Here is a 113,447-nt window from a genome sequence, read left to right as displayed (position 1 = left end):
GCGCCGAGTCTCCTGCCGCGATGGAGGAGCCAAAGGCTGTAGGAGCGCTTCCGACGATGTTGGTTACGAAACCCAAAGTACCGCCAATACCTTCGACGGCGGCGTTTAGTTGCCCAAGATTTACAGCATCATGATCTTCGGTTCACGCAGCGACATTTGTTATCTGCCGATTTCTACCGAAATCATTGTTTCCAACCGACACGCTATTTGGACGTGAGGTCTGCGAACCATTACCTAGAGCGACCGAGTTCTCAAACGACGCGGCCGAATTCGAACCGAGTGCCAGCGAACTTAAACCACTTGCATTGGCATATAATCCGAGCGCAGCGCCGAGTTCGGCAGTCACCCTGCTTCCGTACCCAACCGCCGTAGCGTTCAAGCCGGTTGCCAATGACTCCCCGCCAAGCGCGACCGCAGCGCCGCCGCTTGCTCTGCTAAGAAATCCGATCGCGACATCTGATACTGAACTGGCAGTTGCCTCGCTTCCCAAAGCAATTGACCCTATTGACCCCGCAGTAGCACGATGACCTAGCGCAATTGCATCGGAGTCAGCCGCAACTGGGGAACCGCTTGTTAGAGAGCTCGAATTTACGGCTAAATATGGAGATCCGGCCTCACTCATCGCAGCACGCAGCTGGTCCAAATTGACTGCGTGCGTTCCATTCACTCCGGCAGTTATATTAACCAGCCGTCCCGTATGACTTTCTGAACCGAACGAAACAGTTCTGCTTTCGTTCACCACTGGGGCCCCGCCGATGGCAACGGCGCTCCAAGCGCCATCTACGCTGGCGCCCGGCCCTACGGCGACCGAGAAGCTAGATCCGTTCTGTATGCTTGCCCTATTGCCGATTGCAATGCCTAACGTAGCGTCCGCATCGGTATAACTCGACCCGCCGAATGCTCGCCCTATTGCCGATTGCAATGCCTAACGTAGCGTCCGCATCGGTATAACTCGACCCGCCGATGGCGATCGAGCTATCGCCTAAAGCCTTGGCGGCGGTATCTTCGCTCAAAACGCTACCGCCGATTGCGACAGACCGTGTTTGTGAAGTTATAGCGCCGACACCTATCGCCACAGAACCTTGAGCGTTGAATCCTGCCTGCGGGTCGTTTCCGATTACAATATTATAAAAGCCATCAGCCGAAGTTCCATTGCCAATCGCCAGCGTTCCTACTCCGCTAGCGTGAGAACCTGATCCAACGACCAGCGACTCACTCCCGGTCGCCGAAGCTCCGACACCGCATTCGAGCCCGTCATCCGCCGTACCGATCAGCCCATCAGGCCCAGTGTCAGCGTTGCAATCGGGTGTAGTGTCAGCGAACGCCGGTGTTGCGAAAACTGTTCCTGCCGCCATCGCGACCGCGGCCGCACTAGTCGTTTTAAGCGCTTTACGAGTTTTGAAATGATTCATGTGCACGTCCCTTAAAAAGGGATCGAGCACTATCGCCCCCCAAGAAATGACAAAAATTGCCACCACCATACGACCCCCGTTCGCTGAAATACTCCGAAGGGAATTGGCTGTTTGTTTGAACCTTAGCGACTTACCCGCCCACGCTTCCCGTTTGCTACCCGCATCGATCCGCGCTACACCCTCCCCATCCCCGGGGAGCGCGCTTGCGCTGAGAGGGGCGTCTAGCACCGCCCGACCCGTCGAACCTGAACCGATTAGCATCGGCGGAGGGAGTGGGCGGTCGGTTTCTCAAAAAGAAAACCCGCTCTTCTTCCGCCTTACGGAGAGAGCATCATGGCCGACATCAACTCGAAATTCGACATCGGCGTAACGACCGGTCCCATTCGCGGCAGCCGCAAGATCCACGTCGGAGACCGCCGCGTCGCCATGCGCGAGATCGACCTCGAAGGCGGCGAGCCCAGCGTGCGCGTCTACGACACCTCCGGACCCTATACCGACCCCGACGCGCAGATCGACATCCGTGCCGGCCTGCCTCAGCTGCGCCGCGCGTGGCAACTCGAACGCGGCGACGTCGAGGAATATGCCGCGCGCGAGACCAAGCCGGAAGACAACGGCCAGCTCGGCCCCGACCGCTCGGGCGGCGTCCCCGGCTTCCCCAACGTCGCGGCCCGCGTGCTGCGCGCAAAACCCGGCAAGAACCTCAGCCAGATGCATTACGCCCGGCAAGGCATCATCACGCCGGAAATGGAATACGTCGCCGAGCGCGAGAACCTCGGCCGCGAGAAGCTGCGCGAGGCGCCCGAAGGCAACTCGTGGGGCGCCGAGATACCCGAATACGTCACACCCGAATTCGTGCGCGACGAGGTGGCCCGCGGCCGGGCGATCATCCCCTCCAACGTCAACCATCCCGAAGCCGAGCCGATGGCGATCGGGCGCAACTTCCTCGTCAAGATCAACGCCAATATAGGGAACTCCGCCGTCGCGTCCGACGTGGCGAGCGAAGTCGAGAAGATGGTCTGGTCGATCCGCTGGTGTGCGGACACGGTCATGGACCTCTCCACGGGCCGCAACATCCACGACACGCGCGAATGGATCATCCGCAACAGCCCCGTCCCCATCGGCACCGTGCCGATCTACCAGGCGCTCGAGAAGGTCGGCGGCATCGCCGAGGACCTGACGTGGGAGATCTTCCGCGACACGCTGATCGAGCAGGCCGAGCAGGGCGTCGACTACTTCACCATCCACGCGGGCGTGCGCTTGCCCTATGTCCCGATGACCGCCAAGCGCGTCACCGGCATCGTCAGCCGCGGCGGCAGCATCATGGCGAAATGGTGCCTCGCGCATCACAAGGAGAGCTTCCTCTACGAGCGCTTCGACGAGATCACCGAGATCATGAAGGCCTACGACATCGCCTATTCGCTGGGCGACGGCCTGCGCCCCGGCTCCATCGCCGATGCCAATGACGAGGCGCAGTTCGCCGAGCTCTACACGCTGGGCGAGCTGACCAAGCGCGCCTGGGCCGAGGACGTGCAGGTCATGATCGAAGGCCCTGGCCACGTGCCCATGCACAAGATCAAGGAGAACATGGACAAGCAGCTTGAGGCCTGCGGCGAAGCGCCGTTCTACACCCTCGGGCCGCTCGTCACCGACATCGCGCCGGGCTACGACCACATCACCAGCGGCATCGGCGCGGCGCAGATCGGCTGGTACGGCACCGCCATGCTCTGCTACGTCACGCCGAAGGAGCACCTCGGCCTGCCCGACCGCGACGACGTGAAGGTGGGCGTGGTCACCTACAAGCTCGCCGCTCACGCCGCCGACCTCGCCAAGGGCCATCCGGCCGCCAAGGTCCGCGACGATGCGCTGTCGAAAGCCCGCTTCGAGTTCCGCTGGCGCGACCAGTTCAACCTCAGCCTCGACCCCGACACGGCCGAGCAGTACCACGACCAGACCCTGCCCGCGGAAGGCGCCAAGACCGCGCACTTCTGCTCCATGTGCGGGCCGAAGTTCTGCAGCATGAAGATCACGCAGGAAGTGCGCGACTTCGCAGCCAAGCAGAACTCCGACAGCTATCTCGCGGCGGAAAATATCAAGCGCGAGACGAGCGAGGACGAGCGCGAGGTCGCGGAAGAAGGCATGGAGGAAATGTCCCGCATCTACGAGGAAACCGGCCGCGAGCTCTATATCGGGCAAGGCGACCGCGAGCATGACTGACCTGCTGGCCGGGCGGCGGGAAGGCGCGCGCGGTTGAGCACCGTCCCCGCCTGGCCGCGGTGGCTCGGCCTTGCCGGACTGCTGCCGCAATGGGCGCTGCTCGGCGTGCTGGCGCTGGGCCCGGAAAGCTGGCGCTACGCCGCGCTGGCGCTCGCGTTCGGCTACGGCGCGCTGATCTTCACCTTTCTGGGAGGGATGTGGTGGGGCCTTGCCGCCCGCGGATCAGGCGGCGATGCGCGGCGCGTGCGGCCGTGGATCTGGATCGCGGCAGTCGCGCCCAGCCTGATCGCCTTCGCCGCCTACGCCCCGTGGGTGTTCGGCTACGACTGGCCCGGCCCCTCGCTGGTGCTTTTGGGAGTATGCATCCTCGCAAGCCCGCTGGTGGACCGAAGCCTCAGCCACCTCGCCCCGCCCTGGTGGATGAGCCTGCGTTGGCCGCTGTCGATAGGGCTAGGGTTGGCGACGGTGCTGGCGGGGATGGCTTAATGCAGAAGACGCGTGCCTTCACAGCTACCGAAATTAAGCTTAACGCCTCTGTGATGAAGTGGATGCGCGCATTAGCTTATGGATAAGATGGTCAAGTTTCATTGGGAGAAAATAGCTCTGTGACATCTTTCGCCTGAAGTGCAGTCTATGATCCGAGTTTTCTGGAGTATGTGATTTGGCGTTCCATTCGCAAGTTATCACTATATTCGTTTCGTCGCCTGGCGATGTGTCCGAAGACAGAAGACTCGTATTGGATGAAATCCAGTCGTGGAACCAACGTAACGCCCGGGACCGCGGGTGCTTTCTGACCGCGATGACATGGGAAGATTTAGTAAGTCCCGATATCGCTGAATCATCGCAAAATGTTATCAATGTGGAAGTTGGCGATGATTACGATGTTTTTCTTGGACTAATGTGGGGACGTTTTGGCACACCAACACTGAATGCAAATTCCGGGACCGAAGAAGAATTTGAGCGTGCGCTTGCGCGGAAAATTGCTGGTGATGCGCTTCGAATATCGTTTCTTTTCAGAAAATCAGACTTACCGTTCGATCAGATCGATCCTGAACAAATTGCGAAAGTGAGGGAGTTCCAAAAATCGCTGCGGGAAAATGGAGCTTTTTACCGGCAATATTCAGATGAGCGTGAACTGGTATCGACACTGACTACGCTATTTGACCGCATAGCAACTGAGAAAGAGCGATATGCTACAAAATCTACGCTAGATAATAAGGGTGGTCCAATACAAATTGATCCCGATTTGACGAGTGGAGATGAGGAGCCATCCGCAGACACAGAGCTTGACCCAGACGCCGGCCTTCTCGATCTTGAAGACGAACTTACGGAATATGCTTCGCTTTTTGTTAGCGAACTAAGCCAATGGGGCAACCAATTTTACATTATGAACGAAGTAGTGCAGCAGGCTACTTCGAAGATGAACGGTCTGAGTCAATTTGGTCAGCCGGACCGTGAAGCCTTACGGAACGAAGTGGAATTAGTAACCTCAGCTCTCAGCGACTTTGCCAATTTCGGCAAAAACAAAATCGCACTGATCGAAGATAACCTAGAAGGCATGTACCGTAGCATGAGCGGCATTGCCACAATTTCGCACGGTTTTGACATGAACCGCGACCAAATTGAACATTTGACCGAACAACTCAATGGGTTGCGGGGTAGTGTTGATGAGGCGGATGGGTTGCTTACGCAGTATATTGACGTGATGGAAGGTTTGCCGCGCATCGAGAAAGGCTTTAACCGAGCACGGTCCGGGGTAGTAACCGTACATAAGCAGTTACGTAAGAAGTTAAGGGACTTTCGTGATAGGCTTGTAAAGGTGTGTTCGGAACTTAACTCCCAAAGCTAGCCAAAACCCCAGAAAACACGTTTCTGTGGTGCTGAAACGTTGCCGACAGTGAAGCAAATATTCAGTTAGGGGCCAACACTTAAATGTTCACTAAAATTGAATTAACAGTAAAATCAGTGAGGCGGGCAATTCTGCCAAGATCAGCACAAAGATCTTGTCACTGATTTTGAAATAAATTAATCGATGAGCCGCATTTTGATCCATAAGTTTGATCTAGTCGAGCTTTTTGCATTGGTGAAGTTCGATCGATACATAACCATGACTCAGAATGATTTCGTTGTCTCAGGTTAGCGCTTACCGAAGCCGCCCCACCTAGCCCACCCCCACCAAACGCTCCACCAGCGCCCTGAGTTCGCTTGGCGTGGTTTGGCCTGCGACGATCTCGTGGTAGGCTATTCCCGCTCGGCGTAGTGCTTCCTTCTTCACCGTGTTGCGCGCGGCGGCGCTTCTACTGCCATCCAGCCACGAATTCTTCGCGATAGCTGTCATAGGCAATGATACGCGGAAATTTCGGAAGTACGTCGACCGGTGTTTCGTAGTCATCTTTGCTGAAAAATCGCGAAAATACGACACAGCAATCTTCTAGATCGCGTTTCATCAACTGGTTGTTCAATGGCGGTTGCAAATAGGCGACAAGCGCATGTTCCGCTGCTGCATGGTCAGTGCGGTGCTTCTTCTTCCGCCGGCCGCTCGTCCCGCGCGTTGCAATTTCGCCGATGTAGAATGTTCGGTTGTCGGCGTTGGCGAGCTTCTCATGATTGTCGAAGCGCGTACGCGGACCTTCGGTCATACCGATGTAGCCGACCCGGCCATGCGATTGTACGCCCATGTACAACGTGCAGGTACCGTCCTCCCATTCCTTCGCTTCAAGCTTCAAATCGTCTTTGGACTTGTAAGGCCCGTACCAGTCCACAATGATCGCTTCCGGCATCCAATTCCCCTAAAAAGTCTCGCGCGTATGAATTACTGAAGCCCCCCGGCCAGTTTTCCCGGCGCCGTTTTATCACTATTTCGCTGGCAGGATAGTGGGTTACTGCGGATTGCGGGGCGGCTGCGAACAGCGGTTGCGCTCCGCCCGCCGCCGCGCCACATAGCCGTCATGGCCGCCGACTGCTGCTCCGCCAAGTCCTCGACGCTCGAAACGCTCGCCCGTCAGCGCGACCAGCGCCGCGTGCTCCTCATCGTGCTCGCGATCAACGCGGTCATGTTCGCGCTCGAATTCGGAGCGGGGGTCATCGCCGGGTCCACTGCGCTGATGGCCGATGCGAGCGACATGCTGGGCGACGCGGTGGTCTATGCGGTCAGCCTCTTCGCGCTCGCGCGGTCCGACCGGTGGAAAGCCGGGGCGGCGATGCTGAAGGGCGTGGTGATCCTCGCTCTCGGCGTCGGGATCGCCGTCAATGTCGCTCTCAAGATCGGCAGCGGGGTGCCGCCCTCCTCCACCCTCATGGTCACCTTCGGCGGGCTGGCGCTGGCGGCGAACGCCGTGTGCCTCGTGCTCCTCACCCGCTTCCGCCGCCAGGACGTGAACATGGCGAGCACGTGGGAATGTTCGCGTAACGACGTGATCAACAATTGCGGCGTGCTGCTAGCGGCGGCCCTCGTCTGGTGGCTCGCCTCGCCGTGGCCCGATATCGTGATCGGCGGGTTGATGGCGCTGATATTCCTGCGCAGCGCCGTGCGCGTCATTGCCGAAGCCGCACCGCAGCTCCGCACGGCCTGAGCGGGTTCTTTCCTACACCGCCGATTTCTGCCTTACCTTCGCGGATGGACGATGCTTCCTCCCCGCCTTCCGCTGCCAAGCCGCCCCTGCCCGACAACACCCGCTGGACCGGAGCGAAGGCGGCGGCGTTCCTCAAGCTGTTGGCGCGCAGCGGGAAGGTCGCGGCCTCGGCGCGGGCGGTGGGGATGAGCCGGCAGGCCGCTTATCGACTGCGGGACCGCGCGCCGCAGTTCGCTGCGCTGTGGAAGCGGGCGATGGCCGAAGCTGAGGCGCAGCGGGCCTCGGCGCGGCGGACGAGGAAGGCGGTACACCCGCTGCTCGCCCGGACACCTCAGCCGCCCGAGAGTGACGCTTCGGCGGGGCAAAGGTGACACTTGGCGCGCATGGGGTGACACTTTTGCAGTCACAGTCACGCTTTTGCGCCCCAGAGTTACGCTTCGAGGCGTTTTGCCCCTGGAGGGTGTTCCATGTGTTCCATCCTGTAGGTCATTCGATGTCGAAGTCGGCCTCTTCCTCACCGTCCCAATACGCGGCGCGGGTGGCGTGGACGTGGAGCATGACCATGCCGTCGGTGTCGATGCCGTCCTCGAACCAGCGATCCAGGTCTTCGGTCCAGTGCTCTTCGTACTGCTTCTTGTCGCGCACGATCTCGGCCTTGCCCTCGAGCGAGATGAAGATACCGGGTGCGCCGTCCTTGCCGCCGGCGCCCTGCAGCGAGAGGCCGACCTTGGGGTTGCGCTTGATGTCGTCGACCATCAGGCAGTCTTCCCAGGTGAAGTAATAGCTGTCGCCGTCGTAATCGACCTGGCGGTTGTTGCTCATCGGGCGGGCGCCGATCTGGCCGTCCTTGGTATGGGTGTTGAGCATTACGAAGTCGATGTCCTTCATCGCTTCGGCAATATGGGATAGGTGCTGCTTGGGGGTCTTGTCTGCCACGCTGGGTCTCCTCGGTTGGTTAAGAGGCTTATGCGCGGCGGGCGGGCTTGGTTCCGCTGAAGAGGAAGGGATCGGCAATTGAAGCGTGCTAAGAAGGGAAGCGTATGACCGAGAAAACGACCATCGACATCGCGGAGCGGCGCGAGCGGCGCCGACTGCCCGCGATCGGGCTTGCCCTGAGTGCGCTCTACGTCATCGGGCTCGTCCTTTACCTGGTCCTGCAGGGCCAGAACCCGGCAGACCTGCGCCTCAACGAGCTGGGCGATTTCCTCGGAGGGGTATCGAGCCCGCTCGCGTTCCTCTGGCTCGTTCTCGGCTTCTTCCAGCAAAGCCGGGAGATCCGCCTGAGCGGCAAGGCCCTCTCGCTGCAAGCGCGCGAAATGCGCCGGAGCATGGACGAACAGAAGCGCCTGGCGCTCGGATTGGACGAACGAGAATAGCGAGTGCGATTACGCGGTGTGCTATTCGCTGGTGCGCGCGAACGCGGCGTAGTAGGCCTGCGAAGCGCTAAGCGCCAAAGATAAGGAAAACAGATGGCTCGCACGATCAAACAAACCGGCGGCAGCTACGACTACGCTGAGTGGAACGCGTTTGCTCTGCAAAGCTGGTCGCTATGGGCCGATGCGAGCGCCGTCATGATGCTGCGTACCATGCGCCTGTTGGGCGGGGGGAAGCTCGCCGAACGCGAAGCGCAGACAATGGTGAGCGAAAAGTTCGCAGCATTTAGCGAAGCAGCGATGGGGCTGACCCTTGCCGGTCCGCTGTCGGCCGCGAGCGCTCGGGAAGCGCTCAAACCCTACGAACGGCGGGTCCGGGCGAACCGCCGTCGCCTTGGCCAGCACAAAAAGCCGAGTGCGTGAAACAACTTGCCACATTTTTGCCTTTTTCTCGGAACGACCATCCATCTTCGGCGGTTGTGGGGGTAAGGACGGAGGCAGAATACCAGTTACACTGCCTGTCAATTTCACCGTTAATCACCAAGGAAACTGAAATATGAGAAATTTTGCAATCGCACTTGCCTCAGCCGCTACGCTCGCAATCGCCGCATGCGGCGAACCCGCCGACGATACGGCGACCATGACGACGGACGACACGGCGATGGCCGACCAGATGGCGAACGCAGACGCTGCGACGCCGGGTTCCATCGTCGAAGTGGCACAGGGCAACAACGACTACTCGACGCTCGTATCGGCCGTTCAGTCCGCCAATCTCGGCGATACGCTTTCGGGGCCGGGACCGTACACAGTATTCGCTCCCAGCAACGCCGCTTTCGAGAAAATCCCTCAGGCAACGCGCGATGAACTCATGAGCGCCGCCGGACAGGAACAGCTTGCAAGCATTCTCCAGTACCACGTCGTTGACGGCCGGGTCGATGCGGCAACGCTGACGCAGGCGATCCAGGACGCAGGCGAAGCGGGTTACACGATCAATACGCTCGGCGGCGGTACGCTGACTGCCACGATGGACGGCAGCAACGTAGTTCTGACCGATGCGACCGGCGGAACCTCGACGGTCACCGCGACCGACATCGACGCTTCGAACGGGATCATTCACGGTATCGACACCGTACTGATGCCCTCGTAAAATTCGAGCTACCATACGTAAGAAAAGGCGGGCCGCTTGGTCCGCCTTTTCGTTGTATAAAAGTATTGTTCGGTACGTTATACCAAACTGCTGGCGGCCGGCGCCAAGGCGCTTCTTGATTTGCCGTTAGGTAGATTGGCCATGTTGTGCTAGGCGGCTGCTGCTTACGTCGACTCTTGCGACGGATTTCGGCGTCTCACGATCGCCTTTTCTCCCTTGAGGGGGAGAGATACGCGTTTTTTGCATACGACTTCCTTTCGATTGACGGCCTGACGCACCACCCCCGTGGCGCTGCAATGTCGCAGCAGCGGGGCTAACGTTTCAACGAAAGGAAACGGTTATGCCTACTGGCAAAGTAAAATTCTTCAACGCGGACAAGGGCTACGGTTTCATTCAGCCTGATGATGGCGGCAACGACAGCTTCGTCCACATCACGGCCGTGCAGGCCGCGGGCATGCATACGCTCGATAAGGACCAGCACCTCAACTACGAAGTCGAGACCGGCCGCAACGGCAAGGAATCGGCAGTGAACCTCAGCAACGTCTGAGCTGATGCAGTTGGGCCGGGCGCGATCGTGTCCGGCCCCGACTATCTCCTCCCACTGATCAAGCGAGCGCAGATGAGCCAGACTTTCGAATTCTACGAACAACGCGCGAGCGAAGCTGCAACCGAAGCGAACGAAGCTTCCCTCATTCAGGTGAAGGAGCGGGCCTTGCGCGCCGAAGCCGTCTGGCGAGGTCTGGCAAACCAAGCAAAACGCGTCGCGAAGGACCGTGAGAAGGCGCAGGCCGAGCGGCAGGCGAAACGCGAACTGGACGCAGCCGAAAGCGCCTGACCCGATGACTAACCTCGGCTGACAGCCGAGGAAACCTTGCGGCAATATTAACCAAGTTTTCCAATTATTTGGGAACCATACCTGATGCGCGAGCGTATTGCGAGTTATCCGATCCATGCATCGATGACGAGCAATCAAAATGTACCAGCAAATTCAATCGCAAGCCGCGTATGCGGCATTCGGTCGAGCGTCGTAACTCATGCGCGGCACCGACTTCTTCATCACGACGGCTCTCGCCGGCGTCTTCATCATAACGTCGTGCGAGGATATCGCTGACGCTAGCGGGCAGTCCGCCGAAGAAACGCAGAACGTATTTCTATCCGAACCCATCAGTTTTACGGGCACCGAACCGTTCTGGGCTGGCGAGGTCGCGGACAGCACGCTCGTCTACAAGACCCCGCAAATCCAGGCCGGGCAGGAAATCGAGGTCGAGCGATTTACCGGCAACAACGGTGTTTCTTACAGCGGCACCTACGACGGCGCTTCCTTCGACCTGATGCTTACGCAATCGCCTTGCTCTGACCAGATGTCCGACCGGCAATACCCGTTCGTTGCAACGCTCAAGATCGGTTCGGAAGTCCGGCACGGCTGCGCGTGGAGCGAAGACCGGCCCTTTACCTCGCCAAGGCCCGCCTGATCCGACCGAAGTTCCCGCGGCACCCGGTTGTTTCATTCAGTAACATGAATTAACCGACTGGTCGCTAACGTTGGAACGTAGTACCTCGACTACCGTAATGAGTTTGGGCTGCGAAACGAACCTGGTGGTGCGAGAAGAGCGTGTCTTTTAAGTCGGACGAGGATCACATCGGCAACACCGGCGAAGTCCAGATGGACAAGTCGCAAGCGCGCTCCATGCCGTCGTTCGACGACAGCCCGGACCGTTTTCGCTCGACCCACCCCGATGACCGATTTTCTGGCGCGTCAGGCGTTCTTTTCGAGCAGGCGATGGCACAGACCCGGATGGCGATCTGCCTCAGCGATCCCCATGCGGAAGACTTGCCGATCGTATTTGCCAACCGGGCGTTCCGCCAACTGACCGGTTACAGCGAGGAAGAGATCATCGGCAACAACTGCCGCTTCCTGCAGGGTCCGAGAACGAGCCAGGAACCGCTTGAAAAGATCCGGCGCGCCATCGAGGAAGAGGACGTCGTGGTGGTTGAGGTGCTCAATTACCGCAAGGACGGAACGCCGTTCTGGAATGCCCTGCACCTCGGACCGATATACGACGCCGACGGCAGGCTCGTCTATTTCTTCGGCAGCCAGTGGGACGTGTCCGACGTGCGCGCGGCGCGCGAAGAAGAACGAATCGCCCGCGTCATGGCGCGCGAACTTTCCCATCGGATGAAGAACATGTTCTCGGTCATTTCCGGGATCGTCAACATCACAGGTCGTACGCGCGGTATCCGTAGCGAAGCTGCCGAAATCAATTCGCGTATTCAGGCGCTCGGCCGTGCGTACGAGACTACGCTCGATGATGCTGCCGAGGGCGACATCGACATGGGCGACGCGATCCGCGCGATCCTGAGCCCCTATGATGACGGCGATGGCCGCTTGAACCTTCGCGGTGACGGTACGCGCGCGCCCTTCGCCGGAATAAGTGTCGTCGGTCTCTTGCTTCACGAACTTGCAGCCAACGCGACCAAGCATGGTGCATGGTCGCAGGAAGGCGGAACCGTCAGCGTCGTCTGGGGTTCGAGCGCAGACGGTAACGAATTGCAGATCGACTGGCTCGAACAGGGCGGCCCCCCGTTCGAGGCCGCCAAGATCCAGGACGGAACCGGAACGGCGATAATGGAACGACTAGTTGCCGGAGGTGGCGGTTCGATCGAACGCGAATGGACCGACGGCGGACTTCTGGCAAAACTCAGGATCGGGGTTTAATCTATTGATCTGCGATAAATACGCGATTTTCTTACTCGACGACGAACCGCTAATATTGATGGACCTGGAATTTGCCGCCGAAGACCGCGATTACCAGGTCTTTAGCGCAAGCTGCGTCAAGAAAGCTTTGGACATCTTGGAGAAGCACCGCGACGGGATCGATACCGCGGTCCTCGACGTCACTCTTCAGGACGGCGAGACCTGCTTGCCTGTCGCGCGCTGGCTCGAAAAGAACGGCATTCCCTACGTGCTGCATTCCGGCGATCTGAACCGGCAGAACGAGAAGCTGCGCGAGCTTAGCGCACCGCTGATCGCCAAGCCGGCATCATCGGACGATGTCATCAAGCGCGCGATCGGACAGATCGCCACGTAATCACTCGCTCAGAACAGTCCGGGTATCTGATACTGCGCTGCGTTCGGCGCATCCGGGCGAAGCAGATTGAGCGGCGGGGCCACGCTGCGCGTCGCTTGTTGCCCAGGCGCGGCGGCTACTGACGAGCAGCCCCTGCCCGCCAGAAAATCGAGCGCCGTTGCGACGGAGTCTTCCTCACGCGAGCCGAACGGAGCCGCAAGCTCGTCGGTAGCGCGGCAGAAGTTCGGGACTACGGAAGCGAGCCCGGTATAATATTCGCCGTTCCCGTTGCTGTTCTCGGTCTTCAGCGAAACGACGCGCAGCCGGTCGTCGCAGGCTTCCTGGTCGAAACCTTCCTGCCCGACTGGCTTGCCGTAAGTGTTCGATCCGACCAGCGCGAGATTGTCGCCGAGGTACGGGATGAACGCATTCGTCACCAGCTCGCTTGCCGACGCCGTGGCTTCCGTTCCGATCACCGCGAGTTTCGTGACGCCGATGGCTTCGGGCTGCGCTTCGAAGAACCGCGTTTCGTTCAGACTGGCGCGCGACGGGCGGAAGACGGTGCGGCTGAAAACCTGCCCTTCCTTCCCGCGGCCCATTAAATCGCCGAGCAGGTCGGCGACGTTGATATAGCCGCCGCCGTTGTAACGCAGGTCGAGGATGACTTCGGTGATGCCCTGCGTGCGAAGCTGCGCGAAAACGGCGCGCAGATCATCAGGTGCATCGAGACTGAAGAAGGTTCTGAGATTGACGTAACCGACCTTCTTGCCGCCATCGCCGATTATCTTGAGGCCATAGCGGTTGGAAACCGGATCGAGATAATAGTCGGCCTTCGTGACCGTAACCTGCCGCGAGGTTCCCGCACTGTCGATGATGTCGAGGCGCACGGTTACGCCCGCATCGCTCGCTCCGAGCGCTTCGTAAACGCGTCGCTCCTGAACGAGTGTAGTCACGCTTTCGCCATTGATCGAAGTAATTTCCGTACCCCGGTCTATCCCTGCCTTGAATGCCGGTCCGTCCTCGAACGCCTCGGCAATGAGCAGCCGGTTGTTCTCATCGAAACCGAGACGAATGCCGAGACCGGCGGTCTGGCCTTGCGCCGCGCGTTCCTCTTCCTCAATCGAGGTCAAGTACGTGAAATAACGGTCGCGGTTCTGCGCCCGCGCCGGCGCCACGAGCGCATCGATGTAACCCTGTACGGTGTTGAAGTTGCTCTTGGCGACGTTCTGAGCAACTAGGGTCGGGAACAGATAATACGTGTCGATAACGCTTTTCGCCCAGTCCTGCCGCGCGCTGAGCGTGCACTGCGAGGTCGGCGATGGCGTAGGGGTTACGCCGCCGCCCCCGCCGCCGATCGGGCCTGGCGAGCTCGATCCGGAATCGCCGCCGCCGCACGCGGTAAGCGCAACCGCCAGCGCGGCGCTGATGAAATAACGACCCTTGGACATACCCGATCCCTTGATTTTCGGCGCCACCTCCGCCGCGCAAAGATTTTGCGAGATGCTGCCCTGCGCCTGAACTGGCGGTGAGCAGCGCCCGCAACCACTTCGTTAGCAAAACTTTCCGGTAACGCCCACGCAAAGTGCGTTGAGCCGTAAATGGTGCATATTCGGAGCTTTCCCCTCGTAAAAGCGTAATCGTTGCTGCACAATGCGGGTTTGCTACCGACTTAAGCAGGATACCCTAACCGACCGATGACCAATACCTTACCGACATTTCTGGAACGCGCGCTGGGGAGCCCGCCCAAAGCTTCCCTTTCCATTGCCGAACTCGCGGACGAAAAAACCTTTGGCCGGTCCGGCTTTGCGCTTTCCAGTCCCGCTTTCGAGCAAGGCGAGATGCTCGATCCGTCCTTCACTGCAGGGGAAGAAGACGCCGTGGCGCCGCCAATGGAGTGGAACGCTCCGCCCCCGGGCACGCAGGAACTCGTGCTGATCGTTGAGGATGCCGACGGACCTGCGGACAGCGACGGAAAGGCCCAGTGTCACTGGCTTGTATGGGGATTGCCGGGACAAAAGGGTAAAATTCTCGAAGGAGAAACTCCGCCGCGGACCGGTAAGAACGCCAAAGGGAATTCGGAGTGGCTGCTGCCGGCGCCGTCCGCGGATGACGAACCGCATCGCTACGTCTTCCAGCTTTTCGCGCTGGACCTTCCGATGGTCGAAATGCCCGGCGCGCCGCGTGAGAAAATCGTCAGCGCGATGCGCGGACATGTTACCGCCGCGGCTCTGCTGGTCGGCAAGTTTGCCCCGGTTGAGGAAGACGAGGAACTCGATTGGGATGACGACGATAGCGTCTGAAACCCTGGTCTGACTTCATAGACGACAGAGATAACTTAGAAAGGAAATAGAAAATGGCAGGCAAGAACAACGCATTGCAGAAACCTGTTAACGTATCGCCGGAACTCGAGGAAGTCGTGGGCAAGGGTCCGATGACCCGCGCGCAGGTGACTTCAAAAGTCTGGGAATACATCAAGAAGAACGATCTCCAGGATTCGAACGACAAGCGTCAGATCAATCCCGACGACAAGCTCGGCAAGGTGATCGGCAAGGACCAGATCTCCATGTTCAAGATGACAGCGGCTGTTTCCAAGCACCTGTCCTGAACCGCATCAGCGCCGGCGGAATGGCCAATCGGTCGCTCCGCCGGCCCACAGCGCAAGCCAGATGAGCAGAGGCTGCACAAACATCCGCGGGACGTGGTAGGCGAGGTTCGGCCCGCCGCTCGGCTTCGCCAAGTCGATAAGCAGGTGATTGACGTTGGCCGGCCAGACGCAGAGCGCGTAGACCGCAAGGCCGATACCTGCCGCGGCGCGATAGCGCCTCGACCAAGGCTGCGCTAGCCCCGCCGCGCCAAGTATCTCTGCAATCCCGGTCAGCGCCACGACGATTTCGGGCGCAGGTACGAAAGACGGCATGATCGATAGGAACGGACCCGGCATCGCCAGATGCAGGACGCCCGCTGCGCCGTAAAAGATGACCAGCAGCCAGCGGGAAATTTCGCGCCAGTTCACGGTTGACCTTTACCGAGCAGCGCGATCCGATATGGGCCGGAGCGAGCGGACAGCGGCCTGCCTTTCCAGCTTAGCCTTACCTTGCCGCTGCGAACGAGGCAGTCGACCGCCTCATGAACGCGCTGCATTTCCCCGCGCCATTCTTCGTCACCGGCGAGCGAGCGAGCCGCCTCGCTGGGGCAGATCGTCGCGCCTTCCGAACGTTCGTCGAGGAGAGTCAGGATTGCCTTGTCAGCGCTACTGTCGCTCATGCTTTTCCTTTTCAGAGCCTCGAGGGTGCGTCATAAGCGCTCGGTGAATTACCGCCTGCTGCAGGGAACATCCAGAATGAGGCGCACACTTTGTGCATTGGCTCTGACCGCAACTCTGTCCTTTCCGCTATCGGCGCAAGAGGGTCGGACTTACCCCGTCGACAGGGCCGCAGCTGAACGAACCGCGAAGCGCGCGCTTGAACGCGCGCCCGTCTTCGACGGTCACAACGACGTGCCATGGCAGCTACGTGGCCGCTTCGATAACCAACTTCGGAGCTTCGATTTCGAAGACACGAGCAGCACAGCCGATGCCGAGACCGGCCGCGCCATGATGCACACCGATATCGCGCGCCTGCGCCAGGGAATGGTCGGCGCGCAGTTCTGGTCCGTCTATGTGCCCGCCAGTTTCTCCGAACCAGAAGCGGTACAAGCCACGCTGGAGCAGATGGACGTCGCGAAGCGCCTGATCGACCGCTACCCGGAAGCACTGGCGCTTGCGCGCACGGCGAACGACGTCGAAGCGGCTGTCAGGAAGAAGCGGATCGCCTCGCTGCTTGGTATGGAAGGCGGCCATTCGATCGGCTCCGACCTCGGTGTGTTGCGGCAAATGTACGATCTCGGCGCCCGCTACATGACGCTTACTCACTCGAAGAACACGCCATGGGCCGATGCCTCGACCGACGCTCCAGTGCACGACGGCCTTACCGATTTCGGCCGCGACGTGGTGCGCGAGATGAACCGGATCGGGATGCTCGTCGATCTCAGTCACGTCAGCGAAAAAGACGATGCTGGATGCGCTTGATGTTGCGCGAGCGCCGGTAATCTTCAGCCATTCAGGCGTTCGCTCTATCAACGCCCACCCACGCAACGTCCCCGACAGCGTTCTGTCCCGACTGCCCGCAAACGGCGGCGTGCTGATGGTTGTTGCCCTGCCCGCATTCCTGACCGAAGACGTGCGGCAATGGGGCGCATCGCGTAGCGCAGAGGAAGCGCGCCTCGCTTCGCTTTATTCCGGCGATCCGATGGAAGTCGAGCGTCTGCTCGCGCTTTGGGTCGAAGCGAACCCGGCACCGACCTCGACTATTTCCGACATGGCCGATCATATCGATCATGCTCGCCGCGTTGCCGGTATCGACCATATCGGCATCGGCGGTGACTATGACGGAATGCCGAGCGGTCCGGCGGGAATGGAGGATGTGACCGGCTACCCCGCATTGTTCGTCGAACTCGCCCGCCGAGGTTACTCGCAGGAAGATCTCGAGAAGATCGCGTACCGCAATATCCTCCGGGCGATGCGCGGCGCGGAAGCCTATTCGGAAAGCTTGGCGGGCGCACTGCCGATCGAAACGCAGTGACCCGCCCGCGGCGGCGGTAGCTCAGTCGCTTTTACAGGGATCGTGGCCCCAGTTCATGAGGCTGTAACGCCAGTCGCTGTTCTCGACATCGTCATCCGGCCCCTGCGCCTTGTGCCGGTGAATGTAGCCGACGACTTTCTGCATGTGCTCGTACTGATCGTCGGTCAGATCGGCTTTCTTGGTATTCTTGATTTCGACGATGCGGCGGCCTGATTTATGCCCGGTGCTTTCACCCGAATCGCTGTCGCCGACGGATTTCGATTCCTCGGTCTCCAGCCATTCCTCAAGCTCCTTCGGCTGCATGTTCACGCAGTCGTAGAAATTGTCGTAGACTTCGTCTTTCTTGTCGTCGTCCATCAGTCGTCGTCTTCGACATGGTCGGGCAGGCCATCGAGGTCGGTCGAGGCATAATCCTCGAGCTCGTCCTCGCTCATGCTGTCGTACATTTCCTTGGACGCACCTTGCAGGTCGCCGACCTTGGTTTCGCCGCGCTTAGCCGAAAGGGCCGCGCCGGCGGCGCGCTGCTGTGCTTTTGATTGGGCCGGCATCAGTCCTGCGCCTCCAGTTCGGAGCCGCGCTTCAGGACTTCGTCGCCGTCTTCCTGCTTGACGAGATAGGCGGGATTGTCTTCGTCACCGTCCTTGGTGATCTCGCTGCCCTGCAGCGTGCGGGTCACTTCGCGTTCGAAACGCTCTTTGATCTGGCCCTTGCCTTCGCCGTTGCCCCATTCCCACTTTACGTACTGGCCGGTTTGAAAGCTGTTCGAATTGCTCACCTCGGGTCTCCTGTAGTTTCTACAGAAGACCAATCACCAAGCTAGGGGGCAGGTTCCGCGATCGGATCTACATCGACCTGGTCAGCATCGTCGACCACAGCTTCGTCTTCGATAATTGAATCGATTTCTTCGCCGTCATTTTGCGAGGAAATCGTGCCGCTCATCGTGGCTTCTTCCTCTACGTCGCCCTGCGTCATAGCGGGAATGATCCACACGATGGAAAGCAGAAGTATGGCGAGCAGCGTTCCGATGGCGAGCACCCAGCGGCCTACGCCTTCCTTCGAGCCGGCGCTGACTTCCTGCTCGCTTACGTGAACTTCGTCGCCTTCGTTATGCATGTATAATTTCCCTCGCTGGCGGCAGTCGCCGCCTGTAACCAACTTACGGTCTTCTAGCGCAGTTGTTCCGCCGGTTGAAGCCTTCAATCCCGCAGCAATTCGTTGATGCCGGTTTTCTCGCGCGTCCTTGCATCGACCGTTTTCACGATTACTGCGCAGGCCAGTGAAGGGCCGCCCGCCGCGTCCGGAAGGGTGCCGGGCACCACCACCGAATAAGGCGGAACGTGCCCGCGGGTGATTTCGCCGGTCGCGCGGTTCACGATTTTCGTGGACTGGGTGATGAATACGCCCATCGCCACGACGCATCCTTCGCCCACGATGACGCCTTCCACGATTTCGCTTCGCGCACCGATGAAGCAGTTGTCGCCGATGATCGTGGGGTTGGCCTGCATGGGCTCAAGCACACCGCCGATGCCGGTTCCGGCCGAGATATGGCAGCCCTTGCCGATCTGCGCACAGGATCCGATCGACGCCCAGGTATCGACCATTGTGCCCTCGCCCACATAGGCTCCGATGTTGACGAAGCTCGGCATCAGCACGCAGCCGGGGGCAATATAACTGCCTTCACGCGCAATCGCGCCCGGCACCACGCGGAAACCGGCTTCGCGAAAGCGAGCATCGTCCCACCCGGCGAACTTGGACGGGACCTTGTCGAAGGCGGGATGACCTGCGCTGCCGCCGTCCATAACACGGTTGTCGTTCAGCCGGAACGAGAGCAGCACCGCTTTCTTGAGCCACTGGTTGACTGTCCACCCGCCGCTCCCGTCAGGCTCGGCCACGCGTCCCTCGCCGCTGTCGAGCATGGCAAGCGCGCGGTTGACAGCTTCGCGCCCGTCGGTGCTGCCTGGGCCGACTTCGCTCCGCTTTTCCCAAGCGGCTTCGATCGCGCTTTCCAGTTGCTCGCTCATGCTTCCGTTTCCTTCGTATTGTTTCGGGTGGCGCTAATGCGGCTTGCGCCCGTTGCCAAGACCATCGCCGCTTAGTGTTGGTGCATTCTTAACCAAGAGTTCATTAGAATGACGCGAGTTTCGCAGCCTTTCCATTCAAGGTAATCGCCGCCCATGTCCGCAAAGCCCGCCACTCCTTCCATTCTGCGCTTCGCGGCGATCCTCTCGCCCGCAATCCTGCTGGCGGCATGTGGGGGCGGCGGTAGCGGCGGCACCATCATCAGCACGCCTCCTCCCGCCCCGGCCCCGACGCCTACGCCGGTCCCTGCGCCTACCCCACCCCCGACCGGGTTCGAGACCGAGGAACTCAGCCGCTCGGATGGGCCGGAGTTTCACGGAGCGGTCACGCTGTGGCAGAACGGTATCACCGGCTCCGGTTCGACCATTGCCATTATCGATACGGGCATCGACACCGACAGCCCTGAGTTCGCCGGTCGGATCAGCGCCGCCTCGCAGGATGTCGCCGGCAACGAGTCTGTCGAGGCGGTTGACGATCATGGCACGAACATCGCCCTAATCGCGGCCGCGGCGCGCAACGATACCGGCGTAGTGGGCATTGCCTACGAGGCGAACATTCTCGCCCTGCGCACCGACCGTCCGGGATCGTGCAATGCGCAAAGCGACGAAGTGCTCGACGGGTGTATCTTTTTCGACAGCGACATCGCGCGCGGCGTCGATATCGCGGTGGCGAACGGTGCACGGGTCATCAACCTGTCGTTGGGCGGCTCGGCTCCTTCCACGTCCTTGCGCACTGCAATACGCCGCGCTGCGGAAGCGGGCGTGGTAATCGTCGTCGCCGCCGGGAATGCGGGCGACGGGAGCGATCCCGACATCGATCCGAACCAGCCCGATCCCTTCCCCGCCGAACTCATCACCGAAGCGCCCAACCACCTCATCATCGTCGGCTCGGTGGACGACAGCGGCACCATATCCAATTTCAGCAACCGCGCCGGCACCCTCGGCGGAAGTTTTATTACCGCTCGCGGCGAGCGGCTGTGCTGCGTCTACGAAAACGGCGTACTCCAGGTCACGCGCGAGGGCGGTTCGACATTCGTCACGCTGTTTTCAGGAACGAGCTTTTCGGCTCCGCAAGTGGCCGGAGCGGTCGCCTTGCTTGCCCAAGCCTTCCCCAATCTGACCGGTGCGGAAATCGTCGACCTGCTGCTCGACAACGCACGCGATGCCGGTGTGAGCGGCGTCGACGGTATCTACGGCACTGGCATTCTCGATATCGCTGCTGCCTTCCGCCCAAGCGGCTCGACCGCGATCGCCGGAACCCAGCGCACGTTCGGCGCCGGTGACGTAACCGCTATCGCTTCGCCTGCCATGGGCGACGCGCTGTCGGCGGGCTCGCTGAAGACGATCGTCACCGATGCCTACGATCGGCCATACGAAATAGACCTGGCTGCCGGCGGCCAGCGCGCGGCAATGCAGCCGCGACTTCACGGCGCGGTCGATCAGCCCATGCGCTCGCTCGCTGCTCAGCAGGGCGCTCTCGCCGTGGCCTTCACCGTGAACGGGCGCGCCTATGACCAACGCCGCACGCCGCTTGGCTTGTTGACGCTGGAAACTGGCGATGCCGAAAGCTCACGTGTGCTCGCCGCATCCGCTGCGATGAGCGTCGATCCCGCTACCAAGATCGGCTTCGCAATCGGCCAGCGCTCGGACGGACTGGTCGCGCGGCTGCAAGGCCAGTCGCGTCCAGCGTTCATGATTGCCGGCGAAGCGGGCGGCGAAGACGGGTTCGTGCGAATGGGCGACACCGCCTTCGCCCTGCGCCGTCAGGTCGGTAAATGGGGCGTCACCGTCAGCGGCGACGAAGGCGAAGTGCGGCTTTACGACAGCGCAGCGCGCGCAGGCCAGTTCGACTGGCTGAACCGCCCCTATTCGGTGTCCGGCTACGGCCTTTCCGCCGATCGGCGCTTCGGCGCGCTCGACACGGCGCTCGGTGTGACCTTCCTCGACGAAGAGGGCACGGTCCTGGGCGCGAAATTCAACGACACGCTCGGCATCGGCGGGGCGGAAACCCTGTTCCTTGACGCAAGCGCCGGCTGGAATTTCGCACCGCGCTGGCGCCTCGGCGGTAGCATGCGGCAGGGCTTTACGCGCGCCGATGCGGGCGGGCTGCTCGCAGGTACCACGAAACTGCAAACGCGCGCCTGGTCGCTCGACGTGACCCGGACCGGCACGTTCCAGCGCGGTGACAGCTTCGGCTTCCGCTTGTCGCAGCCGCTACGCGTCGAAAGGGGCGGGCTCGACCTCAGCGTGCCGGTCGATTTTGATTTCGGTACCGAAACTGCATCCTTCGCGAGCCGCCACCTGTCGCTCGCGCCCGAGGGCCGCGAGGTGATGGGTGAACTCGCATGGAGCGGCTGGCTCATGGGCGGCACCGCTAGCGCCAGCGCCTACTACCGCACCGATCCCGGTCATGTCGCCGACTACCCGGAAGACATGGGCGCACTCGTGCGCTGGAACCGGAGCTTCTAGGGCGCCCCCTCAGTCCATTCCCGCCGCTTTGGCGAAGCCGTAGGCGGTCTGCACCAGCGGAGCGACGCGTTCCGACATCTTCTTCGCGTGAGCGGAAGATGCAGTGCCGTCGATCACGCGCTTCTTGATGCCCTGGATGATACCTGCGAGCCGAAACAGGTTGTAGGCGAAATACCAGTCCATCGGCGGAACGGGATATCCGGTGCGCGCGACGTAGCGTTCGACCGCTTCGTCACGTGTCGGAATGCCGAGCGCCTCATGGTCAAGCCCGCCGATCCCAGCCCGTCCATCGGGCGGATTGACCCAGTTGAGCATCAGATAGGCGAAATCCGCGACCGGATCGCCCAGCGTCGAAAGCTCCCAGTCGAGCACTGCAAGAACCCGCGGCTCCGTCTTGTGGAAGATCATGTTGTCGAGCCGGTAGTCACCATGAACGATGCCATGCGCATGCTGTGGCGGGATCGTTTCGGGCAGCCACTCGATCAGCCGGTCCATTTCGGGAATGGTCTCGGTTTCCGATAGGCGGTACTGTTTCGACCAGCGGGCGACCTGGCGCGCGCAGTAATCCTCGCTCTTTCCGTAATCCGACAGGCCGATCGCTTCCGGGTCTTTCAGGTGAAGGTCCGCCATCGTGTCGATCATCGCATGGTACATCGCGCGGCGTTCTTCGGGCGCATAGTCAGGTAGCGCGCCGTTCCATAAATTGCGCCCGTCGGCGAGATCCATGACGAAGAACATCGAGCCGATGACGTCCGAGTCTTCGCATAGCCCATAGGTGCGCGGAACGGGAAAACCGGTCGGGCCGAGAGCCGACATCACCTTGTATTCGCGGTCCACCGCATGGGCTGATGGCAGCAGCTTGCCGAAGGGCTGCCGGCGCAGGACGTAGCTCTTGCCGGGCGTATCGATCCGGTAGGTGGGATTGCTTTGGCCGCCCTTGAACTTCGACAAAGAAAGCGGGCCTTCGAAGCCTTCGACATTCGCCTGCATCCATGACGTCAGCGAAGTTTCGTCGAGCTGGTCTTTTTCCGGAACATCGACCGTCCCGACCATCTCGCTTTCGTAATCGATCTTCGCCATCAGTCGAACACCACCACGCTGCGCGCGGTATGCCCGCCGCGCAGCTTATCGAAGCCCTCGTTAACCTGGTCGAGCGAGATACGCTCGGCGATAATAGTGTCGAGATCGAGGAGGCCGCGCATGTAGAAATCGACGAGCCGCGGCAGATCGACCGGGAACTGGTTCATCCCCATCAGCGCTCCCTGGAGCTTCTTGCTGGCCAGCAGATCGAGCGCGGAAAGGCCGACCTTGCAGTCGAGTGGCATCATGCCGAGGATCGTGGCTGTGCCGCCGCGGCGAAGCAGCTTCACCGCTAGATCAGCGGACGCCTGCCTTCCGACGGCTTCGATCGCGTGATGCACGCCCCCGCCGGTCAGCGCCATAACCTGCTTCGCCGCATCGTCCGCCATCGCATCGATGCTGTGCGTCGCGCCGAGTGTTTCGGCGAGTTCACGCTTTTCGGGCAGCGGGTCGAGCGCGATGACCTTGCCCGCCCCCGCAATCTTGGCCGCGTTGATCGCCGCGAGACCCACGCCGCCGCAGCCGACCACCGCGACGGTTTCGCCGGGGACGAGCTTGCAGGCGTTGAAAACCGCGCCCGCACCCGTCGTCACCGCGCAGCCAATGACCGCCGCCCTGTCGAAGGGCATATCCTTGTCGACCGAAACGCAGGCGTGCTCGTGGATGAGCATCTGTTCGGACAATGCCGACAGGTTGAGGAGCTGGTGCACGGGCGCGCCATCCGCGGACAGCCGCGGTGCGTCTTCCTTGCCGCGCTTCACCTCGCCGCTGACGCAAAGCGCCATGCGGCCCGTGACGCAGAACTCGCAGTGCCCGCAAAATGCGCTGAGGCAGGTTACGACGTGATCGCCCGGTTTGACCGTGCGAACCTCACTGCCGACCGCGCGCACCACGCCTGCGGCCTCGTGACCCGGCACGGCAGGCAGCGGATGCGGGTAATTGCCGTCGATGAAGTGCAGGTCCGAATGACACAGTCCGCAGGCCTTTGTGTCGATCAGCACTTCGTGCGCCGAAGGCTCGGCGAGTGATATGTCGCCGATCCTGAGCGGTTTTCCTGGTTCTTCGAGAATGGCGGCGCGTGGCATCTGTACTCCTTGACATAACTTTGCGGGGGCTGGCGGTCCGGTTCAGGCTCCGGCGGTGGCAGCCGCGCTGCCTGCACCGCTACCGGCAGCCTGACCTTCGCCCATGCCGCGCTTCTTCGGGCCGTCTTCGGGAGCGTGCTTGGCAAACTCGATCCGCGCGATGGAGCGGGCGTGAACCTCGTCCGGCCCGTCGGCGAGGCGCAGCGTGCGCTGGTGGGCGTAGGCCTTGGCAAGACCGTAATCGTTCGACACGCCGCCGCCGCCATGCGCTTGAATCGCATCGTCGATGATGCGCAGCGCCATGTTCGGCGCCTGCACCTTGATCATCGCGATTTCCTGTGCCGCGGCCTTGTTGCCGACCTTGTCCATCATGTCGGCGGCCTTGAGGCACAGCAGGCGCGTCATTTCAATGTCGATACGAGCCTGCGCGATCCGCTGCTCCCAGATCGAGTGCTTGTAGATCGGCTTGCCGAACGCTTCGCGCGACTGGAGGCGGCGCGCCATTTTGGCGATCGCTTCTTCCGCCACGCCGATGGTGCGCATACAGTGATGAATGCGGCCCGGTCCGAGGCGGCCTTGCGCGATCTCGAACCCGCGCCCTTCGCCAAGCAGCATGTTGCTCGCAGGAATGCGGACGTTGTCGAGCCTGATTTCCATGTGCCCGTGCGGTGCATCGTCGTAGCCGAATACGGGCAGATGCCGTTCGATCGTCACGCCTTCCGCATCGAGCGGCATGAGCACCATCGATTGTTGCTGGTGGCGGTTCGCCTCGAAATCGGTCTTGCCCATGACGATCGCGACCTTGCAGCGCGGATCGCCCGCACCGCTCGACCACCATTTGCGGCCGTTGATCACGTAGTCGTCGCCGTCGCGCTTAATATGCGTTTCGATATTTGTCGCGTCGGAAGATGCAACGTCCGGCTCCGTCATCAGGAAAGCGGAGCGGATTTCGCCCGCCATCAGCGGCTTCAGCCACTCATCCTTCTGTTCGCGCGTACCGTAACGGTGCAGCACTTCCATGTTGCCGGTGTCGGGCGCGGAGCAGTTGAAGACCTCGCTCGCCCAGCCGATGCGGCCCATCTCCTCGGCACACAGCGCATATTCGAGATTGGTGAGGCCCGGCCCTTCGAACTCGAAGCTCTCGTCGACATGATGGTGGCTGTCGTTGCGCGGCGGCATGAACAGGTTCCAGATACCGGCGTCCTTGGCTTTCGCCTTCACGTCCTCCACGATCTGGATGACCTTCCAGCGATCGCCCTCGGCATCCTGCTCGTTATAGGTCGGTACGTTCGGGCGTACGTTCGCCTCGATGAAGTCGCGCACCCGGTTCCGCCAGTGCTCCTGCCGTTCGGTGGGCTGAAAATCCATGCGCGTATCCTCTCGTAATTGTGCAATTGTCAGGCAACTCTGACAGAGCGCAAAGGCCGCGCCAACCCCGGATTTTCGTGTGCTGTTCGCCCGCGGTGACTAGCGTGGCAGCCGATGCGGCGGTTCCGTAGCGTCGGCAGCTTTTCGCAAAGCGGCAACGCGCGCCTCATGTTCGGCCTGTCCGATCGGAAAGCGCCCCAACCAGAAGGCGCAAACGACCGCGAGAACAAAACTCGCAGCCACATACAGCAGAATCATCTCGTTCAGAACTGCGCCCGGAACGCTGCCCGGCTGAGCGCGCGTGACGAGCTCGGACGCTGCGATGATCTGCCCGGTCAGGAAGATGCCTATTCCGGTCGCGCATTTCTGCACGAGCCAGTTGCCCGAATAGAACGCACCCTCGGCCCGTTGCCCCGTGCGCTCCTGATACGCCTCGACGATTTCCGCGACCATCGAACTGGCCGATATCATCACCACGATGCCCAGCATGTTGCCGAGAACGAGGAACGCGTAGAAGCCGAGCGTCGAGACAAGCGTACCCGCCTCCGGCCAAAGGTCCGCCACGAACAGCAGATAGGGCGTCATTCCGAACGCCGCCGCGCCGAGCGAGCCGATCACCGCGCTTTTCGGCTTGCCGAACCGGCGGTGTAGCGGCCCGACGATGAAGAACATGCCGATTACGCTCAGGAACAGTGCGAGCGGATAGGCGGTCAGCGCTCCGCCTTCGAGCTGCCAGACGAACAGGTTTACATACTGGCTGATCGAGAACGTCAGCCCCTGCGTAATGTAAGCGGCCAGACCGCCGGCAGCGAAGATCAGGAACGCGCGCTCGCTGAATGCCTGTTTGATTTCGGCAAAGGCATTCGCGAAGCTGAGCGGTCCCGGCTTGTGTTCGGGCAGACCGGCCACGAGCGAATGCTGCCCCCAGGCAGACCCGATGACCGAAACCGCCATGATGACCGCTCCGCAGATGCCGAAGGCCGCGTAACCGTCCGCTTCGAGCAGTCCGTCCTGCCCCGGCATGAACACCGTGTAAGCCAGCACCATCATGCTGAGCCCGCCGAGCCAGCCCGCGAGATAGCGATAGCGGAACAGCGTCGTGCGCTCGACATAGTCGTCGGTGATTTCCGGAACGAGACTGACCGACGGCACTTCGCAGGCCGACAGCAGCAAGCGTACCGCGACCGCTACGGCGAGAAGCCCGCCCGCGCTCGGCGCATCCCCGCCCGGCGGCGACCATAGCAATATCCATGCAATCGCCAGCGGGATCGGAGCGGCGTAAAGCCACGGCAATCGCCTGCCCCACCGGGTATAGGTCCGGTCGGAAAGGTAGCCGAGAAGCGGATCGACCACCGCGTCAATCAGCAGCGCGGCGAACAGTATCTGTCCGACCGTTCCGGCGTCCATTCCCAAAACCTGATTGTAGTAGATGAGGAGGAAGAAGGAGAAGCCGCTGTCCTTCACGCCGAAAGCCGCCGCGCCGAACCCGTGAATCACCTTCAGCCGCATGGGCAGGCGGCCGGCCACCCGCCCCGCTATGATTTCGCTCCGACCAACATGAAATGTCCCAAGCCGCTCTCCTCTGACAGCGCTTTCAAGCCTATCGGGCCTGCCGCCAGCGTCAAATGCATTTAGCCTGACGTTACGGCATGGCAGGCGTTGCCAGAACAGCGAGGATATTCGCCGCGAAAGGCGCTTGCGGCGACTCCCGAAAAGGGCTTACGTTACCGTCAAGTTCCGCGTCGCGCTGCCTTTCTGGCGGCTGCAAAGTGGATAGACCGTCAAGAGAGGAATACGCCATGGCCGACGATCTCGAACAGTTCCGCAGCGAAGTCCGCAGCTGGCTCGAAGCCAACTGCCCCGAAGAAATGCGCCAGCCCGTGCGCGACGAGCGCGACGTCTACTGGGGCGGGCGCAATGCCAGCTTCAAGAGCGACGCGCAAAAGCAGTGGTTCGAAGCCTGCCGGGACAAGGGATACACCGTTCCCGAATGGCCGAAGGAATACGGCGGCGCTGGCCTTTCGCCGGCAGAAGGCAAGATTTTCCGGCAGGAAATGGCCGCCATCAATGCGCGCCCGCCGCTATCGAGCTTCGGCATCTGGATGCTCGGCCCGGCGCTGCTACACTTCGGCACGGAAGGCCAGAAGCAGCGCTTCCTTAATGAGATCGCGCGGGGCGAAATCCGCTGGTGCCAGGGTTATAGCGAGCCGGGCAGCGGCAGCGACCTCGTGTCCATGCAGACCTACGGCGAGGACAAGGGCGATCACTGGATCGTCAACGGTCAGAAGATCTGGACCTCCTACGCCGACGAAGCCGACTGGATCTTCTGCCTCGTCCGCACGGACAAGGAGAACAAGTACCAGGGCATCACCTTCATGCTGTTCGACATGGAGAACCAGGGCGTTTCGACCAAGCCGATCCTACTTATAAGCGGCAATTCGCCGTTCTGCGAGACTTTCATGGACGACGTGAAAGTCCCCAAAAGCTACGGCGAGGACATTCCGGCCTATGTCGGCGAGGTCAACCGCGGCTGGGACGTTGCGAAATATTTGCTCGGCCACGAGCGCGAGATGATTTCCGCAACCGGCGGCGGCGACCGCGCGTCTTCGCTCGGCTCCGTAACTTCGCGCCAGGGCGAGCTCGATCCGGTGCTGCGCGCCGAAATGGCGATGTTCGACGTCGATGCGCTTTCCTTCACCGCGATGAGCGAGAAGTTCATGGACGAACTCAAGGCGAACAAGGGCCATCCCGCCCAGCCGAACATGCTTAAATACGCCGGTACCGAGCTGAACAAGCGCCGTCACGAACTGCTGATGGCGGCCGGCGGCAGTGCGGCGCTCGAATGGGATAGCGAGGAATCGGGCGGCGGCAAGACGGCGCGCAGCTGGCTCCGCACCAAGGCCAACAGCATCGAAGGCGGTACGAGCGAAGTGATGCTCAACGTCATCTCGAAGCGCATCCTCGAGCTGCCGGGCGGATAAATCAAACTCCCCTCCCGCTGGCGGGAGGGGTCGAGGGTGGGCTGACATGAGGCTCCCACCCCGCTGCGACTAGGCGGCAAGCCGCCAAGTCTCACTGCCCCTTCCCATCAGGAGGGGACTTGGAGAAAAAAATGCCACTTTATCACGACGACGATCAGGCGATGCTGGCCGACAGCGCATCGCAGTTCATGCGCGAAGAAGGCGCGATCAACAAACAGCTGCGCCACTGGCGCGACCGGGACTGCAAGGACGGTTTCGGCCACGGCCTCTGGGAACAGTTCGGCGAGATGGGCTTCACCGGAATGCTGGTGGACGAGGATGACGGCGGGCTCGGCATGGGTCACGTCGAGGCAGCCATCGTGCTCGAAGAGATCGGGCGGAACCTCACTCCCTCCCCGTTCCTCGCGTCTTCCGTTCTGGCCGCGACGGCTCTGAAGCATGGCAGCGAAGATCTTCGCTCGCGCTGGCTCCCCGGCCTGATCGAAGGCAAGAGCGTGTTCACCGTCGCCATCGACGAAGGTCCGAAGCACAACCCGCAGCGCATCGGCTGCAAGGCCGAGAAATCGGGCAACGGCTTCAAGCTGAACGGCAAGAAGGCATTCGTCCTTCATGGCGCGAGCGCCGACATGATGGTGGTTGCCGCGCGCACCTCCGGCAGCGACGACGACACCGACGGGGTCACCCTGTTCGCCGTCCCCAAGGACACGAGCGGCATCGAACATGACGCTCGGCGGCTGGTCGATAGCTCGATGGCGACGCACACCAGTTTCGACGACGTCGAACTCGACGGCGACGCAGTCATCGGCGAAGTCGACGGCGGGCGCGAAATCCTGAACGCGATGCTTGACGCGGGCCGGGTCGGCGCAGCGGCCGAAGGTGTCGGCGTTGCGCGCGGGGCGATGGACATGACCGTCGACTACCTCAAACAGCGCAAGCAGTTCGGTAAGACGATCGGCGAGTTCCAGGCGCTGCAGCACCGCGCCGCACATCTTTATGCCGAAGTCGAAATCGCCCGTGCCGTCACCATCAAGGCGGCGCAGCTTCTCGACGGCGGCAGCGAAAAGGCCGAGCTGATGGCGAGCGTCGCCAAGGCAAAGGTCGCCAAGGCCGCCGGCCTCGCCGTGCGCGAAGGCGTACAGATGCACGGCGGGATCGGCATGACCGACGAATACGACATCGGCCTCTATATGAAGCGCGACCGCGCGTTGCAGGAGTTCCTCGGCGACCAGTACTACCACGCCGAACGCGTCGCGCAGTTGAGCGGATACTAATCCGCAGGTCAAAGACACCGGGAGAGAGAATATGATGAACCTAACCGACCTGTTCGGTCTCGAAAGGCGCGTGGCGCTCGTCACCGGCGGCAGCCGCGGCATCGGCAAGATGATCGTGGAAGGCCTGCTCGAAGCGGGCTGCGCGCGCGTCTACATCGTCGCCCGCAAGAAGGAGCAGGTGGATGAAACCAGCGCCGAACTTGGCGACAAGGTCGTGGGCCTGATCGGCGATCTCAGCCAGTTGGACGGGATTACGGCATTGGCGGACGAATTGAAGTCGCGCGAAGACAAGCTCGATATCCTCGTCAACAATGCAGGAGCCGCTTGGGGCGAACCGTTCGAGGACTTTACCGAAGCCGGCTGGGACCGGACGATGGACCTCAACGTCAAGACGCCGTTCTTCCTGACGCAGAAGCTGCTGCCACTCTTGAAGGCGGCGGCGAGCGAAGACCGCCCGGCCAAGGTGCTGATGATCGCCAGCATCGACGGGATGAAGAGCAATCCGTGGCCGACCTATCCCTATCAGGCATCGAAGGCGGGTCTCATTCACCTGACCCGCCGCATGGCGGCGGAGTTGATCGGCCAGAACATCGTCGTAAACGGCATCGGTCCGGGCGCTTTCCCGAGCGCGATGAACCGCGCTGCGCGCGACAATGCCGACCGGGTCAAGAAGGGCATTCCCGCCCGCCGTGTGGGCGTGAGCGAGGACATGGCCGCAGGCGCGATCTACCTTCTCAGCCGGGCGGGCGACTATGTGGTCGGCACGACGATCCCGATCGACGGCGGCGTGGTCAATGCGAACATCGGCGCAGGAAACTTCGTCGATCCATCGGGCGACTGACGATCGCGCGCGAACTCACCACCGTCGTCGAGGGCATCCATTTCGGCGAAGGTCCGCGCTGGCATGACCGCCGGCTGTGGTTCTCCGACTTCTATGCCCACACGGTCTATTCGGTCGGCGAAAACGGCGGCGACCTGAGGGCCGAACTCGAACTGGATGACCAACCCTCCGGCCTTGGCTGGATGCCCGACGGATCGCTGCTCGTCGTGTCGATGACGCGGCAGCAGGTCTGGCGGCGCTGGCCGGACGGGCGGCTGGAACTGCACGCGGACCTGTCCGATCTTGCTGGCTTCTGGTGCAACGACATGGCCGTGGACGCGCAGGGCCGCGCTTACGTCGGCAATTTCGGCTTCGATCTCGACCGGGCGTTGACGGAAAAAGGCCCGGAATGGGTCCAGGCGAACGGCGCGAAAACGCAGCTTGCGCTCGTTGAGCCCGACGGTTCGGTTTCGAGCGCGGCGGGCGAAGAGCGGTTCTTCTTCCCCAACGGCACCGTCATTACGCCGGACGGCAAAACCCTCATCGTAGCCGAGACGCTGGCAGGCCAGCTTACCGCACTGGATATCGGGACAGACGGCACGCTCGCAAACCGCCGCATTTGGGCCGATACTGCACCGCGGCTGCCCGACGGCATATGCCTCGATGCCGAAGGCGCGGTCTGGATCGCCAACGCCCTCGCCCCCGCATGCGTGCGCTACGGCGAAGGCGGCGAAGTGCTGGATATCGTCGAGACGGGCGAGCTCAATTGCTACGCCTGCATGCTCGGCGGAGCGGACGGGCGCACGCTGTTCATGGTCGTGGCGCCTACTTCGCACCGCGATGCGGCAAGCTCGGCAAAGAACGGTGAAATACTGGCTTGCAAGGTCGACGTAGCGCGAGCGGGCCGGCCCTGAGGCGTCCGCGCTACCGCGTCAATTCACGCACGAAGTCGATGAGTCCGGTCTGCCGCTGGCGCTTCATCCGCTCGGCTTCCAGGATCTCGCGCACCTTCGCAAAGCATAGCTGCGCGTCCTCATTGATGACGACGTAGTCGTAGGCGTCCCAGTGGCTGATTTCGGAGCGTGCCCGCTCCATTCGCGCAGCAATGACTTCCTCGCTGTCGGTTCCGCGCGAGCGCAGACGGCTTTCAAGTTCGGCGATGCTCGGGGGCAGGATGAATACGCGCACGACGTCCTGCTGATCCTTCTGAAAAAGCTGCTGCGTGCCCTGCCAGTCGATGTCGAACAGGAAGTCCTGCCCTTCCTTCAGCCCGCTGCGGATGCGGCCCTTCGGCGTGCCGTAGCGATAGCCGAAGACATGCGCCCATTCGTAAAAGTCGTCTTCCGCGACCATGCGGTCGAACTCGGCATCGTTCACGAAGTAATAGTGAACTCCGTCGATCTCGCCCGGACGCGGCGCGCGGGTCGTAACGGATACGGAGAGTTTGATCGCCTCGTCCGCTTCCAGCAGCATGCGCGAAATCGTGGTCTTGCCTGCGCCAGAAGGCGAAGACAGGATAAACATCAGCCCGCGGCGATGCAGCGTATCGGGAAGGGAAGCGGCCATGCGTGCCTTTGCACCGGCATGGCCCGTTAAATCAAGTCCGCGAACAGGCCAGAATCAAATCGCGCTGTCGGGATCGGCCTGTTTACGCAGCGTCTTGTCGCCCTCACGTCGCGATTTGCGCTTCGAGTGGCTGCGATCGAAGATGGTCTTGGCGAGCAGCCCGCCACCGACGAGCAGCGCGCCCGGGATGGATTTCGTCGCTACCTTGGTTACGCCGTAGGCAGCAAGCGTGTGGACGAGCGAGCGGTTCTCGACCGCGTCCTTCGCGAACTGGCTGCCGTATTTCTTGCCGACGATCCCCTTTTCCATGGTCAGCCGTGCAAGGCGACCGACACTGCGAAGAAGGATGTCGTTAATGAACAGGTTGGTTGCCGGGTTGGTGCTCGGTCCGGGGACGGTGTTGCGATCGGAAACTTCGTCCGCCGCATGAGCGACGCGTCGCCCGCCTCGGTCAGTGATGTGATTGGGTTTTGCCATGTGCCTTTTCCCTGCAAACGCACCGGCATCGATGGCCGATACTTATTTCTTGCGGCCGAAATCCACCGTCACGACGTTGGAGCCGTCTTCACTTTCACCAATGGATGGCTCGCCTGCAGGTTCCGCCCCGTCATTGCCCGCGGGGTCCACGACTTCGCTCGGCAAGGCTTCCTCGCTGGTCTGGAACTGGAGGCCGAAGTCGACTGCCGGATCGACGAATTGCGTAATCGCGGCGTAGGGAATGGAAAGGTTCGATGCGATCTGGTTGAAGCTGAGACCGACCGAGAAGCCTTCTTCCCCGACCTTCAGGTCCCAGAACTTGTTCTGCAGCACGATGGTCATCTCGTCCGGGAATCGCTCGCGCAGGTGGCCCGGGATGTCCACGCCCGCGGCATGGGTCTTGAAGGTGATGTAGAAATGATGCGCCCCGGGCAGGTCGCCGCCGGTGGATTCGATCTCGCCGAGCACGCGCCCGACCACGGCGCGCAAGGCTTCCTGCACGATGGAATCGTAGGGAATGAGGCTGTCGGGCGTGTCTTCGCTCATGCCGCAACAGGTGGCGCGCACGGTCCGTTCGGTCAAGCGCGAATGCTTGCGAAGACGCGATTTGTGCCTATAGCGCTTGCCTCATGCGAACAGGCCAAATCTCCCGCAAGACCGCAGAAACCGCGATCGAAGTGACTGTCGATCTGGACGGTACGGGCGCTTATGACGTGTCCACCGGCATTGGCTTTCTCGACCACATGGTGGAGCAGTTCAGCCGCCATTCGCTGATCGACGTGACACTGGAAGTCGATGGCGATCTGCATATCGACCAGCACCACACCACCGAGGACAGCGCGCTTGCGCTCGGCCAGGCTCTGGCGCAGGCGCTGGGCGACAAGGCTGGCATCGGGCGTTACGGCACGGCCTATTCGCCGATGGACGAAACGCTGGCGCGCGTCGCGCTCGATATCTCGGGACGTCCCTATCTCGTGTGGAAAGCCGGTTTCACGCAGGAGAAGCTGGGCGAATGGGATACCGAGCTGATCGAGCACTGGTTCCATTCGGTCGCGCAGACGGCGGGCATCACGCTGCACTGCGAACTCATCTACGGCCAGAACAACCACCATATCTGCGAGGCGCTGTACAAGGGCTTTGCGCGCGCGATGCGGCAGGCGGTCGAACGCGACCCGCGCAAGGGCGACGCCGTGCCCAGCACCAAGGGCCAACTCGGTGGGTAATTCGGTTGCGCTGATCGATTACGGCGCGGGCAATCTTCATTCGGTCGAAAATGCGCTTCGCAAGGTGGGCGCAGAGGTCAACGTCACCGCGGACAGCGACGTGGTCGCGCGGGCCGAGCGGATCATCCTGCCCGGCGTGGGCAGTTTCAAGTCATGCGCTGAAGGCCTGCGCGCCGTCGATGGCATGGTCGAAGCAATGGAAAGCCGCGCACTTAGTGGCGGCGTTCCCTTCCTCGGCATCTGCGTCGGGATGCAGCTGCTCGCGACGCGAGGCCTCGAACACGATACCACCGACGGGCTCGACTGGATCTCGGGCGATGTCGAGCTGATCGAGCCGGACGATCCGAAGGTAAAGGTTCCGCACATGGGCTGGAACGACGTCGGCCTGACGCCTCATGCGCACGGCAACGAGGTCGTGCAGCCCGGCGAGGCCTATTTCCTCCACTCCTACCGCTTCCACGCGGAGGACGGTGCGGACATCGTCGCGATGACCGACCACGGCGGCGGAATCGTCGCAGCAGTCGGGCGCGACAATTTGCTCGGCGTGCAATTTCACCCCGAAAAGAGCCAGGCCTACGGGCTCGACCTGCTATCCCGCTTTCTGGAGTGGAACCCGTGATTGTATTTCCCGCCATCGACCTCAAGAACGGTGAAGTCGTACGGCTTTCCGAAGGCGATATGGACCGCGCGACCGTCTACGGCGACGATCCGGCGGCGCAGGCGATGCTGTTCGCCGAAGCTGGCGCCGAGTATCTCCACGTCGTCGATCTCGACGGAGCCTTCGCCGGCGAAAGCCGCAACCGCGAGGCGGTCGAAGCCATCGTGGAACGCTTCCCGGGACACGTGCAACTCGGCGGCGGCATTCGCGATGCCAAGGCGGTCGAAGGCTGGTTCACCCTCGGGGTCTCGCGCATCGTCATCGGCTCCGCCGCGCTCAAGAACCCGGAATTCGTGAAGGACATGGCGCGGGAGTGGGAGAACGGCATCGTCGTCGCAGTGGACGCCAAGGACGGAATGGTCGCCGCCGAAGGTTGGGCCGAAGTATCGGACGTGCCGGTGGCCGATCTGGCGCGCCGGTTCGAGGATGCGGGGGTTGCCGCCCTGCTCTTCACCGACATCGGCCGCGACGGAATGCTCAAAGGCGTGAACATCGACGCGACGCTCGAACTGGCCCGGCGTGTGGACATCCCGGTCATCGCGAGCGGCGGGGTGAAAGGCCTCGACGACATTCACGTTCTGTCGCTGCACGCGAAAGACGGGATCGAAGGCGTCATTACCGGCCGCGCGTTGTACGAGGGACGGCTGGACCTTGCTGCCGCGATTGCGATGGCAAGCAGATGACCGTCCGCATCCGCGTCATTCCCTGCCTCGACGTTGCCGACGGGCGCGTGGTCAAGGGCGTGAATTTCGTCGATCTGCAGGACGCGGGCGATCCGGTCGAGCAGGCGCAGGCCTATGACCGCGCGGGGGCGGACGAGCTGTGCTTCCTAGACATTTCCGCCAGCCATGAGGGGCGTGGCACGCTGCTCGACATGGTCCGGCGCACGGCGGAAGTCTGCTTCATGCCGCTGACCGTCGGCGGCGGAGTGCGGAGTGTCGAGGACGCGCGCGCGTTGCTACTTGCCGGAGCGGACAAGGTCGCGGTCAACTCCGCTGCCGTCACTAGGCCCGAACTGGTGCGAGAAATCGCCGAGAAGTTCGGCAGCCAGTGCGTCGTCGCCAGCGTCGATGCGCGCGCCGCGACGACTGCCGAGGGCGAACGCTTCCGCGGCTGGGAAATCTACACCCACGGCGGGCGCAAACCGACCGGGATCGACGCGGTGGATCATGCAGTCCGCCTCGCCGAACTGGGGGCAGGAGAACTTCTCGTCACCTCGATGGACGGCGACGGAACCAGAGCAGGTTACGACCTCGAACTGACCCGCGCCATCGCAGACAGCGTTTCCGTGCCGGTCATTGCGAGCGGCGGCGTCGGAAAGCTTGAGCATCTTGTCGAAGGAGTGACCCGGGGTCACGCGAGCGCGGTCCTTGCCGCCTCGATCTTCCACTTCGGCCAGCACAGCGTGAAGGAAGCCCACGCCGCTTTGCGCGCAGCGGGGCTGCCTGCGCGCGGTTGACGCCGCGCTCGGTGCATTTGATATAGCCTTATGAACACTTTGACCCGCCTTGAGGACACGATTGCGCAGCGGCTTTCCGCAGATCCGGACAGCAGCTACGTCGCGCGGCTGAATGCCGCCGGTGCGCCGAAAATGGCGCAGAAGCTGGGTGAGGAGGCGACCGAAACGGTCATCGCCGCCGTCGCCGGGTCGAAGGCGGACCTGATCAGCGAAAGCGCCGACCTGCTGTTCCATCTGCTCGTCCTGCTCGGCGCGAAGGGCGTGGCGCTGAACGAGGTGATGGCCGAACTCGACCGGCGCGAGGGGACTTCGGGCCTCGACGAGAAAGCCAATAGGAGCGCGCAATGACGGTCGATGCGACGAAGCCTTACGACGACGACAATATCTTCGCGAAAATACTGCGCGGGGAAATACCGTCCACCAAGGTCTACGAGGATGAGTGGGCCTTTGCGTTCGAGGATATCAATCCGCAGGCAAAGCTACACATCCTCGTAATTCCGAAAGCCAACTATGTGAGCTGGGACGATTTTTCGGCACGCGCTTCCGACAGCGAGATCGCCGGTTTCATCCGCGCGGTTGGTCATGTTGCTCGGGAGCACGATCTCGTCGAGCCCGGCTACCGCCTGCTCGCCAATGTCGGCCACTATGCGGGACAGGAAGTGCCGCACCTTCACGTGCATCTGTTCGGGCGGCAGCCGCTCGGACCGATGATCGCGAAATAGCATCGTTTCGCCGCACATGGCCATAAGGCTTAACTCTTCGGCTTGTAGGGCGATTCCGGCTTTTGCTAACCGCCGGGGCCAGTTATGAACGCCAGGCCCTCTCCGCCCGATGGACTGATCGACGGTTCGCGGCATCTCTACGCGGTGCGGGTGTATTACGAGGATACCGACCTGTCCGGCATCACCTATCATACCAATTACCTGTGCTGGTTCGAGCGGGCACGCTCAGACTTGCTGCGCCGGCTCGGCATCGACCAGCGCGCCGCGATTGAAGCGGGTGACGGCGCCTACGCGGTGGCGGATTTGGCCATCCGCTATGCCTCGCCCGCGAAGCTCGACGACGACGTGCTGATCGAAACCACGGCGGAGGACATTCGCGGCGCAAGCTGCACGATGCGGCAGCGCGCCTTTCGCGGCGACACGCTGCTCGCGGAAGCCGACGTGCGCGCCGCCTTCCTTTCTCCCGGCGGGCGCCCCCGCCGCCAGCCCGATGCATGGCGCGATGCCTTTGCCGCCTTCGCCTCTGGCAGTTTCACTTCAGAAAACGGATAAACATGATCGCCTTACTGCCTGAACTCTCGGTCAATTTCGTTGCGAGCGCGCCGGTCAGCCTCGACCCGCTGCGACTGTTCCTCGACGCTGACATCGTCGTGAAGATCGTTATGGCCGGACTGCTCCTCGCGAGCGTCTGGTCGTGGGCGATCATCGTCTCGTTCATCACCCGCATGGGCCGCCTCAAGCACGCTTCGCGGCAGTTCGAGGACAAGTTCTGGGACGCCGCGGATGTCGACCGCTTCATGTCCGAGCGCCGCAGCAAGGCGACGCCGAGCGCCCGGGTCGCCGATATGGCGGTCAAGGAATGGCGACGCTCGATGAGCAGCGAAAGCGGCGCAGTCGGTAGCCGCGATCCGCAGGCGATGCGCGAGCGGATCGGGATCGCGATGAACAGCCAGGTAGCCGTTGAGGCAGACGCGCTTGCCGACCGGCTGAACTTCCTCGCGACCACCGGTTCCGTCGCGCCGTTCGTCGGCCTGTTCGGCACGGTCTGGGGCATCATGAACAGCTTCTTCCAGATCGGCATCCAGGAAAACAGCTCGCTCGCAGTCGTCGCGCCCGGTATTTCCGAAGCGCTGTTCGCCACGGCGATCGGTCTGTTCGCAGCCATTCCGGCCGTCATCGCCTACAACCGTTTCAGCCATGAGGTGAACCGCTTCGAAGCGCGCCTCGGCAGGTTTGCGGACGCCGTCCATGCCTCGCTGACGCGGCAGCTGGAGCGCCGCTGATGGCAATGGGTCTGCATACCTCGTCGCGGTCGGGGCGCAATTCGCGCCGCGCCCCGATGGCGGAAATCAACGTTACGCCGCTGGTCGACGTGATGCTGGTGCTGCTCATCATCTTCATGGTGACCGCGCCGCTCCTGACCGCCGGCGTTCCGGTCGAGCTTCCCGAGAGCCGCGCCAATCCGCTGACGAACGAGCAGCAATCGCTGGTGCTCTCGATGGATGCGACCGGCGGCATCTATCTCGACGACGAACAGCTTGGTCCGGGCGAACTGCCTGATCGCCTCGTCGCGATCACGCCAGACGGCTCGGGCCGCTTGCCCGACATTACACTGCGCGCGGATCGCACACTCCCTTACGGCAACGTCATGGCCGTCATGGGCGAGCTTAACCGCGCCGGGTTCAACTCAATCTCGCTGGTCACCAGCGGTTCAGTAACCCCGCCATAGGCGAAGCCGGTATGGCCAGCATGTCCTATTCGCCGCAGCGCAGCTACCGCCGGGACGAGATGGTCGGCCTCGGCGTGGCTGCGGCTGCGCATGTCGCGTTGTTCGCTTTCCTTCTGCTGCAGCCGGAGCGCGACAGCACGATCGAAGCGCCAGAGCGTATGACGGTCAACCTGACGGAGGACATAGGTCTCGAAGCAGCAGCTCCGATACCCGTGCCCGAAAGCCGTGCGGCAATTGCGCCTACGCTGTCCGACACTCCGCCCGTTCCGCGCGAAGCGGCGCCGCCCCCGGTGCCTACGCCGGAGCGTGCGGTCACGCAGCCGAGACCTTCGCCGCCGACTGAACGCGCCGTACCGCAGCCGCGACCAGCCGCACCCTCGCAGCCGCGACAGACGCAGCGTGCAGAACCTCGTCAGCAGCCGCGCAGCCAGGAAGGCGGCGCGAGCCGGATCGGCAACGACTTCCTCGCCGGTGCGGGGGCGAGCACGACCACGCAGGAAACGCGCAGCCCGGGCCAGATCAGCGGCCGGGCGCAGGCCTCGCTGCTTCAGGGGATTACCCGTGAGGTCAAGCCGCATTGGCAGCCACCTTCCGGCCCCGATGTCGAAGCTATCGTCAGCACCGTCCGCTTCAACCTCAATCCCGACGGCTCACTCGCCGGGCGGCCTACCGTCGTGAGGCAGACCGGCATCAACGACACCAACCGCGCGCAGGCTAGCCGTCACAGCGAACAGGCCATCCGCGCGGTACAGCTTGCCGCCCCCTTCGATTTGCCCGAAGAATATTATTCGGCATGGAAACGCGTAACCTTGAGCTTCGATTGGAAACTCTCGCAATGAAACATACTCTTCTCGCATTCACCGCCCTGATCGTAGCGCCGCTCGCATCAACCGCTTACGCTCAGGACCTTGGCGAAGCCCCACCGCCCGTGCAAGACGTCGAGCAAACGCAAGTCGAAGCCGGCGATGACGTGGACGACGGCGGCTTGACTGGCTCGGTTTCGTTCGAAGGCAATCTCGACGACCTCGGCATCGCCATTCCCGCTTTTGCGACCGATCGCAACGTCCCAACTACAGCAAACGCCAACGGCACGGCGGCTCTCGGCGAGGAACTGGCGCGGGTCATTACCGCCGACCTTCGCAACAACGGCCTGTTCGAACCCACCGGTCCGGATGCACTTCCGAAGCCGACGTTTGCGAACATTACCTCGCCCGCGTGGACCAACTGGACGAGCCGCGGCGCGGAAATGCTGGTGCACGGCTATGTACAGGCGCGCGGTGACGGACGACTGACGGTCGGCTGCTACCTTTACGATCTCGAGCTGAAAAACCAGCTGGTGCGCGAAGGCTGGGTCGTGCAGCCGTCGGAATGGCGGCGCGCAGCACATAAATGCGCCGACCTCATCTATTCGCGCCTGACCGGCGAAAGCCCCTTTTTCGATAGCCGTATCGCTTACATCGCGGAAACCGGTCCGAAGGGGAACCGCACCAAGCGTCTCGCTATCATGGACAGCGACGGGGCGAACCACCGCTTCATTACGACCGGGCGTTCCACCGCGCTGACGCCGCGCTATTCTCCCGACTACAGCCAGCTTCTCTACCTCTCCTACGTCGACGGCAATCCGCGCATCTACGTCTACGATATCGGGACCGGAAAGCAGCGACTGGTGGTCGAGAACAAGAACCCGACCATTGCTCCGCGCTGGTCGCCGGATGGCCGTAACATCCTGTTTTCTATGGCGGTGAGCGGCAACACCGACATCTACCGGGTGTCCGCCAACGGCGGGCGGGTCGAGCGCCTGACCGATGCGCCGGGGATCGACATCGCCGGATCCTACTCGCCCGACGGCAGCAAGATCGTTTTCGAAAGCGATCGGTCGGGCAGCCAGCAGATATACATGATGAACGCAGACGGTTCTGGCCAACGCCGCCTCAGCTTCTTTGGCGGGCGCGCCGCCACACCTGAGTGGAGCCCGCGCGGCGACCAGATCGCTTTCACGCATATCTCCGGCAATTTCCGCGTGGCCGTCATGAATCCGCAGGGACGCGGATTGCGCCATCTGACCAATTCCTGGCAGGACGAGGCGCCGACCTGGGCCCCGAACGGGCGGATCGTGCAGTTCTTCCGCACCACGCGCAATTCGGGCGATACGGCCCTGTGGCAAGTCGATCTGACTGGCGAGAACGAGCGGCGCTTGCCGACGCCGGTCGATGCGTCAGACCCGGCTTGGGGACCGATTTTGCCGTAACGACGTTCAACTTTGGGGAACACTCCTAAAATAACTTAACGAGCTGGAGGATAACACTGATGAATATCCGTTTTGCATCCGTCGCGCTGGTCGCGTCGACTGTCGCTCTTGCCGCCTGTAACAAGCAGGCACCCGAGGAACTTCCGCCCGCACCGGCGCAGACCGCAACGCCTACACCGACCGGCCCGACCACACCGACCGGCCCGAGCGTCGGAACGCAGGCGCATTTCGAGAATGCGGTGAGCGGCCAGAACGTCATCTATTTCGACACGGACGGGTATGACATTGACAGCGAAGACGCTCAGGCGCTCCGCACACAGGCATCCTATCTGCAACAGTACGGCCAGGTAACGGTGACGGTCGAGGGTCACACTGACGAGCGGGGCACGCGTGAATACAACCTCGCGCTGGGTGAGCGCCGCGCAAACGCAGCCAAGAACTATCTCGTCAGCCTCGGCATTCCGGAAAGCCGCATCCGCACCGTCAGTTACGGCAAGGAGCGCCCGGTAGCGATGGGCTCGAACGAAAGCGCATGGGCACAGAACCGCCGCGCGGTGACGGTCGTCGTCAACTAGGCGTTTTCCGTCTTGGAATTCTAAAGCCTCCGGCGGGAACGTCGGGGGCTTTTTATTTGCGCGGTCGAACTTAACTGAAAGAAGCGCGGCACCGCCGGCCTTGGCTAACGGGCGCTTTTCACTCTACACTGGCAGAGTATGTATTTTGGAATGAACCAGATAGGCGCGCACAAGGATATCTGCGCATGAGCGGCAGCAGACGATCGCTCGATTGGGGTTTTCCGCGTTGGCGCAGCTACGACGCTACCGAGCGGCAGGCAACGACCGTGCGCGAATGCGACCGGCACGGCTGCACCGAGAAGGGCGACTGCCCCGCCCCCAAGGCTCCGAACAGTCCCGACCGCTGGTATTTCTGTCAAAAACACGCGGCCGAGTACAATTCGCGCTGGGACTATTTCGAAGGTCTCGACAAAGCGGAGAAGGCAGAGCGCGCGAAGGCCGAACAAACCGAGAATGCGGGATATGCGGAAGCGCAGCATTATGGCTGGTCCTCAGGCGGCGACGGAAGCCGGAGCGCCGACGAGATGCGCGCGCTGGAGGTCCTCGAACTCGAAGCAGACGCGGATTTTACCGCGATCAAGAAGGCCTTCCGGACGAAGGCAAAGGAAGTTCATCCGGACGTAAAGCCTGGCGATGCGGAAGCGGCGAAGCAGTTCCAGACGATCCAGCTCTCCTACGAAGTTCTGAAGGCCGCAGAAGAACGCCGCGTTTGGAAGGGTTAGGTTCCGAGACGGTCCGGACGACCGGATTTCTCCAGCGATCTACCCGCTGCAAGGAACGCAGCGGCGATGCATGCGGCGAAGAGGAAACCTTCCAGCGCGCCGGTTACAATATTCGCGGTCTTGTCGAACCCTGCTCCCCCAACGGCTGACCCGATTGCCGACAAGTCCAGCCGCGACGCCGGGAACCGCGCAGCGAGCGCATTGAGGCTCCCGGCCATAAGCCGCCCTCCGAGCGCAGTAATTGCTGCCCCGGCCATTCCGCCGATCGTACCGGCAGCGAGAGAAGCGCGCACGATGCCAGTCCGGACGAGCGAAAGGGCAAGCCACAGGCCCAGTCCGACTCCGCCGCCAAGTATCGCCCCCTCGAACGCTCCTGTAATTTCGGTTGGGGTCTCGCCCAGAATCAATGCGAACGCATCGAGGCCAAGCACGCGGCCGATCGCTCCGATAATCATCCCACCGATCGCTCCTCCGACGGGAAGCCACGGCCCGGAACTTTTACCAAGAACGCTCGCAGCGGCTATGCCGCTGCTGACGCCCGCCGCGCCCACCAAGGCGACGAGGATCGTCACGCACGTCACGACCAGAAAGGCGGAAGCCGAGCCGCCGCCGGAACCGGCTACCTTATCGGCAACGATCGCACCGTAGATTGCACCGCCAATCAATCCTGCGACCCCGCCGCCCAATGCACCGGCGCCGGCACGCAGCGCGGCACCGAAGAGCGGTTCATCCGTTTTTGCCGAGGCTTCAAGCTTGCGCGGATGTACGGCGGTTCCGGGCACCTCGGCTTCGACTTCGGCGATGAAGCGATAACCGTGCTTTGGGACCGTCTTGATGTAGTGCGGCGCGCTCGGATCGTCCGACAAAAGCTTGCGGATCGAACGGATCGCCTGTGTCAGTGCCTCGTCCGTTACCGGAACGCCGCGCCAGACCTCGTCCATGAACCGTTCTTTCGTGACGAGTTCACCGGCATTGGTAACCATGAGACACAGCACGTCGAAGTATCGTCCGCTAAGGTCGAGCGGCGCTCCGTTTCTCGACAGTCGCCTGTCCGCCACGTCCAGCCGGTAATCTTCGAAGCGAAAGCGGCGGTGATCAGGCGATTTCAGCATTTCCTCACCGCTTGCTCATGCCGCTCACACAGCGGTCGGCTACCCCACCAGCCATCAAGTTCGGTAACAGGAGATAACGGATGGACGAAACAATGCAAACGGGCGGCCGCTCACGTAATTGGAAGCTTCTCGCGCCGTGGATCGCAATAGCAGTCGTGCTTACCATGCCTTTCATCGCAATGCAGTTCGATAACGGCGTGCACTGGACAGCGTCCGACTTCATCATCATGGGTCTGCTGATGGCGTTCTTCGTCGGAACGTTCCAGCTTGTAGCCCGCATGAAGTTCGCCCGGGGCAAGGTATGGATTATCGGCGGCGGTATGCTGCTGCTGTTCCTTTACATATGGGCGGAACTGGCAGTCGGGATCTTCAACATTCCCGGCATCAGCGGAAGCTAAGACAGGAAAGGCGGGGCATCCGCTGCCCCGCCCCGCCCCTCCCGGCTTCACACTTTTTCAAGCGCCTGTTCGAAGTCGGCGATCAGATCGTCCGGGTCCTCGATCCCGATGGATATTCGGACGAGGCTATCAGTGATGCCGAGTTCCTGCCGCCGCCCGTGTGCGACCGACAGATGCGTCATGCTGGCGGGGTGGCTGGCGAGCGTTTCCGTCCCGCCGAGGCTGACCGCGAGCTTCGCGATCCGCAGCGCATCGAGGAAACGGAAGCTTTCTTCTTCCCCGCCCTTCAGAAACAGCGAGAAGGTTGATCCTGCTCCAAGGCAGTGGCGGTCGTAGATGTCCTGCTGCCGCTCGTCGGAGATAAATCCAAGATAGCCAAGGCCCTCCACCTTCGGATGCTGGCGCAGGAATTCGCACACCTTGGCAGCGTTCTCGCCAGCACGCTGCATTCTCAGTTCGACGGTTTCGAGCGAACGGAGCAGCATCCACGCCGTGTTCGGATCGGCAATACCGCCCATCGTGTTGCGCAGCGCACGCACCGGGTCCATCCAGCTTTTCTTGCCCGCGATACTGCCTGCGACGAGGTCCGAATGGCCGCCAACATACTTCGTCAGCGAGTAGCAGACGATATCCGCACCGTGATCGAGCGGACGCTGCCACAGCGGGCCGAGGAAAGTGTTGTCGATCGCAATCGGGCAGGACCAGTCGAGCGCCGCGTCGCGCGCTTCCTTGACCGCCTCGATATCAACCAGCGCATTGGTCGGATTGGCCGGGCTTTCGAGATAGATCATCGCGACTTTGCCGCCCTGATCGCTCGCTTGCTTCTTGGCTTTCTCAAGCACTTCGTCGAGCTGCTCCCGCGTCGCACCAGCGGCGAAATCGACATAAGTGACGCCGTATTTCGACAGTACCTTGGCGACAAAGCCTTCGCTCGCTGCGTACAGCGGACCAGAGTGGACGATGACATCACCCGCGCTGCAATAGGCAAGCATCAGGACGCAAATCGCCGTCATGCCGCTCGAGAAGCATAAGGCATCCTCCGCGCCGTCCCATATGCCGAGCCGGTCTTCGAGGATTTCCTGATTGGGGCCGTTGAAGCGCGAATATACGAGCCCTTCGGCCCCTCCCTCGCGCTGACCGGTGATACCTTCGAAATGGCGCTTGCCCGCCGCCGCGTTCTCGAACGCGAAGGTGGAGGTAAGAAAGATCGGCGGCTTCAATGCGCCTTCCGACAGAGCGGGGTCAAAGCCGTGACCCATCATCTGGGTACTGGGCTTCAACGTACGGCCCTTGATTTTCGCCTCTTCGGGTTTCGGTTTGCGGCGCGGCGTGGGTTGATCGGTCGAATCTACGGCGTCGGTCATGGATGTGCTTCCTTTGGTCGTTTGCTTCCAGGAAGGCAGAAGCATGGTGTTCGCGTCGTCCGGCGGCAGGGCTCGTCAGAACCCGCGCGCCTAACCTCCGCAGACGCGCATCGCAGCCGGCGCGATGTCATGCGGACAGCGCTTAAAGTGGGCTAAAAGTTTCTTCAACTCCGCTAACGCGGTCAGAGATTCTACGCGACGAGGGCTATTCCCCAGACGACACCGACGATCAGCAGCACTCCGATCAGGTCAAGCAGGATACCCGCCCCCACCATCCGTTCGATGCGAATCCGCCCGGTCGCCCAGGCAATGGCATTAGGCCCGGTGCCGGCCGGAAGCATGAAGCCCCAACTCGCCGCGAGCGCGGCCGGCATGGCGAGCAGAATGGGATCTGCACCCAGCGCAACCACCAGGCTCGCCACGACCGGGATAATGCCGCTAGCGGTGGCGACGTTGCTGGCAAACTCGGTGATGAGGATAACCATCGCCACCAAGGCCAAGGCAACAATGGGAAGCGGAATGCCGGCCAGCGGCAACAATGCGTTGCCGAGCCATGTCGCAAGGCCCGATGCGCCCATTCCGGCGGCGAGAGCCAGTCCGCCGCCGAACATCATGATGACGCCCCACGGCGCGCGGTCGGCTTCGGGCCAGGTCAGGAGCGGCCTTCCCGTACCGTCGGGCAAGAGGAACAGCGACAAGCCGGCCGCGATGGCGATGGTACCGTCGGTCAGCGAGCCTTCCGGCAGGAACGGTTCTATGAAGGGTTGGCCCATCCAGAGAAGAAAGGTGACCAGCACGACCGGCACCAGCCGCTTTTCCGCGGTCGACCAAGGCGCGGCATCGTCGATCGCGTCGCGGGCAGCGCTGATGTCGAAAGGGTGTTCGGTCACTTTCTGCACGCGCGCGATGATCAGTGCGGCAAGCGGGACGCCCACGATGACGATCGGAAATCCGTATAGGCTCCACTCGGCAAACCCGATCCGTTGCCCTACGATCGTATCGAGCAACCCGACCGCGATCGCATTGGTGGGAGAACCCACGAGCGTACCGAGCCCGCCTATACTCGCAGCGAATGCTATTCCCATCGGCAGGGCACCGGAGAGCCCGGCCGTGCTTACCTCCCCCGATCCGTCAGTGGTCTCGCCGCCGGACAATACGGCCAGTGCCATCGGCATCATTATCAGCGCCGTCGACGTATTGGAAATCAGCATCGACAGGATCGCTGCCGCGATCATGAAGGCGAGCAGCAGACCGCCCTGCCCCGACCTTTTGCCGACCAGACGCAGAATGCCAAGGCTCAGGCGGCGGTGGAGTCCGGTACGCTCGATCGCGAGGGCGATGAACGCGCCCCCTAGGATGAGAAACAGGATCGGTGAAAAATAGGCGCTGGCGGTCTCGCCTGCGTCCGATACGCCCGCGAAAGGTAGGACCAGAAAGGGCATCAGCGCGGTCGCGGTAAGCGGGATCGCTTCCGTCATCCACCAGCTTGCCATCAGGACTACAAGGCCCGCGACGATCCAAGCTTCGCGCGGCATACCGGCGGGGGCGGGCGCGAAGACGGTAGTGAGCAGCGCCGCGACGCCGATAATCAGCCCGATAGTTCCTGCGCGCATTCCCGTCCCCTCGCCGCCTGATAACAACCGCGACTGCCCGGTGCTAGTGCGTCGCGTCGAGTGTCAGGTCGTAGATATGCCAGCGGAGGTCAGCGGCGGATGCACCAGGTATGTCGTTCGCACGCCTGAGGATCATTTTTCCTTCATAGCGAATGGGCCGCCCCTCCGCGCCGTTCGCTGTTATCGTCAAATCGGTAGAATAAAAGGAAGACCCCGCTGCGCCTTCCATGCGCCCCGGCGGCGCTTCGACGGTGATGTCGGTCAGATCCGCGAACATGCGTGACCATTCCTCGCTTGACCAAGTCACCTTGCTGCGATCGGCCAGCATCTCCCATGCCTGATCCCATTCGCGAAGTTCGAGAGCGCGGCCAAAGGAAAGGATCAGGTTTCGCGCACCCTTTTCGGTCCGCTCCGCTTCCGGCGTGAGTTCCGCCGGCGTGAGGTCAGGATAACCGTCATTGATGTCGTTCTGCGCGCCTGCGGGTGGCGGAGGTTCTGACGACGCAGTTGCTTCTGCTATCGGTTGGTCCAGATCGAACGCAACCGCCTCGTCCGTTCGGCTTACCTCTGAATTGCAGGCGACGAGGACAGCAGGGGCAACGGCTAGAGCAAAAACGTTCCGGGAATTCATGAACCAAAAAACCGGAGAACGCTGCTCGGCGTTCCCCGGTCCTCGAATTCCGAAAGCGGACGATGTTATTTCGGCGAAAGCACCATAAGCATTTGCCGACCCTCAAGGCGCGGAAACGCCTCGACCTTGGCGACTTCGCCAGTGTCGTCCTGTACGCGCCGGAGAAGATCCATGCCGAGTTCCTGGTGCGCCATCTCGCGTCCGCGGAACCGCAAGGTGACCTTCACCTTGTCGCCGTTGTCGATGAACTTGAACACGTTCCGCATCTTCACGTCATAATCATGCGTGTCGATGTTGGGACGCATCTTCACTTCCTTGATGTCCTGCGTCTTCTGGCTCTTGCGCGCGGCATTAGCCTTCTTCTGCGCTTCGAAGCGGTACTTGCCCACGTCCAGGAATTTGCAAACAGGCGGATCGGCGTTGGGCGACACCTCTACAAGGTTGAGACCAGCTTCGTTGGCCTGTTCGGTCGCTTCCCTCGTGTACATCACGCCCAGGTTCTCGCCGTTCTCGTCGATTACCCGGACCTTGTCCGAAAGAATAAAATTGTCGTAGCGCGGGCCGCTTTTGCTAGGCGGCTGAAGTGAACGCCGAGGTGGACGAGCTATGGGGCAGTCTCCTGAAATTGCCGTGTGTCGAGCCGCTTATGTAGGCGCTCGCTTACAGATTCGCTAGGTAAAAGCGCGAGCCTGTTTACGCCGCCTCGGATTTCGGAGCCTTCCACATCGGAAACTGCAGCAAGCGGCCCTTGGCGATGACCGCAGCGCTGATTGCGCCCGCCGGTTGCAAGGCCTTCAGTATCGCCGGATCGTCAGCCGGCATTCCGGCCGTCAGAGCGCCGAAGGCCGGCAGGATCATCCGGTGCCCGTCACTTCCCCCGCCCCGCTCCCGCGCCGCAATGACTGCGCAAGGACGGCGGATCGGCCGCCGCTGAAGCGTGATCTGCAGCCGCGGATGGAAATGGCCGGACAGCTCCGGCCGCTTTTCTCCGCGCCGGGCGATATGACGAAGCATGATCCCGCCTACTTCCAGCTCAGGCGCGACCGAACCTCCGCATATAGCCTGCATGGCCGCATCGTCCGCGCCGTTGTCGTGATTGCCGGTGATCCACGTCCAGTCGACGGCACGGGTGAGGGCAGCCAGCATCCCGCGCGAATGCTCGTCCAGCCGCTCGCAGCCTTTCGCATCGTGAAAATTGTCGCCGAGCGTGATGACGCGCCGCGCCCCGGTCTGCCGGATCGCGCGCGCTACCCGTTCCAGCGTTTCCCGGCTGTCGTAGGGCGGCAACATCTGCCCGTGCACGGCAAAGAAACTTGCCTGCTCCAGATGAAGATCGGCGACCAGAAGCGCCCGCTCGCGCGGCCAATACAGCGCACGGTCTTCGAGCAGAAACCATTCCTCGCCAGCGAACGAAAGGGGAACCATGCTGCCCCCTTGCCGCGCCCGGCACGCTTTGGCAAGGCTCGCCCTCGCAAAGGAAAAGACGATGGAACAATGGAGCAATGAAACTGCCGAAGCGAAGGCCTGGTTCGAAAGCCTGCGAGACCGCATCTGCGCTGAATTCGAAGCGATCGAACGCGAAGCCGGGTCCGATGCCTCCTTCGACTACGCGCCGTGGAAGCGGGTCGAAGACGGTAATGACAACCCCGGCGGCGGCGTGCGCGGCGTGATGAAAGGCTCTGTGTTCGAGAAGGTGGGCGTCAACGTGTCGACCGTTCACGGCAATTTCGCCCCCGAATTCGCAGCGAGCGTCAACGGAGCAAGCGCGGAAAGTCCGGGCTTTACGGCAACCGGCATCAGCCTGGTCGCGCATATGGCGAACCCTCATGTTCCGGCGGTTCATATGAATTGCCGGTTCCTGACCACCGGCAAGGCGTGGTTCGGCGGCGGCGCCGATCTCAATCCGCCGATCCCTTACGAAGAGGATACGGCCGACTTCCACGCGGCGCTTCGGGCAAGCTGCGCGAAGCACAACCCTACCTATTACGAGCGCTTCTCGAAATGGGCGGACGATTACTTCTACATTCCCCATCGCGGCTGCCACCGCGGCGTCGGCGGCATCTTCTACGACCACCTGGAATGCACCGACGAAGCAGCATTCGAGCGCAACCTCGCTTTCACCAAGGACGTTGGCGAGGCCTTCCTCGACATCTTCCCGCGTATCGTCAGGCGGCAAATGGACAGCGTCTTCGACGAAGCGGATAAAAACGTGCAGCTCGAATGGCGGGGCCGTTACGCCGAGTTCAACCTGGTCTACGACCGCGGCACGCTGTTCGGGCTGAAGACCGGCGGGAATATCGACGCAATCCTCATGAGCCTGCCGCCCGAAGCGGTCTGGCGCTGAGCCCACGTTCTCGGCTGGGAAGTGGGCTAGCCAGCTCGCCAGTCGCACTGTTCGCTATGACCGGAATTGTACCAAACTTCCGCTCGCAAAGACTATCAAAAGCGCCCCTCGTTCGAAGAGCAGCTTGCTGATTGTCTATTGCAAAAGGGTTTGCGCGTCAGCACATCCAAGTCTGATCATGCTGCGACAATATGAACTGGTGGAGCGGGTGCTCGAGTACGAGCCCGATGCCGACGAGGCAATGCTCAACCGCGCGTATGTCTACACCGTCCAGAAGCACGGCAGCCAGAAGCGGGCGAGCGGCGATCCCTACTTCAGCCATCCGGTCGAAGTAGCCGGGCTGATGACCGACCTGAAGCTCGATCAGGAAACGATCATCACCGCCCTGCTCCACGACACGGTCGAGGATACGCTCGCAACCATCGACGACGTACGCGCCAATTTCGGCAGCGAGGTCGCGCGGCTCGTCGATGGGGTGACCAAGCTCTCGAAGATCGAGGCAATGCCCGAAGACGAGCGGGCCGCAGAAAACCTTCGCAAGTTCTTGCTCGCAATGAGCGAGGATATCCGGGTTCTTCTCGTGAAGCTTGCGGACCGGTTGCACAACATGCGCACGCTTCACTTTATCAAGAGCGAGGAGAAGCGCCGGCGCATCGCGCGCGAGACGATCGACATCTACGCGCCGCTGGCAGAACGCGTCGGGATGTACGAGTACATGCGTGAGATGCAGCTGCTCGCCTTCGAACAGCTCGAGCCGGCCGCTTACAAGACCATCACCGACCGGCTTACCCACATCCGCGAGCAGGACGGGGGCCAGGTCGATGCCATCGCGCTGGCGATTAAGCAGGCCTTGTCCGAAGCCGGCCTGTCGGTCGAAGTCATCGGCCGCGAAAAGCATCCCTATTCTATCTGGCACAAGATGGCGGAACGGCACGTCACCTTCGAACAGATTACCGATATCATGGCGTTCCGTGTGATCTGCGAAAGCGAAGCCGATTGCTACCGTGCACTGGGCATTCTCCACACGACGTGGCAGTTCCTTCCCGGGCGGTTCAAGGACTACATCTCGACCCCCAAGAACAACGGGTACCGCAGTCTCCACACTGCGCTGATCTACGAAAACTCGATGCGGGTGGAAGTGCAACTGCGCACGCGTGAAATGCACCGGCGCAATGAGTTCGGACTGGCTGCTCACTGGGCCTACAAGCAGGGCGAGCGTCCCGACGGACAGGTCGGCTGGCTGCGCGACCTCATTGAGATCGTCGATGCGAGCCACGATCCCGAAGAGTTGCTAGAACACACGCGGCTGGCAATCTATCAGGACCGCATCTTCGCATTCACACCGAAAGGCTCGCTCTTCCAGTTGCCGAAAGGCGCCACGCCGGTCGATTTCGCATTCGCCGTGCATACCGATCTCGGTGCGCAAACAGTCGGAGCGAAGATTAACGGCCGGCACATGCCGCTACGCACGCAGCTTGGGAACGGCGATGTCGTTGAAATCGTCAAGGGCAAGGATAGCGAGCCGCAGCTGTCTTGGCTCGGTTTCGTCGTCACCGGCAAGGCCCGCGCAGCTATCCGCCGAGCGGTGCGCCAGAAAGAGCACACCGAAGTCGCGGAGCTAGGCCGGAAGCTGTTCGACGAGATCGCCTCGCGCATGCCGGCAAAGATCGGGAAGAAAGCGCGTACGGCCGCGGTCGAGCGACTCGACCTCTCGAGCGAGGACGAACTCATGTACGCGATCGGTGCCGCGAAGCTGGACGACCGAGCGGTGATGGAAGCTCTTGTGCCGGGTTACACTGCCGATCTGCCGGTCGAAGAGGATTGGTTGAAGCGGGAACGCGTCATTTCAATTCGAGGCCTCACCGCTGGGGTCGGCTTCCAGCTCGCCGAATGTTGCCACCCCGTACCCGGCGACCGGATCGTCGGCCTGAGAAAACCCGGCGAAGGTGTGGAGGTGCATGCGATCGACTGCCTCAGCCTTGCCAATGGCCTCGAAAGCGACTGGCTCGATCTATCCTGGGGCCAGCGTTCCTCGGGTGCGATCGGGCGTGTACGGGTTGTGCTCTACGACCAGATGGGTGCGTTGGCGGACATGACCGGTATTTTTGCGACCAATCATGTGAATGTGAAGACGCTCGATCAGGTACAGTACGAGCCGCCCTTTGCGACTTACGACATCGATCTGGAAGTGCAGGACGTCGCGCATTTGACCCGCATTCTCAGCGCCTTGCGCGCCAGCGATGCCGTCGCGCAGGCCGAGCGAGTCTGATCGAATGGCCATCACCGGCATCGATCACGTTCAACTCGCCATGCCGCCCGGCAGTGAGGATACGGCGCGCGCATTCTACCGCGATATTATAGGCTTGCGCGAAGCCGACAAACCAGAGCATCTTCGGGTAAACGGTGGCTGCTGGTTCGAGAGCGGCACCGCGCATATTCATCTGGGTGTGGACGAAGCCTTCGCCCCGGCCCGCAAAGCCCATCCGGCGCTTCTAGTGGAAGATCTGGCTGCCTTGGCCGCTCAGCTCCGCGAAAAGGGCGTTGCATTCAAACCCGGCAAGCCGCTCGAGGGATATGCGCGCGGCGATATTACCGATCCGTTCGGCAATCGTATCGAGTTAATGCAGCGTCTCTAGTCAGCCGCGAGCGCACATAAATCGTCCGCCGACCAGTGGCAACGCAGCCGCCATTCGCCCATTGCCAGCGCCCACTGCGTGTCTGTGCGTTCGACTTCTTGCGCCCCCGCCCTTGCGTAAAAAGCGCGCGCTGTCTGGTTTTTCTCGAACACCCATAGGTATAGACCAGCGGTTGCTCCGTGAGAGACGGTGCGACTTGCGATATCTTTAAGCAGTGCGAGACCGTAGCCTTTACCGCGTGCGCTAGCAGAGGTGTGCAGGTTGTCGAGAAACGCACCCCACTGCGGATCGTGATCGAAATAAACGCAGGAGAAGCCCGCCAGTTTGCCGCCCTCGTCTTCGGCAACGGTCGTTCGGCGCCCGGCTTCGGTTTTTGAAAGCCGCTCTTGCCAGACCGCTTTACGGTCGGCTTCAATTTCGCTGGCAAGGTAGTCGTCCGGCAGAATGCCTGCATAACTCTGGCGCCAGTTGGCAGTATGCAAGGCGGCGATGGCAGGCGCATCGGCGAGCGACGCTTCGCGCAGGATCATTCAGACAAAGCCGTTCGCCGGATCGGAACCGGGATGTTGCAAATGTCCGCCCCGCCCGCGGGAACGATGAAGAACGGGTCGCGGCGATTGGCTCGCGCTTCGGCATAGCGCGCGAAAGTCTCGCCTTCCGTAGCAAGATATTCGAACAAAGGCTGCTGAGCTTCAGGCAGGTCGCTTGCCACGCGAACGGTGAGGATCGGCGTGCGCTTTGCCGGATCCTCGTAAAAGCCGAGCGCGCCCTTCCCGCGCGGCAAGCCGGAGAGGTGCTCGATCCCTTCGATGACACGGCCCACGAGCGCGATATTACGATCGAGATGGCGCGGGGCGTGGCCGATAACGGTGTAAAGCTCGGCGCCGCTGCCCGTGTCCGGCGAATAGCCACGCCCAACCCCGACCATGCCGTAGCAGTGGACGGGCCAGGTTCTTTCAGCTTCCGCGGCAACCGGCCATCCCTGATTGAAGAAAGAAAGTTCGGCATATGGGTCTGGCGTCACGGCGAAGTCATTCATTGCCAGCGCAGAGCCTAAGTCGTTCGTGGAGTATCCGCGTTCCTCCATCACCTTCAGCCCATCGGGCAGCGGCTTCGCTTCCCCCTCCGCTTCCGGATTGTCGTAATTGGAATCGCCCCATTGGACGACGTAATTATCCTGCACCCGGTTGACGCTGATGTCGTCGTACCAGCCGCTTCGCGTTAGCAGTCGGATGTTATCGACCCAGCCCTTTGAGAACGGTGCAGGCATCAGTTGAATCACCACCTCGCGTACATTTCCTTCGGCATCGGGTGCGAGCGTCATAACCAGCAGGTCTTCAGGCGCGATCTGCACCCATTCTTCCGCGTCAGCCTGCTCCACAATCTCGTTCGGGGAAGGCGAACCGTCGGGCGCATCCTGAGCAAAGAGCGGCGCGGCGAGACTGGCGACAGCGGCCAGGAAGATGTGCTTGGTCATGGAAGGCAGCTTGCCACCTGCGGTTACAAACCAAAAGCCCCTTTCCGCGCGTTTTGGAGGACGAAAAGGGGGTTTCGAGGGGCGCTCGCAAGGGAATGCTTATCCGCGAAGCGCCGCGACTAGGGGCTCATTCGAAATACGCTGCTGCTTCGATGCGGTTCCCGCGGATCGGGCGGACTGCGCGCTTGCCATCAACCGCGCTTCTGGCTAGGTGCGGCGCCTGCCTACACGGGTATGCGGAGCGGTGGCCGAGTGGTCGAAGGCGCACGCCTGGAAAGTGTGTATACGGTAACCCCGTATCGTGGGTTCGAATCCCACCCGCTCCGCCATCATTCAAGTGCCTGATATTAAACGTTTTTCGAGCCGTTAGAAACCGCGGTGATCGGCGCCATTCGTGCGCCCGATCCGGTCTGCTGAGAGACGTTGTTAAGCCCAGACAGGGCCAATTTGCCCGCCTTTCTCTGCAGGCCATTCGGCCAGACCGGAATGCGGTAAGCAACTCGCTCGGCAAAGTGCGAACGAACGAAGAGCGGCGCCGAAGCGCCGCGGTTTTGGAGTTGGTGCTATCGCGCTACATGTTGAAGTAGGCGAGCTGCTCATCCCATCCTGTCGGGAGATCGGCGGCGCGCAAGGTCGCTGCCGTGACCGTGACCGGCTGCGATCCAGAAAGGATGGCATCGACGATGGCCGGGGCGAGGAAGTTTAGGCGCACCACCCGCGATATCCACGAGTCGTTGATCTTCTCCTCACGGGCGATGGTGGCAATGTCGGTCTTCCCAATGGAAAGGCGAGCCCACCATTCGCGCGCGCGGACCAAGAGCTGGACCAGGCCGGGATCGGCGGTGGCTAGTACCGCGGGCTTGCCATCTGCATGGAAGAGCCGCAGCGCGCGTCCGCTGCGGTTAGGCATGTCCGCGCCGGCTGCGGCGTGTTCCCCGGCCGGCTGCGAATCGCAGTTCCGCCGCTTCGCAACTTCCGCAAATGTCAGGTTTTCACTCGCGAGAACGGCCTCGCACCCCGTCATCTTCTCCCAGCGGCGGATCGCTACGTCGATGTAGCCGGGCTCGATCTCGATCCCGCAGCCGCGCCGCCTTGTGCGCTCGGCCGCAAGCAGGGTGGTGCCGGATCCCAAGAACCCATCGATGACAATCTCGCCGGGATGGGTTACGTCGCGGATGGCATCGGCGACCAGCGCGAGCGGTTTGACGGTGGGGTGATCAGCCAGATCCTGCAGGCGGGTCTTGCCGAAGCTGTTGACGCCGGCATAGTCCCACACGTTGGTCCGGTAGCGGCCATGCTTCCCCAGCTCCACGTTGTTGGTGTGGCCGGTCTTGCCCTTCCGAGCGATCCAGAACAGCTCGTGCTTGGAGCGGTAGAGCGAGCCCATCCCGCCAGAGGCCTTGTTCCAAACGCACATGTTGAGGAGCGTAAGGCTGTTAGCCTCGATGGCAGCGAGTATTTCCGATGAGTGTCGCCAGTCCATCGCCAACGTCAGGACACCGCCATCCTTCAGCGGTGCTGCCATCTGGCCAATGGCATCGGTAAGAAAGCCGGTGAATTGCGCCTTGCTCATCTCGCCCGAAGCCATGGCGAACTCGGCGTGCTTGGTTTTCCCTAACCCGCAAACGTGCCCGGTCACCGGAACGTTGAACGGCGCGTCGCTGAACGCCATCGCCGGTGTCTGGCCGTCGAGGAGCCGGGCCCAGTTCTCCGCCTCGAGACTTGAGCCGCATAGCAACCGATGTGCGCCGAGCAGCCACAAGTCTCCCGAGCGGGCAGCTGGGCTCACTGGTACGCTCAGCACCTCGTCGGCAGGATCATTTGCCCCTTGCTGCTGACCGGCGTCCTCGAAGATCACGTCGAGCTCGGCAGTCTCCCAGCCGAGGATCTCGATCGGCGTCTCATCCATCTCGATGATAGCCGCGAGTTCGATCGCAAGCTCGTCGAGGTCAAAGTGCGAGAGGTCGCCGAGCTTGTTGTCGGCGAGCCGGTAGGCACGAACCTGCGCCTTGCTCCAGTGCGATGCGACGATAACCGGCACTTCGGCAAGTCCGAGGCGCTTGGCTGCCTCGGCCCGTGCCTCCCCGGCGATGATCACCTCGTCCTCATCGACCAGCAGCGGCAGCGCAAAGCCGAAATGGCTGATCGACGCCATCAGCTTGACGATCTGCTTTTCGGGATGCTTGCGCGGATTACCGGCGTAGAGCTTCAGGCTGTTTGGTTCGCGGTACTCAATCGGTCCGAGGCGCTGCTCAAGGGCAGCAAGTTCATTGGGCAGATGGGTCGAAGTCTGCATTTCTCTGTTCCTTCAAAAGAGAGCAAAGGAACACGGGTGCAGATTGCAGACGGACACTTCCGGACAACCGTCACCCGGCCCCGCGCTCGCGTGGCAGTTTGGACTGTTGTCTACCGTTTGCTGCGCCTGTGGCCCGGAGGGCGCGGATGGCTTTCTGCGTCAGTTAGACGGAGACCGTATACACTGGTTTGAAGGCTTCCGAAACAAGAAACTTCATGAAAATCGTGCATTAACAATGATATAGGGCGACTTTTTTTGTCAATCCGGTTTGGGTCTTGACCAAAACGGTGGCCTTTTCGGCGGTGGGGGATGTGAGAGGAATGGGTCTCAGTCTGATCAAGCGGCAAGCTGCGACGGTATGGAAGGTCGCGTTGCTGATCGTCTAATCAGACGGTCCGGGAGCATTATGTTGAGGTCCGCCAGCTTGCCGGTTCGCATGTTCTCCATGCTGCGGGCATCACTGCTCGAATAGCGTTCGCTGATCTACAGGCTGGGATCGCTGATCAAGAAATCATGCTCCCTGTTCGGCGCTGAAACTTCCCTGTTCGTGACTCCAGGGAATTCGCTCGGCTCAGCGGCGGATTTCTACGGATTGGAGGTGCGCGACAATGCCCCTACCCTCCAAAAATGACTCGATTTCCCTGTAAATTGCCGTAGATCAGGGATTTGATGTGGAGAGCAGTTCGCAGCTGACCACCCGCTCCGCCACCGGTCTTTCCAAAGTAGCAGCTAACGCAATCAAGGTAGATTACTTATCGCCTGCAAGTATTGCAGTGACGATTACGGTTTGAACTATTCAGTCGAATTACGCCGGTGGGTCAGAAAACGTCTACTGCGTGACTATTTCGCTGATCTCCGTCCGTCAATTTCGTGCCTTTACGTTCGGTCGATTAATCAAGTGGTCAACCCACTGTTTCGATCGGTCGAAGCACAGCAACACTCAGGCGATGACACGACAGCAACTCCTCGCCAATCCGCACCCTGACCGTTGCATTTGCAGAGTCCAATTGCGTTGCGCGTCGGAGTTGAACCGCTATGAAACAACCAGTTGGAACCTATCGGGAAATCGCATGATCCGGAAATTCGCTCTGTTCTCCGCCGCCGGCTCTCTCGCTTTGGCATCGGCAACCGCCGCGCAGCAGGCGCAACCGACGCCCGAGCCCGATCCTGTCGAAGAAACCGAGGCACCCGAGGATCAGAACACCCGCGAAATTACGCCGCCCGATCCCATCCCTGGCCAATCTATCGAGAACGACGCCACCGGCGAGAGCATCGCTGAAAGCGATCCGGATGCTGAATGGGACGTCAACAACCCTCCCGGCGTGCCGATCTCGCAAATACCGATCCGCGTGAACGAAGGTACATGGATGGATGTCGACGTGTCGCCGAACGGCCGTACGATTGCGTTCTCCCTGTTAGGCGACATCTACACTATGCCGATCACCGGCGGCACTCCGACGCGCATCGCCGAGGGTCTCGCTTGGGAGGTGCAGCCGCGCTTCTCTCCCGACGGATCGCGTATTGCGTTTACTTCGGACCGCGGCGGCGGCGACAACATCTGGCTGATGAACGCCGACGGTAGCGACATGCGGCAGCTCACCGACGAGGATTTCCGCCTTCTGAATCAGCCAACGTGGTCGCCCGACAGCCAGTTCATAGCGGCGAAGAAGCATTTCACCACTGGCCGCTCGCTCGGGACTGGCGAAGTGTGGATCTATCACGTTTCGGGAGGCAGCGGAGTAGCTCTTGTCGAGCGCCCGAACGAGCAGCATCAGAAAGAGCTTGGCGAGCCGATCTACGCACCGAACGGTGAGGCGATCTATTATACCCGGAATATCACGCCCGGACCGATCTTCGAATACGCGCAGGATTCCAACCAGAATCTGTTCAATATCGAACGGTACGACCTTGCATCGGGCGAGGTCACCACTGCCGTGTCCGGCCTCGGCGGTGCGGTGCGTCCAACGCCTTCGCCGGACGGCAGTATGATCGCCTTCGTCCGCCGTGAGAATACGCGGTCCCAGCTTTACGTCCGGGATTTGGAAAGCGGCGAGGAGCGCCCGATCTACGCGGACCTCGACAAGGACGTACAGGAAACCTGGGCGGTCACTGGCCTGTATCCGAACATGGACTGGACGCCGGACAGCCGCTCGATCGTATTCTGGGCGGGCGGCAAGATCCGGCGCGTTAATGCCGACGGAACCGGCGCGGCGGAAATCCCCTTCGTCATCGACGACACGCGCGGCGTATCGCCTGCACCGCATCCTGTCATTCCGGTCGCGCAGGATAGCGTCGCAGTGACGATGGCGCGCTTCGCAGAAGTCTCTCCTGATGGCCGCACTGTCGTCTTCGAGAGTTTGGGGCATCTGTACACGATGCCAGCTGCGGGCGGTGCGATGCGGCGGGTGACCGACGAGGAGGAGGCTTTCGAGCTATACCCGAGCTGGTCGCGCGACGGTTCGCGCATCGTCTATGTGCGGTGGACGGACGAGGGGCTTGGCGAGATCCGGACTATCGGCCGCGACGGGCGCAGGAGCGAGCGAGTCACGCGCCAGCCCGGCCATTTTGCGCGTCCGCGCTTCTCACCCGACGGAAGCACGATCGTATTCGAAAAGGGTAAAGGGGGTTACCTCACGGCGCCCGGATACAGCGACGATCCCGGCGTCTACCGCGTGGCAGCGTCCGGCGGAGAGCCGGTTCTGATCAGCCGCGACATGGCCCGGCCGCATTTCGGCGCCGACAACGACCGTATATTCATGACCGGCTCCGAAGGCGGTTCGCAGACGCTCGTTTCTACCAATCTTGATGGCCTCGATCCCCGAACGCATGCTTCGGGCGAACTGGTTACCGGGTACACCGTCGCTCCTTCTGGCAACTTCTTCGCCTTTACCGAGAATTACGATGCCTACGTCATGCCGCTGATGCCGGGCGGGCAGGCGGTTACGATCTCGGCCAGTACGAAGAACCTGCCGGTGGTCGAGGTTTCGGATTCGGGGGCTGACTATGTTCACTGGTCCAGCGACGGGGATAGGCTGCACTGGTCGCTCGGTCCCATGCTTTACACGGCCGAAGTATCCGCACTCTTCCCTTCCGCCCCGCCGGCCGAAGGGGAGAAGCGCGCTGCCTTCACACCCCCGGAAAGCGGTCTTTCCATGCTGCGAACTGTGCAAGCCGACAGGCACGACGGGCGCATGGCAATCACCGGAGCCCGGATCATCACCATGGCCGACGAGGCTGGCGGCATCATCGAAAACGGTACGATCATCGTCGATGGCGATGTGATCAGCGCGATCGGCCCTGCCGGCTCTACGTCGATCCCGGCGGGCACCCCGACCATCGATGCTGCCGGGCGGACGATCATCCCCGGTCTCGTCGATGCTCACGCCCACGGTTCCTACGCAGCGGACGAGCTGGTGCCGCAGACGAACTGGAATCTCATTCAGGCATTGGCGCTCGGGACGACCACGCTGCACGATCCGTCGAGCGATACGCCCGTCTTCGTTGCCGAAGACATGCAGCGCACCGGCATGATCCTCGCGCCGCGCATCTTTTCGACCGGGAGGATCATCTACGGCGCGCGAAACCCCTACGCCTACGCCCAGATCGATTCGCTCGAGGATGCGCTCGATCACGTCAGGCGATTGCGCGCGGAAGGCGCGCCCAGCGTAAAGAACTATAACCAGCCGCGCCGCGACCAGCGACAAATGGTGGTGGAAGCCGCACGGCGCGAGAATATGCTGGTAGTGGCCGAAGGTGGGTCGCTTTTCGGTATGGACCTTAACCTTGTGGCGGACGGCAATTCCACGCTGGAGCACAACATTCCGGTCATGCGGATGTATGAGGACGTGCTGCAGTTCTTCTCTCAGTCGGATACCAATTACACGCCGACGCTCGTGGTCGGTTATGGCGGCTTAGCGGGCGACCCTTACTGGCGTCAGGCAACGAACGCGTTCGAACAGCCGCTGCTGAGGGCGCACACGCCGCCTGCCCTGCTGCGCGCGCAGACCGCGCGCCGGACCACTGCGCCGGAGGGAGACTTCATCGACGACGACGTAGCTCGAGAGGCGGCGCGCCTCGCGGAGCGCGGCGTACTCGTGTCGATCGGCGCGCACGGACAGCAGGCCGGCATCGCACCGCATTGGGAGATATGGTCTTTCGTGCGTGGCGGAATGACCCCGATCCAAGCGCTTCAAGCCGCGACGATCGTACCGGCGCGCTCGCTGGGGATGGACCGAGAGATTGGCAGCCTGGAGCCCGGTAAGCTCGCCGACCTCGTTATCCTATCGGACAATCCGCTCGAGAACATCCGAAACACCGAACGGGTCGTAACCGTGGTATTAGGCGGACGTGCCTACGACGCGTCGACTATGAACGAGATCGTCACCGGCGACGAGCGGCGGCGTCCATACTGGTGGACTCAATAGGTGCCGAAGAGCCTGCCGGATTGAGGTTATATCGATTTCGGCAGGCCCAGCGCTCGACGTTGTACTTTCTGTCGCAACCCGAAAACATCATTGGCCGGGGCCTGCGCGTCGAGACGGGGGCGGGAACGCGCCTCGGCTTCAGTCGCCCTCGCTTTGCGCGAGCAGCATCTGAAGTGCGGCCACGACTGCCTTGTTGCAAATCACTTCGCGGCCCAGATCGCCGAAATGATAGACTGCATGCAGGGGTTCTCTGCGTTTGCGCGCGAGCGCAACGTGCACCAGTCCGACTTCTTCATCGTTCTGCTGGGGGCCGGCGAAACCGGTAACGGAAAGCGCGAGATCAGCATGGCTCCGGCGCAGGCCCGCTTCCGCCATACCGATCGCTACATCGCGGCTGACTCCCTCGCAGGATTCCACCTCCGCCCGATCGAGATCGAGCAGCTCGCATTTCGAATCGAGCGAATAAACGATGAAGCCGCGTTCGAGCCCGCCGCTGACGTCAGGGTTCGCCACAATTGCGGCGCAAATCATCCCCCCGGTGCAGCTTTCCGCGATCGCCAGGCTTGGCGCACCCGGCCCCCGCGCATTTGCGAGCGCTTTGACCAGGTCTTCGATTTCCTGCCGGTCGGTCATGCATCGATTCTCCGTAAACCTTCCGGAAACCCTAGCGAACTGCAACCTCGTTCAAAACCTCTCCGATCGCTTCGTAAACCTGATCCAGTTGCCCAGCCTCGATGCAGTAAGGGGGCATGACATAGATGGTGTTGCCTAGCGGACGAAGCAGTACGTTCTTCTCGCGGAACAGTGCCAGCATGCGCGGCGCGAGGTCGGAGAGGTACCCGGCAGCCGTGCCCACTTCGAATGCCGCAATCGTCCCCATGCGGCGGGGATTGCGCACCGATTGATGCGTCGCCAGCATTGCGAGGCGTTCGACCTGCCGCTCGCTCAAGGCTGCGATCCGGTCCATCACCGGCTCCTCCTGCCAGATTGCGACATTGGCGTTCGCGGCGGCGCAGGCGACGGGGTTCGCGGTGTAGCTCGACGAATGGAAGAACATTCGCGCCCGGTCCTCGCTGCGGTGAGCGTCGAACACCGGCTCGCTCGCCATGGTGACCGCCAACGGGATTGCCCCGCCCGTCAGCCCTTTCGACAGGCACAGGATGTCGGGCTCGATCCCCGCCTGTTCGCAGGCGAGCAACGTGCCGGTTCGCCCCCATCCGGTCATGACTTCGTCCGCGATGAACAAGACGCCGTGCCGCGCGCAGATCCCGCGCATCTCAGCCAGCGTCTGCGCCGGATACATCAGCATCCCGCCCGCACCCAGAACCAGCGGCTCGACGACGAACGCCGCCGCGCCGTCGCGGCAAGCATTCTCCAGCGCATCGAGCGTCTGCTGCTCGGCGCCTTCCGCGGGAAACGGGATCGAGGTCACGTCGAACAGCAACGGCTTATAAGCCCGGTTGAACGCCCCGCGCGCACCGACCGACATGGTGCCGATCGTGTCGCCGTGATAGCCGCTGTCCATCACGAGGATGCGATGGCGCGGCTCGCCCCGATGGAGCCAGTAGCCGAGCGCCATCTTCAGCGCGACTTCGACGCTGGTCGATCCGCTGTCGGAGAAGAACACGCGGGTCAGGCTTGCCGGCATCAGTTCGCGCAGGCTTCGGGCAAGCTGTTCGGCCGGGCCGTGAGTCCAGCCGGCGAAGATGATCTGGTCGAGGACCGCCGCCTGCTCGGCAATCGCCGCCGCGATGCGTGGATGGGCATGGCCATGCGTCGTCACCCACCAAGACGAGATCGCGTCGATCACCTGCGCGCCGTCTTTGGTATGCAGCAGCGCGCCTTCACCGCGCACGACTTCGGGGATGGGTTCGCCGAGGCCATGCTGGGTGAAGGGATGCCAGATCGGGGAATCGCTCACTGCCACACGCCCCCGGGAAAGCCCGCCGCGAAGGCATAACTTAGCGTTTCGGCATTCAGCGGGTTCAGCATCGCGAGCCGGCCGAGACGTGCGACCTTGCCGATCGCGCAGATGGTCGCCTCGCTGTCCTCCTGCGCTTCGCCGACGAAAGCCACGCCGAGAATAGCGACACCCCGCGCCCGCAGCGCCTCGATCGTCAGCAGGGAATGATTGATCGTCCCGAGCGCCGTGCGAGCGACGATCACGACCGGCGCTTCCCAGCGCGCGAACAGGTCGGCGTAGAGCAGATGGCGCGTCACCGGCACGAGCGCGCCGCCCGCCCCTTCGACCACCAGCGGCCCCTCGATGCTTGGCAAGGCGAGGCGGGCCGGATCGATGGCGACGCCATCGAGTTCGGCCGCACGGTGGGGCGAGCATGGCTGGCTCAGGCGATAGACTTCCGGAATTACGGACGCGGCGGGCACGCCGAGGCGGGTGACCCGCGCACTGTCTGACCCGTCGTCGAGGCCGGCCTGGACCGGCTTCCAAAAGGACGCGCCCAGGGCCCGGGTCAGGCCGGCGGCGAAGACCGTCTTGCCGATATCGGTGTCGGTCCCGGTGACCACGATCGTTTTCAAAGCAGGTCTCCCAATGCGGCGGCGAGGTCGGCGATCTCGGCCTCGTCGGTGTTGAGGGTGATAGATACGCGCAGCCGCGCGGTGCCCGCCGGCACGGTTGGCGGACGGATACCCCGCACATCGAAGCCACGCGCTTGCAGTTCTGCGGCGATGCGCATGGTTCGATCGTTCTCGCCGACGGGCACGGGTTGGATATGCGTGCCGCTGGGCGCAATACCGAGCGGGGCGAGACGCGAGCCAGTCTCTGCAATAAGTTTGCGCAGCCGCTCTCGCCGGTCATCGGCTCGCGCGACGATGGCGAGACTTTCGCGAACGATCGCGGCGATCAGGGGAGACGGCGCGGTCGAAAAGATGAAACCGCGACCCCGGTTGATCAGGAAATCGCGCAGTACGGCGGGCGCGAGGATCAGCGCGCCCTCGCACCCAAGCGCCTTGCCGCAGGTCGCCAGCGTGACGACATTCTCGCGCCCCTGCAACTGTGCCGCTAGGCCCCGCCCGCCGGGCCCGCAAACGCCCACCGCATGCGCTTCGTCGATCAGCAGCATGGCGCCGGTCCGCTCGGCAAGCGCCGCGAAATCGGCGACCGGCGCGACATTTCCGTCCATGCTGTAAAGCGTCTCGAACGCGATCCACGGCGTTCCGCGTCCGCCCTCGGCGCGCCACAGAGCGATCGCGTCAGCGGCGGCGTCGACGTCGTTATGCGCGAACCCCTGACATTGTGCGCGCGAAAGCCGCATGCCTTCGTGCATGCTGGCATGGATCAGCGCGTCGTGGAGAACGAGGTCGTCTTTCTGCGGCAGCGTGGAGACGATCAGACTGTTGGCGGCATATCCCGAACCCGTGAACAGTGCGCTCTCGCTCCCGAAGAAACGGGCGGCATCGGCCTCCAGCGCGAGATGTTCGGGTGCGTTGCCGCGTAGCAGGCGCGAACCGCCCGATCCTACGCCGACGCCTCTTGCCAGCGTTTCCTCGGCGGTCGCACGCAGAGCGGGCGATCCGGCCAATGCAAGATAGTCGTTGGAGGAAAAGTCGCGCCCGACCGCAGCAGTCAGCGCTCGGCGTCGCCCCGCAACCTCCAGCCGCTCCAGATCGCTTCTGTAGAAATTCGTTACCGTCACACGAAGCCCTTAGGTGAGCTACGCTGCGCCGCAAGGTCCTGTCCGTCCTATCGACCTTGACTGTCAGAACCACTCGGTTCGCTACCGGTCCAATCCGTCTTCGCACAAACTTTTGGATACTACTTTCGGTTATCATAGGCGAAGGCAAAATCTTATAGCCGCCCAAACCCCTTCACGGCGCTGTACGAACCCAACATGATGCGATGCGCTGTTGGTAATTTGCGCCCCGGTTTGGAACGAAGAAGCTGTTACCTGAAGCGATATACATGCTCGCCTCGACATTGGCATCACACACTCTTAGGCTGATCACATAGATTGAATGCGGGGGGGGTTAGGCACAGCTTACCGGTTCCCGCCACGATACGGGAAAGGTTTCGTTATGCTTCAGCGGTTTCTTGCAGCCTCGACGATCGCCATCGCTTTAGCCACCGCCGTGCCGCTAGCCGCGCAGGACGAAGCGAGTGGCGCGATCATCGCGCCCAAGATCGACTACACGACGTGGTCGCTCGATAACGGCTTGCGGGTCATAGCGATCGAGGACGATACGACCGCAAGCGTCACGACTTCGATGTGGTACGACGTGGGCTCAAAGCTTGACCCGGAAGGGCGCAGCGGGTTTGCGCATCTGTTCGAGCACATTCTCAGCCGAAAGACGCTGAACATGCCGTACAACCAGATCTACGGCCTCACCGCCGATGTCGGGGGCACGCGCAATGCGTCGAACGGACCGGATCGGACCAATTACTTCGAGACTGTACCGGCCGAATATCTCGAACGCATGCTATGGACCCACCGCGAACGCATGGCGTTTCCTGTGGTGGACGATGAGGTCTTCAACCGGGAACGCGACGTCGTGAAGGAGGAGCTTCGCCAACGCGTGCTCGCGCCCCCATACGGGCGCTTCCAGCGTTTTGTCATCCCGGAGAACGCCTACGATACGACTGCCTATCGCCGTCCGGGCATCGGCTCGATCGAGGAACTCGATGCAGCGACGCTCGAAGACGCGCTCGCTTTCCATGAGGCCTATTACGGACCCGACACCGCGACGCTGATCGTGGCGGGCAATTTCGACCAGGGGAATCTGCGCACGCTGGTCGAGGAATATTTTGCCGACATTCCGCGCCGAGAAAACCCGTTGCCGCTAGAACTGACTGCCGAAGAGCCGGAACGGACGGAGCCGCGCAGCATCGTAGCGCGCGCGCCCAACGTGCCGCTACCGGTGCGCGGCACGCTGTGGAAAGGCCCCAAGACCGCGACCGCGGATACCGCAGCGCTGGAAGTTCTCGCTGCGATTATGGCGCGCGGCGATAACAGCCGGTTGAACGAAGCGCTGGTGCGCAGCGGAAAGGCTGTCGATGCGAGCTTCTTCTACAATGACGGCGAAGAAGCCGGTATGATTGCCGGTTTCGCAATTACCAATCCCGCCGCTGACGCGGTAGAGGTCAAAGCGATCCTCGATGCTGAATTCGCCCGCGTTCGGTCCACACCGGTCAGCGCCGACGAATTGGCAGAAGCCAAGAACGAATTGCTTTCGAGCGCTTTGCGTAGCCGTGAAACCGCTCGCGGCCGGGCGTTCGAACTGGGTGAAGCAATGGTATCGACCGGAGACCCGGCTGCTGCGGACAAGCGCTTGGACGCAATATCCGAAGTGACGATTGCCGATGTCCAGCGCGTGGCAACCAAGTGGCTTGATCCGCGGGGACGGGTCGACATGGCTTATGAGCAGGGCGAGGAAAACCCGGCTGAATGGACTAATCCTGCACCGTTCCCTACTTTCCGCACGCTTCCCGAACCGACCAGTACCCCATTGGCCGTGCGGTCCGAAGGCGAGCGTGATCCGCTCCCCGAACCCGGTACAAGACCGGCGGTGGAAGCGCCGGCAATTGTCGAGCGGACCTTGTCCAACGGCATCGAAGTCGTCGCGGCTCAGACCGGTGACGTGCCCTTTGCCACGATGACCGTACTTGTCCCCGGCGGATCGCGATCCGACGACCGGGCCAAAGCCGGCGTAGCGAACATGGCCGCAGTGCTCGCCGACAAGGGTGCTGGCGGCATGAGCGCGCAGGAGATTGCTGCGCGTCTCGAAAGTCTGGGGGCCAGCGTCGGCGCGACCGCCGGGACTGACGGCAGTTTCTTCAGCCTGACCGCGCCTGCCGCCAACATGGAAGAGGCAGGCGAGGTGCTCGCAGCGATGATCCGCAGCGCAGACTACCCGGCCGAAGAGTTCGAGCGGGAACGCAAGCGCGCGATCGACGGTCTCGAAGTCAGTCTGAAGGATCCGGGGGCCTTGGCACAAATGGTGGCGCAGCCGGTGTTTTACGGCGATGCGCCTTATGGCACTCTTTCTGGCGGCACACAGGAGAGCTTGGCGGCGATTACACGCGAAGATCTGCTCTCGCATCGCCGCAATTGGTGGCATCCGGCCGAGACGAAAGTCATAGTGAGTGGCGGCATCGCGCCAGAGGCCGCGGTCACGCTCGCCGACAACTTATTCGGCGACTGGACATCCGATGCTCCGGTGCCCCCGTCCGTCGAGAATGGAGCGGGCGATCCGCAGTCGGTACGTACCGTCGTGGTCGACATGCCCGATGCGGGACAGGCCGCGGTATATGCCGGGGTGCGAGCCCCTTCACGTTCGGGCGAGGACTATATCGCACTAGAACTGGCGAACGCGGTGCTGGGCGGCGGCTCGAGCGGAAGGTTGTTCGAAGAGGTGCGTACGAAGCGCTCGATCAGTTACGGTGCATATAGCGGCCTCCCCGCACGCGCCGACGACGCATATCTGATCGCGAGCTCGCAGACACAGAACGCAACTGCCGACGAGGTGGTGCAAGTCTTTCTCGATGAATTCGACCGACTGGGTAGTGAAGCCTTCGCCGCCGATCTTATCGACACGCGCAGGCTTTATCTGTCGGGCGGCTATGGACGAAGCCTGGAAACCTCGTCCGGCTTCAACAGCATCGTCGCCGAACTGCTGATGTACGGTCTCGAACCGAGCGAAGCCGCGAACTACGCTGCAGACTTGCAGGACATCACGCCCGAGGCAGCAAGCGCAGCGGCCGCGAAATACGTCGGGGCGGACAAGGCTACGGTTGTAGTGGTCGGCAATGCTGCCGAGTTTATCGACGATTTGCGCGCGATCCGGCCTGATGTCGAAGTGGTAAAGGCAGATGCGCTAGACCTCTCGCGGAGCGATCTCGGCGTGGGAACGTAATTTCTTACGGCGGCCTCTTGATCGGTTTGGCGTCGGCGGCTGCTCTTTCCGGTTCAGCCCTCAGCACGATTCTGAGCGCCCGCGAAATTGCTCAAGGTCGTCGATAGAGGCGGCGCAAGCGACGCGTTCGAGGTCAGGTTTTTTTCAGCCTGACTGTGCGGATGCGATCCGAAAAAGACTGCGCGGGAATGAGCTAGACTTAGGCTAGAAAGTCATGCGGTGTCGGGGCGCGGTTCACCATAGTGCCCCGCTCTTTCCGACTCAATCGCTTGAACTCATCGAGCGATCGGAACATAAAGAGAACAGAAACGATTCGCTCTTTGTTCTCTATTATGTCCGATGCCGTATTTGTCCCCTCCTTCGCGTCCTCCGCGCCTGTTTACGCGGCAGGCGGCGCCATGCTCGAAAGCCAGCTGCGCGAAGGCGAATGGTCGCCTTCGGCCGAAACCGAGCCCTCACTGTGGGAGCTGTTCTGCAGTGCCGACGATGCCGCAGCCGACGGGCTCGCGCTGGCCTTCGCGCTGCATCTCGGCGCCATCCGGGGAAAGGCGGCCCCGGCATGGCTGTGGGTGCAGGACAGCCGCTCCATCCACCTGTCAGGCCGCACTTGCATTCACGGATTGCCCGCGCAGCTTCAAAGCAACCTCCTACATGTCGCGGCCTCGCGTCCGGTCGATGCGCTGTGGGCCATGGAGGAAGGCGTAAGATGCCGCGCGCTGTCCTTCGTTATCGGCGAGATCGCGGGCAATCCTACCGCGCTCGATTTCACCGCCACGCGGCGTCTGGTGCTGGCTTCGGCGCGCAGCGGAGTGCCGCTGTTCCTCATCCGCCGCGGTGCAGAACGGGAATTGTCGGCCGCGCGGATGCGTTGGCAGGTTTCTGCCGGGCCGAGCGAACCGGATGCATGGGACCCGCGTGCGCCGGGCAGTCCGACCGCAAGCGCGCAGCTGTTCCGGGCACGCGCTTTCCGCCCAGGCGAGTTCACGCTGGCGCATGGAGTAAACGGCGATGAGCGCGCGGGCGGAAAGGCAGCGGGCGATCGTCTCCATCTGGTTTCCAAACCTCGCGATCGAGCGGTGGAAGAAGGCGCTCGCGCAGCAGGGTGAGACTGCGGAGGCGGAGAAGCCCACCGCGCTCGTCACCGAAACCGCGCATGGTCCGCTGATCGATCATGTGACCCCTGAGGCGCGCGAAGCGGGCGCGCAGCCAGGGATGCGGCTGGCCGATGCGCGGATGCTCTACCCCGCCCTCATCGCCGTGCCGAGCGATCCGGAAGGCGATGCGCGGCTGCTCGAAAGGATGGCTCTCGCTGCGCAGCGCTGGGGGCCGTGGAGCGCGCCCGACAAGCCCAGCGGCATCGTGCTCGACGTTAGCGGCGCGGCGCATCTTGCCGGCGGAGAAGCGGCCTTGCTCGAAGCGGTGGAGGCTCGGTTCGCGGCACTGGGCTATACCGCGCGCACCGCGCTTGCCCCTACTGCGGCGGCGGCGTGGGCGCTGTCGCATTACGGACTGGCTCGCACGATCGTGCGCGATGCCAGCAGCGCGGAGGAAGCGGTTGCCCCCCTGCCGGTCGCAGCGCTGCGGCTCGCGCCTGATACGCTGACGCTGCTGCGGCGGCTTGGTTTCAGGACCGTGCGCGACCTTCTCGCCGTGCCCCGCGAAAGCCTCGTCCGGCGGTTCCGCGACCGCCGTTTCGTGCAAGGCAATCCGCTCATCCGTCTCGACCAGTTGAGCGGGCGCCTGCACGATCCGCTCGTTCCCATCGTCCATACGCCCCCGCCGCAGGCGCAGCGGCGGCTGATGGAGCCGCTGCTCCATACCGAGCCGCTCAAGATCGTTATCGCCGACCTCGCGCAGGATCTGGTCCGCCTGCTGGAAGAGCGGCAGACGGGTGCGCGGCGGCTGTCGCTCATCCTCTGGCGGATCGACGGAATGCCGATCGAACGGCAGGTCGAACTCGCCTCCCCCAGCCGGGACGCCAAGCACATCGCCAACCTCTTCGAAGAGCGGCTAGACATCATTGATGCCGGTTTCGGCATCGATGTGGCCCGCTTGGTCGCGGTGTGGACCCAGTCGCTCGAAGAAGCGCAGGCGGACCTTGCCGGACCGGGCGGCGAGACAGACGCAGCCGAGATCGCGCCGCTGATCGACCGGCTCGTCACCCGGCTCGGCAGCCGGGCCGTGCGCCGCCCTCACCCGCGCGCGAGCCATTTGCCCGAACGTGCGCAGTCATGGCGGGCTGCATCGAGTCAGCCGGCGGAGATGCAGTACGGTTTCGGCTTCCATCGCCGTCCGCTCAAACTGCTCGACCGGGCCGAGCCGATAGCGGTGATCTATGCGACGCCCGAAGGCCTGCCACGGCGTTTCCGCTGGCGCGGCGCGCTGCACGACATCGCCAAGGTCGAGGGGCCGGAGCGGATCGCGCCCGAATGGTGGCGCGAGCGCTCGCACGTCCGGCTGCGCGATTACTACCGGATCGAGGACGACCGGGGCCGCCGCTACTGGATCTACCGCAGCGGTCTGATCGGAGACGGACGGGGTGATGTGCCCGACTGGTACCTGCACGGGCTGTTCGCCTGATGCCCGAAGCCCCGCTCACCCCGGACAAGCGCACGATCGGCAATCCCGAAGATTTCGCGCCCAATCCCCCCTCGCCCTTCGTCGAGTTCGGCGTGGCGTCGTGCTATTCCTTCCTGCGCGGCGCGTCCGATGCGGTTGAACTGGCGCTAACCGCTCACAAGCTCGGCTACGATGCCCTTGGCGTGGCCGACCGCAACAGCATGGCGGGCGCGGTCCGCATGTGGACCGAGACGCGCAATGCCGGCCAGCGTCCGCTGACCGGATGCCGGCTTGTTACCATGCCGCAGGAAGACGGCGAACAGCCGCTCGAATTCCTCGCCTATCCGCTTACCCGAGACGGGTACGGCCGGCTCACCGCCATGCTTTCGGCAGCCAAGATGCAGACGGCGAGCGGCGACTGGCAGGAGAAGGACGGCTGCGATCTGACGCTGGCCATGCTCGCCGAGAGCGTCGGACAGCCGGCCCACGAAGTCGCGCTGATCGCCCTTCCCCCCGCCGAGCTGGACGGGTTCGCAAGCCGCTTGCCGCGCCTTGCCGAACTGCTTCCGGGCATGAAGCATATCGCCGCGAGCTACCTCTACCGCGGCGGAGACGTGGCGCGGATCAACCGGCTCGAGCGGTTGGCGCGAGATAGCGGCCTCAAGCTCCTTGCGACCAACGACGTGCACTACCACGCGCCTGAGCGGCGACCGCTGCAGGACGTGATGACCTGCATCCGGGAAAAGGTGACGATCGGGCAGGCGGGCCTGCTGCTCGACGCGAATGCCGAACGCTATCTGAAGTCGCCTGCCGAAATGGTCCGCTTGTTCGAGAAGTGGCCCGACGCGATCACCCAAACGCGCAAGCTCGCCGATGCCATCACTTTCGACCTTGGCCAGCTCAGCTACGAATATCCGCAGGAAACCGTGCCCCACGGGCGCTCGGCCGACGAGTATCTCGCCGAACTTACCTGGGCGGGCGCTGCGGACCGCTATCCCGGCGGTATTCCCGACAAGGTCGTGAAGGCGCTCAAAAAAGAACTCTCGCTGATCGCGGAAATGGACATCGCGCGCTATTTCCTGACGATCCGCGACATCGTCGATTTCGCCCGCAGCGTAGACATCTTGTGCCAGGGCCGCGGATCGGCAGCGAACAGCGCGGTCTGTTTCTGCCTCAAGATCACCGCGGTCGATCCGGCCACCTCCGACCTCCTGTTCGAGCGCTTCATATCCAAGGAGCGCAAGGAACCGCCCGATATCGACGTCGATTTCGAGCACGAGCGGCGCGAGGAAGTGATCCAGCACATCTACCGCAAATACGGCCGCGAACGCGCAGGGCTGTGCGCCACGGTCATCCACTACCGTCCGCGTTCCGCCATCCGCGAAGTCGGCAAGGTGATGGGTCTGTCCGAGGACGTGACCGGCGCGCTCGCCAAGACCGTCTGGGGCAGTTGGGGATCGTCGGTCGACGAGGCCAAGGTGGAGGAAGCGGGGCTCGACCTTGCCGACCCGCACCTGCGCCGGGTCCTGACCCTGGCCGAGCAGATGATCGGAATGCCGCGCCACCTGTCGCAGCACGTCGGCGGGTTCATCCTGACCGAGCGCGAATTGACCCACACCGTTCCCATCGGCAACGGCGCGATGCCCGACCGCAGCTTCATCGAGTGGGACAAGGACGACATCGACGCGCTCGGCATCCTCAAAGTCGACGTGCTGGCGCTGGGAATGCTGACCTGCATCCGCAAGTGCTTCGCCCTCATCGAGGCACATCTGGACGAAACCCATACGCTCGCCAGTGTCGAGCAGGAGGACCAGGCGGTTTACGAAATGCTGCAGAAGGGGGACTCGCTCGGCGTGTTCCAGGTAGAAAGCCGTGCGCAGATGAACATGCTGCCGCGCCTGAAGCCCAAGACGTTCTACGATCTCGTCATCCAGGTCGCCATCGTGCGCCCCGGTCCGATCCAGGGCGACATGGTGCACCCCTATCTCAAGCGCCGGAAAGGACGGGAGAAACCGTTCTACCCCTCGCCAGGGCCAGAGCACGGCCCGCCGAACGAGCTCAAGGACATTCTGGAGCGCACGCTTGGCGTGCCGATCTTCCAGGAGCAGGCGATGAAGATCGCGATGGTGGCGGCGCGCTTCTCGCCCGCAGAAGCCAACCAGCTGCGCAAGGCAATGGCGACGTTCCGCAACCGCGGCGGGGTGGCGGAACACAAGGAAAAGATGGTCGGGCGCATGATCGAGCGCGGCTACGACGGCGAGTTCGCCGCCCGCTGCTTCAGCCAGATCGAGGGGTTCGGCGAGTACGGCTTTCCCGAAAGCCACGCGGCCAGCTTCGCGCATCTCGTCTACGTGTCGAGCTGGATCAAGTACTACCATCCGGCCATCTTCGCCGCCGGTCTGCTCAATTCGCAGCCGATGGGTTTCTATGCTCCGGCGCAGATCGTGCGCGATGCGCAGGAACACGGGGTCAGGGTGTTCGCGCCCGATGTGAACCTGAGCGACTGGGACAGTACCGTCGAATGGCAGATCATCGATGGCAAGCGGCAGCTGGTGCTGCGCCTCGGCCTGCGCCAGATCGACGGGTTAGCCGAGGCCGATATGGCGAGGCTGCTGGCCGCGCGGACCTCGCCCTTTGCCTGTATCGAGGATTTGCGCACTCGTGGCCGGATTGCTGCCCGCTCGATCGAACTGCTGGCCGCCGCCGACGCGTTCCGCTCGCTCGGCAAGGACCGGCGCGAGGCGCTGTGGGATGCACGTGCGCTCAAGAATGCGCCCGATCTGCCCCTGTTTGCCCATGCGGACGCGCACGACGAAGGAGACGACGTCCCCGCCCTGCTCCCCATCATGCCGCTGAGCGAGCATGTCGTCGCAGACTACCAGACCACGCGGCTGTCGTTGAAAGGGCACCCGATGGGTTTCCTGCGCGAAAGTTATGCCGCGCGCGGTTACACACCGGCCTGCGATCTCAGGAAATGCCGCTTCAACCAGCGCGTGTCGGTCGCAGGCATCGTGCTTATTAGGCAGCGCCCGGGAAGCGCGAAAGGCGTCGTCTTCATCACGCTCGAGGACGAGACGGGAGTCGTCAATCTCGTGGTGTGGCCCGATGCACTGCAACGCAATCGCAAGGTCATCATGGGTGCGCGGCTGATGGCAGTGGAAGGCACGGTGCAGATGGACGACGACGTGATCCATGTGGTCGCCCGCACGATGCACGACGACACCGCGAGGCTTACGCTACTTTCCGACGACTTGCTGCGGCACGATCTCGCGCGAGCCGATCATGTCAACAGTCCCCTTCCGGGATCGCTACCGTCCAATATCGGACGGCATCCGCGCGATGTCAGCGTGATCCCCAAGTCCCGCGACTTCCATTGAAGGCGGGCCAAATTCCCAGTTGTTACCAAATCCTTTCCGTGCCAGTTTGACGGCTCAGAACAAAAATTCATCCAGAGGGGACTACACGTGCCAACGAAACCGGCTGCCTTTCGGGGCGTTGCTTTTTCCGCGATTTTGGTAGCGCTAACAGGGTGTGCCGCGACCTCGGCTCCTCCGCCGCAGGCCACCAGCAATACTGCGAATCAGATCGCCGGTACGATGCCGTACCGCGACACCTCGCTCGCCTTCGAAGAACGCGCGCGCGATCTGGTCAACCGCATGACGCTGGAAGAAAAAGCTCTGCAGGCCGGGCACGCTGCCCCGGCCATCCCGCGTCTTGGCGTACCCGCTTACAACTGGTGGAACGAAGGGCTGCACGGGGTCGCACGTGCCGGCGTCGCAACTGTCTTCCCTCAAGCGATCGGCATGGCGGCGACGTGGGATACCGACCGGATGCACCGCGCCGCCGACGTCATTTCTACTGAGTTCCGCTCTAAATACGTGAAGACGCTCCAGGACGACGGATCGAGCGGCATCTACCAAGGGCTGACGGTCTGGTCGCCGAACATCAACATCTTCCGCGACCCCCGCTGGGGCCGCGGGCAGGAAACCTACGGCGAGGACCCGTACCTCACCGGCAAGATCGCAAACGCCTTCATCACCGGACTGCAAGGCGACGATCCGAAATACAAAAAGACGATCGCGAACGCAAAGCACTATGCTGTCCATTCCGGTCCGGAATTCGGCCGCCATCAGCAGGACTTCTACCCTACACCGAAAGATCTGGAAGAAACCTATCTTCCTGCTTTCCGCACTACCGTAATGGATGCCGGAGTCGGCTCGGTCATGTGCGCTTACAATGCGCTTTACGGCGTTCCCGCCTGCGCAAGCGAGTTCCTGATGGAAGAGCGGCTCCGCAATGACTGGGGCTTCGACGGCTACGTCGTTACCGACTGCGGCGCGGCCGCGAACATCTACCGCGAAGATGCGCTCGATTACGCCGAACGCGTGGAGGGTGTCGCGCTCGGTTTCGAAGCGGGTATGGACGTTATCTGCGGCGACTTCCGAAACGAGTGGACTACCGAATCCGACCAGATCGTCGAAGCCGTTAAAACCGGAAAGCTCAACGAAGGCGTCCTCGACCAAGCGCTGACGCGCCTGTTCACCGGACGCATGAAGCTCGGCATGTTCGACGACTACAGTTCGCTGCCCTACGCTAATATCGGCCCGGACCAGTTCAACACGGACGAGCATAATGCGATTGCCCTCGACATGGCGAAAGCGTCGATGGTGCTGCTCAAGAACGAAGACAATCTGCTCCCGCTTAAGGAAGCGCCGCGCCGGATCGCGGTTATCGGTCCGAACGCCGACAGTTTCGATGCGCTGGTAGGCAATTACTACGGCAAGCCTTCCGCTCCCGTCACTGTGCTCGACGGCATCAAGGCTCGCTTTCCGAGCAGCCAGGTTGAGTACGTTCAGGGGACGGGCCTCATCGGAAAGGCGCAGTCGGACGTACCTAAGGACGTTCTCTGCCCCGATCGCGCGTGTACCTCGAACGGTCTGACCGCCGAGTATTTCGACAATCGCAATCTCGAAGGCAGTCCGGTCAGAACTGTCGTCGACGAACGACCTTACATTACCTGGCTCAGCGAGGGGCGTAATACCTCGGTCCGCTGGACCGGCTTCATCACTCCGCCGGAAGACGGAACCTACACTTTCCGCTACTCCACCGAGAACGGCTACCGCGTCTTCGTGGACGGGAAGGAAGTGGTCGATCAATGGGGGGTCGGAGATTCTCCTTCGATCCTAGCGGGCGACATCGAACTCGAAGGTGGCAAAACCTATCCAATCCGCGTCGAAGGTTGGCAGACCGATCAGCGCGGCGAACAGTCGCTCGTTTGGAGCAAGCCAAGCGATGACGACAGTGACGCCGTCGCTGCAGCGCGCAACGCGGATCTTGTCGTTTTCGTCGGCGGTCTTTCGGCTCGTATTGAAGGCGAAGAGATGGAGGTCGAGGCGGAGGGTTTTGATGGCGGCGACCGCACGAATATCGACCTGACCGAGCCGCAATCCGACCTTCTGAAGGAGCTTCACGCGACCGGAAAGCCGATCGTGATGGTGATGATGAACGGCGGCGCGCTCGCGGTGAACTGGGCGGATGAGAACATCCCGGCTATCGTCGAAGCCTGGTACCCAGGCGGTCAGGGAGGACATGCGGTCGCGCAACTGCTTGCCGGCGATTACAGCCCGGCAGGCCGACTTCCAGTGACATTCTATCGCAATTTGGACGATCTGCCCGGCTTCACCGACTACTCGATGGAGAACCGGACCTACCGTTATCATAAACAGGAAGTGCTTTACCCGTTCGGATATGGACTGAGCTACACCAGTTTCGATTACGGCAATCCCGTGGTGACGACCCAAACGGACGGCACGGTCAAGGTGTCTGTGGACGTGACGAACACCGGGGGGATGGAGAGCGATGAAGTCGTCCAGCTCTACCTGACCCATCCAGGCAGACCGGAGCAACCAATACGCTCCCTGAAAGCGTTCGACCGGATCAATCTCACTGCGGGATCGACAAAGACAGTCACCTTCATTCTCGATCAGCGGGACCTCAGCCTTGTCGACGCGCAAGGAGTGCGAAAAGTCGTTCCCGGTGAAATCGATCTGTGGATCGGGGGCGGTCAACCGGTTGCGCGTGAAGGACTTGCCAAGGCCGATGGAGTTTCAGCACAGATAACGGTTGCAGAAGGCGCCACCTTACCGAAATAAATGCCGAGTGGCAGCGCAAAGAAAACGGCGGCGCAGTGATGCGCCGCCGCTATGCTGGACTTAAATGATCCGCGGGGGAACCGCGACAAGTCGCGGCGTATCCGACTTCGTAAGTTCGTTATTCTGAAGCATTTGTCCATTGCCCAAGTTGCCGTCGTTGCAGCTCAACAGCTTATCAATACAATTGTCAGTCCACTGCTTGAGCACGTCATCGTCCCAGGCACCGAACCAATCAGCATGAAATGTCGAGCCGGAAACGTGAGCCGGCTTTCCCTCCACTCGGTCTGATGCGAAGTACCAGGTTTTTAAATCTGTCGACATATCACCAGTGCGATCAAGAGATTCGTCGACGTCGTACCAAGCTGAGAGAGTAAACGTAGGAATTTCATAAGGATGGGTATCCGGACAGGCCACCTCTCCCGTCATGCGATCTCGTTTTCTGTAAGCCATATGTGTGCGATGATTAGCACTGTCCAATTCCGTACCGTTCCAACACTGTGGTGCGTCTAGAACGGCGCCAATCTGCCCACCTAATTCGCAGTTTTCTGCCACCTCAGGGATGGTGTCGTATTTCGCCCCGCCACCACGGCATTTGAAGTGCCCTTTATACCCCTCTAACCCGTCCATCGTTCGCCCGAAAACGTAACGGAGACCCCTCGGTATCGCGATGCATTTATTTTTAGTGGTACAAGCCTCATCAGTTTGTGGTGCTCGCTTGTAGTAAATCGTAATGTGCGACGGCATGACGACTTGCCCCACACCGTTCAGCATTGCTGGTATCCAGTAAGCTGAACGGTTTAACTCGTTCCTGCACGTACTCTCTCCGGTTGTTCTTAACGACTCATAGGTCGAGTTCGCGTTCGTGAGCGTATTACCAAAAAACGTGTGTAGATGAGCGCGTCCAGGCTGCCCGGGAAATACGATCGGGTCGTCATAGGCATTGTGGCTCGGTTTACAGGTGAAGCGAAAGGCGCCGACTACATCGGGGGCGTTGGTCTCAGGGAAACGAACGCCGTGCAGCATTCCCGAGGTATCAAAGTTACTCGCGATCGAAGCCAACTGGACATAACCGGCCGGTCCCTTTGTTCCAGTTTCGGTAGGCGGCGGAGTCGGCGACGGGGTCGGGCTCGGTGTTGGCGTTGGTGCAGCGGCGACGATACCGTCGTCCGGAGCCACACCGTTCTGTGCGGCATCTCCGCCGCCACATGATGCCAGTAGCATCAGCGTTGCGCTTACAGACATGACCTTGAAAGAATTTCGCATTGCAGCCCTCACCGTTTTTGGTGAGTTCTGGATTGCAGAAGGAGGTAAAGGTCCTCTTAAACTGGCCGCTTAACGTGCGTTAACACCGGTGCTCGAAGTGGAGCTTCTCGTCATATACGCACAATGCGGGCCAATATCTCAACGCTCGACGCTTTTCATTCTGTCTCGTTATCGAACGCTTTTGTGCCATAGCGAGACGAAACAGTCATTTTCCGAAAAATGTAGCCATTCGAGGAACTTTGACGATGTTTAAGAATCTGTTAACTGAGCATCGACTCGAAACCGGAGCCAAACTTTCGGTGATCCAGAGCGGAAAAATTCGCCGGACGTTCGGGTTGCAGTTCAGAACTATAATCGCGCCGATGGAAGTTTTAGCTCGGCGTAAACTACGCTCAAAAGGGGTAACTATATGAAAAAACTAATTTTATCGAGTGCAGTAGCACTATCCGCTTTCGCGGTAATGCCGACTGCAGCCAATGCTGTAGAAGTGGTCCTCGAAGAAGGCGATGGCGGCACGCTCACCGGCGAATTCGGCGCAGTCGTACGGGCTAGTGGTGAATCAGGTGATTTTACGCGTGAGTTCACTTTCACTCTTCCGGTCGATGGTACCACGGCCGCTTCGATCAGCACCGTGCGCGTAGATGCCATGACCGACATCAATTTCACTTCGGTACTTCTGAACGGCGTCGCTTTCAGTCTCTCGCCCAACGGCGGAGTTGAGTTTGGCTCGATTGAAGGTTTGGCTACGCTCGCAGGCGTTCAGACGCTTGTCGTGAACGGCTTCTCGGGTGGCAACGGCTCGTTCGCCGGTACGATTTCGTTCGTCCCGACCGCCGCTGTTCCCGAGCCCGGCACTTGGGCGCTTCTGATGCTCGGCTTTGCTGCTGTTGGTTTCAGCATGCGTCGCAAGAAGCCGGAACTGCGTGAAACGCGAGTGCGCTACAACTTCGCCTGATCTAAGGCATCAATGTTGAAAAGGGGGCTTCGGCCCCCTTTTTTATTCCCTGTCTTCCAGCTCGTCCCAAGCAATCAGCCAGACCGCGTTAACACTTAATGCTCCATCACTCTCTAATAGACACACGCGCAACATATCTCGACATGTAGCATTGCCGCCCTTCGTGATCATCCGTATTATGCCGGATGAATAACTTGAAACCGCAGGATAACAGTTCAATGGCAAGCGCCGCACAGATCGAAGCCGACGAGCGACAATCGGTGCGCGAAATGGCCAGCACCTTATCACTGACAGGTATATTGCTTCTGGCCTGCCTCGCGATCTTCATTTTACCTACGATGCAATTCGTCGCGCGAGAAGGTTGGTCCGGCGAGGAAGGCGCCCACGGTCCCATCATCTTGTTTACGGGCCTTTGGCTTCTTTGGCGAGAATGGGTTCCCGCCCGGCGGTTTACTTCTGAGCCCAATATCGCGCTTGTGTCGGTACTACTTGTCCTTACCGTGCCTCTCTACGTGTTCGCGCGCGTCACGCAGATCGTGGAAATCGAAGCCTATTTGATGTACGGAACCCTGCTGGTGGTTCTTTACAGCATCATCGGCGGGGCTGCGATGAAACGCTTGTGGTTTCCTCTCCTTTACTTGGGGTTTGCCTTCCCGCCCCCGGACACACTTGTGGCAGCCGTGACAGTTCCTCTCAAGATAGAGTTGTCACGCGTTTCGATCGCTTTTCTCGACTTGTTTGGATATCCCATCGGAGGTGAAGGGGTTCGCATCTTTATTGGGCAATATGAATTGCTTGTCGCAGCCGCTTGTTCGGGATTGAACTCCATCATCTCGTTGACGGCAATTTCACTATTTTACGTGTACCTTCGGCACCAGGCGGAGTGGCGTTACGCTTTGCTTCTCGTCATACTTGTCATACCCATCGCACTTATGGCTAACTTTGCCCGCGTACTCATTTTGATCTTACTTACCTACCATGCTGGTGAAGCGACAGCGCAAGGTTTCCTCCACAACTTCGCCGGGATCTTTATGTTCGCGGTCGCTCTAGGCCTGACTTTCCTCCTTGATGAACTGATAAGGCCGATCTGGAAAAAAAGGGTTCAAAAAGTTGACTGACGAACTCCTCAATTCACCGGATCATCTCGCACAGCAAAGTCGTACTCCTCTGCTTTCGCGGCGGCATCTTATCATTGGTGGCGCACTAGCGGCCGCGTCCGGCGTCGCTTACGCCCGCCAACCAAAAGAATATGCGAAACCAGTCGACGGTGAGGTTTTCGACGACCTTTTGCCAGCCAAGGTGGGTGGTTACGAAGTCGTGTCGACTAGCGGAGTGGTTCTGCCGCCGCCCGACACATTACGAGACCGGCTTTATGACAACCTAGCTACGCGCGTTTACTCCGCTCCGGGTCACCCGCACATCATGCTGCTGTTGGCTTACAATAATACTCAGGACGGCGTCCTTCAGGTACATCGCCCTGAGGTATGCTATCCTGTCGGCGGGTTCGCCCTTTCGCCTACTCAAGAAGTTGCCATCGATGCGGGAGAAAGAAGCATTCCGGCAAACTTCTTTACCGCTGAAGGTCCAGACCGAGTCGAACAGGTGACGTACTTCACCAGACTAGGGGATGCCTACCCACGCAGTTGGGCAGAGCAACGACTTGCCGTTATCAAGGCAAATCTCAACGGACGAATTCCTGACGGAATGCTCATGCGCGTCTCCCTACTTGGAAATGATCGCGATGAAGCACTATCGGACTTGCGCTCTTTTGCGAGTAAATTTGTCGCGGCATCGCCGCCAAAGCTTCAACGCCTTCTACTGGCGTAATTGTTCCACGAGAGGATAATGATGAACCGTCTCACGAAAATTGCGTTGCTCGCTAGCGCGTGTTTCCTTGCCGCCTGTGACCAGGAACCTACCGGGCAGGTTGCGGCCGTTGTTAACGGCGAGGAAATCACGCTTCAGGAAATCAATACCGAGCTTAGCTCGATCCCTATTCCCGAGGGAGCGAACGAAGAAGAACTGCGTCAAGCGGTGTTGAAGCGCATTATCGATCGGCGATTGTTGGCTCAGGCGGCACGTGAAGACGGCCTAGATCAGACCCCGGAATTCCTCGTTAGGCGGCGGCAGCTTGAAGACGCGCTTCTTATCCAATTGCTACGGCAGAAGCAGGAGCGCGCGGCAACGGTTCCGAACGAAGGAGCGATCGACAACTACATTTCCGAAAATCCTGGCAGTTTTGCCAATCGCACGATTTTCACGCTTGATCGCATTCAGTTCCCGCTGCCCTCAAATCTGGACATGCTCAAAGCGCTAGAGGATGACAATACGATGGACGAGGTAGCGGCTACGCTCGACGGTCTCGGTATCAATTATACGCGCGGTAAAGCCGGAATGGATAGCGCCCGTCTGGGTGAAGAGCGTCTTCAGCGCATACTGGCGGTGCCGCAAGGCGAGCCGTTCGTGACGCCTGAGGGCTCGATGGTCACCGTGGCAGTCATTACCGACCGTGAAGTACAGCCGGTTTCTCCCGAAGAGAGCCGCCCGGCAGCACTTCAGGCATTGCGGAACGCCGAAATCCAAAGATCGCTCGAAAGCCGCTTGGAAAGCGCGCGTCAAACCGCGGACATCACTTACCAAGAAGGCTTTGATGCCGATGCTCCGGACGTGGACGATCCTAATAATCCGGTCGAAAGCGTGATGAAGGACGGCCAGTAGCAAACGGCTTTTCTGAACCAAGGTATTAATTGCTGGTCGCTAGTCTCGGGCGAAGTTTTACATGCGCATATTGTTCGCCCTTCCAGGCTTCCATCGCTATGAACGCGGTGCCGAAGTTGCCTTACTATCGGTTGCAGACGAACTTGCCAAACTAGGCGAGAGCGTCACGGTAATCGGAGCTGGAGAACCACGCGAAGGCGTTCGCTACCGGTACAAAAAGCTTGGCGCTGCGCGCCGGGAGCGGTTTGAACGCCTTCCATCGATCCCGGGTCTTCGCGACGAGACGAAGTGGGAAGATGCTACCTTCGCGGCAAACCTCGCCGCAAAGGAAGATTTATCCCAATACGATGTTACGGTGACCTGCAACTTTCCTTTTACGAATCTGGCGTTGCAACGCGGACGCAGAAAGGGTCCGCGTAATGTTTTCGTTACGCAGAACGGCGATTGGCCCGCGTTTTCTAACGACTCGGAATACAGGCTGTTCAACTGCGATGGGTTGGTTTGTACGAACCCTTCATATCTTGAGCGCAATCGAGATCGCTGGAATTGCACGCTCATTCCAAACGGAGTGGATGTAGCGCGCTTTACTCCTGCATCATCTGCGGAGAAAATTGCTTGTCGGGAGCGCCTCAAGCTACCACAGCAAAGGCCAATCGTACTGATGGTTAGCGCATTCATCAGGACTAAGCGGGTGCTGGATGGTATTCGCGCGGTCGCGCAGCATGATGGGGCTCATTTGGTCGTCGCAGGCGATGGCCCGTTAAGGGCTGAAGGTGATCGCTTGGCTGCAGAACTCCTGCCGAACCGGTTTACACGCTTAAGTTTGCAGGCATCCGAGATGCCGCAGCTCTACCGAGCAGCGGACGTGTTCATGCATCTCTCCGAGTTTGAATCATTTGGGAATGTGTACCTGGAAGCCTGGGCAAGCGGCTTACCAGTGGTTGCGCATGATTTTGAAGTAACTCGCTGGATTTACGGAGATACGCAATATCTTTGCGATACCGGAGACGAGGCTGCTCTTGAGGAAAAGCTGCGATTAGCGCTTGTCGCGCCCGTCGGTAAAGCGCCGGAAGGGATTGATCAGTTCACATGGCCTGAAATCGCTAATAACTACCGAAACTTCTTCAGCCAATTTGCTGCTGTCAGCGAAGCGAAGTGACAACTCTCGCATTTTTGGCTTGGTTGGTTGCCGGCGTACTTGGTGCAATACTTGCGTACTTCACGCTAGAGGTTCTATTCGGTCTCAAACGCTCCACACCGACTGTTCGTCGGCAGCATGAATGCTGCATCGTGGTGATCATCCCAGCCCATAACGAAGCTTCGACAATCGGTGCAACTGTCGGCGCGTTGCAGCAAACAATCGCTTCGGGAAGCGGAGGGACAGTCGAAATCCTGGTCGTCGCTGACAATTGTAGCGATGAGACTGCCGCAATTGCTAGTGCTACCGGCGCGACAGTTACGCAAAGAAGCGACAAAGAAAAGCGTGGAAAGGGCTATGCCTTAGCCCACGGACGCGATTTTCTCGCTGGAAGGGCTGCGTCCGAGCTCCCCGATGCAATCATTGTTCTCGATGCCGACTGCCGGACCGACAGGGAAAGTATTGTCGAGCTAGGTAATCTCGTGACGACCGCCCAGCAGCCATATCAGGCGAGCAATCTTCTCCTGGCACGAACGAGCGCACCACCCATGGTGCAGATCTCAAATTTCGCAATGCTCGTTAAAAACGTTGTGCGCGCACGCGGGCTTGAGCGCATCGGTGGCGGCATCCCGCTGTTTGGGACCGGCATGGCCTTTCCTTGGAAGATATTTGCGGACGCTCCTTTGGCTACGGGCGATGCAGTCGAGGACATGCGCCTAGCGCTAGAACTGGCCGAAAAAGGTTTGCGGGTGCGGCTTGCGGAGAACGCGCGCGTTATCAGCGAACCTGCTGCGCTAGAAGACATGTCTGCTCAGCGAAGCCGGTGGGAGCATGGCTTCATGCGTACCGCGCTCTCGCGGGCGTTTCCCCTCCTCGCTAATGGCATCGGCAATGGGTCGCGTCACAAGATTGCCCTCGGTGCCCATCTTCTCGTACCGCCATTGGCGCTGCTGTTCCTGATGTCGGGTGTGGCGTTGGGCGCCAATGTACTCGTAGGTTTCGTTACGGCGGTTTGGATGCCTGCGATCATATTAGCCGCGCTCATCACTCTTGCTATTTCTAGCGTAATCGCAGCCTGGGTGCGCGAAGGACGTGAGACGCTATCTGCTCAGGCGATTTTGCGGGCGCCACTTTATATCCTTTGGAAGATACCGCTCTATCTAGGTTTCGTTCGCTCGCAGCAAACGGATTGGAACCGGACCCGGCGTAGCGGCGAAGACACCCCGCCGAGTCCCTAGACCCAAAAGCTGATTCAGCTTCGAACATGGGTTCGAGTAGACCGACCATTGTTCCACTCCCGCCAAATCAAGAAAATTTTCGGTCCCTGGACCAGATAGCGGCGCCACAATCGGTTCGGTTCACTCAGCAGTCTGAACAACCATTCTGCTCGCAGTTTCTGCATGAAGGACGGCGCGCGCTGCTTGGCGCCAGTGATGAATTCTAGCGATGCTCCAATACACAGACCAACACCGCTCGCTTTGCCGCGTTCGGCAATGAGGCTGCAAACGATCTCACTTTGCGGAGAACCGATAGCGAAGAAGACAATTTGCGCATCCGACGCTTCAACGAATTCCGCTATTTCTCGCTGTGCTTCGACATTCTTAGCCACGCCCATCGGCGGGATCTGCTGAGTCCACCTTATTGTGGGATAGGTACGGGTAAGTTCACTCAGCAATTCCTGATCGCCGCCAACAATCGCGAAGGTCGCCGTAGTTCCGGCGCGAGACGCCTCTTCAATAACACGGCGCGTCAAGTCGCTTCCGGTGACGAGAGGCAGGTCGATGTCGGATGCATTCGCCAAGCTACGCAAGATTTGACTGTCACAAACGCAGATGTCTGCGGCACGGTAAATTTGCCATAGCGACGCATCGCGCGGAAGATCATGCAGGCGAACCACATGATCTACATTCGGGGTGACGACGAACGCGAATTTCCGAGTGCCGGCCAATCGCTGAATTTCCTCAAGCGTCTCAGTCTGATTGAGATGATCGAAGGGCAATCCAAGGAATTCGGTACGCGCCGCTCTTGTAGACGACGTCACCGCTGGACGAACCTTCCGAAAAGTCCGTTGGGTTGGAGCTGCCCCGTAGGCAGGTCGAGACCATAGCGATCTTCAGCATTTGCATAGCCTGCTCTTGCCTCCGTAGCACAGGAGGGCTGATACTGGCGGCAAAGCTCGCCGTAATAGGTCCAACCACGCAATGATGCGGGACTGTCGCGCGTAAAACGGCGCATGACGGCGACGGCGCTGCGGTTCTGGTCTTGACCGACAAGCCATTCAGCGTTTGCTTGGGCGACAACGAAACTTTGCGGGTTATTGGCGAATGCCTGCTGCAATACGCGACGCGCTCCAGCTTCGCGTTCCCAACCCGTATAAGCTTGCGCGGTCACAATCGCGGCTCCGATATCGTTCGGACATTCGGTCATCGCTTGCTGGCCATTCCGCACGGACCGTTCGAAATTACGTTCTGCAAGGGAAGCGACGCTTTTCGCGACTAGCGCATCGCAGTTGGTCGCATCCGACGACAGCAACTCATTCGCTGATCTAATTGCGTCCCGTGTTTGACCCTGAGCAGCCTGTAAGCGTGCGCCGAGAGCCTTCCTTTCTGCTCCGCCTAGAACACCGATGAGCTTCGCGGCTGCCTCGTAATTTTCAGTCGTCACTAGATAGCGAGCAACTTGCGACGTGATACGTGGGTCGCCGTTCTGCGCAATGCGCTGCCAATGCGCAGCAGACAAGTCAGCAGAACCGTATTCTCCGAATATGCGGATCGCTTCGTTAGCTACTCCAGGATCCGGTTCTTCATTCGATAGAACTTCCGTCATAATTTCTGCCGCTCGCCCGGGATTTCCCCGCCGATAGTAGAAATTCGCCTGATCGAGCCGTAGTCCAAGATCGCCCGGCCGCATGACCGTTAAGCGGTCGAATTCAGCTTCCATTCGCGGCGCGTCGCGAATTTCTCGGAAGATTTCGAGCCTCGTAAGAGCAATAGTTTCAGAAACTGGCGCGCCGCCATCAGTAGCCTCCGGCTCACCTTGTAGAGCTACCTGGCTAAGCGCACCTTGTGAGTCACCTTTCAGAAACAAGGCGCGCGCTTTGAGGATACGGGCGTTCTCGTCCAATTGACGCGTGGCAGCCAGCCGCTCAGCGTATTCAATCGCATCATTGTACCGCCGCTTGACCAACGCATGCAGCCCTCGCACGAGCAAGGCGTTTGGCTGGTTCGGCGTCATCGTCAGAATGCGGTCAGTTGCATCGAGCGATTGCTTCAGATTGCCAGTCGAGAGGCCGAGCTGCGACACGGCCTGCAATGCTTCTGAATTCACAGGATCCAGAGCCAACGCATTGTAATATGCGCCATATGCGGTATCCGCCGATTCGGCTGCGAGCTCGATCCGACCTCTCAGGAGTTGCAATTCCACGACGTCGTCCCGGAGAGAGACAGCTTCCGCTATCGTTTGCTGAGCGGATGCGATATCACCGTTCTGAAGCTGGGATTGCGCTAAAGCGCCAAGTTCGGCGGCTTTTTCGGCCGGATCAGCGCACGCCGACAATGCCAGAGCCAGCGGCAAAACGCATTTTGCCGCTGAACTGAACTTTGCGCGGAAGAAGTTAATTAATTGGATTGCAATCATCTCGAGCTTATTAGAACCGGAAATTCGCAGGTCAAACCGACAAGGCCCGCTGACAAGGATCATGTAATGCACTTTTCCCTTAAAAAAATGGTTATCGCAGCAATTGCGGTTTTGATGGCGCAGTTCACGTTTTCCGTGCCGGCGACAGCACAGGACCAGCAAGCGCAGTCGGCCGACTATCGGATCAATCCGGGTGATTCCGTCGAAATCTATGTTTGGGGTGAAGAGCGGCTGCAACGCACGGTAAATGTTCTGCCCGATGGCTCGATAGCCTTCCCACTGGTGGGGCAGCTCAATGTGCGGGGTCTTCTTCCAAGCGAGCTCGAACAACGGATACGTGATGGATTGCAAGACCAGTATCGTGGTGACGTTCCGCAGGTGACGGTTTCGGTTGCACCGTCGGGAATGCAATTTTCAATCATCGGACGAGTGAACTCACCGGGAAGTTTTCAACCGGGCCGTTACGTAAACGCTCTCGAAGCCTTAAGTCTGGCGGGCGGGCCGAACGAATTTGCCGATCTCAACAACGTCGTCATCATTCGGAAAAATGGCACGCAGTTGCAGACGATACGGGTTCGCATGGCAGCCCTGTTCAAAAGCGGTGTAAGCGAGCGCGACGTGGCAAATGCGAACCTGATCAGGATCGAAAGCGGCGATACGGTGATCGTGCCATGATGCAGCCCTCGATTACGCGCACCGGGACCGGCAGTCTAACTGTCGTGCTAGCTGCATTTGGTTCGACCGGTGCGACTGCAGATACCCGGGCGCAGGTTCGTGTTTCGGCCGATGGTGGCTACGAAACCAACGCATTCCTGCTTGACGGCGATCAAAGCGGTGCCTTCTCCGCTAGTATCGAAATCGAACCATCGGTGACTTTCGAAAGTGATCTCACCACTTTTCGCATTACTGGTTCCGTTCGTCTTCCCCAATACAACGAGGGTTTGGGTACGGAAGATTCTTACCGTCTAAACGCGGGAGGGCAGACGCGTATTGACGAACGCACGACACTACGAGCCAATGCCAGTTTTCAATCAAGCCGGACGCTTTCGCAGTACAATCTGAACAACCTGCTTGGCGACCCCCTACTGCTCGAACCCGGCGAGTTCCCGGACGTAGAGTTTATCGACCCAACCCTTGCTGGTGTCCGCGGCCGGAATACGTCATTGAGTGTTGATGCGTCGGTCTCGCGCGTGCTCAGCCCCCGTGATTCCCTATCAGTTGGGATGAGCGCGAGGCAAAGCATAACCGAACGGTTTAACGGACGCGACTACCGTCAGGCCGGATTTAACGCCGGTTGGGGACATCAACTCACACCCCGAACTTCCTTGCAAACTAGCGTACAAGCCTCGAAAGCTGACTACTTCGATCAGTCCATCGGCGACGGACAATTTGTTACATCTCTGGTTGGTCTACAGCATCAAATCAGTCCGACGATGAACGTTACCGGACAGGTTGGTGCCTCTTTCACATCGATCCAGGGTCCGGAAGACACGAGTATTAACAACGTCGGCTTCGCAGCTAACGGTAGCTTGTGTCGGCGCGGGTTTCAGTCCTCGCTTTGCGTAAACGCCGGTCGGCAAGCGTCGCCTACGACATACGCTGGTATCCGTACAACTACCACCATTGCAGGGAGCTACAGTCGCGCTCTGAGCGAGTTCGACCGCTTGTCCTTGAGCGCCTCATACGCTCGCGCGGATCAAATTGACCGAGATTGGTTGGGCTTCGAGACCGATGGTTCGGAAGAAATATACGGCGCATCCGCGCAGTGGCGCCGCTACTTTACAGACCGCTTGTCCGCTTATGTACGCGGTGGCTACTCAAACACGAGTGGGCGGTCGCGAACCGGCCGCGACGGCAACCTCCAAGGATTTATTGGCATTAGTTACATGTTCGGAGAAACGCGATGAACGAAGCCGGCTATGGTGAAGAACCTACCGGCCAGGGTTTCGGCGGGTTATTTACACAGCTTCCTACGATATTATGGGAGCGGAAATGGTGGATTATCATTCCGTCCGTACTCGGAATCGTCGCGGCTATCGCCGCAACTGTGCTGATCGAGCCGCTGTACAAGTCCGACGCCTTAATGATCGTGCAGGCACCGCAGGTGCAAGGCGAAGTATTCGACCAACTCAACAACGAGGTCATAGATCAGCGAATTGCCCGTATCCGGGAAGAAGTGACAAGCCGTCCGAATCTTGTGTCCCTGATTGAGCGGCATCGTCTTTACGTCGACGAGCGGCAATCACAACCGTTGTCCGCCGTCATCGAAAAAATGCGCGAGAACATTGAACTTACCCCAACCAGAGCAACGGCGCCTAGTAATCGAGACGCTGAGACAATCGCGTTTCAATTAAGTTTCTTCTACGAAGAAGCCCAACCTTCACAAGCGGTTGCACAAGACCTCATGGACAGCATCATCGAGCTTGATGCTTCCGGTAACGTCGAACAGGCAACCAACACGGTTCAATTTCTCACCGATCAATCCGCCGAACTCGAGACACGTATCAATGAAATTGAGACGCAGATTGCAGAGATTAGCGCACGTAACGGTGGAGCGCTTGCTGGGGGCGGGGGAATTGTAAGCTCGGGTACCGGAAGTTACGACGTTCAGATTGCTGCGCTTCAACGGGAAAACAGCGAACTCGTTGCACAGCGCAACCGGGCCCTTTCAGCCGATCAACGAGACCCCGGTGTTCTGGCAGCAGAAGCGGCGCTTGCCAACGCACGCGCAACCTATTCGGAATCGCACCCGGACGTTGTTCTTGCCAAACAACGCCTCGCCGAAGCGCGCCAGCTCGCAAAGCAGAACGTGCAACTTCTGCCGTTCGATGCGATCGACCGCCAGATTTCGTTCAACAATACGCAGATCGCGCAGCTTCGAGCTGTAAAGGCGCAGGAGCAGGCGCAGCTCAATTCGCGCTTAGCAGCCCAATCCCGCGCGCCGCTCGTTCAACAACAGATTACGAGCTTGCAACAGGACCTGTCAGGCCTCAATTCGCAGTATCAGAACGTTCAGGTACGCCTGACGCAAGCACGCGCCGGGGTTAAAGCCGAGGACGAACAGATTGCGGAGCGACTAACCGTTGTAGAGGCTCCAATCGTTCCGGACACCCCCGTGTGGCCCAATCGCCTTCTCATCTTCGCGCTGTGCGTCGGCGGGGGTCTTATACTGGGCGGCGTCCTTGCGATGGCGATTGAACTACTGTTCCGTCCTATTCGCGATCCAGACTCGCTTGGTGGAATTGTCGGTGAAAAACCGCTTGCTGTAGTTCCAATCATCGACGAGCGAAAAACAGCGGCAACGAAGCGTGGCTTTGGCAGGTTCATCCCCGCAATTGCTGGGCGACGATAAAATAATTTAGGACTATCAAATGGCAGAAGCAGACCCATTGAGTACGCCCCGGTCGAGCACTTTCGACATCGGTTCGTTGCGGGAGTTTCGGCCCGAGGCCGAGGTTTTGGAGCGAAGCAAGATTGTCGCGTTCGACAGTCGTGATCTTCGCTCTCGGCCCTTCAATCTCATGCGAACAAAGTTCACCAAACAACTCAATGCGCATAATCTCGAGATGGTGGGAATCACCTCACCGGCGCCCATGGCCGGCAAGTCGTGCCTGTCGATGAACTTGGCCGCCGCCTTGGCTAGGTTGGACGACAAGCAAGTAGTACTTGTCGATCTCGACTTACGTCGGGGTTCGATTGCAGAAGAGATCGGACTCGAATTTCAAACGGGGATCAACGATTACCTCACCGGGGCAGTCGATGATCTTTCGCAGATCGCAGTTCGGATCGCCGATTATCCTCTCGCCATCCTTCCTACGAAAGCTATTTCCGAAGACTCGAGCAGTATGCTTGCTGGCAAGCAATACGTGCGTTTGATGGAAAATCTTCGTGCGATTGCCCGGCACGCAATCGTGCTCATCGACCTCCCGCCGGTCTTTGCAAACGACGACGCCATGCTTACTGCTGGCGCTCTCGATGCTTATATGATGATCGTTGATGCGGGTAAGACGACACAGCGTCAGCTAAAGGACAGCATGGAGATGTTGCGCCCTACCCCATGTGTTGGAACGGTTCTCAACCGTTACAAGGGCAGCAGTATCGACAGCTACGGCTACGGCAGCAAAGCCTATTCGCGATATTACGATTGACCAAGGACGTGGTCTCCCTGTTCGTCAAGTAAACCACGCTGGGCGAACAGGGCGGCAAGCGGAGCTACCGCACGCGCTATTTCGAATTCTTCTGCGATAGTCCGAGGGGCTGCTTCGGACAGCTTTTTGCTCAGTTCTTGGTCAGTAAGGAGCCGCCGCATCTGACGCCCAAGATCACTCCAATTTCCCACATCGAACAACAGCCCATTGCGGCCATCTTCGATCATTTCCGGAATACCTGCAATGGTTGCTGCGATAACGGGTTTTCCCGCCGCCATGGCTTCCATTAACACGACCGGCAGCCCTTCCATGAGACTCGCTAAGACAAACGCGTCGGCCTTGGAGATTTCCGCCAAGGTATCTTCCTCGGCCAAGGCGCCGAGCAGCGTGATGCGATCGTCCAAGTTGCGTTTTTTTATGTCGCGCTCAATCGCGCCTCGTATCGGACCATCGCCTACGATGGTGAGGCTGCAATCTATGCCATCCGCCTTCAGGTGCTCCATTGCCTCAAACAGACCGGCGTAGCCTTTCTCCGCTGAAAGGCGACCGACCGTAATGAACTTCCGGACAGGCTCTTCGGCGACAAGCGCATCCAAGTGAGGCATCGAAACGCCGCATCTAATTACGTGATATTTCGGCCAAAAAGCTGGGGCCGTGAACCGCATAGCCTGGGCGCGCATGAACCAACTCGCGGAGGCAACGAAATCCGCCCGCTCCAGTTTTCCTGGAAGTAGCGCGCCTGCCGGATGATCAGTCTCGGAAATACCGTGAAGCGTAAGACTCCATGGAATCTGCAGAAAATACGCGGTGAGCATCCCGACCGTCGCGCCGCTATTGGCGAAATGCGAATGCAAATGCTTAGGGCGCACGGGGCGCACCATGTCAGAAAGAGCCAAAGCTTCGAGCCAATGAAACATGCTCCATAGCCAGCCCTTGAAGCCCGCCTGGCGGTGCGATTGTGCCAAACCGAACGTTGCCCCCGCCCTGAGAGGATGGCGCGCTAAAGCGCGTAGCGCTTTCCCAATAACCTTGCTTTTACCGTGGCCTAGGACAGACTCTACCCGCTCCCCCCAATCGATCGTCGCGGGGCGAATAGAGTACGGCGTGATAGTAAAGCCGCGCTCGCGCAGCGCCGAAATCTCGCGTCTAATGAAGGTGTGCGAAAGCGCAGGATATTCACTGGTAAGGTATACGATCATGACTGTCCGAGGAGAAACCGACGACCTTCTTTATGTCCGCCAAATTTTTCGAGTGCCTCGCAAGTAGCAGTTGCATTATGTGGTACTGGTAGAAGTGCGAAACAATTTCGAAATATTAGGAACCCGCGCACAATGGTCACATGGGATTTGCCGCAGCGGATCGGATCAGTATGCATTCTTATGAACTAAAACCCTTAGTGTTCGCAGTATTATGATAATGTCCTGTGAAAGGGTCCAATTCGCAAGGTACTCGAGATCGGCGCGCACTCTGTCCTGCAGATCCTCGATCCGCTCGGTGGAGCCGCGGAAACCCCTCACCTGAGCTAGGCCCGTAATACCGGGTTTGAGAGCGTGACGCAGCCAATATTGGCTGCTTACTTCCCAAAACAGCGCGTTCCCCGCCTGCGACCCTAGGGCGTGGGGTCGTGGTCCAACAACGCTCATGTGACCGAGCAGCACATTTATCAGCTGCGGTAGTTCATCGATACTCGTACTGCGGATGAACTTTCCGACCTTGGTGACGCGATCATCATCGCGCGAGGTAGACTTATTCCCGGCCGTATCGCTCTGTTCCACACGCATGGAACGAAATTTGTAGATCGCAAATTGGCGGTTGCCCTGCCCGACTCTGATCTGGCGAAAGAATACCGGTCCCTTAGATTCCAGCTTTATTGCGACCGCAATGATTACCAATAAAGGCGACAGCGCGATCAACGAGGCCGCAGAAGCGGCTATATCAAAGGCGCGCTTCTGTATGCGGTTCGGAAGGCTGAGAGGTCCGCGAGAAAGAATCAGGGTATCTTGCTCGGCGTACTGCCCGATCGCTACTGCGCCGTGGAGCAGGTCGCGGTCGAGAATTATCTCCCCCCCTACATCGTGGCTTCGCAGAAACATCGCCCAATCGCTCCGCTTTTCGTAAGGACAGGCAACGATGACGCGGTCGAACGGCTCGATCAGCCTCGAAAGCACGTCCATGGTAGCAGGATCGTCGAGCCGAAGCTGAATATCGCTAGCACGTAAATCAATAACATCTCGAATGCCGACTTCAGGGACTTGCTCGCCGTCGAGAAGCAAGATCGTAGCCGTTGCAACCCCGTGCATCCAACCGCTGAAGATAAGGTCCAGGATCAACTTGCCGACGACTATCAGGACAGCAGCGCCGGCGAAGGTGATGACAAAGCCGACCCGGGAAAAGTCATCGAGGTCGAACAGAAACAATGCGCCGAGCATGACAAGTGCGGTAGCGCCGAGGGCGCCAAGCGCACGGCGCGTTCCTAGGCTGCGGCTTTCCAAAGATTCTTCGGACTGAACTTCGCGCGCGATCGCGAACATGATGAACACCGGCAATGCGATGGCGATGATCGAATGAGCGCCGTCCAAGACGCTATCCAGTTCGCGGTAATGGCTTGCAATCAGGTAGCCGCCGACAAGCGATAGCGCATCCAGCAACATCGACAGGCCGTACAGCAAGGTACGCTTCTCGCGGGCTGGCATGCCGCGCGGCTGCGCTGCATCCAATGCATGCCTCGCACCGGGCGCTAGGTTGGGACCCGCATTCACGTAACTTTACCGACCTCACTTATCAGGCAGCTATGTTGGCTGCCTTATTTTCGTGCAACAATCGCATCCAGCCGCAAGTTTCGGAACGAGACAATTTTACGGCAAAGTTTAAAGCGATGTCCAGCACAGTCTTATACGGATCAGCCTTGCACCCGCCCACTTCTACTGAACTTTCAATTCGCTAAACTTTTGGCGGCGGGGTAGTTAAGAATCCGTGACACCCGCGCCGTTCCCGTTAGACGAAGTAACGCTAGACGGTTAAGGGAATACGTAATCAGATGCGGGGCAGTTCCGGCTTCAGCACCTTTACAACGTAAACAACAACCGCAACCATGATTGCAATCGCGGCGACGTGGTACAGTGCCTGACCGTCCTCGATGGCAGCATTACCGACTTGGTTTGCGATTGCGCAGCCGATTGCCGGAGGGGCATAGTGCCAAAGCTTATCGCGCAGCACTTCCTCGCTCGAACGCTGCAACATGAGCGTGACCAGCCCTGCGAAGGCAAAGACAGTCACCCAATCCCAAACGGTTTCCACTCGATGATCCTTTCAGGCGCCAGCGGCGCAATTTGTATTGTATAGCTGTGCGCACCGATCTTCCGATATGCCAGTATTATGCCGCTCTCGCTTCATTTTGGCACTCTACGCGTGCTGCTTATGAAAAAGCATTATGCAGCCGCGAGACACGGTTGTCGAGTTCAGGAACAGCGGGTGGAATTGCTACGCGCTCGCCGCGTACGAAATGGCCGAGATAACTATTTCGCGATGCCAGCAGCGCGCATTTCCATCGTCGTGACGATGCCATCGCGATCGGTGTCGATCCTGTCGAAATTACCTTGGGTCGCTATACGGTACTCCACGAGTGTGATGACACCATCCTTGTCGCTGTCGAACTGGTTCAGCATCGGTGCCGCATCGACCGGTATGGCATCGGGGTTCGCCAACGCCGCAAATTCTGCTGAGGTAAGCACACCATTTCCATCCGTATCGAGACCGGCGAAGACCCGTGCGTTCTGGCGCAGGGCTTCGTTTCGCGCAGCCTGACGCTGGGTCGAAACGATCTCTTCCGGTGTCAGCACACCGTTACTGTCTCCATCGTAGCGCGCGTACTCGGTATCCATTTGCGCGATAAAATCGGATCGAGACAAAGGCTCTTCGCCGGCCTCCGACTGTTGGGCGACCGCTGCGGTACCAAACGCAAATAAAGCGGCAGGCATGATGATGCGAAACATATAGATAGGTGTCCTCATTCGAATGATCTTGGCCGCCAAACTGCGCGCTCGAACCTGAAATATTGATGTATCGGCTAATGGCCTGGTTCCGATCAGTCGATTTGACGTCCGCGAACCATAACCCAATCGACGCTTTCCAATACGCTGACGTCAGCTAGCGGATTGCCTTTTACCGCAATCATGTCGGCGGAAAAGCCGGGAGCGATCCGCCCGATCTCGTTCTCCATTTCAAGCACTTCAGCCGCGGATGTCGTGGCACTAGCCAGTGCTTGCCGGTTTGTCATACCCTGCCCAACCATCAGCGCCAGTTCCTCCGCATTGCGGCCATGTTCGAACACGCCGGCATCGGTTCCAAACGCGATCGGAACATTCCAGCGCAGCGCCTTACCCATGAACACCTGAGCCGTTTCCATCGTAGCGCGGATTTTCTCCTCTACCACAGGCGTATAAATGCCTTGGCCCAATCGCTCGCTTACGCCCTGAAAGGCCATTAGCGTGGGAATGAGAACCGTACCGTTTTCGCGCATTTCACGCGCGGCATCCTCATCGAGAAACGTGCCATGCTCGATCGTGTCGATCCCGGCGTGCGAAGCCGCTTCGATACCGCGTGCCCCATGCGCATGCGCCATAACCTTGAGTCCCAGCGAATGAGCCGTGTCCGCGATGCTTTTCATTTCGGGGTCGGTGAAGTGAGCGGCGAGGCCGCGGCCCTGCTGACTGAGTACACCGCCAGTCGCGGTAATCTTGATGACATCCGCCCCGTTTTGACTGGCAAGCCGGACTTTTTCTGCGCATTCAACTGCGCCAGTACAGTTATACCCGCTGTCCAGTATCTCATTGATCTCCGGCCTGAACCCGTTGGCATCGGCATGGCCGCCGACGATCGAAAGAGCCGGGCCCGCAGCGATGATACGCGGACCAGGGATGAGGCCCTCTGCCGTTCCGCGGCGTAGAGCAAACGCACTATGCTGTCCGCTTCCGGCTTCTCGAACGGTGGTGAAACCAGCTTTCGCAGTCACTCGTGCATTCTTCGCTCCGACTACGACGCCCCATTCGTCCGGTTCCACTGCTTCCTTCCAGAAATCGCCGCCAGGATCTCCGGTGAGATGGACGTGAAGATCGATCAGACCGGGAAGGACGGTATGATCGGGAAGGTGGACCATGGTCGCACCTTCCGGAACGGGTGCGAAGCCATCGGCAATGCTGACGATGCGTCCATCGGTCACTGTTATCGTCGCGGGTCCGGTCGGATCTGCGGACGCGTCCGTAAGCACTGCTCCGGCATGTATTAAGGTCGTGTCGGCGATCGCAGGACAAGCCAGAAACACCACTACCAACGCTGCGGCACAACGCACCTTACGAATGACGTTCATCCTCTAATCTCCCCGTTCGTTTGCCGGTTAATGCAGCTACGAACTCGCTAGCACAAGTAGGCAAGCTTGCTGGTTGCCCTAGGCGCGGTGCCCGTTATGAAAGACTTCAACATCATATCAGGGAGAACTTTGCACCTATGACATATCGTTCGACACTTCTTTCCGCGAGCCTGCTTGCGTCAGCGGTCCTTGCCGCAGAGCCACTCGATGCGCGTCCCATGACCCCGGAAGATGTCGCCAAGCTGGAAAGCGTCGGTTCGATTGAAGTATCGTCTGATGGCCAACTGATTGCCTACACGACTGCGCGCCTACCCGACATCACCGAAGGGGAAGAAAACGGTTCGACGAAGCAGCAGCTCAAGCTCGTCAATCCGGGAAGCGACCCGCGCGACTTCCTTCCTGCCGACATGAACGTATCGGGGATAGAGTTCTCGCCAGACGGGCGCATGATCTCGTTTCTTTGGACGAAGGATGACGAAAAGCGCGCGGTTTGGGGCATTCCGGTCGACGGCGGGGCCTATCGCAAGCTTGCCGAAATCGACGGAGCCAATGTCGGTACCTACGCGTGGGCACCGACAGGAACAGCGCTTTATCTGCTTGCCGGTCCCGAAGAGGACATGGAGCGTACCGGCGAAAGCAAGGCCGGCTTTAACGCTATTGTCTATGAAGAAGAAGCGAAGCTGAACCGCCTGTTCCGCGCCAACGCCGGTAGCGAAGTCGATGCCGAGCCGGTTCAGATAACCATTCCGGGCTATGTCAGCGCATTCAAGGTCGCCCCGGACGGACGGCGCGCCATCATCGAAAGCGCACCGACCCCGAACGTCGATGACAGCTATACAAAGAAACGCATTCATATCCTAGACCTCACCAGCGGCAGAATTACCGCGGTCGTCGAAACTCCAGGTAAGATCGAGGACGTCGAGATTTCCCCGGACGGACAGCAATTGTCCCTCGTTGCCGGGATAGATATGAACGACCCCGCCGCAACGACGCTTCACTATGTGGATATCGATACCGGCACGTTCCGCGCGATCAATGCCGGTGCGCCCGAAGCGACGGTCGATACGGAATGGCTCAGCGACGGCAGGCTGGCGACGATCGTTCATGTCGGCGCGCAAAGCCGTTTCCGTACATATGATGCGGAAGGGAACCGTCTGTCGGAAGTTGATCCGCGCAACCTTATCCTCACCAACGTCGAGGCAAACGGCAACACGATCGCAGTCGAAGCGCATTCGCCCATGCATCCGCCGGAACTGTTCCGGATGGATGGGGACAGGTTCGTACGTATCACCACGCACAATCCATGGCTGTCGGAAATCGATTTCGGCAAGCAGCGGACGATGACCTACACCGCACGCGACGGTCAGCAGGTAGAAGGCGTTCTTATCGAGCCGGTCGGAGGAGCGCCCCGCGGCGGAGCGCCGACCATTCTGAACATTCACGGCGGACCCGAAGCGCACGAGTCGAACGGTTGGCAAACAGGCTACAGCAAACCGGGCCAAGTTGCGGCCGGACAGGGATATGCCGTCTTTCTACCCAATTACCGCGGCTCCACCGGTTACGGCACGGCCTTCTCCAAACAGCATCAAGGCAATTACACCGATCCGGAGTTCACCGACATTGTCGACGCGAAGCGTGCGCTGGTCGAAGCGGGAATTACCGATCCGGACCGCACCGGTATCACCGGCGGTTCCTACGGCGGTTACGCCAGCGCGTGGGGCGCGACCGCGCAAAGCGAGGAGTTTGCCGCCAGCGTGATGTTCGTCGGCATCTCCAATCAAATAAGCAAGTTCGGCACGACGGACATTCCGTACGAGATGTACAATGTGCACAGCCGCGCCTGGCCGTGGGAAGACTGGCAGGGCATGCTCGAGGTTTCACCGATCTACCATGTCGACAAAGCGGAAACGCCGATCCTGATCATGCACGGCGCCGACGATCCGCGCGTCGCACCCTCGCAAAGCTACGAGCTCTATCGCAGCATTAAGGTGAGGAAGCCCGACACGCCCGTCCGACTAGTGCTGTATCCCGGCGAAGGTCACGGCAACTCACGTGCTGCCGCTCGGTATGACTACAATCTTCGCATGATGGACTGGTTCGACACCTATCTGAAGACCGGCAACCGTAATGCGGCAATGCCCGGACCGCGCCCCGACCTGCCATCTGGCACGACTGGCGCAGCGAGTGACGACACCGACGATTGATAGTCAATGACCGGGATGGGCGGCTTCGAGAGCTGCCTCTCCCGGTCGTTCGTTCTAGAACGTATAGCCGATCCCGGCTCCGACGAAATACTGGTCGGCATCGCCTCTGACGCTGGTGAACGGCGTATCCTTCGCATCCCCAAGCATATGCGAATAGCTCACGAGTGCCAGGACCGCGAAGCCGCCGTCCGTCGCGTCTCCGCTGAGATCGTATCCGGACAACAAGGTTACACTCGCCTTGTTGAAGCCGCCATCGGCATCGAACTGCGGCAAGCCGCTTATGGCCGCATCACTAGGCGAGACGGTGAAATAGTACTCCGCAAAATCATCGTCTGCGTATTCTGCGCTCAGGCTGAGCGAGGCGAAGGCTGCCCGGCTAAGCGGCGTGAAGTAGGTCGCGCTTGGAGATAGCACGACGCCATCGTGCGCGTCGGCCACGTCCCATTTCGCGTCGACCGTGAAGCTCAGCGTATCGTATGGGTTGAGGACGGCGGGAAAGCCGATACCAACCGTCGGCCCGACCTCGATCGCAGTGTCGAGCTCGCCGAGAGATTCCACTACCGGGTCCTCGATGTTGCTTGCCCGGTTGCGCCTGATCCGCGCGGCGACGCCTGCATCGATGTTCGGACCGGCGCCCGAGTTCGGTACGAAATCGAGCGCCAGGCCGCCGGCCCTCGGGCTGATGTCGATACCGCTTACCGACCCTTGCACGACCGGCAGAACCGATACGACGTAATCGTCCGAACCGTCATAGGATGGGCCATAGCTGGCGCCGATACCGATCGTCACCCAGTCGCCGTCGAACACCGTCGGCCCGATATCGTTCGCGGTTTCCGGCGTCTCGAGGTCCGGAACCGGTGATGCGTTGACCCCGCTTTGTCCGTCCTGCGCCCATGAAGCACTTGAAATAAGAATTGCAGGCAGCGCAAGCGCCATTCCGCGAATGGTAAAATGGTTGGTCATGATCGTAAATCCCTCGGGTTTCACCTGCTACAACAGCGCCGCCGCGCCCGCGTTCCAAAGCCCAAGGTCTACCGCATTGCTCCGCCTTGACATCGCGGTTAAGGCCGTAGGCGTGGAACTCAAGCGCAAAACGGATGTGGCGATCGTCGGCGGCGGACTGTCCGGCGGACTGATCGCCCTTGCGCTGCAGCGCTCTCTTCCAGACCTCGAGGTGATATTGATCGAAGCGGGCGAACGGCTCGGCGGTAATCACCGTTGGAGCTGGTTCGAAAGCGATCTCAACCAAGACGGAACGGCTCTGATGGCGGAGTTCGACCATGAGGCCTGGCAGGGCGGCTACGATGTCCGCTTTCCGGCCTACGCGCGCAGCCTTTCTTCGGACTACCGCTCCTTGGGTTCGGACGAATTCGCCGACGTCTTGGAACGCCGGTTAAATCAGGGAAGCATTGTTACTGGCGCGAGCGTGACGAGCGTGGCTGCCAATGAAGTACGTCTCGATAGCGGAGACATGGTCGATGCCGCGCATGTGATCGATTGCCGCGGAATAACCGAAGCGCCTGGATTGAACGGCGGTTGGCAGGTGTTCCTGGGCCAGCATTGGCGGCTGGACCGGCCGCATGGATTGACCCGCCCGATCATAATGGATGCGGCGGTCGAACAGCTCGGCGGCTACCGCTTCGTTTACGTCCTCCCGATGGGACCGGACCAAATTTTCATCGAGGATACCTATTATCAGGACCTGCCGCACCTCGATACCGAGACGCTCCGCCAGCGGATCGCGGATTACGTTGGCGCAAACCACTGGAGCGGTACGGTAGTACATGAGGAGACCGGCTCGCTGCCGGTTGTCACCGGCGGCGATTTCGCTGCTTTCCAGCAGGCTCACCGCACCGTCGGCGTGGCCTTGGCGGGGGCGCGCGGGGGCTTCATGCATCCGCTGACCAGTTACACGATGCCGATTGCGGTACAGACGGCCATCGAAATCGCCGAAGCCTTTAGTAATGGCAGACAAAGCGACCTGTCTGCCATGCTTGAAAGCAAGGCTCAGACATTCTGGAAAGATACCGCCTTCTACCGGCTGCTCGGCACCATGTTGTTCGGAGCGGCCGATCCGGCTGAGCGTTACAAGGTCTTCGAACACTTCTACCGCTTGCCGGACGCGCTGATCGAGCGGTTCTATGCGGGGCGCTCGACCTCGTTCGACAAGGCCCGGATACTTATCGGCAAGCCGCCCGTTCCCGTAACGAGGGCGGTAAGCACACTATTGCGTGACAAAGCGCGTCCGCTCACGCAGGAGAGAACTTCATGAACGCCCAGACCGATATCGATACACGGCTTCCCGGGCTGGACCCGGCGCAAGTCCCCCTGCAAACGCGCGGTGCGAATTTCGCCGGCAAGACCGCCTGCGTCGTCGGGGCCGGATTTGGGGGGCTAGCCCTTGCCATTCGGCTGCAAGGCGCGGGGATCGCCACTACTGTCGTCGAGAAACGCGACAAGGCGGGCGGACGTGCGTACTACTGGGAAAAGGAAGGCTTCACCTTCGACGGCGGTCCTACCGTCATAACCGATCCGCCGTGCCTGCAGGAACTATGGGCGTTGACCGGACGTGACATGTCCGACGACATAGAACTGGTGCCGGTCATGCCCTTCTACCGCCTGAACTGGCCGGACGGGACGAGTTTCGATTATTCGAACGACGAGAAGAGCCTCTTCGAAGAGATCGCACGCCTTAACCCCGAAGACGTGGCGGGTTATCAGCGCTTCCTCGATTATGCTGCGGGGGTCTACGAGGAAGGCTACGTAAAGCTCGGTCACGTACCGTTCCTCGATTTCAAGTCCATGCTGAAGGCTGCACCCGCTCTTGCGAAAAAGCAGGCGTACCGCAGCGTCTATTCGATGGTCTCGAGCTTCGTGAAGAACGAGAAGCTGCGCGAGGCGCTCTCGTTTCATACGCTTCTCGTCGGCGGAAACCCCATGAAGACGAGCGCGATCTACGCACTTATCCACAAGTTGGAGAAAGACGGCGGCGTTTGGTGGGCAAAGGGCGGCACGAACCGCCTGATCGCGGCAATGGTGACGCAGTTCGAGCGGCTCGGCGGAACCATGCGCCTAGGCGACGGGGTGAAGCGCGTCCATACGCTTGGCAATAAGGCCACGGAAGTTGAGACCGAAAGCGGTTGGCGCGAACGCTTCGATGCAGTCGCCAGCAATGCCGACATAATGCACTCCTACAAGGACCTTCTGGCTGGTTCGAAGCGCGGTGCGGATTACGCGAAGAAGCTTGGACGGAAAAGCTTTTCGCCCGGCCTGTTCGTGGTCCACTTCGGTGTAGAGGGTTCCTGGCCAGGCATTCCGCACCACATGATTCTGTTCGGTCCGCGTTACAAAGGGCTGCTTGAAGACATTTACGACCACGGCGTTTTGCCGCGCGACTTCTCGATCTACCTGCACCACCCTACTGTGAGCGATCCCGGCATGGCGCCGGAAGGAAAGAGCACCTTCTACGCCCTCGTTCCCGTTGCGCATATGGGCAAGCTGGCAGTCGACTGGAACGAGGTGGGTCCGATGCTGGAAAAGCGCATTCTCGACGAGGTCGGGCGCCGGCTGATCCCGGACATTCATGACCGCATCGTCACCAAGTTTCATTATGCGCCGACCGACTTCGCCGGCGATCTGAACGCGCACCTCGGTAGCGCTTTCAGCCTGGAGCCTGTCCTGACGCAAAGCGCTTGGTTCCGCGGCCACAACAGGGACGACGTGCTCAAGAACTTCTACCTTGTCGGTGCCGGGACGCATCCGGGCGCCGGCATCCCCGGCGTCGTCGGTAGCGCGAAGGCGACCGCCGGCCTGATGCTCGAGGATCTTGCCGTTTCATGAAGGAACTGAAGCGGCTTGCCGTCTACTGCGGTTCTGCAACGCCAGCCGATCCGCGCTACATGGAATTGGCACGCGAAGTGGGCCGGACGCTTGCCGAAGCTGGCATCGGTACGGTTTACGGCGGCGGACGGCTCGGCCTCATGGGCGCGGTCGCCACCGGCGCGCTCGAAGGGGGCGGCGAGGTCATCGGCATCATTCCCGAAGCTCTCGCAAGCAGCGAAGTTGCAAACCACGATTGCACCGAGCTCTACAAGGTCTCCGGGATGCACGAGCGCAAGGCGCGTTTTACCGATCTGAGCGACGGTTTCGTGACCCTGCCTGGCGGTGTCGGCACGATGGACGAGCTATGGGAAGCGGTCAGCTGGGCTCAGCTCGGCTACCACACGAAGCCGGTTGGCTTGCTCAATGCCTTTGGATTCTACGACCATCTCATCGCGTTCAACAAGCGGATGAGCGAAGTCGGGTTCATCCGTCCCGCGCATCAGAACATTATCGTAGCGGCAGACAATATCGGGACTCTTCTCGAACGGCTGCGCAGCTACACGGCGCATACGCCGATCTTCCAGATGTCCGCAAAGGACCTGTGATCACGAATTATCAACCACATTGCCTCATGCCGCGATTGAGGTAAACCGCGCTTGCATAGTCAATCAGTCCGATAATTTCTTGGCCCGAGATCGTCTTCTTTCCCCCTCGCGTGTCATGCGCGACACGCCTGCCCAGTTCGGCGGGGGGCGCAGCCGTGCCAATCTGGTTGAGAAGGCGCACCAGTCGATCAAGCTCGGATCACGCAGCTTTGCCGTGGCATCTTCGTTGTTCGATCGGACCACGCGTGAGCGCGTATGGCTTCTTTACGCATGGTGCCGCCGCTGCGACGACATCGCCGACAATCAGGACATGGGCGGCGAACTGGGCGACCAGAAGAACCGGCAGGACCGGATCGAGGCCATCCGGGTGCTCACTCGCCGCGCCTTCGACGGTCAGCCGACCGCCGACCCCGCGTTCGACGGCTTCGGGATGGTTGCGGCAGAGTGCGGGATAACCCGCGACATGGCAGACCATGTCATTTCCGGTTTCGCGCTCGATGCATCGGACTGGCAGCCGCGCACCGACGGCGACATGATGCGCTACTGCTATTACGTCGCCGGCGCAGTCGGCGTGATGATGGCCCGCGTCATGGGCGTGTCCGAAGACGAGAGCGAAGTCATGGACCGCGCGTGTGACCTCGGCCTCGCTTTTCAGCTAGCGAATATTTCTCGCGATATCGTTGAGGATGACGCCGCTGGACGCTGCTATCTGCCTGACAACTGGCTGGTCGAGAAAGACCTTGCGCCGGGCCAGCACGCCAAGCCGCACAACCGCTTCAAGCTTGCTTCGCTCATGCCGCGTATGATCGAGCGGATGGACCGGCATATTGCTGCTTCTCGGCTCGGCGCGGCCAAGCTGCGCTTTCGGCAGCGCTGGGCGATCCTTTCGGCGGCGCGCATTTATGGCGCGATCGGGCACAAGGTGCTGGACCGCGGTCAGAACGCTTGGAATCGCCGCGTCGTCATCGGTCCGTTCGCCAAAATCGGGCACGTCATCGCTGCGTTCTTCGAAGCGCTAATAAACCGGCCTAAGCGACCAGAGCCGATGCCTAAGTGGACTAGAGCGGACCTAGAGCCGGTCAAGGGCTGGTAGCTTGATGGAGCGCCTGAACGGGTCTAGCGCTTCTTCATGATTTCCAAACTCCTCATCGCCAATCGCGGCGAAATTGCCTGCCGCATCATCCGCACCGCGCGGGAGATGGGGATCGCCACCGTTGCGGTTTATTCCAATGCCGATGCAAGGGCGCTGCATGTTAGGCAGGCCGACGAGGCGGTCCATATCGGCCCCTCGCCCGCTGCGGAAAGCTATCTCGTTGGCGAGAAGATCATCGTTGCGGCGAAGGAAACCGGGGCGGAAGCCATCCATCCGGGATACGGCTTTCTTTCGGAAAACGCCGATTTCGCCCAAGCAGTAATGGACGCCGGACTGATCTGGGTCGGCGCACCGCCCGCCGCGATCCGCGCCATGGGTTTGAAGGACGCCGCCAAGAAGCTCATGCGCGAGGCTGGCGTACCCGTCACCCCTGGCTACGACGGCGAGGATCAGAGCGCGGAGCGGCTAAAGCAGGAAGCCGACGCGATCGGCTATCCCGTACTGATCAAGGCGGTCGCGGGTGGTGGCGGCAAGGGAATGCGCAAGGTAGAAGATGCGGAGGACTTCCTTTCCGCACTCGAATCCTGCCGCCGCGAGGCGAAGGCCAGCTTTGGCAATGACGACGTGATCCTCGAAAAGTGGATCACCTCGCCGCGTCATATCGAAGTGCAGGTGTTCGGCGACAGCCACGGAAATGTCGTCCACCTGTTCGAACGCGACTGCTCGCTTCAGCGCCGCCACCAGAAGGTGATCGAGGAAGCCCCCGCCCCTGGGATGGACGAAGCCACCCGCGAGGCGATCTGCGCCGCTGCCGTGCGCGCGGCGAAAGCGGTCGATTACGAGGGCGCAGGCACGATCGAGTTCATTGCGGATGCCAGCGAAGGACTGCACGCCGATCGCATTTTCTTCATGGAGATGAACACCCGGTTGCAGGTGGAGCACCCCGTTACGGAAGAGATCACCAACGTCGATCTGGTCGAATGGCAGCTGAGGGTTGCGAGTGGCGAGCCACTGCCCAAGCGGCAGGACGAGCTGTCGATCAACGGCCACGCGATTGAGGCGCGGCTCTATGCGGAAGACCCGGCGAAGGGGTTCTTGCCGAGCACGGGGCGGCTCGACCATTTCGATCTTGGCCACGAGGGCCGCATCGAAACCGGCGTCGAAGAGGGAGACGAGATCAGCCCGAACTACGACCCGATGATTGCAAAACTGGTCGCTCGTGGCGAAGACCGAGAAGCGGCGCGTGAGCTTCTGCTGGAGATGATCCAGTCCGCATGGGTCTTTCCCGTCAAGTCGAACGCGGTTTTTTTGGCGAGCTGTCTGGCAGATAAGGCGTTCATCGCGGCAGACCTCGACACCGGCTTGATCGAGCGACGAGGCGAAACGCTGACCGATATCGAGATTCCGAAGGAGGCGCTGGGTGCTGGGGCGCTCGCATACCTTGAGCCTCATCTCGCCACCAAGATGCTTGCCCCTTTGACTGACGCCTACGGGCAGGTGGGTTGGGCACCGGTCGGTAGGGATCGCTTCAACTCGATGTTCGGCTTTCGTCTGAACGGTCCCGCAAACCGCAAGGTTCGGTTCTCGGTCGATGGACGCGCTGAAGCGGTCGATCTTGAGCAAACCGGTATTCATAAACCTAGCGAGCGCAATTGGCGCAAGAAGGGGGTCTGGGTCCAGAAAGGCGAGAGCCTGTCTCATTACTTCGCAGCCGAACCGCGCGTAGAAGGAGGCCACGCCTCCGCCGCAGACGGGGCGATCATCGCCCCGATGCCGGGCAAAGTCATCGCGGTCGATGTGGCGGAGGGCGACAGCGTCACCGCGGGCCAGCGGCTGTTGGTGCTCGAAGCCATGAAGATGGAACATGCCCTCACCGCTCCCTTCGACGGTACCGTGACCGAACTCAATGCCAGCGAAGGCGGGCAGGTTCAGGTCGAGACAGTGCTGGCAGTGGTAGAACCGAACAACGAAGACTAGGCCGCGGCGCCGTCCTCCACATCCTGCTCGCGCGGCGCGCCGAACAGTTCGCCGCGCTCCGAAAACAGGACGAAGATTAGGCTGACGACCGCGGTGATCAGCAGCGCGCTCGCCAAGGGCCGCGCGGTGCCGTCGTACATAAAACCGATCAACGCTCCGAGGCCGGCGCCGGTTGTCAGCCGCAGGAAGCTCTGCGCGGAACTGGCCGCCCCCGCAATATGCTTGAAGGGTTCCATGGCGATCGAGCCGAAGTTCGCACCGATGAAGCCTAAAAGCGCCATGTTGGCCGCCATGAGCGGAACGAAAGTCCACAGGCTCTCGTCCGGCTGCTGCGCAAACCAAAGCTGCAGTCCAGCGACACCGATGAAGACGAAGAGTGCCGCATGGCTCACCCGGCGCGCACCGAAGCGCTCGACGATGCGGCTGTTCGACCAGTTGGCGATAGACATCGCACCCGCACACATCGCGAAGATGAGCGGAAAGAGGTCGCCCGCGCCGAACGCCTCGCCGATCAGTTGCTGGGAGGAATTGATGAACCCGAACAATCCGCCGAAAACCAACGCGCTGCCAAGAGTGTAGCCGATCGTCTCGCGCAAGGTGACCGAATGGCGCATATTGCGCACAATGGTCGGAATTCGGATCGGAATGCGGTCTTCCTCGTCCAGCGTCTCGGGAAGGCGGGTGTAGACCCAGATCGACATGACCGTTCCCGCCGCTGCCATGGCAGCGAAGATCCAGCGCCAGTTGCCTGCGAGTTCGAGAATGCCCTGCCCGATCGTCGGCGCAATCGCCGGCACGATCAGGAAAATCACGAAGATCAGGCTCATCATCCGGGCCATCTTGTCGCCGCCGACCCGGTCGCGAATGATCGCGGGCGGAAGCGCGATGATCGCGGCGGCTCCGAAACCCTGGATTGCGCGCAGCGCGACGAGCGTTGTGAAGTCGTTCACGAGCGAACAGGCGATCGATAGAGCGATATACACCGCCAACCCAACGAACAGCACGGGCCGGCGTCCATAGCGGTCCGCGAAACTGCCGGGCACGAGCGCGCCGATGCCCGCGCTGATTAGGTAGGCTCCGACCACGAATTGCCGGCTGTTGCCGGTGGCACCCAGACTTCCTGCCAAATTATCGAGAGCCGGTAGGATAGCGTCGATCCCGAATGCATTGAGCGCCATGAGTAGCGCCATCATCCAGATCAGTTGCCGTTCGCTGAGTGCTTTCTTTGCGGTAGGGCTTTCAGCCACGAAGGTGCCGCGGCCGGCTGAGGTTTCATCTCGCAGTTGCACAATCCGCGAAGTGGAGGCCGCTGTTCCTCTTTGCAAGTCCATGTCCTATTTAATTGCCGGAATGGCCGCTCACGACGACGAACCGGACTGCGACTTGCAAGATGAAACTGGGGAAGACACCCCCGGTCTGCGCAAGATCATCCATGTCGATATGGACGCCTTCTTCGCGAGCGTGGAGCAGCGCGATAATCCCGACCTTCGCGGGCGGCCCGTGGCGGTCGGCGGTTCGAGCGGCCGCGGCGTGGTCGCGGCGGCAAGCTACGAGGCGCGCGAGTTCGGCGTTAAGAGCGCTATGCCCTCGGTCACGGCGAAGCGCCTTTGTCCTGACCTCGTGTTCTGCAAGTCGCGATTCGACGTCTACCGCGAGGTCAGCGGGCAGATCCGCGATGTCTTTCGTTATCACACCGATCTCGTCGAGCCGTTGAGCCTCGACGAAGCCTTCCTCGATGTGACCGAGGACCGCCACGGTATCGGCTCGGCGACGAACATTGCGCAAGTGATCCGGCGGCAAATCCGCGAAACGACGCAACTCACGGCGAGCGCCGGGGTGAGCTACAACAAGTTCCTCGCCAAGCTGGCAAGCGACCAGAACAAGCCGGACGGGCTTTGCGTCATTCGTCCGGGCGAAGGCGCTTCTTTCGTCGCCGGTCTGCCGATCCGGCGTTTTCACGGGGTCGGACCGCGAGCGGAAGAGAAGATGAACCGGCTCGGCATCGCGACCGGCGCCGATTTGGTAGCAAAGGACATCGCGTTTCTGCGGGCGAATTTCGGCAGCTTCGCCGATTACCTGTACCGCGCGGCACGCGGGATCGATTTACGGCCCGTCCGCTCCAACCGCATCCGCAAATCGGTCGGCGGCGAACGCACGTTTCACGACGATATTTCGTCCGGGCCGCTGCTGCGCGAGACCCTGCATAACATTGTGGATATCGTGTGGGAAAGGATTGAGCGAGCCGAGGCCAAAGGCCGAACCGTCACGCTCAAGGTGAAGTACAACGATTTCCAGATCAGCAGCCATGCGCGCACGCTGTCCAGCGTCGTGGCGGACAAGGCTCAGTTCACGGCAATCGGGCTCGGCCTGCTCGAAGAGATGCTGCCCCTGCCCCGCCCCATACGGCTAATGGGAATGACGCTGTCGAAGCTCGAAGGCGTGCCGAAGAAGAAAGTGCGCCACGACGATCCGCAGTTGTCGCTATTGTAACGGCTTACCCTTCAAACGGTCTTGTCGCGAAGCATCGCCAGCCGCTTGCGCGTCTTGCCGCCGAGCGGTTCGGGAAGCGAGTGCAAGGGGAAGAAGCGCGCTTCGATAATTTCGCGCCCGTCGGCTTCTGGTCGGTCGCGGACCTGCGCGGTGAAGACATGGCAGGTCGTAGATGCGCCGAGTACAGGCTCTTCGATCCGATCAACGAGAGAAAGCGACAACGCTTTGCAGCCGGTTTCCTCGCGCAGTTCGCGGCGAGCACCGTCTTCCGGCGCCTCGCCCTTGTGAAGGCCGCCGCCGGGGAACTGCCACGTCCGCCGGCCGTAGCTTTGCCGGATCAGGAGCACGCGGCCGTCCATGTCGTAGGCGATGACCGACACGCTCGTCAGATCGGGCTTCAGGATCGGCCAGACGGCAACCCGCGTCCGATGCGCAATCCTTAGCCCCAGCCGATGAAGCGGCGCGGGGAGCAGGTTGGCGATCAGCTGAAGCACGTGACCGGCTGCTTCGCGGCGGACAGGAGGCGCGCGATCGGCAAATCGCTCTTCCCGGCAACCGCTTCACCGAAGACCGCGCGCTTATCCTCGCCGCGAATGACGAACATGACATGGTCGCTGTCGAGCAGCGCCGGAATGGTCAGCGTGATCCGATCGAACGGCGCTTCTGGCGGCAAGGGATCGGGTGTCAACGTCCGGACCTTCTGCGGATCGTCCGCTTTCGGATCGGTATTGGGAAATAGCGAGGCGATATGGCCGTCAGCACCCATACCGAGCCAGGTGAGCGCGAAATGCGGAACCTTTTCCATCGGATTGAGCGCCACCACGGCTGCGCCGAGCGGTTCGAACAACGCGCGGATCTTCCCGGTATTGCTGGCGTCGTGATCTTCCGGGACCACCCGGTCGTCGCCCGGCCAAACCGTCAGCCGGTCGAACGGGAGCCGGTCGCTTTCGCGCTGCGAGCGATCATGCGCAATCAGGGCTTCGACAATCGGAAACGGGGTCGACCCGCCAGGCATGGTAATCGCCACCATGCCGTCATTGCGTTCCAGCGCCGCGCTCAGAAAAGCGTGAAGCCAGGATGCGATCTCGGCATCGCTGGCTCCACTACGAATTTCAATATTATCATGCTGCGTCGTCATGCAGCACACCTAACCCAGCTTCGCACGATTGCGAAGCGGTGCATGTTTATTTCAGGGTTTGCGACAGGAACCAGACGCGTTCTTCCGCCATATCCGTCCATTCGTCGAGCAGGCCGTCGGTTGCATTGTCGCCCGCTTGCTCGGCGAGCGGCTTCATGCCCTTGAGGCGTTTGACGATCGCTGCGTTGTCGTCGCGCAGTTCCTCTACCATCTGGTCGGGTCCGAGATCGGCGTTGTCCTGATCGGTTATAGCCGTGTGTTTTGCGACACTCCCTACCGAGGTAAGCGTTTGCTCGCCAAGCTTGCGGACACGCTCGCCGATGACGTCGATCTGGTCGCGAATTTCGATGGCCTGCTCGTCGAACAGGAGGTGCAGATCGCGAAACCGCGGACCTGCGACGTGCCAGTGAAAATTCTTCGTCTTGATGAATAGCGCAAAATGGTCGGCCAGAAGGCCGTTGAGTTCGCCCACCAGTGCCGCTTTTGAATTGCTGCCTTGGTCTGTCATAACTGCTCCTTGGTAAAATTAGCTTATGTTCAATTCTTCAACGCCAGCGCCTTTGAACGGTTTCACAGCTTTATACGCTCGCAGTGATCGATAAGGTGATTTACGAGATCGCGCTTCCGCCTACCGCCACTGCCATCAGTGCAAGCAGCACCGAACCTATCGGCCGGAGCATCGCCGCGTTACGGGTTGGGGAGAAGTGGTTGACGGCAAATCCGCTAAGCGCACCGCCGATGAGCAGGGGAGGACTGCCGAAGACCGCGCCGATCGAGAGAATTGCCGCAGCCCACGCAGACCCCGCCCCGAGCATGAGCAATGCGGCAAACACCGCTCCAAACGAGCGGGTCGGTTCGTTCAGCATGATCCGCTCTTTAGTTCGCCATGACCACACCGCGTGCCAGGCAAGCAGCGCCGCAAGAATCAGTCGCAGCGGGGCTTTCGGCACTATTTCGGATAGCCAATTACCGAGCAGCGCAGCCCCGCCGGCAACGACGGCGACAGCCGCAGCAGCCGTGAGCATTAGTGCTGCCGATCGTCCCAGTCGCTCGGAAATGGCTGAGGTAAGAGCATTCCCGCGAGATGTTGGCGCAAGAACCGCAAGAGAGGCCGCCGCGAGAACGGCGCCTAACAGATCGCTATATTCCGTGATGCCCGCCAGCGGCTCAGCCAAGCCGCGATCTTACCACGGCCCGGTAATCGCGAGCGTCTTTGCCGGACTATAGGCATTTACGAAGAGCGTGCGGCCATCGGGCGAGAAACACGCCCCGGCGAGCTCGGTTTGCTCGTGAAGCAACGCGATCGGGTACGCCTGACCCTGCGGCGAGATGCCGCGCAGGTGGTTCGTAACGACGTCGGTGTACTGGTCCTCGCACACTACCAGATGCCCGTTCGGACCTACGGTGAGATTATCGCCGTAATTGAACTGGTCGGGAGAAGAGGATTCGAAGAACAGCTCGAGAGTGTCGGCGGCCCCGCCTCGGCCCGGCACGAGCCGGAAGACCTGTCCCAGCTTGGCGGCTCCACCGTTTGTCGCGCAGAAGTAGAATTCGCCGTCTCCGAGATGGATGCCTTCGCCGCGCGCGACAAGAAGACCGCCTTTCGCTGCCCCCTGTTGCCGCAAGTCGTCTCCCGGACTTTCGACATCCTGAATACCGACCCATTCGGCTGCATATTTGCGCGCGACCGGCATTTCGATCCCGTCCCAGTTGCGAGAATCGCGCGTACCGTCCGTCAACTTCAGCGCCTGCAACTTGCCCCCCTCGGACAGCTTGCCGCGGACGGCCGGAACGAAGCGGTACAGCATGGAATCGTCCCGGTCTTCGGTAAGGTACACGATACCCGTTGCAGGATCGACGGCGGCCGCCTCATGATTGAAGCGGCCCATGGCCTTGAGCGGCTCCGGATTGACCAGCGCGGACGCATCGGCAGGCACCTCGAATACCCAGCCGTGGTCCTTGCCCAACCCGTCCCCGTAGCGCTCGCCTGGCCTGACCGGGGCTTCCTCGCAGGTTAGCCAGCTTCCCCACGGGGTCACCCCGCCCGAACAATTGCGGATCGTTCCGCCGAGCGAGCGGAACTGGCGTTCGATGTCCAAGGTGTTCGCGTCCAGCACGAGATTCGTCGTGCCGCCGGGCAGAACCTTCCCCTCTCGCCGATCGAACCCCGCGGCGATGTCTCCGCCAGCATCATCGGTGGTGATGAGTTCGTGATTGCGGACGAGCGCGATCTTGCCGCCGCCGAGATCGAAGCAGCCCATCCCGTCGGCCTTGTCGGGTACGGTTCCGCCGTCGTCCATCGCGTCGCCCAGCGCTGAAATAACGCGATAGGAAAAACCGCGCGGCAAATCCATGTAGCCAGCCGGGTCAGCTTGCAGGGGGCCGTAACCTGAACCCGTCAGCGCGGTGGCGATACGGGGCGCAGTTGAACAGCCGCTGGCGACAAGTGCGGCGAAGGCCGACCCCGTTCCGGCGAGGAAGCGCCTGCGATTTGCAGCGGGAAACGGAAGGTTGGCGGGCATGTCGGTTGTCCTGATGCTGGCGATGGGTGATGCAGGCTTTCCTGCGCTGTTGAGACCGCTATTCGCCAAGCGTGAACGCATGATGACAGGCGATGCAAAGAAGCCGCGGCGCTGGAGCGGGTGAAGGGAATCGAACCCTCGTCGTCAGCTTGGGAAGCTGCTGCTCTACCATTGAGCTACACCCGCATGTTCGGACCGGCGCCGTGCTGCCGCGATGCCACGCACTTCCAAAGATCGTCAAGCGTGAACATTTCCGCACGTGTTCTTGTTTCATGACTCCGGATGTAGGCAATTGAATTGCAATGCTAACCCGGTCTTAACCACCTGTCATTAACCACCTTTCCAAGGGAGCGCAGCGAGGATCGCCGTGGAAGGCCATGAGCGAACGTAGCGACCCTGTGAAGGGTCGATTCATGTCCTCCAAAACCTTATCCATTCGTGCTTCCGCTCTTGCCGGAGCAATGCTGAGCGCGGCATTGTTGTCGTTTGTTGGAAGCGAGGCTGCATACGCGGACGAGTGCCTGCTCGATCTCAATCAGGACGGAACGGCGACAGCAGCGGTCGACGGCGATGGCGGGGCGGTTTCGGCAAACGATTCGACGCGTCTCGCGTGCGGCAGGACTGCTAACGCAAACGGAGCGAGAGCAACTGCGATCGGGGCAACCTCTCAAGCACAAACAGGCGGCACTGTCGTCGGCTACGGCGCTCTCGCCAATACGGACGGAATTGCCATCGGACGCGATACGAGGTCAATAGAAGCGAAAGCCATTGCTATTGGTACGCTCGCGTATGCGGGCAAGGCAGGTTCGATCGCGATTGGCGGCGACCGTGACGGAAACAACCTCGGCGCGCGAACCCTGTATGAAGGTGCAATAGCGATTGGCGCGGATACGTCAGCGCTTAACGTGAACGCGGTTGCTTTGGGTGCCGGTAGTGAGGCGAGCGGCTTGAACTCGGTCGCTATTGGAGCCGGATCGGACGCGCAGTCGGACAATACGGTTTCGGTCGGAAACAGTACCTTGCGACGCCGCATCACGAACCTGGCCGACGGTATCGATGGCAGCGATGCCGTGACGATGAGCCAATTGGCTACGGTCCTGGCACCAGTGACCGAAAGCGCCCGGTTCATAGCGGTAAACGGGACTTGGACAGACGCCCGCGCGGAAAATGATGCCACACTTGCTATTGGAGATGGCGCCGTTGCTAATATGAGCAACGCAATGGCTCTGGGCGACGGCGCGCGAGCCTATGGTAACGAGAGTATAGCCATCGGTCGGCATTCCCAGAGCTCTGGCGAAAACGGTCTGGTGATTGGCGATGATGCGCTCGGCTATGGCCTCAACTCGGTCGCGGTAGGCGCCGGTACTACAGCTAACGGTGAGGGCGCAGCGGCACTCGGCGACCGGGCGAAGGCCGAGTTCGCCAACGCCACGGCAGTCGGCGCACGAAGCTTTGCGACTCAGGAAGCCGTCGCTCTCGGACGATCTGCCAACGCTTCCAGCGCGTTTTCTACAGCGATCGGAACCAGCGCAGTAGCGGAGAGCGAATACGGTGTTGCACTCGGGACAAACGCTCGAGTGACGTCTGCGACTTCGGCCGCGATCGGCGCCTTTTCGGTCGCCGACGAAGACAATACAGTGTCGATCGGTTCGACTGGCACGAAACGGCGCCTTACTAACCTGGCTGCCGGTACATCCGAAACCGACGCCGTCAATTTGGCTCAGTTAAACGATGCTATCGCGAGTGTCAGCGGCGGCAGCGACTTTCTGGCGGTAGACATCACCTCGGGATACACAGCTGATGCCATGGGTGAAGGAGCGATTGCACTTGGCGACGGGTCGGCTGAAGGAACCGGCGCTATTTCCATCGGACTCGACACCTACGCAGGCGCGGACGGAGCGGTCGCTCTCGGTTCCGATGCAACGGCTGAATATCGCCAATCGATCGCGATCGGCGCTGAGTCCGGCGTCCACGGCGGATCGGACTACGCTGTTGCGATCGGCGGCGACCTCGACGGTAACGGCGAAGGTTCGTATGTCTTCGGTTACGCCAGCGTGGCGCTGGGGGCTGACAGCTTTATCGCCAGCGAAGCAAATTACTCGGTTGCTCTGGGAGCAGGTTCCATCGCTAGCGAAGCCCACACTGTATCGGTAGGCTCTGCTGAGCGGCAACGACGTATCACGAACGTCGCAGCCGGCGTTAGCGCTAGCGATGCGGCTACCGTTGCCCAGTTGGAGGACGCAATTCTCAACCTCAACGGGGGCATCGGCGCAGCTATTGGCGATGCCGCCGCCGCGCACCAGAAGGCGATCGAGAACAGCGCTGCCATCGCGGTGAACACGTCGGCAATTGCAATGAATACCCAAAGCATCGCGAAAAATTCAGACGACATCGCAGCGTTGCAGGCTTCATCAGCGAGTATATCGGCCAAATTTGCTTATGTCGCGATAGGTTCAGATTCCGGTAACGCTTCGGCAACGGCGCCTAATTCGATTGCGATTGGTCAGAATGGAGTAGCCTCTGGGGTTGAGGCGGTTGCGATTGGTTTGAACTCGGTAGGT

At 60.8% G+C, this 113,447-nt stretch carries 110 protein-coding genes, 2 tRNA genes, 1 pseudogene and 1 riboswitch; of the genes and pseudogenes, 65 read left to right on the top strand and 48 right to left on the bottom strand.

Annotated elements, in window-relative coordinates; all coding sequences use genetic code 11:
- Positions 1 to 142: 142 nt before the first annotated feature.
- Both HUV48_RS14710 and HUV48_RS14705 read right to left on the bottom strand, forming a co-directional pair.
- The gene (locus HUV48_RS14710) at positions 143 to 622 is read right to left on the bottom strand and encodes a hypothetical protein (RefSeq protein WP_225871700.1); all 480 of its coding nucleotides are present in this window, start codon (positions 620 to 622) and stop codon (positions 143 to 145) included.
- Positions 623 to 839: 217 nt separating this feature from the next.
- A complete protein-coding gene (locus HUV48_RS14705; RefSeq protein ID WP_225871699.1) occupies positions 840 to 1,355 on the bottom strand; it encodes a hypothetical protein in 516 nt (171 codons plus the stop codon).
- 238 nt (positions 1,356 to 1,593) lie between these two features.
- Positions 1,594 to 1,702, top strand: a riboswitch (TPP riboswitch).
- A gap of 43 nt (positions 1,703 to 1,745) precedes the next feature.
- Here HUV48_RS14705 and thiC point away from each other — a divergent pair.
- The 3 genes from thiC to HUV48_RS12515 all read left to right on the top strand — a co-directional run bounded on the left by thiC (position 1,746) and on the right by HUV48_RS12515 (position 5,475).
- Entirely contained in the window at positions 1,746 to 3,626 is a 1,881-nt protein-coding gene (gene thiC / locus HUV48_RS12525) for a phosphomethylpyrimidine synthase ThiC (protein ID WP_176268137.1), read from the top strand.
- 33 nt (positions 3,627 to 3,659) lie between these two features.
- Complete coding sequence (locus HUV48_RS12520) at positions 3,660 to 4,112, top strand: DUF3429 domain-containing protein (protein WP_176268136.1); 453 nt, start codon at positions 3,660 to 3,662, stop codon at positions 4,110 to 4,112.
- A 175-nt stretch (positions 4,113 to 4,287) separates the two neighbouring features.
- A complete protein-coding gene (locus HUV48_RS12515) occupies positions 4,288 to 5,475 on the top strand; it encodes a DUF4062 domain-containing protein (protein WP_217906813.1) in 1,188 nt (395 codons plus the stop codon).
- A gap of 448 nt (positions 5,476 to 5,923) precedes the next feature.
- Here the strand turns inward: HUV48_RS12515 and HUV48_RS12510 are convergent, their stop codons facing one another.
- Entirely contained in the window at positions 5,924 to 6,406 is a 483-nt protein-coding gene (locus HUV48_RS12510) for a hypothetical protein (RefSeq protein WP_176268134.1), read from the bottom strand.
- A gap of 168 nt (positions 6,407 to 6,574) precedes the next feature.
- Here HUV48_RS12510 and HUV48_RS12505 point away from each other — a divergent pair, with 168 nt between their 5' ends.
- Complete coding sequence (locus HUV48_RS12505; protein ID WP_176268133.1) at positions 6,575 to 7,198, top strand: cation efflux transmembrane domain-containing protein; 624 nt, start codon at positions 6,575 to 6,577, stop codon at positions 7,196 to 7,198.
- 44 nt (positions 7,199 to 7,242) lie between these two features.
- On the top strand, positions 7,243 to 7,569 hold the full coding sequence (locus tag HUV48_RS12500) for a hypothetical protein (RefSeq protein WP_176268132.1): 327 nt from the start codon (positions 7,243 to 7,245) through the stop codon (positions 7,567 to 7,569).
- A 115-nt stretch (positions 7,570 to 7,684) separates the two neighbouring features.
- Here the strand turns inward: HUV48_RS12500 and HUV48_RS12495 are convergent, their stop codons facing one another.
- Positions 7,685 to 8,134, bottom strand: coding sequence for a pyridoxamine 5'-phosphate oxidase family protein (locus HUV48_RS12495; RefSeq protein ID WP_176268131.1), 450 nt, complete (start codon positions 8,132 to 8,134; stop codon positions 7,685 to 7,687).
- A 104-nt stretch (positions 8,135 to 8,238) separates the two neighbouring features.
- Between HUV48_RS12495 and HUV48_RS12490 the strand changes: the two genes are divergently transcribed.
- From HUV48_RS12490 to HUV48_RS12455, 8 genes are all read left to right on the top strand, one after another.
- On the top strand, positions 8,239 to 8,574 hold the full coding sequence (locus HUV48_RS12490) for a hypothetical protein (protein ID WP_176268130.1): 336 nt from the start codon (positions 8,239 to 8,241) through the stop codon (positions 8,572 to 8,574).
- A gap of 93 nt (positions 8,575 to 8,667) precedes the next feature.
- Positions 8,668 to 8,994, top strand: a complete 327-nt coding sequence (locus tag HUV48_RS12485; protein WP_176268129.1) for a hypothetical protein — start codon at positions 8,668 to 8,670, stop codon at positions 8,992 to 8,994.
- A gap of 133 nt (positions 8,995 to 9,127) precedes the next feature.
- A complete protein-coding gene (locus HUV48_RS12480) occupies positions 9,128 to 9,718 on the top strand; it encodes a fasciclin domain-containing protein (RefSeq protein WP_176268128.1) in 591 nt (196 codons plus the stop codon).
- A gap of 340 nt (positions 9,719 to 10,058) precedes the next feature.
- A complete protein-coding gene (locus HUV48_RS12475) occupies positions 10,059 to 10,265 on the top strand; it encodes a cold-shock protein (RefSeq protein ID WP_176268127.1) in 207 nt (68 codons plus the stop codon).
- Between the two features lie 72 nt (positions 10,266 to 10,337).
- Positions 10,338 to 10,553: a hypothetical protein gene (locus HUV48_RS12470; RefSeq protein ID WP_176268126.1), complete on the top strand. Its 216-nt coding sequence runs from the start codon at positions 10,338 to 10,340 to the stop codon at positions 10,551 to 10,553.
- A 199-nt stretch (positions 10,554 to 10,752) separates the two neighbouring features.
- A complete protein-coding gene (locus HUV48_RS12465; RefSeq protein ID WP_176268125.1) occupies positions 10,753 to 11,190 on the top strand; it encodes a COG3650 family protein in 438 nt (145 codons plus the stop codon).
- A 140-nt stretch (positions 11,191 to 11,330) separates the two neighbouring features.
- On the top strand, positions 11,331 to 12,434 hold the full coding sequence (locus HUV48_RS12460; protein ID WP_318656102.1) for a PAS domain-containing protein: 1,104 nt from the start codon (positions 11,331 to 11,333) through the stop codon (positions 12,432 to 12,434).
- Positions 12,435 to 12,492: 58 nt separating this feature from the next.
- Positions 12,493 to 12,807 (top strand): response regulator, encoded by a 315-nt coding sequence (locus HUV48_RS12455; RefSeq protein ID WP_176268124.1) that lies wholly within the window; start codon positions 12,493 to 12,495, stop codon positions 12,805 to 12,807.
- An 8-nt stretch (positions 12,808 to 12,815) separates the two neighbouring features.
- Here HUV48_RS12455 and HUV48_RS12450 read toward each other — a convergent pair whose 3' ends face one another.
- Positions 12,816 to 14,234 carry a S41 family peptidase gene (locus tag HUV48_RS12450; RefSeq protein ID WP_176268123.1) on the bottom strand — a complete coding sequence of 473 codons (1,419 nt, stop codon included), beginning with the start codon at positions 14,232 to 14,234 and terminating at the stop codon, positions 12,816 to 12,818.
- Positions 14,235 to 14,480: 246 nt separating this feature from the next.
- Between HUV48_RS12450 and HUV48_RS12445 the strand changes: the two genes are divergently transcribed.
- The gene (locus HUV48_RS12445; RefSeq protein WP_176268122.1) at positions 14,481 to 15,086 is read left to right on the top strand and encodes a YbhB/YbcL family Raf kinase inhibitor-like protein; all 606 of its coding nucleotides are present in this window, start codon (positions 14,481 to 14,483) and stop codon (positions 15,084 to 15,086) included.
- Between the two features lie 53 nt (positions 15,087 to 15,139).
- Complete coding sequence (locus HUV48_RS12440) at positions 15,140 to 15,391, top strand: SWIB/MDM2 domain-containing protein (protein ID WP_176268121.1); 252 nt, start codon at positions 15,140 to 15,142, stop codon at positions 15,389 to 15,391.
- 6 nt (positions 15,392 to 15,397) lie between these two features.
- Here the strand turns inward: HUV48_RS12440 and HUV48_RS12435 are convergent, their stop codons facing one another.
- Positions 15,398 to 15,799, bottom strand: coding sequence for a DoxX family protein (locus tag HUV48_RS12435; protein WP_176268120.1), 402 nt, complete (start codon positions 15,797 to 15,799; stop codon positions 15,398 to 15,400).
- Positions 15,796 to 16,050, bottom strand: a complete 255-nt coding sequence (locus HUV48_RS12430; RefSeq protein WP_176268119.1) for a DUF3253 domain-containing protein — start codon at positions 16,048 to 16,050, stop codon at positions 15,796 to 15,798. The genes HUV48_RS12435 and HUV48_RS12430 overlap by 4 nt, the downstream gene beginning before the upstream one ends.
- Before the next feature lie 76 nt (positions 16,051 to 16,126).
- Between HUV48_RS12430 and HUV48_RS14700 the strand changes: the two genes are divergently transcribed.
- Positions 16,127 to 16,852: a dipeptidase gene (locus HUV48_RS14700; protein ID WP_404799936.1), complete on the top strand. Its 726-nt coding sequence runs from the start codon at positions 16,127 to 16,129 to the stop codon at positions 16,850 to 16,852.
- Positions 16,836 to 17,405: a dipeptidase gene (locus HUV48_RS14695; protein WP_404799935.1), complete on the top strand. Its 570-nt coding sequence runs from the start codon at positions 16,836 to 16,838 to the stop codon at positions 17,403 to 17,405. Before HUV48_RS14700 ends, HUV48_RS14695 begins: the two co-directional genes overlap by 17 nt.
- Positions 17,406 to 17,426: 21 nt before the next feature.
- Here the strand turns inward: HUV48_RS14695 and HUV48_RS12420 are convergent, their stop codons facing one another.
- The 5 genes from HUV48_RS12420 to dapD all read right to left on the bottom strand — a co-directional run bounded on the left by HUV48_RS12420 (position 17,427) and on the right by dapD (position 19,426).
- The gene (locus HUV48_RS12420) at positions 17,427 to 17,762 is read right to left on the bottom strand and encodes a DUF3140 domain-containing protein (RefSeq protein ID WP_176268118.1); all 336 of its coding nucleotides are present in this window, start codon (positions 17,760 to 17,762) and stop codon (positions 17,427 to 17,429) included.
- The gene (locus HUV48_RS12415) at positions 17,762 to 17,953 is read right to left on the bottom strand and encodes a DUF3008 family protein (protein WP_176268117.1); all 192 of its coding nucleotides are present in this window, start codon (positions 17,951 to 17,953) and stop codon (positions 17,762 to 17,764) included. The genes HUV48_RS12420 and HUV48_RS12415 overlap by 1 nt, the downstream gene beginning before the upstream one ends.
- The gene (locus HUV48_RS12410) at positions 17,953 to 18,180 is read right to left on the bottom strand and encodes a hypervirulence associated TUDOR domain-containing protein (RefSeq protein ID WP_176268116.1); all 228 of its coding nucleotides are present in this window, start codon (positions 18,178 to 18,180) and stop codon (positions 17,953 to 17,955) included. The genes HUV48_RS12415 and HUV48_RS12410 overlap by 1 nt, the downstream gene beginning before the upstream one ends.
- A gap of 41 nt (positions 18,181 to 18,221) precedes the next feature.
- A complete protein-coding gene (locus tag HUV48_RS12405) occupies positions 18,222 to 18,518 on the bottom strand; it encodes a hypothetical protein (RefSeq protein ID WP_176268115.1) in 297 nt (98 codons plus the stop codon).
- Positions 18,519 to 18,601: 83 nt separating this feature from the next.
- On the bottom strand, positions 18,602 to 19,426 hold the full coding sequence (dapD, locus tag HUV48_RS12400) for a 2,3,4,5-tetrahydropyridine-2,6-dicarboxylate N-succinyltransferase (RefSeq protein ID WP_176268114.1): 825 nt from the start codon (positions 19,424 to 19,426) through the stop codon (positions 18,602 to 18,604).
- A 153-nt stretch (positions 19,427 to 19,579) separates the two neighbouring features.
- Between dapD and HUV48_RS12395 the strand changes: the two genes are divergently transcribed.
- Positions 19,580 to 21,952, top strand: a complete 2,373-nt coding sequence (locus HUV48_RS12395; RefSeq protein WP_176268113.1) for a S8 family peptidase — start codon at positions 19,580 to 19,582, stop codon at positions 21,950 to 21,952.
- A gap of 9 nt (positions 21,953 to 21,961) precedes the next feature.
- Here the strand turns inward: HUV48_RS12395 and HUV48_RS12390 are convergent, their stop codons facing one another.
- From HUV48_RS12390 to HUV48_RS12375, 4 genes are all read right to left on the bottom strand, one after another.
- Complete coding sequence (locus HUV48_RS12390; RefSeq protein WP_176268112.1) at positions 21,962 to 23,032, bottom strand: phosphotransferase family protein; 1,071 nt, start codon at positions 23,030 to 23,032, stop codon at positions 21,962 to 21,964.
- Positions 23,032 to 24,117 (bottom strand): Zn-dependent alcohol dehydrogenase, encoded by a 1,086-nt coding sequence (locus tag HUV48_RS12385; protein WP_176268111.1) that lies wholly within the window; start codon positions 24,115 to 24,117, stop codon positions 23,032 to 23,034. The genes HUV48_RS12390 and HUV48_RS12385 overlap by 1 nt, the downstream gene beginning before the upstream one ends.
- A 42-nt stretch (positions 24,118 to 24,159) precedes the next feature.
- On the bottom strand, positions 24,160 to 25,485 hold the full coding sequence (locus tag HUV48_RS12380) for an acyl-CoA dehydrogenase family protein (protein ID WP_176268110.1): 1,326 nt from the start codon (positions 25,483 to 25,485) through the stop codon (positions 24,160 to 24,162).
- 99 nt (positions 25,486 to 25,584) lie between these two features.
- Positions 25,585 to 27,012, bottom strand: coding sequence for an MFS transporter (locus HUV48_RS12375; RefSeq protein ID WP_318656101.1), 1,428 nt, complete (start codon positions 27,010 to 27,012; stop codon positions 25,585 to 25,587).
- A 272-nt stretch (positions 27,013 to 27,284) separates the two neighbouring features.
- Between HUV48_RS12375 and HUV48_RS12370 the strand changes: the two genes are divergently transcribed.
- From HUV48_RS12370 to HUV48_RS12355, 4 genes are all read left to right on the top strand, one after another.
- The gene (locus tag HUV48_RS12370) at positions 27,285 to 28,466 is read left to right on the top strand and encodes an acyl-CoA dehydrogenase family protein (protein ID WP_176268109.1); all 1,182 of its coding nucleotides are present in this window, start codon (positions 27,285 to 27,287) and stop codon (positions 28,464 to 28,466) included.
- Between the two features lie 131 nt (positions 28,467 to 28,597).
- Positions 28,598 to 29,737, top strand: a complete 1,140-nt coding sequence (locus HUV48_RS12365) for an acyl-CoA dehydrogenase family protein (protein ID WP_176268108.1) — start codon at positions 28,598 to 28,600, stop codon at positions 29,735 to 29,737.
- 34 nt (positions 29,738 to 29,771) lie between these two features.
- On the top strand, positions 29,772 to 30,578 hold the full coding sequence (locus HUV48_RS12360) for an SDR family NAD(P)-dependent oxidoreductase (RefSeq protein WP_176268153.1): 807 nt from the start codon (positions 29,772 to 29,774) through the stop codon (positions 30,576 to 30,578).
- On the top strand, positions 30,566 to 31,471 hold the full coding sequence (locus HUV48_RS12355; RefSeq protein ID WP_318656103.1) for an SMP-30/gluconolactonase/LRE family protein: 906 nt from the start codon (positions 30,566 to 30,568) through the stop codon (positions 31,469 to 31,471). The genes HUV48_RS12360 and HUV48_RS12355 overlap by 13 nt, the downstream gene beginning before the upstream one ends.
- A gap of 10 nt (positions 31,472 to 31,481) precedes the next feature.
- On the opposite strand, the gene gmk is transcribed toward HUV48_RS12355, so the two are convergent.
- From gmk to HUV48_RS12340, 3 genes are read right to left on the bottom strand one after another with little or no spacing between them, the layout of a single operon-like run.
- Positions 31,482 to 32,123: a guanylate kinase gene (gene gmk / locus HUV48_RS12350; RefSeq protein ID WP_176268107.1), complete on the bottom strand. Its 642-nt coding sequence runs from the start codon at positions 32,121 to 32,123 to the stop codon at positions 31,482 to 31,484.
- 54 nt (positions 32,124 to 32,177) lie between these two features.
- A complete protein-coding gene (locus tag HUV48_RS12345; protein WP_176268106.1) occupies positions 32,178 to 32,600 on the bottom strand; it encodes a hypothetical protein in 423 nt (140 codons plus the stop codon).
- A gap of 42 nt (positions 32,601 to 32,642) precedes the next feature.
- Positions 32,643 to 33,146: an SspB family protein gene (locus HUV48_RS12340; RefSeq protein ID WP_176268105.1), complete on the bottom strand. Its 504-nt coding sequence runs from the start codon at positions 33,144 to 33,146 to the stop codon at positions 32,643 to 32,645.
- A gap of 83 nt (positions 33,147 to 33,229) precedes the next feature.
- Between HUV48_RS12340 and hisB the strand changes: the two genes are divergently transcribed.
- The 13 genes from hisB (at position 33,230) to HUV48_RS12275 (ending at position 41,936) form a co-directional block, all read left to right on the top strand.
- Positions 33,230 to 33,823 carry an imidazoleglycerol-phosphate dehydratase HisB gene (gene hisB / locus HUV48_RS12335; protein WP_176268104.1) on the top strand — a complete coding sequence of 198 codons (594 nt, stop codon included), beginning with the start codon at positions 33,230 to 33,232 and terminating at the stop codon, positions 33,821 to 33,823.
- Complete coding sequence (gene hisH / locus HUV48_RS12330; RefSeq protein ID WP_176268103.1) at positions 33,816 to 34,442, top strand: imidazole glycerol phosphate synthase subunit HisH; 627 nt, start codon at positions 33,816 to 33,818, stop codon at positions 34,440 to 34,442. Before hisB ends, hisH begins: the two co-directional genes overlap by 8 nt.
- The gene (gene hisA, locus HUV48_RS12325; protein WP_176268102.1) at positions 34,439 to 35,164 is read left to right on the top strand and encodes a 1-(5-phosphoribosyl)-5-[(5-phosphoribosylamino)methylideneamino]imidazole-4-carboxamide isomerase; all 726 of its coding nucleotides are present in this window, start codon (positions 34,439 to 34,441) and stop codon (positions 35,162 to 35,164) included. The genes hisH and hisA overlap by 4 nt, the downstream gene beginning before the upstream one ends.
- Entirely contained in the window at positions 35,161 to 35,940 is a 780-nt protein-coding gene (gene hisF, locus HUV48_RS12320) for an imidazole glycerol phosphate synthase subunit HisF (RefSeq protein WP_176268101.1), read from the top strand. The genes hisA and hisF overlap by 4 nt, the downstream gene beginning before the upstream one ends.
- Positions 35,941 to 35,970: 30 nt before the next feature.
- Positions 35,971 to 36,288, top strand: coding sequence for a phosphoribosyl-ATP diphosphatase (locus HUV48_RS12315; RefSeq protein WP_176268100.1), 318 nt, complete (start codon positions 35,971 to 35,973; stop codon positions 36,286 to 36,288).
- Positions 36,285 to 36,662, top strand: a complete 378-nt coding sequence (locus HUV48_RS12310) for an HIT domain-containing protein (protein ID WP_176268099.1) — start codon at positions 36,285 to 36,287, stop codon at positions 36,660 to 36,662. The genes HUV48_RS12315 and HUV48_RS12310 overlap by 4 nt, the downstream gene beginning before the upstream one ends.
- Before the next feature lie 84 nt (positions 36,663 to 36,746).
- Positions 36,747 to 37,214, top strand: a complete 468-nt coding sequence (locus HUV48_RS12305) for a YbgC/FadM family acyl-CoA thioesterase (RefSeq protein ID WP_176268098.1) — start codon at positions 36,747 to 36,749, stop codon at positions 37,212 to 37,214.
- A gap of 2 nt (positions 37,215 to 37,216) precedes the next feature.
- Positions 37,217 to 37,945 (top strand): protein TolQ, encoded by a 729-nt coding sequence (tolQ, locus tag HUV48_RS12300; protein WP_176268097.1) that lies wholly within the window; start codon positions 37,217 to 37,219, stop codon positions 37,943 to 37,945.
- Positions 37,945 to 38,391, top strand: a complete 447-nt coding sequence (locus HUV48_RS12295; RefSeq protein WP_176268096.1) for an ExbD/TolR family protein — start codon at positions 37,945 to 37,947, stop codon at positions 38,389 to 38,391. The genes tolQ and HUV48_RS12295 overlap by 1 nt, the downstream gene beginning before the upstream one ends.
- Before the next feature lie 11 nt (positions 38,392 to 38,402).
- Entirely contained in the window at positions 38,403 to 39,230 is an 828-nt protein-coding gene (gene tolA, locus HUV48_RS12290) for a cell envelope integrity protein TolA (protein WP_225871691.1), read from the top strand.
- Positions 39,227 to 40,639, top strand: coding sequence for a Tol-Pal system beta propeller repeat protein TolB (gene tolB, locus HUV48_RS12285; protein WP_176268095.1), 1,413 nt, complete (start codon positions 39,227 to 39,229; stop codon positions 40,637 to 40,639). Before tolA ends, tolB begins: the two co-directional genes overlap by 4 nt.
- Positions 40,640 to 40,698: 59 nt before the next feature.
- Positions 40,699 to 41,214 (top strand): peptidoglycan-associated lipoprotein Pal, encoded by a 516-nt coding sequence (pal, locus tag HUV48_RS12280; RefSeq protein ID WP_176268094.1) that lies wholly within the window; start codon positions 40,699 to 40,701, stop codon positions 41,212 to 41,214.
- A gap of 185 nt (positions 41,215 to 41,399) precedes the next feature.
- A complete protein-coding gene (locus HUV48_RS12275) occupies positions 41,400 to 41,936 on the top strand; it encodes a J domain-containing protein (RefSeq protein ID WP_176268093.1) in 537 nt (178 codons plus the stop codon).
- Here the strand turns inward: HUV48_RS12275 and HUV48_RS12270 are convergent.
- On the bottom strand, positions 41,933 to 43,048 hold the full coding sequence (locus HUV48_RS12270; RefSeq protein ID WP_176268092.1) for a winged helix-turn-helix domain-containing protein: 1,116 nt from the start codon (positions 43,046 to 43,048) through the stop codon (positions 41,933 to 41,935). The genes HUV48_RS12275 and HUV48_RS12270 overlap by 4 nt on opposite strands.
- 80 nt (positions 43,049 to 43,128) lie before the next feature.
- On the opposite strand from HUV48_RS12270, the gene HUV48_RS12265 reads away from it, so the two are divergent.
- On the top strand, positions 43,129 to 43,446 hold the full coding sequence (locus HUV48_RS12265) for a hypothetical protein (protein WP_176268091.1): 318 nt from the start codon (positions 43,129 to 43,131) through the stop codon (positions 43,444 to 43,446).
- Positions 43,447 to 43,493: 47 nt separating this feature from the next.
- On the opposite strand, the gene HUV48_RS12260 is transcribed toward HUV48_RS12265, so the two are convergent.
- From HUV48_RS12260 to pdeM, 5 genes are all read right to left on the bottom strand, one after another.
- On the bottom strand, positions 43,494 to 44,810 hold the full coding sequence (locus tag HUV48_RS12260; protein WP_176268090.1) for a cystathionine gamma-synthase family protein: 1,317 nt from the start codon (positions 44,808 to 44,810) through the stop codon (positions 43,494 to 43,496).
- Positions 44,811 to 45,001: 191 nt separating this feature from the next.
- Entirely contained in the window at positions 45,002 to 46,423 is a 1,422-nt protein-coding gene (locus HUV48_RS12255; RefSeq protein WP_176268089.1) for an SLC13 family permease, read from the bottom strand.
- Between the two features lie 43 nt (positions 46,424 to 46,466).
- On the bottom strand, positions 46,467 to 47,054 hold the full coding sequence (locus HUV48_RS12250; RefSeq protein ID WP_176268088.1) for a hypothetical protein: 588 nt from the start codon (positions 47,052 to 47,054) through the stop codon (positions 46,467 to 46,469).
- 65 nt (positions 47,055 to 47,119) lie between these two features.
- Positions 47,120 to 47,662 (bottom strand): translation initiation factor IF-3, encoded by a 543-nt coding sequence (infC, locus tag HUV48_RS12245; RefSeq protein ID WP_176268150.1) that lies wholly within the window; start codon positions 47,660 to 47,662, stop codon positions 47,120 to 47,122.
- A gap of 85 nt (positions 47,663 to 47,747) precedes the next feature.
- On the bottom strand, positions 47,748 to 48,479 hold the full coding sequence (gene pdeM / locus HUV48_RS12240; RefSeq protein ID WP_176268087.1) for a ligase-associated DNA damage response endonuclease PdeM: 732 nt from the start codon (positions 48,477 to 48,479) through the stop codon (positions 47,748 to 47,750).
- A gap of 61 nt (positions 48,480 to 48,540) precedes the next feature.
- Here pdeM and hemF point away from each other — a divergent pair, with 61 nt between their 5' ends.
- From hemF to HUV48_RS12225, 3 genes are all read left to right on the top strand, one after another.
- Complete coding sequence (gene hemF, locus HUV48_RS12235) at positions 48,541 to 49,398, top strand: oxygen-dependent coproporphyrinogen oxidase (RefSeq protein ID WP_176268086.1); 858 nt, start codon at positions 48,541 to 48,543, stop codon at positions 49,396 to 49,398.
- Positions 49,399 to 49,576: 178 nt separating this feature from the next.
- Positions 49,577 to 51,667 (top strand): RelA/SpoT family protein, encoded by a 2,091-nt coding sequence (locus tag HUV48_RS12230; protein ID WP_176268085.1) that lies wholly within the window; start codon positions 49,577 to 49,579, stop codon positions 51,665 to 51,667.
- Between the two features lie 4 nt (positions 51,668 to 51,671).
- Entirely contained in the window at positions 51,672 to 52,034 is a 363-nt protein-coding gene (locus HUV48_RS12225) for a VOC family protein (protein WP_176268084.1), read from the top strand.
- Here the strand turns inward: HUV48_RS12225 and HUV48_RS12220 are convergent.
- Entirely contained in the window at positions 52,031 to 52,564 is a 534-nt protein-coding gene (locus HUV48_RS12220; RefSeq protein WP_176268083.1) for a GNAT family N-acetyltransferase, read from the bottom strand. The genes HUV48_RS12225 and HUV48_RS12220 overlap by 4 nt on opposite strands.
- A complete protein-coding gene (locus HUV48_RS12215) occupies positions 52,561 to 53,511 on the bottom strand; it encodes a peptidylprolyl isomerase (RefSeq protein ID WP_176268082.1) in 951 nt (316 codons plus the stop codon). Before HUV48_RS12215 ends, HUV48_RS12220 begins: the two co-directional genes overlap by 4 nt.
- A 238-nt stretch (positions 53,512 to 53,749) precedes the next feature.
- On the opposite strand from HUV48_RS12215, the gene HUV48_RS12210 reads away from it, so the two are divergent.
- Positions 53,750 to 53,840: transfer RNA gene (locus HUV48_RS12210), tRNA-Ser, on the top strand.
- Positions 53,841 to 54,082: 242 nt separating this feature from the next.
- Here HUV48_RS12210 and HUV48_RS12205 read toward each other — a convergent pair.
- A complete protein-coding gene (locus HUV48_RS12205; RefSeq protein ID WP_217906810.1) occupies positions 54,083 to 55,807 on the bottom strand; it encodes a DNA methyltransferase in 1,725 nt (574 codons plus the stop codon).
- A gap of 1,070 nt (positions 55,808 to 56,877) precedes the next feature.
- On the opposite strand from HUV48_RS12205, the gene HUV48_RS12200 reads away from it, so the two are divergent.
- Positions 56,878 to 60,231, top strand: a complete 3,354-nt coding sequence (locus HUV48_RS12200) for an amidohydrolase family protein (protein WP_176268081.1) — start codon at positions 56,878 to 56,880, stop codon at positions 60,229 to 60,231.
- 138 nt (positions 60,232 to 60,369) lie between these two features.
- Here the strand turns inward: HUV48_RS12200 and HUV48_RS12195 are convergent, their stop codons facing one another.
- Genes HUV48_RS12195 through HUV48_RS12180 form a run of 4 tightly spaced genes read right to left on the bottom strand, consistent with a single transcriptional unit; the run spans position 60,370 to position 63,887 of the window.
- Positions 60,370 to 60,864, bottom strand: coding sequence for a CinA family protein (locus HUV48_RS12195; RefSeq protein ID WP_176268080.1), 495 nt, complete (start codon positions 60,862 to 60,864; stop codon positions 60,370 to 60,372).
- A gap of 31 nt (positions 60,865 to 60,895) precedes the next feature.
- Positions 60,896 to 62,152, bottom strand: a complete 1,257-nt coding sequence (locus tag HUV48_RS12190) for an adenosylmethionine--8-amino-7-oxononanoate transaminase (protein ID WP_176268079.1) — start codon at positions 62,150 to 62,152, stop codon at positions 60,896 to 60,898.
- Positions 62,149 to 62,769 (bottom strand): dethiobiotin synthase, encoded by a 621-nt coding sequence (gene bioD / locus HUV48_RS14410; RefSeq protein WP_176268078.1) that lies wholly within the window; start codon positions 62,767 to 62,769, stop codon positions 62,149 to 62,151. Before bioD ends, HUV48_RS12190 begins: the two co-directional genes overlap by 4 nt.
- A complete protein-coding gene (locus HUV48_RS12180; protein ID WP_176268077.1) occupies positions 62,766 to 63,887 on the bottom strand; it encodes an 8-amino-7-oxononanoate synthase in 1,122 nt (373 codons plus the stop codon). Before HUV48_RS12180 ends, bioD begins: the two co-directional genes overlap by 4 nt.
- 379 nt (positions 63,888 to 64,266) lie before the next feature.
- Between HUV48_RS12180 and HUV48_RS12175 the strand changes: the two genes are divergently transcribed.
- The 5 genes from HUV48_RS12175 (at position 64,267) to HUV48_RS12155 (ending at position 75,812) form a co-directional block, all read left to right on the top strand.
- The gene (locus tag HUV48_RS12175) at positions 64,267 to 67,101 is read left to right on the top strand and encodes a M16 family metallopeptidase (RefSeq protein ID WP_176268076.1); all 2,835 of its coding nucleotides are present in this window, start codon (positions 64,267 to 64,269) and stop codon (positions 67,099 to 67,101) included.
- Between the two features lie 332 nt (positions 67,102 to 67,433).
- Positions 67,434 to 68,207 (top strand): hypothetical protein, encoded by a 774-nt coding sequence (locus HUV48_RS12170; RefSeq protein WP_176268075.1) that lies wholly within the window; start codon positions 67,434 to 67,436, stop codon positions 68,205 to 68,207.
- The gene (locus HUV48_RS12165) at positions 68,110 to 69,681 is read left to right on the top strand and encodes a DUF6504 family protein (RefSeq protein WP_176268074.1); all 1,572 of its coding nucleotides are present in this window, start codon (positions 68,110 to 68,112) and stop codon (positions 69,679 to 69,681) included. Before HUV48_RS12170 ends, HUV48_RS12165 begins: the two co-directional genes overlap by 98 nt.
- Positions 69,681 to 73,037, top strand: coding sequence for an error-prone DNA polymerase (locus HUV48_RS12160; RefSeq protein WP_176268073.1), 3,357 nt, complete (start codon positions 69,681 to 69,683; stop codon positions 73,035 to 73,037). The genes HUV48_RS12165 and HUV48_RS12160 overlap by 1 nt, the downstream gene beginning before the upstream one ends.
- A gap of 219 nt (positions 73,038 to 73,256) precedes the next feature.
- The gene (locus tag HUV48_RS12155) at positions 73,257 to 75,812 is read left to right on the top strand and encodes a glycoside hydrolase family 3 C-terminal domain-containing protein (protein WP_217906808.1); all 2,556 of its coding nucleotides are present in this window, start codon (positions 73,257 to 73,259) and stop codon (positions 75,810 to 75,812) included.
- 60 nt (positions 75,813 to 75,872) lie between these two features.
- Here the strand turns inward: HUV48_RS12155 and HUV48_RS12150 are convergent, their stop codons facing one another.
- Complete coding sequence (locus HUV48_RS12150; RefSeq protein WP_176268072.1) at positions 75,873 to 77,054, bottom strand: DUF1996 domain-containing protein; 1,182 nt, start codon at positions 77,052 to 77,054, stop codon at positions 75,873 to 75,875.
- 430 nt (positions 77,055 to 77,484) lie between these two features.
- Between HUV48_RS12150 and HUV48_RS12145 the strand changes: the two genes are divergently transcribed.
- The 6 genes from HUV48_RS12145 (at position 77,485) to HUV48_RS12120 (ending at position 83,124) form a co-directional block, all read left to right on the top strand.
- Positions 77,485 to 78,030 carry an FxDxF family PEP-CTERM protein gene (locus tag HUV48_RS12145; RefSeq protein ID WP_176268071.1) on the top strand — a complete coding sequence of 182 codons (546 nt, stop codon included), beginning with the start codon at positions 77,485 to 77,487 and terminating at the stop codon, positions 78,028 to 78,030.
- A 218-nt stretch (positions 78,031 to 78,248) separates the two neighbouring features.
- Positions 78,249 to 79,148 (top strand): exosortase V, encoded by a 900-nt coding sequence (xrtV, locus tag HUV48_RS12140; RefSeq protein WP_176268070.1) that lies wholly within the window; start codon positions 78,249 to 78,251, stop codon positions 79,146 to 79,148.
- Positions 79,141 to 79,857 (top strand): exosortase-associated protein EpsI, V-type, encoded by a 717-nt coding sequence (gene epsI, locus HUV48_RS12135; RefSeq protein WP_176268069.1) that lies wholly within the window; start codon positions 79,141 to 79,143, stop codon positions 79,855 to 79,857. The genes xrtV and epsI overlap by 8 nt, the downstream gene beginning before the upstream one ends.
- 18 nt (positions 79,858 to 79,875) lie before the next feature.
- On the top strand, positions 79,876 to 80,748 hold the full coding sequence (locus tag HUV48_RS12130; RefSeq protein WP_176268068.1) for a SurA N-terminal domain-containing protein: 873 nt from the start codon (positions 79,876 to 79,878) through the stop codon (positions 80,746 to 80,748).
- Between the two features lie 61 nt (positions 80,749 to 80,809).
- On the top strand, positions 80,810 to 81,907 hold the full coding sequence (locus HUV48_RS12125; RefSeq protein ID WP_176268067.1) for a glycosyltransferase family 4 protein: 1,098 nt from the start codon (positions 80,810 to 80,812) through the stop codon (positions 81,905 to 81,907).
- Entirely contained in the window at positions 81,904 to 83,124 is a 1,221-nt protein-coding gene (locus HUV48_RS12120) for a glycosyltransferase family 2 protein (RefSeq protein ID WP_176268066.1), read from the top strand. The genes HUV48_RS12125 and HUV48_RS12120 overlap by 4 nt, the downstream gene beginning before the upstream one ends.
- 14 nt (positions 83,125 to 83,138) lie before the next feature.
- Here HUV48_RS12120 and HUV48_RS12115 read toward each other — a convergent pair whose 3' ends face one another.
- Both HUV48_RS12115 and HUV48_RS12110 read right to left on the bottom strand, forming a co-directional pair.
- Complete coding sequence (locus HUV48_RS12115; protein WP_176268065.1) at positions 83,139 to 83,927, bottom strand: WecB/TagA/CpsF family glycosyltransferase; 789 nt, start codon at positions 83,925 to 83,927, stop codon at positions 83,139 to 83,141.
- The gene (locus HUV48_RS12110; RefSeq protein WP_176268064.1) at positions 83,924 to 85,585 is read right to left on the bottom strand and encodes a tetratricopeptide repeat protein; all 1,662 of its coding nucleotides are present in this window, start codon (positions 85,583 to 85,585) and stop codon (positions 83,924 to 83,926) included. The genes HUV48_RS12115 and HUV48_RS12110 overlap by 4 nt, the downstream gene beginning before the upstream one ends.
- A 3-nt stretch (positions 85,586 to 85,588) precedes the next feature.
- On the opposite strand from HUV48_RS12110, the gene HUV48_RS12105 reads away from it, so the two are divergent.
- The 4 genes from HUV48_RS12105 to HUV48_RS12090 are packed head-to-tail and all read left to right on the top strand — an operon-like array spanning position 85,589 to position 89,670.
- Positions 85,589 to 86,197: a polysaccharide biosynthesis/export family protein gene (locus HUV48_RS12105; protein WP_176268063.1), complete on the top strand. Its 609-nt coding sequence runs from the start codon at positions 85,589 to 85,591 to the stop codon at positions 86,195 to 86,197.
- Positions 86,194 to 87,429 (top strand): porin family protein, encoded by a 1,236-nt coding sequence (locus HUV48_RS12100; protein WP_176268062.1) that lies wholly within the window; start codon positions 86,194 to 86,196, stop codon positions 87,427 to 87,429. Before HUV48_RS12105 ends, HUV48_RS12100 begins: the two co-directional genes overlap by 4 nt.
- Positions 87,426 to 88,874 (top strand): GumC family protein, encoded by a 1,449-nt coding sequence (locus HUV48_RS12095; RefSeq protein WP_176268061.1) that lies wholly within the window; start codon positions 87,426 to 87,428, stop codon positions 88,872 to 88,874. Before HUV48_RS12100 ends, HUV48_RS12095 begins: the two co-directional genes overlap by 4 nt.
- A gap of 19 nt (positions 88,875 to 88,893) precedes the next feature.
- Complete coding sequence (locus tag HUV48_RS12090) at positions 88,894 to 89,670, top strand: CpsD/CapB family tyrosine-protein kinase (protein WP_176268060.1); 777 nt, start codon at positions 88,894 to 88,896, stop codon at positions 89,668 to 89,670.
- Here the strand turns inward: HUV48_RS12090 and HUV48_RS12085 are convergent.
- The 5 genes from HUV48_RS12085 to HUV48_RS12065 form a co-directional block, all read right to left on the bottom strand.
- A complete protein-coding gene (locus tag HUV48_RS12085; RefSeq protein WP_176268059.1) occupies positions 89,661 to 90,869 on the bottom strand; it encodes a glycosyltransferase in 1,209 nt (402 codons plus the stop codon). The genes HUV48_RS12090 and HUV48_RS12085 overlap by 10 nt on opposite strands.
- A 165-nt stretch (positions 90,870 to 91,034) precedes the next feature.
- Entirely contained in the window at positions 91,035 to 92,387 is a 1,353-nt protein-coding gene (locus HUV48_RS12080; RefSeq protein WP_176268058.1) for an exopolysaccharide biosynthesis polyprenyl glycosylphosphotransferase, read from the bottom strand.
- Positions 92,388 to 92,703: 316 nt separating this feature from the next.
- Positions 92,704 to 92,967: an XrtV sorting system accessory protein gene (locus HUV48_RS12075; protein ID WP_176268057.1), complete on the bottom strand. Its 264-nt coding sequence runs from the start codon at positions 92,965 to 92,967 to the stop codon at positions 92,704 to 92,706.
- A 218-nt stretch (positions 92,968 to 93,185) separates the two neighbouring features.
- Positions 93,186 to 93,701, bottom strand: coding sequence for a CREC-EF hand family protein (locus HUV48_RS12070; protein ID WP_225871690.1), 516 nt, complete (start codon positions 93,699 to 93,701; stop codon positions 93,186 to 93,188).
- 53 nt (positions 93,702 to 93,754) lie between these two features.
- Positions 93,755 to 95,035, bottom strand: coding sequence for a metal-dependent hydrolase family protein (locus tag HUV48_RS12065; RefSeq protein WP_176268056.1), 1,281 nt, complete (start codon positions 95,033 to 95,035; stop codon positions 93,755 to 93,757).
- A 137-nt stretch (positions 95,036 to 95,172) separates the two neighbouring features.
- Here HUV48_RS12065 and HUV48_RS12060 point away from each other — a divergent pair, with 137 nt between their 5' ends.
- Complete coding sequence (locus tag HUV48_RS12060; protein ID WP_176268055.1) at positions 95,173 to 97,239, top strand: S9 family peptidase; 2,067 nt, start codon at positions 95,173 to 95,175, stop codon at positions 97,237 to 97,239.
- Between the two features lie 54 nt (positions 97,240 to 97,293).
- Here the strand turns inward: HUV48_RS12060 and HUV48_RS12055 are convergent, their stop codons facing one another.
- Complete coding sequence (locus tag HUV48_RS12055) at positions 97,294 to 98,202, bottom strand: MipA/OmpV family protein (RefSeq protein ID WP_176268054.1); 909 nt, start codon at positions 98,200 to 98,202, stop codon at positions 97,294 to 97,296.
- Here HUV48_RS12055 and crtY point away from each other — a divergent pair.
- The 5 genes from crtY (at position 98,201) to HUV48_RS12030 (ending at position 104,736) form a co-directional block, all read left to right on the top strand.
- Positions 98,201 to 99,511: a lycopene beta-cyclase CrtY gene (gene crtY, locus HUV48_RS12050; RefSeq protein WP_176268053.1), complete on the top strand. Its 1,311-nt coding sequence runs from the start codon at positions 98,201 to 98,203 to the stop codon at positions 99,509 to 99,511. The two genes, HUV48_RS12055 and crtY, sit on opposite strands and share 2 nt — an antisense overlap.
- Complete coding sequence (locus HUV48_RS12045; RefSeq protein WP_176268052.1) at positions 99,508 to 101,079, top strand: phytoene desaturase; 1,572 nt, start codon at positions 99,508 to 99,510, stop codon at positions 101,077 to 101,079. Before crtY ends, HUV48_RS12045 begins: the two co-directional genes overlap by 4 nt.
- 5 nt (positions 101,080 to 101,084) lie before the next feature.
- Positions 101,085 to 101,666, top strand: coding sequence for an LOG family protein (locus HUV48_RS12040; protein WP_176268147.1), 582 nt, complete (start codon positions 101,085 to 101,087; stop codon positions 101,664 to 101,666).
- Positions 101,667 to 101,781: 115 nt separating this feature from the next.
- Positions 101,782 to 102,759, top strand: coding sequence for a phytoene/squalene synthase family protein (locus HUV48_RS12035; protein WP_176268051.1), 978 nt, complete (start codon positions 101,782 to 101,784; stop codon positions 102,757 to 102,759).
- Positions 102,760 to 102,795: 36 nt separating this feature from the next.
- On the top strand, positions 102,796 to 104,736 hold the full coding sequence (locus HUV48_RS12030) for an acetyl-CoA carboxylase biotin carboxylase subunit (protein ID WP_176268050.1): 1,941 nt from the start codon (positions 102,796 to 102,798) through the stop codon (positions 104,734 to 104,736).
- Here the strand turns inward: HUV48_RS12030 and HUV48_RS12025 are convergent.
- Positions 104,733 to 106,019: a multidrug effflux MFS transporter gene (locus HUV48_RS12025; protein ID WP_225871693.1), complete on the bottom strand. Its 1,287-nt coding sequence runs from the start codon at positions 106,017 to 106,019 to the stop codon at positions 104,733 to 104,735. The two genes, HUV48_RS12030 and HUV48_RS12025, sit on opposite strands and share 4 nt — an antisense overlap.
- A gap of 67 nt (positions 106,020 to 106,086) precedes the next feature.
- Between HUV48_RS12025 and dinB the strand changes: the two genes are divergently transcribed.
- A complete protein-coding gene (gene dinB / locus HUV48_RS12020) occupies positions 106,087 to 107,226 on the top strand; it encodes a DNA polymerase IV (RefSeq protein ID WP_176268146.1) in 1,140 nt (379 codons plus the stop codon).
- A gap of 11 nt (positions 107,227 to 107,237) precedes the next feature.
- On the opposite strand, the gene HUV48_RS12015 is transcribed toward dinB, so the two are convergent.
- From HUV48_RS12015 to HUV48_RS11995, 5 genes are all read right to left on the bottom strand, one after another.
- Positions 107,238 to 107,720 carry an NUDIX domain-containing protein gene (locus HUV48_RS12015; RefSeq protein WP_318656100.1) on the bottom strand — a complete coding sequence of 161 codons (483 nt, stop codon included), beginning with the start codon at positions 107,718 to 107,720 and terminating at the stop codon, positions 107,238 to 107,240.
- Positions 107,708 to 108,364, bottom strand: coding sequence for a 6-phosphogluconolactonase (locus HUV48_RS12010; protein ID WP_176268048.1), 657 nt, complete (start codon positions 108,362 to 108,364; stop codon positions 107,708 to 107,710). Before HUV48_RS12010 ends, HUV48_RS12015 begins: the two co-directional genes overlap by 13 nt.
- A gap of 46 nt (positions 108,365 to 108,410) precedes the next feature.
- The gene (locus HUV48_RS12005) at positions 108,411 to 108,872 is read right to left on the bottom strand and encodes a Dps family protein (RefSeq protein WP_176268047.1); all 462 of its coding nucleotides are present in this window, start codon (positions 108,870 to 108,872) and stop codon (positions 108,411 to 108,413) included.
- Between the two features lie 100 nt (positions 108,873 to 108,972).
- On the bottom strand, positions 108,973 to 109,389 hold the full coding sequence (locus HUV48_RS12000; protein WP_176268046.1) for a hypothetical protein: 417 nt from the start codon (positions 109,387 to 109,389) through the stop codon (positions 108,973 to 108,975).
- A 159-nt stretch (positions 109,390 to 109,548) separates the two neighbouring features.
- Entirely contained in the window at positions 109,549 to 110,886 is a 1,338-nt protein-coding gene (locus HUV48_RS11995) for an alkaline phosphatase PhoX (RefSeq protein ID WP_176268045.1), read from the bottom strand.
- Here HUV48_RS11995 and HUV48_RS14555 point away from each other — a divergent pair.
- A complete protein-coding gene (locus HUV48_RS14555; protein ID WP_263970504.1) occupies positions 110,885 to 111,010 on the top strand; it encodes a hypothetical protein in 126 nt (41 codons plus the stop codon). The two genes, HUV48_RS11995 and HUV48_RS14555, sit on opposite strands and share 2 nt — an antisense overlap.
- Here the strand turns inward: HUV48_RS14555 and HUV48_RS11990 are convergent.
- Positions 110,999 to 111,072, bottom strand: a tRNA-Gly gene (locus HUV48_RS11990). The genes HUV48_RS14555 and HUV48_RS11990 overlap by 12 nt on opposite strands.
- A gap of 227 nt (positions 111,073 to 111,299) precedes the next feature.
- On the opposite strand from HUV48_RS11990, the pseudogene HUV48_RS11985 reads away from it, so the two are divergent.
- A pseudogene (locus HUV48_RS11985) lies at positions 111,300 to 113,447 on the top strand (hypothetical protein); the annotation flags it as partial.

It is taken from the genome of Qipengyuania atrilutea (genome assembly GCF_013370205.1).
Taxonomy (GTDB): domain Bacteria; phylum Pseudomonadota; class Alphaproteobacteria; order Sphingomonadales; family Sphingomonadaceae; genus Actirhodobacter; species Actirhodobacter atriluteus.
The sequence above is the reverse complement of the archived record's forward strand: the minus strand, read 5'-3'. Positions and strand labels throughout refer to the sequence as shown.

Coding starts and splice junctions, on each gene's coding strand:
- HUV48_RS12130 (WP_176268068.1), top strand. CDS start 79,876: ATGATGAACCGTCTCACGAAAATTGCGTTGCTCGCTAGCGCGTGTTTC.
- HUV48_RS12315 (WP_176268100.1), top strand. CDS start 35,971: ATGAACACTTTGACCCGCCTTGAGGACACGATTGCGCAGCGGCTTTCC.
- HUV48_RS12505 (WP_176268133.1), top strand. CDS start 6,575: ATGGCCGCCGACTGCTGCTCCGCCAAGTCCTCGACGCTCGAAACGCTC.
- HUV48_RS12415 (WP_176268117.1), bottom strand. CDS start 17,953: ATGCCGGCCCAATCAAAAGCACAGCAGCGCGCCGCCGGCGCGGCCCTT.
- HUV48_RS12490 (WP_176268130.1), top strand. CDS start 8,239: ATGACCGAGAAAACGACCATCGACATCGCGGAGCGGCGCGAGCGGCGC.
- HUV48_RS12275 (WP_176268093.1), top strand. CDS start 41,400: ATGAGCGGCAGCAGACGATCGCTCGATTGGGGTTTTCCGCGTTGGCGC.
- HUV48_RS12255 (WP_176268089.1), bottom strand. CDS start 46,423: ATGCGCGCAGGAACTATCGGGCTGATTATCGGCGTCGCGGCGCTGCTC.
- HUV48_RS12445 (WP_176268122.1), top strand. CDS start 14,481: ATGACCAATACCTTACCGACATTTCTGGAACGCGCGCTGGGGAGCCCG.
- HUV48_RS12175 (WP_176268076.1), top strand. CDS start 64,267: ATGCTTCAGCGGTTTCTTGCAGCCTCGACGATCGCCATCGCTTTAGCC.
- hisB (WP_176268104.1), top strand. CDS start 33,230: ATGCGAACAGGCCAAATCTCCCGCAAGACCGCAGAAACCGCGATCGAA.
- HUV48_RS12105 (WP_176268063.1), top strand. CDS start 85,589: ATGCACTTTTCCCTTAAAAAAATGGTTATCGCAGCAATTGCGGTTTTG.
- HUV48_RS12010 (WP_176268048.1), bottom strand. CDS start 108,364: ATGACGACGCAGCATGATAATATTGAAATTCGTAGTGGAGCCAGCGAT.
- HUV48_RS14700 (WP_404799936.1), top strand. CDS start 16,127: ATGAGGCGCACACTTTGTGCATTGGCTCTGACCGCAACTCTGTCCTTT.
- HUV48_RS12035 (WP_176268051.1), top strand. CDS start 101,782: ATGCGCGACACGCCTGCCCAGTTCGGCGGGGGGCGCAGCCGTGCCAAT.
- HUV48_RS12360 (WP_176268153.1), top strand. CDS start 29,772: ATGAACCTAACCGACCTGTTCGGTCTCGAAAGGCGCGTGGCGCTCGTC.
- HUV48_RS12095 (WP_176268061.1), top strand. CDS start 87,426: ATGAACGAAGCCGGCTATGGTGAAGAACCTACCGGCCAGGGTTTCGGC.
- HUV48_RS12395 (WP_176268113.1), top strand. CDS start 19,580: ATGTCCGCAAAGCCCGCCACTCCTTCCATTCTGCGCTTCGCGGCGATC.
- HUV48_RS12470 (WP_176268126.1), top strand. CDS start 10,338: ATGAGCCAGACTTTCGAATTCTACGAACAACGCGCGAGCGAAGCTGCA.
- HUV48_RS12340 (WP_176268105.1), bottom strand. CDS start 33,146: ATGAGCGAAGACACGCCCGACAGCCTCATTCCCTACGATTCCATCGTG.
- HUV48_RS12345 (WP_176268106.1), bottom strand. CDS start 32,600: ATGGCAAAACCCAATCACATCACTGACCGAGGCGGGCGACGCGTCGCT.
- HUV48_RS12145 (WP_176268071.1), top strand. CDS start 77,485: ATGAAAAAACTAATTTTATCGAGTGCAGTAGCACTATCCGCTTTCGCG.
- HUV48_RS12030 (WP_176268050.1), top strand. CDS start 102,796: ATGATTTCCAAACTCCTCATCGCCAATCGCGGCGAAATTGCCTGCCGC.
- HUV48_RS12005 (WP_176268047.1), bottom strand. CDS start 108,872: ATGACAGACCAAGGCAGCAATTCAAAAGCGGCACTGGTGGGCGAACTC.
- HUV48_RS12150 (WP_176268072.1), bottom strand. CDS start 77,054: ATGTCTGTAAGCGCAACGCTGATGCTACTGGCATCATGTGGCGGCGGA.
- HUV48_RS12265 (WP_176268091.1), top strand. CDS start 43,129: ATGGACGAAACAATGCAAACGGGCGGCCGCTCACGTAATTGGAAGCTT.
- thiC (WP_176268137.1), top strand. CDS start 1,746: ATGGCCGACATCAACTCGAAATTCGACATCGGCGTAACGACCGGTCCC.
- HUV48_RS12090 (WP_176268060.1), top strand. CDS start 88,894: ATGGCAGAAGCAGACCCATTGAGTACGCCCCGGTCGAGCACTTTCGAC.
- HUV48_RS12155 (WP_217906808.1), top strand. CDS start 73,257: ATGCCGTACCGCGACACCTCGCTCGCCTTCGAAGAACGCGCGCGCGAT.
- HUV48_RS12045 (WP_176268052.1), top strand. CDS start 99,508: ATGAACGCCCAGACCGATATCGATACACGGCTTCCCGGGCTGGACCCG.
- HUV48_RS12510 (WP_176268134.1), bottom strand. CDS start 6,406: ATGCCGGAAGCGATCATTGTGGACTGGTACGGGCCTTACAAGTCCAAA.
- crtY (WP_176268053.1), top strand. CDS start 98,201: ATGATCGTAAATCCCTCGGGTTTCACCTGCTACAACAGCGCCGCCGCG.
- HUV48_RS12065 (WP_176268056.1), bottom strand. CDS start 95,035: ATGAACGTCATTCGTAAGGTGCGTTGTGCCGCAGCGTTGGTAGTGGTG.
- HUV48_RS12160 (WP_176268073.1), top strand. CDS start 69,681: ATGCCCGAAGCCCCGCTCACCCCGGACAAGCGCACGATCGGCAATCCC.
- HUV48_RS14705 (WP_225871699.1), bottom strand. CDS start 1,355: ATGGCGGCAGGAACAGTTTTCGCAACACCGGCGTTCGCTGACACTACA.
- HUV48_RS12270 (WP_176268092.1), bottom strand. CDS start 43,048: ATGCTGAAATCGCCTGATCACCGCCGCTTTCGCTTCGAAGATTACCGG.
- HUV48_RS12450 (WP_176268123.1), bottom strand. CDS start 14,234: ATGTCCAAGGGTCGTTATTTCATCAGCGCCGCGCTGGCGGTTGCGCTT.
- HUV48_RS12085 (WP_176268059.1), bottom strand. CDS start 90,869: ATGATCGTATACCTTACCAGTGAATATCCTGCGCTTTCGCACACCTTC.
- HUV48_RS12485 (WP_176268129.1), top strand. CDS start 8,668: ATGGCTCGCACGATCAAACAAACCGGCGGCAGCTACGACTACGCTGAG.
- HUV48_RS12365 (WP_176268108.1), top strand. CDS start 28,598: ATGCCACTTTATCACGACGACGATCAGGCGATGCTGGCCGACAGCGCA.
- tolQ (WP_176268097.1), top strand. CDS start 37,217: ATGATCGCCTTACTGCCTGAACTCTCGGTCAATTTCGTTGCGAGCGCG.
- HUV48_RS12295 (WP_176268096.1), top strand. CDS start 37,945: ATGGCAATGGGTCTGCATACCTCGTCGCGGTCGGGGCGCAATTCGCGC.
- HUV48_RS12380 (WP_176268110.1), bottom strand. CDS start 25,485: ATGGATTTTCAGCCCACCGAACGGCAGGAGCACTGGCGGAACCGGGTG.
- dapD (WP_176268114.1), bottom strand. CDS start 19,426: ATGAGCGAGCAACTGGAAAGCGCGATCGAAGCCGCTTGGGAAAAGCGG.
- HUV48_RS12170 (WP_176268075.1), top strand. CDS start 67,434: ATGTCCGATGCCGTATTTGTCCCCTCCTTCGCGTCCTCCGCGCCTGTT.
- HUV48_RS12000 (WP_176268046.1), bottom strand. CDS start 109,389: ATGCTCACGGCTGCTGCGGCTGTCGCCGTCGTTGCCGGCGGGGCTGCG.
- HUV48_RS12100 (WP_176268062.1), top strand. CDS start 86,194: ATGATGCAGCCCTCGATTACGCGCACCGGGACCGGCAGTCTAACTGTC.
- HUV48_RS14695 (WP_404799935.1), top strand. CDS start 16,836: ATGCTGGATGCGCTTGATGTTGCGCGAGCGCCGGTAATCTTCAGCCAT.
- HUV48_RS12125 (WP_176268067.1), top strand. CDS start 80,810: ATGCGCATATTGTTCGCCCTTCCAGGCTTCCATCGCTATGAACGCGGT.
- HUV48_RS12200 (WP_176268081.1), top strand. CDS start 56,878: ATGATCCGGAAATTCGCTCTGTTCTCCGCCGCCGGCTCTCTCGCTTTG.
- tolA (WP_225871691.1), top strand. CDS start 38,403: ATGGCCAGCATGTCCTATTCGCCGCAGCGCAGCTACCGCCGGGACGAG.
- HUV48_RS12225 (WP_176268084.1), top strand. CDS start 51,672: ATGGCCATCACCGGCATCGATCACGTTCAACTCGCCATGCCGCCCGGC.
- HUV48_RS12465 (WP_176268125.1), top strand. CDS start 10,753: ATGCGCGGCACCGACTTCTTCATCACGACGGCTCTCGCCGGCGTCTTC.
- HUV48_RS12215 (WP_176268082.1), bottom strand. CDS start 53,511: ATGACCAAGCACATCTTCCTGGCCGCTGTCGCCAGTCTCGCCGCGCCG.
- HUV48_RS12110 (WP_176268064.1), bottom strand. CDS start 85,585: ATGATCCTTGTCAGCGGGCCTTGTCGGTTTGACCTGCGAATTTCCGGT.
- HUV48_RS14710 (WP_225871700.1), bottom strand. CDS start 622: ATGAGTGAGGCCGGATCTCCATATTTAGCCGTAAATTCGAGCTCTCTA.
- dinB (WP_176268146.1), top strand. CDS start 106,087: ATGGCCGCTCACGACGACGAACCGGACTGCGACTTGCAAGATGAAACT.
- HUV48_RS14555 (WP_263970504.1), top strand. CDS start 110,885: ATGTCGGTTGTCCTGATGCTGGCGATGGGTGATGCAGGCTTTCCTGCG.
- HUV48_RS12305 (WP_176268098.1), top strand. CDS start 36,747: ATGAACGCCAGGCCCTCTCCGCCCGATGGACTGATCGACGGTTCGCGG.
- HUV48_RS12420 (WP_176268118.1), bottom strand. CDS start 17,762: ATGGACGACGACAAGAAAGACGAAGTCTACGACAATTTCTACGACTGC.
- HUV48_RS12250 (WP_176268088.1), bottom strand. CDS start 47,054: ATGAATTCCCGGAACGTTTTTGCTCTAGCCGTTGCCCCTGCTGTCCTC.
- gmk (WP_176268107.1), bottom strand. CDS start 32,123: ATGGCCGCTTCCCTTCCCGATACGCTGCATCGCCGCGGGCTGATGTTT.
- HUV48_RS12405 (WP_176268115.1), bottom strand. CDS start 18,518: ATGCATAACGAAGGCGACGAAGTTCACGTAAGCGAGCAGGAAGTCAGC.
- HUV48_RS12480 (WP_176268128.1), top strand. CDS start 9,128: ATGAGAAATTTTGCAATCGCACTTGCCTCAGCCGCTACGCTCGCAATC.
- HUV48_RS12430 (WP_176268119.1), bottom strand. CDS start 16,050: ATGAGCGACAGTAGCGCTGACAAGGCAATCCTGACTCTCCTCGACGAA.
- xrtV (WP_176268070.1), top strand. CDS start 78,249: ATGGCAAGCGCCGCACAGATCGAAGCCGACGAGCGACAATCGGTGCGC.
- hemF (WP_176268086.1), top strand. CDS start 48,541: ATGGAACAATGGAGCAATGAAACTGCCGAAGCGAAGGCCTGGTTCGAA.
- hisF (WP_176268101.1), top strand. CDS start 35,161: ATGACCGTCCGCATCCGCGTCATTCCCTGCCTCGACGTTGCCGACGGG.
- HUV48_RS12475 (WP_176268127.1), top strand. CDS start 10,059: ATGCCTACTGGCAAAGTAAAATTCTTCAACGCGGACAAGGGCTACGGT.
- HUV48_RS12455 (WP_176268124.1), top strand. CDS start 12,493: ATGGACCTGGAATTTGCCGCCGAAGACCGCGATTACCAGGTCTTTAGC.
- HUV48_RS12500 (WP_176268132.1), top strand. CDS start 7,243: ATGGACGATGCTTCCTCCCCGCCTTCCGCTGCCAAGCCGCCCCTGCCC.
- HUV48_RS12055 (WP_176268054.1), bottom strand. CDS start 98,202: ATGACCAACCATTTTACCATTCGCGGAATGGCGCTTGCGCTGCCTGCA.
- HUV48_RS12230 (WP_176268085.1), top strand. CDS start 49,577: ATGCTGCGACAATATGAACTGGTGGAGCGGGTGCTCGAGTACGAGCCC.
- HUV48_RS12205 (WP_217906810.1), bottom strand. CDS start 55,807: ATGCAGACTTCGACCCATCTGCCCAATGAACTTGCTGCCCTTGAGCAG.
- HUV48_RS12390 (WP_176268112.1), bottom strand. CDS start 23,032: ATGGCGAAGATCGATTACGAAAGCGAGATGGTCGGGACGGTCGATGTT.
- HUV48_RS12195 (WP_176268080.1), bottom strand. CDS start 60,864: ATGACCGACCGGCAGGAAATCGAAGACCTGGTCAAAGCGCTCGCAAAT.
- HUV48_RS12060 (WP_176268055.1), top strand. CDS start 95,173: ATGACATATCGTTCGACACTTCTTTCCGCGAGCCTGCTTGCGTCAGCG.
- pdeM (WP_176268087.1), bottom strand. CDS start 48,479: ATGGTTCCCCTTTCGTTCGCTGGCGAGGAATGGTTTCTGCTCGAAGAC.
- tolB (WP_176268095.1), top strand. CDS start 39,227: ATGAAACATACTCTTCTCGCATTCACCGCCCTGATCGTAGCGCCGCTC.
- HUV48_RS12310 (WP_176268099.1), top strand. CDS start 36,285: ATGACGGTCGATGCGACGAAGCCTTACGACGACGACAATATCTTCGCG.
- HUV48_RS12260 (WP_176268090.1), bottom strand. CDS start 44,810: ATGACCGACGCCGTAGATTCGACCGATCAACCCACGCCGCGCCGCAAA.
- HUV48_RS12370 (WP_176268109.1), top strand. CDS start 27,285: ATGGCCGACGATCTCGAACAGTTCCGCAGCGAAGTCCGCAGCTGGCTC.
- HUV48_RS11995 (WP_176268045.1), bottom strand. CDS start 110,886: ATGCCCGCCAACCTTCCGTTTCCCGCTGCAAATCGCAGGCGCTTCCTC.
- pal (WP_176268094.1), top strand. CDS start 40,699: ATGAATATCCGTTTTGCATCCGTCGCGCTGGTCGCGTCGACTGTCGCT.
- HUV48_RS12165 (WP_176268074.1), top strand. CDS start 68,110: ATGAGCGCGCGGGCGGAAAGGCAGCGGGCGATCGTCTCCATCTGGTTT.
- HUV48_RS12385 (WP_176268111.1), bottom strand. CDS start 24,117: ATGCCACGCGCCGCCATTCTCGAAGAACCAGGAAAACCGCTCAGGATC.
- HUV48_RS12220 (WP_176268083.1), bottom strand. CDS start 52,564: ATGATCCTGCGCGAAGCGTCGCTCGCCGATGCGCCTGCCATCGCCGCC.
- HUV48_RS12440 (WP_176268121.1), top strand. CDS start 15,140: ATGGCAGGCAAGAACAACGCATTGCAGAAACCTGTTAACGTATCGCCG.